Origin of the sequence: Pandoraea cepalis, from assembly GCF_902459665.1 — a bacterium.
GTDB lineage: Bacteria > Pseudomonadota > Gammaproteobacteria > Burkholderiales > Burkholderiaceae > Pandoraea > Pandoraea cepalis.
In genome coordinates, this window is record NZ_CABPSL010000002.1 from 110,663 (window position 1) to 223,928 (window position 113,266).

General features: G+C 64.9%; 103 protein-coding genes and 1 pseudogene (2 of these 104 cut by a window edge). 39 read left to right on the forward strand and 65 right to left on the reverse strand.

Going from position 1 to position 113,266, the window contains the following annotated elements; genetic code table 11:
- Window positions 1–770, reverse strand: partial view of a pyrroline-5-carboxylate reductase gene (gene proC / locus PCE31106_RS04955; RefSeq protein ID WP_017235831.1) — the 5' portion only. Its footprint begins 43 nt before the window's first position; only the first 770 of its 813 coding nucleotides appear in the window; its start codon is at window positions 768–770; its stop codon lies beyond the left edge, outside the window.
- Window positions 771–861: 91 nt separating this feature from the next.
- Window positions 862–1,575, reverse strand: coding sequence for a YggS family pyridoxal phosphate-dependent enzyme (locus PCE31106_RS04960; RefSeq protein ID WP_150562584.1), 714 nt, complete (start codon window positions 1,573–1,575; stop codon window positions 862–864).
- Between the two features lie 227 nt (window positions 1,576–1,802).
- Between PCE31106_RS04960 and PCE31106_RS04965 the strand changes: the two genes are divergently transcribed.
- Window positions 1,803–2,300 carry a glutathione peroxidase gene (locus PCE31106_RS04965; protein ID WP_150562585.1) on the forward strand — a complete coding sequence of 166 codons (498 nt, stop codon included), beginning with the start codon at window positions 1,803–1,805 and terminating at the stop codon, window positions 2,298–2,300.
- 53 nt (window positions 2,301–2,353) lie between these two features.
- Here the strand turns inward: PCE31106_RS04965 and PCE31106_RS04970 are convergent, their stop codons facing one another.
- Window positions 2,354–2,845, reverse strand: coding sequence for a hypothetical protein (locus PCE31106_RS04970; RefSeq protein ID WP_150562586.1), 492 nt, complete (start codon window positions 2,843–2,845; stop codon window positions 2,354–2,356).
- Window positions 2,846–3,021: 176 nt separating this feature from the next.
- On the opposite strand from PCE31106_RS04970, the gene PCE31106_RS04975 reads away from it, so the two are divergent.
- Window positions 3,022–4,560, forward strand: coding sequence for an aminotransferase-like domain-containing protein (locus PCE31106_RS04975; RefSeq protein ID WP_437343790.1), 1,539 nt, complete (start codon window positions 3,022–3,024; stop codon window positions 4,558–4,560).
- 50 nt (window positions 4,561–4,610) lie between these two features.
- Here PCE31106_RS04975 and glcE read toward each other — a convergent pair whose 3' ends face one another.
- From glcE to PCE31106_RS04995, 4 genes are read right to left on the reverse strand one after another with little or no spacing between them, the layout of a single operon-like run.
- The gene (gene glcE, locus PCE31106_RS04980; protein WP_150550739.1) at window positions 4,611–5,693 is read right to left on the reverse strand and encodes a glycolate oxidase subunit GlcE; all 1,083 of its coding nucleotides are present in this window, start codon (window positions 5,691–5,693) and stop codon (window positions 4,611–4,613) included.
- A complete protein-coding gene (locus tag PCE31106_RS04985) occupies window positions 5,693–6,562 on the reverse strand; it encodes an ion transporter (RefSeq protein ID WP_150562588.1) in 870 nt (289 codons plus the stop codon). The genes glcE and PCE31106_RS04985 overlap by 1 nt, the downstream gene beginning before the upstream one ends.
- A gap of 1 nt (window position 6,563) precedes the next feature.
- Window positions 6,564–8,099 (reverse strand): FAD-linked oxidase C-terminal domain-containing protein, encoded by a 1,536-nt coding sequence (locus PCE31106_RS04990; protein WP_017235823.1) that lies wholly within the window; start codon window positions 8,097–8,099, stop codon window positions 6,564–6,566.
- Window positions 8,100–8,106: 7 nt separating this feature from the next.
- Entirely contained in the window at window positions 8,107–9,528 is a 1,422-nt protein-coding gene (locus tag PCE31106_RS04995; protein WP_017235822.1) for an FAD-binding oxidoreductase, read from the reverse strand.
- 333 nt (window positions 9,529–9,861) lie between these two features.
- Here PCE31106_RS04995 and PCE31106_RS05000 point away from each other — a divergent pair, with 333 nt between their 5' ends.
- On the forward strand, window positions 9,862–10,422 hold the full coding sequence (locus PCE31106_RS05000; RefSeq protein ID WP_150562589.1) for a cob(I)yrinic acid a,c-diamide adenosyltransferase: 561 nt from the start codon (window positions 9,862–9,864) through the stop codon (window positions 10,420–10,422).
- 85 nt (window positions 10,423–10,507) lie between these two features.
- On the opposite strand, the gene aroG is transcribed toward PCE31106_RS05000, so the two are convergent.
- The gene (gene aroG, locus PCE31106_RS05005) at window positions 10,508–11,581 is read right to left on the reverse strand and encodes a 3-deoxy-7-phosphoheptulonate synthase AroG (RefSeq protein WP_017235820.1); all 1,074 of its coding nucleotides are present in this window, start codon (window positions 11,579–11,581) and stop codon (window positions 10,508–10,510) included.
- Between aroG and PCE31106_RS05010 the strand changes: the two genes are divergently transcribed.
- On the forward strand, window positions 11,580–11,981 hold the full coding sequence (locus PCE31106_RS05010; RefSeq protein ID WP_150562590.1) for a hypothetical protein: 402 nt from the start codon (window positions 11,580–11,582) through the stop codon (window positions 11,979–11,981). The genes aroG and PCE31106_RS05010 overlap by 2 nt on opposite strands.
- A gap of 53 nt (window positions 11,982–12,034) precedes the next feature.
- Here the strand turns inward: PCE31106_RS05010 and tldD are convergent, their stop codons facing one another.
- Window positions 12,035–13,495 carry a metalloprotease TldD gene (tldD, locus tag PCE31106_RS05015; RefSeq protein WP_017235819.1) on the reverse strand — a complete coding sequence of 487 codons (1,461 nt, stop codon included), beginning with the start codon at window positions 13,493–13,495 and terminating at the stop codon, window positions 12,035–12,037.
- A gap of 120 nt (window positions 13,496–13,615) precedes the next feature.
- Between tldD and PCE31106_RS05020 the strand changes: the two genes are divergently transcribed.
- Window positions 13,616–13,867 carry a hypothetical protein gene (locus PCE31106_RS05020; RefSeq protein WP_150562591.1) on the forward strand — a complete coding sequence of 84 codons (252 nt, stop codon included), beginning with the start codon at window positions 13,616–13,618 and terminating at the stop codon, window positions 13,865–13,867.
- Window positions 13,868–13,915: 48 nt separating this feature from the next.
- On the opposite strand, the gene PCE31106_RS05025 is transcribed toward PCE31106_RS05020, so the two are convergent.
- Complete coding sequence (locus PCE31106_RS05025; RefSeq protein ID WP_150562592.1) at window positions 13,916–18,280, reverse strand: YhdP family phospholipid transporter; 4,365 nt, start codon at window positions 18,278–18,280, stop codon at window positions 13,916–13,918.
- 155 nt (window positions 18,281–18,435) lie between these two features.
- Here PCE31106_RS05025 and glnE point away from each other — a divergent pair, with 155 nt between their 5' ends.
- Window positions 18,436–21,318 (forward strand): bifunctional [glutamate--ammonia ligase]-adenylyl-L-tyrosine phosphorylase/[glutamate--ammonia-ligase] adenylyltransferase, encoded by a 2,883-nt coding sequence (glnE, locus tag PCE31106_RS05030; RefSeq protein WP_150562593.1) that lies wholly within the window; start codon window positions 18,436–18,438, stop codon window positions 21,316–21,318.
- Window positions 21,319–21,399: 81 nt separating this feature from the next.
- Here glnE and recN read toward each other — a convergent pair whose 3' ends face one another.
- Complete coding sequence (gene recN, locus PCE31106_RS05035; protein ID WP_150562594.1) at window positions 21,400–23,064, reverse strand: DNA repair protein RecN; 1,665 nt, start codon at window positions 23,062–23,064, stop codon at window positions 21,400–21,402.
- Between the two features lie 23 nt (window positions 23,065–23,087).
- The gene (locus PCE31106_RS05040) at window positions 23,088–23,996 is read right to left on the reverse strand and encodes an NAD kinase (protein WP_150562595.1); all 909 of its coding nucleotides are present in this window, start codon (window positions 23,994–23,996) and stop codon (window positions 23,088–23,090) included.
- A 112-nt stretch (window positions 23,997–24,108) separates the two neighbouring features.
- Between PCE31106_RS05040 and hrcA the strand changes: the two genes are divergently transcribed.
- The 4 genes and pseudogenes from hrcA to PCE31106_RS05060 all read left to right on the forward strand — a co-directional run bounded on the left by hrcA (window position 24,109) and on the right by PCE31106_RS05060 (window position 29,493).
- Window positions 24,109–25,137: a heat-inducible transcriptional repressor HrcA gene (gene hrcA, locus PCE31106_RS05045; RefSeq protein WP_017233374.1), complete on the forward strand. Its 1,029-nt coding sequence runs from the start codon at window positions 24,109–24,111 to the stop codon at window positions 25,135–25,137.
- Window positions 25,138–25,396: 259 nt separating this feature from the next.
- Window positions 25,397–27,805 carry a DUF6600 domain-containing protein gene (locus tag PCE31106_RS23940; protein WP_174974964.1) on the forward strand — a complete coding sequence of 803 codons (2,409 nt, stop codon included), beginning with the start codon at window positions 25,397–25,399 and terminating at the stop codon, window positions 27,803–27,805.
- Window positions 27,806–27,910: 105 nt separating this feature from the next.
- Window positions 27,911–28,942, forward strand: a pseudogene (hemH, locus tag PCE31106_RS05055) (ferrochelatase); the annotation flags it as partial.
- A gap of 149 nt (window positions 28,943–29,091) precedes the next feature.
- The gene (locus PCE31106_RS05060; protein WP_150562597.1) at window positions 29,092–29,493 is read left to right on the forward strand and encodes an RNA-binding S4 domain-containing protein; all 402 of its coding nucleotides are present in this window, start codon (window positions 29,092–29,094) and stop codon (window positions 29,491–29,493) included.
- Between the two features lie 54 nt (window positions 29,494–29,547).
- Here the strand turns inward: PCE31106_RS05060 and PCE31106_RS05065 are convergent, their stop codons facing one another.
- Window positions 29,548–29,736 (reverse strand): hypothetical protein, encoded by a 189-nt coding sequence (locus PCE31106_RS05065; RefSeq protein WP_017232021.1) that lies wholly within the window; start codon window positions 29,734–29,736, stop codon window positions 29,548–29,550.
- 298 nt (window positions 29,737–30,034) lie between these two features.
- On the opposite strand from PCE31106_RS05065, the gene grpE reads away from it, so the two are divergent.
- From grpE to PCE31106_RS05085, 4 genes are all read left to right on the forward strand, one after another.
- On the forward strand, window positions 30,035–30,580 hold the full coding sequence (gene grpE / locus PCE31106_RS05070; RefSeq protein WP_017232022.1) for a nucleotide exchange factor GrpE: 546 nt from the start codon (window positions 30,035–30,037) through the stop codon (window positions 30,578–30,580).
- Window positions 30,581–30,831: 251 nt separating this feature from the next.
- A complete protein-coding gene (gene dnaK / locus PCE31106_RS05075) occupies window positions 30,832–32,757 on the forward strand; it encodes a molecular chaperone DnaK (RefSeq protein WP_017232023.1) in 1,926 nt (641 codons plus the stop codon).
- A gap of 127 nt (window positions 32,758–32,884) precedes the next feature.
- A complete protein-coding gene (gene dnaJ, locus PCE31106_RS05080) occupies window positions 32,885–34,036 on the forward strand; it encodes a molecular chaperone DnaJ (RefSeq protein WP_017232024.1) in 1,152 nt (383 codons plus the stop codon).
- Window positions 34,037–34,040: 4 nt separating this feature from the next.
- Entirely contained in the window at window positions 34,041–36,062 is a 2,022-nt protein-coding gene (locus PCE31106_RS05085; protein ID WP_174974966.1) for a chorismate-binding protein, read from the forward strand.
- 40 nt (window positions 36,063–36,102) lie between these two features.
- Here the strand turns inward: PCE31106_RS05085 and PCE31106_RS05090 are convergent, their stop codons facing one another.
- The 3 genes from PCE31106_RS05090 to PCE31106_RS05100 form a co-directional block, all read right to left on the reverse strand.
- Window positions 36,103–37,131, reverse strand: coding sequence for an ABC transporter substrate-binding protein (locus tag PCE31106_RS05090; RefSeq protein ID WP_150562598.1), 1,029 nt, complete (start codon window positions 37,129–37,131; stop codon window positions 36,103–36,105).
- A gap of 90 nt (window positions 37,132–37,221) precedes the next feature.
- Window positions 37,222–38,142 carry an ABC transporter permease gene (locus PCE31106_RS05095; protein WP_437343791.1) on the reverse strand — a complete coding sequence of 307 codons (921 nt, stop codon included), beginning with the start codon at window positions 38,140–38,142 and terminating at the stop codon, window positions 37,222–37,224.
- A gap of 10 nt (window positions 38,143–38,152) precedes the next feature.
- Window positions 38,153–38,953, reverse strand: coding sequence for an ABC transporter ATP-binding protein (locus tag PCE31106_RS05100; protein WP_150562599.1), 801 nt, complete (start codon window positions 38,951–38,953; stop codon window positions 38,153–38,155).
- A 214-nt stretch (window positions 38,954–39,167) separates the two neighbouring features.
- Here PCE31106_RS05100 and PCE31106_RS05105 point away from each other — a divergent pair, with 214 nt between their 5' ends.
- Both PCE31106_RS05105 and PCE31106_RS05110 read left to right on the forward strand, forming a co-directional pair.
- Entirely contained in the window at window positions 39,168–39,830 is a 663-nt protein-coding gene (locus PCE31106_RS05105; protein WP_017232029.1) for a response regulator transcription factor, read from the forward strand.
- On the forward strand, window positions 39,827–41,194 hold the full coding sequence (locus PCE31106_RS05110; protein WP_017232030.1) for a sensor histidine kinase: 1,368 nt from the start codon (window positions 39,827–39,829) through the stop codon (window positions 41,192–41,194). Before PCE31106_RS05105 ends, PCE31106_RS05110 begins: the two co-directional genes overlap by 4 nt.
- Before the next feature lie 143 nt (window positions 41,195–41,337).
- Here the strand turns inward: PCE31106_RS05110 and panB are convergent, their stop codons facing one another.
- From panB to hda, 6 genes are read right to left on the reverse strand one after another with little or no spacing between them, the layout of a single operon-like run.
- Entirely contained in the window at window positions 41,338–42,156 is an 819-nt protein-coding gene (panB, locus tag PCE31106_RS05115; RefSeq protein WP_150562600.1) for a 3-methyl-2-oxobutanoate hydroxymethyltransferase, read from the reverse strand.
- 54 nt (window positions 42,157–42,210) lie between these two features.
- Complete coding sequence (locus PCE31106_RS05120; protein WP_026131614.1) at window positions 42,211–42,867, reverse strand: deoxynucleoside kinase; 657 nt, start codon at window positions 42,865–42,867, stop codon at window positions 42,211–42,213.
- Complete coding sequence (gene folK / locus PCE31106_RS05125; protein WP_150562601.1) at window positions 42,864–43,376, reverse strand: 2-amino-4-hydroxy-6-hydroxymethyldihydropteridine diphosphokinase; 513 nt, start codon at window positions 43,374–43,376, stop codon at window positions 42,864–42,866. Before folK ends, PCE31106_RS05120 begins: the two co-directional genes overlap by 4 nt.
- Complete coding sequence (pcnB, locus tag PCE31106_RS05130) at window positions 43,373–44,887, reverse strand: polynucleotide adenylyltransferase PcnB (RefSeq protein ID WP_150562602.1); 1,515 nt, start codon at window positions 44,885–44,887, stop codon at window positions 43,373–43,375. Before pcnB ends, folK begins: the two co-directional genes overlap by 4 nt.
- A complete protein-coding gene (locus tag PCE31106_RS05135) occupies window positions 44,884–45,573 on the reverse strand; it encodes a histidinol-phosphatase (RefSeq protein ID WP_150562603.1) in 690 nt (229 codons plus the stop codon). The genes pcnB and PCE31106_RS05135 overlap by 4 nt, the downstream gene beginning before the upstream one ends.
- Before the next feature lie 55 nt (window positions 45,574–45,628).
- Window positions 45,629–46,339: a DnaA regulatory inactivator Hda gene (hda, locus tag PCE31106_RS05140; RefSeq protein ID WP_017232036.1), complete on the reverse strand. Its 711-nt coding sequence runs from the start codon at window positions 46,337–46,339 to the stop codon at window positions 45,629–45,631.
- Window positions 46,340–46,485: 146 nt separating this feature from the next.
- Here hda and purM point away from each other — a divergent pair, with 146 nt between their 5' ends.
- Window positions 46,486–47,532: a phosphoribosylformylglycinamidine cyclo-ligase gene (gene purM, locus PCE31106_RS05145; protein ID WP_017232037.1), complete on the forward strand. Its 1,047-nt coding sequence runs from the start codon at window positions 46,486–46,488 to the stop codon at window positions 47,530–47,532.
- Between the two features lie 161 nt (window positions 47,533–47,693).
- Here the strand turns inward: purM and PCE31106_RS05150 are convergent, their stop codons facing one another.
- The 4 genes from PCE31106_RS05150 to PCE31106_RS05165 all read right to left on the reverse strand — a co-directional run bounded on the left by PCE31106_RS05150 (window position 47,694) and on the right by PCE31106_RS05165 (window position 52,170).
- Entirely contained in the window at window positions 47,694–48,746 is a 1,053-nt protein-coding gene (locus PCE31106_RS05150; protein WP_150562604.1) for a nucleotidyl transferase AbiEii/AbiGii toxin family protein, read from the reverse strand.
- Complete coding sequence (locus PCE31106_RS05155; protein WP_150562605.1) at window positions 48,743–49,462, reverse strand: AbiEi antitoxin N-terminal domain-containing protein; 720 nt, start codon at window positions 49,460–49,462, stop codon at window positions 48,743–48,745. The genes PCE31106_RS05150 and PCE31106_RS05155 overlap by 4 nt, the downstream gene beginning before the upstream one ends.
- A gap of 205 nt (window positions 49,463–49,667) precedes the next feature.
- The gene (locus PCE31106_RS05160; RefSeq protein ID WP_150562606.1) at window positions 49,668–50,477 is read right to left on the reverse strand and encodes a hypothetical protein; all 810 of its coding nucleotides are present in this window, start codon (window positions 50,475–50,477) and stop codon (window positions 49,668–49,670) included.
- A gap of 112 nt (window positions 50,478–50,589) precedes the next feature.
- Entirely contained in the window at window positions 50,590–52,170 is a 1,581-nt protein-coding gene (locus PCE31106_RS05165) for an MFS transporter (protein ID WP_437343792.1), read from the reverse strand.
- A 182-nt stretch (window positions 52,171–52,352) separates the two neighbouring features.
- Here PCE31106_RS05165 and PCE31106_RS05170 point away from each other — a divergent pair, with 182 nt between their 5' ends.
- Window positions 52,353–53,234, forward strand: a complete 882-nt coding sequence (locus PCE31106_RS05170) for a LysR family transcriptional regulator (RefSeq protein WP_150562733.1) — start codon at window positions 52,353–52,355, stop codon at window positions 53,232–53,234.
- Between the two features lie 21 nt (window positions 53,235–53,255).
- On the opposite strand, the gene PCE31106_RS05175 is transcribed toward PCE31106_RS05170, so the two are convergent.
- From PCE31106_RS05175 to mutL, 9 genes are all read right to left on the reverse strand, one after another.
- Window positions 53,256–54,170, reverse strand: coding sequence for a LysR substrate-binding domain-containing protein (locus PCE31106_RS05175; protein ID WP_150562607.1), 915 nt, complete (start codon window positions 54,168–54,170; stop codon window positions 53,256–53,258).
- A gap of 47 nt (window positions 54,171–54,217) precedes the next feature.
- On the reverse strand, window positions 54,218–55,459 hold the full coding sequence (locus PCE31106_RS05180) for a metal-dependent hydrolase family protein (RefSeq protein WP_017232720.1): 1,242 nt from the start codon (window positions 55,457–55,459) through the stop codon (window positions 54,218–54,220).
- A gap of 74 nt (window positions 55,460–55,533) precedes the next feature.
- Complete coding sequence (locus PCE31106_RS05185; protein ID WP_150562608.1) at window positions 55,534–56,730, reverse strand: M24 family metallopeptidase; 1,197 nt, start codon at window positions 56,728–56,730, stop codon at window positions 55,534–55,536.
- A gap of 116 nt (window positions 56,731–56,846) precedes the next feature.
- Window positions 56,847–57,767 (reverse strand): ABC transporter permease, encoded by a 921-nt coding sequence (locus PCE31106_RS05190; protein WP_254440918.1) that lies wholly within the window; start codon window positions 57,765–57,767, stop codon window positions 56,847–56,849.
- A gap of 26 nt (window positions 57,768–57,793) precedes the next feature.
- Entirely contained in the window at window positions 57,794–58,858 is a 1,065-nt protein-coding gene (locus tag PCE31106_RS05195) for an extracellular solute-binding protein (protein WP_026131728.1), read from the reverse strand.
- A gap of 76 nt (window positions 58,859–58,934) precedes the next feature.
- Complete coding sequence (locus PCE31106_RS05200) at window positions 58,935–59,987, reverse strand: ABC transporter ATP-binding protein (protein WP_150562609.1); 1,053 nt, start codon at window positions 59,985–59,987, stop codon at window positions 58,935–58,937.
- A gap of 1 nt (window position 59,988) precedes the next feature.
- The gene (locus PCE31106_RS05205; RefSeq protein WP_026131729.1) at window positions 59,989–60,864 is read right to left on the reverse strand and encodes an ABC transporter permease; all 876 of its coding nucleotides are present in this window, start codon (window positions 60,862–60,864) and stop codon (window positions 59,989–59,991) included.
- Between the two features lie 175 nt (window positions 60,865–61,039).
- Window positions 61,040–61,987, reverse strand: coding sequence for a tRNA (adenosine(37)-N6)-dimethylallyltransferase MiaA (miaA, locus tag PCE31106_RS05210; protein ID WP_150562610.1), 948 nt, complete (start codon window positions 61,985–61,987; stop codon window positions 61,040–61,042).
- Window positions 61,988–61,994: 7 nt separating this feature from the next.
- The gene (mutL, locus tag PCE31106_RS05215; protein WP_254440919.1) at window positions 61,995–64,049 is read right to left on the reverse strand and encodes a DNA mismatch repair endonuclease MutL; all 2,055 of its coding nucleotides are present in this window, start codon (window positions 64,047–64,049) and stop codon (window positions 61,995–61,997) included.
- Between the two features lie 258 nt (window positions 64,050–64,307).
- Between mutL and PCE31106_RS05220 the strand changes: the two genes are divergently transcribed.
- The gene (locus PCE31106_RS05220) at window positions 64,308–64,976 is read left to right on the forward strand and encodes a VTT domain-containing protein (RefSeq protein WP_150562611.1); all 669 of its coding nucleotides are present in this window, start codon (window positions 64,308–64,310) and stop codon (window positions 64,974–64,976) included.
- Between the two features lie 115 nt (window positions 64,977–65,091).
- Here PCE31106_RS05220 and PCE31106_RS05225 read toward each other — a convergent pair whose 3' ends face one another.
- Both PCE31106_RS05225 and tsaE read right to left on the reverse strand, forming a co-directional pair.
- Window positions 65,092–66,546: an N-acetylmuramoyl-L-alanine amidase gene (locus tag PCE31106_RS05225; protein ID WP_254440920.1), complete on the reverse strand. Its 1,455-nt coding sequence runs from the start codon at window positions 66,544–66,546 to the stop codon at window positions 65,092–65,094.
- Window positions 66,540–67,064 (reverse strand): tRNA (adenosine(37)-N6)-threonylcarbamoyltransferase complex ATPase subunit type 1 TsaE, encoded by a 525-nt coding sequence (gene tsaE, locus PCE31106_RS05230; protein ID WP_150562613.1) that lies wholly within the window; start codon window positions 67,062–67,064, stop codon window positions 66,540–66,542. The genes PCE31106_RS05225 and tsaE overlap by 7 nt, the downstream gene beginning before the upstream one ends.
- A 17-nt stretch (window positions 67,065–67,081) precedes the next feature.
- Between tsaE and queG the strand changes: the two genes are divergently transcribed.
- Both queG and xerD read left to right on the forward strand, forming a co-directional pair.
- Entirely contained in the window at window positions 67,082–68,344 is a 1,263-nt protein-coding gene (gene queG, locus PCE31106_RS05235) for a tRNA epoxyqueuosine(34) reductase QueG (protein WP_254440921.1), read from the forward strand.
- Entirely contained in the window at window positions 68,311–69,330 is a 1,020-nt protein-coding gene (gene xerD, locus PCE31106_RS05240) for a site-specific tyrosine recombinase XerD (protein ID WP_437343793.1), read from the forward strand. The genes queG and xerD overlap by 34 nt, the downstream gene beginning before the upstream one ends.
- Window positions 69,331–69,421: 91 nt before the next feature.
- Here xerD and PCE31106_RS05245 read toward each other — a convergent pair whose 3' ends face one another.
- Window positions 69,422–70,987: a class I adenylate-forming enzyme family protein gene (locus tag PCE31106_RS05245; protein ID WP_150562615.1), complete on the reverse strand. Its 1,566-nt coding sequence runs from the start codon at window positions 70,985–70,987 to the stop codon at window positions 69,422–69,424.
- Window positions 70,988–71,101: 114 nt separating this feature from the next.
- Between PCE31106_RS05245 and ybaK the strand changes: the two genes are divergently transcribed.
- Together ybaK and plsY are read left to right on the forward strand one after the other, a co-directional pair.
- Window positions 71,102–71,596 carry a Cys-tRNA(Pro) deacylase gene (gene ybaK / locus PCE31106_RS05250; RefSeq protein ID WP_017232734.1) on the forward strand — a complete coding sequence of 165 codons (495 nt, stop codon included), beginning with the start codon at window positions 71,102–71,104 and terminating at the stop codon, window positions 71,594–71,596.
- Window positions 71,597–71,729: 133 nt separating this feature from the next.
- Window positions 71,730–72,338 carry a glycerol-3-phosphate 1-O-acyltransferase PlsY gene (plsY, locus tag PCE31106_RS05255; protein ID WP_150562616.1) on the forward strand — a complete coding sequence of 203 codons (609 nt, stop codon included), beginning with the start codon at window positions 71,730–71,732 and terminating at the stop codon, window positions 72,336–72,338.
- A gap of 99 nt (window positions 72,339–72,437) precedes the next feature.
- Here the strand turns inward: plsY and PCE31106_RS05260 are convergent, their stop codons facing one another.
- Complete coding sequence (locus PCE31106_RS05260) at window positions 72,438–72,923, reverse strand: YajQ family cyclic di-GMP-binding protein (RefSeq protein WP_017232736.1); 486 nt, start codon at window positions 72,921–72,923, stop codon at window positions 72,438–72,440.
- Window positions 72,924–73,175: 252 nt separating this feature from the next.
- Here PCE31106_RS05260 and murB point away from each other — a divergent pair, with 252 nt between their 5' ends.
- Window positions 73,176–74,192, forward strand: coding sequence for a UDP-N-acetylmuramate dehydrogenase (murB, locus tag PCE31106_RS05265; RefSeq protein ID WP_150562617.1), 1,017 nt, complete (start codon window positions 73,176–73,178; stop codon window positions 74,190–74,192).
- Here murB and PCE31106_RS05270 read toward each other — a convergent pair.
- The 3 genes from PCE31106_RS05270 to argF all read right to left on the reverse strand — a co-directional run bounded on the left by PCE31106_RS05270 (window position 74,182) and on the right by argF (window position 77,384).
- Window positions 74,182–75,630: a patatin-like phospholipase family protein gene (locus tag PCE31106_RS05270; RefSeq protein WP_150562618.1), complete on the reverse strand. Its 1,449-nt coding sequence runs from the start codon at window positions 75,628–75,630 to the stop codon at window positions 74,182–74,184. The two genes, murB and PCE31106_RS05270, sit on opposite strands and share 11 nt — an antisense overlap.
- 90 nt (window positions 75,631–75,720) lie before the next feature.
- Window positions 75,721–76,044 carry a pyrimidine/purine nucleoside phosphorylase gene (ppnP, locus tag PCE31106_RS05275; RefSeq protein ID WP_017232739.1) on the reverse strand — a complete coding sequence of 108 codons (324 nt, stop codon included), beginning with the start codon at window positions 76,042–76,044 and terminating at the stop codon, window positions 75,721–75,723.
- A gap of 413 nt (window positions 76,045–76,457) precedes the next feature.
- A complete protein-coding gene (gene argF / locus PCE31106_RS05280; RefSeq protein WP_150562619.1) occupies window positions 76,458–77,384 on the reverse strand; it encodes an ornithine carbamoyltransferase in 927 nt (308 codons plus the stop codon).
- Between the two features lie 351 nt (window positions 77,385–77,735).
- Between argF and PCE31106_RS05285 the strand changes: the two genes are divergently transcribed.
- Window positions 77,736–78,050: a DUF3579 domain-containing protein gene (locus PCE31106_RS05285; protein ID WP_017232741.1), complete on the forward strand. Its 315-nt coding sequence runs from the start codon at window positions 77,736–77,738 to the stop codon at window positions 78,048–78,050.
- A gap of 296 nt (window positions 78,051–78,346) precedes the next feature.
- Here the strand turns inward: PCE31106_RS05285 and rpsT are convergent, their stop codons facing one another.
- Entirely contained in the window at window positions 78,347–78,619 is a 273-nt protein-coding gene (gene rpsT, locus PCE31106_RS05290; protein WP_017232742.1) for a 30S ribosomal protein S20, read from the reverse strand.
- Window positions 78,620–78,798: 179 nt separating this feature from the next.
- Here rpsT and murJ point away from each other — a divergent pair, with 179 nt between their 5' ends.
- Window positions 78,799–80,349 carry a murein biosynthesis integral membrane protein MurJ gene (gene murJ, locus PCE31106_RS05295; RefSeq protein WP_026131734.1) on the forward strand — a complete coding sequence of 517 codons (1,551 nt, stop codon included), beginning with the start codon at window positions 78,799–78,801 and terminating at the stop codon, window positions 80,347–80,349.
- Between the two features lie 46 nt (window positions 80,350–80,395).
- The gene (locus PCE31106_RS05300) at window positions 80,396–81,262 is read left to right on the forward strand and encodes a SirB1 family protein (RefSeq protein ID WP_017232744.1); all 867 of its coding nucleotides are present in this window, start codon (window positions 80,396–80,398) and stop codon (window positions 81,260–81,262) included.
- 69 nt (window positions 81,263–81,331) lie between these two features.
- On the opposite strand, the gene PCE31106_RS05305 is transcribed toward PCE31106_RS05300, so the two are convergent.
- From PCE31106_RS05305 to PCE31106_RS05335, 7 genes are all read right to left on the reverse strand, one after another.
- Window positions 81,332–81,826 (reverse strand): Mpo1 family 2-hydroxy fatty acid dioxygenase, encoded by a 495-nt coding sequence (locus tag PCE31106_RS05305; RefSeq protein WP_150562620.1) that lies wholly within the window; start codon window positions 81,824–81,826, stop codon window positions 81,332–81,334.
- 296 nt (window positions 81,827–82,122) lie between these two features.
- Window positions 82,123–82,788 (reverse strand): adenylate kinase, encoded by a 666-nt coding sequence (gene adk, locus PCE31106_RS05310; RefSeq protein WP_150562621.1) that lies wholly within the window; start codon window positions 82,786–82,788, stop codon window positions 82,123–82,125.
- A gap of 305 nt (window positions 82,789–83,093) precedes the next feature.
- Window positions 83,094–83,873, reverse strand: coding sequence for a 3-deoxy-manno-octulosonate cytidylyltransferase (kdsB, locus tag PCE31106_RS05315; RefSeq protein ID WP_130027944.1), 780 nt, complete (start codon window positions 83,871–83,873; stop codon window positions 83,094–83,096).
- Between the two features lie 8 nt (window positions 83,874–83,881).
- Window positions 83,882–84,088: a Trm112 family protein gene (locus tag PCE31106_RS05320; protein ID WP_017232748.1), complete on the reverse strand. Its 207-nt coding sequence runs from the start codon at window positions 84,086–84,088 to the stop codon at window positions 83,882–83,884.
- A complete protein-coding gene (gene lpxK, locus PCE31106_RS05325) occupies window positions 84,069–85,085 on the reverse strand; it encodes a tetraacyldisaccharide 4'-kinase (RefSeq protein ID WP_150562736.1) in 1,017 nt (338 codons plus the stop codon). The genes PCE31106_RS05320 and lpxK overlap by 20 nt, the downstream gene beginning before the upstream one ends.
- Before the next feature lie 53 nt (window positions 85,086–85,138).
- Window positions 85,139–85,600, reverse strand: coding sequence for an ExbD/TolR family protein (locus PCE31106_RS05330; protein WP_017232750.1), 462 nt, complete (start codon window positions 85,598–85,600; stop codon window positions 85,139–85,141).
- A gap of 15 nt (window positions 85,601–85,615) precedes the next feature.
- Window positions 85,616–86,230 carry a MotA/TolQ/ExbB proton channel family protein gene (locus PCE31106_RS05335; RefSeq protein WP_017232751.1) on the reverse strand — a complete coding sequence of 205 codons (615 nt, stop codon included), beginning with the start codon at window positions 86,228–86,230 and terminating at the stop codon, window positions 85,616–85,618.
- Between the two features lie 449 nt (window positions 86,231–86,679).
- Between PCE31106_RS05335 and xseA the strand changes: the two genes are divergently transcribed.
- From xseA to PCE31106_RS05350, 3 genes are all read left to right on the forward strand, one after another.
- Complete coding sequence (gene xseA / locus PCE31106_RS05340; RefSeq protein WP_150562622.1) at window positions 86,680–88,053, forward strand: exodeoxyribonuclease VII large subunit; 1,374 nt, start codon at window positions 86,680–86,682, stop codon at window positions 88,051–88,053.
- A 203-nt stretch (window positions 88,054–88,256) separates the two neighbouring features.
- On the forward strand, window positions 88,257–88,835 hold the full coding sequence (gene sodB / locus PCE31106_RS05345) for a superoxide dismutase [Fe] (protein ID WP_017232754.1): 579 nt from the start codon (window positions 88,257–88,259) through the stop codon (window positions 88,833–88,835).
- 231 nt (window positions 88,836–89,066) lie between these two features.
- The gene (locus PCE31106_RS05350; protein ID WP_150562623.1) at window positions 89,067–89,780 is read left to right on the forward strand and encodes an HD-GYP domain-containing protein; all 714 of its coding nucleotides are present in this window, start codon (window positions 89,067–89,069) and stop codon (window positions 89,778–89,780) included.
- 15 nt (window positions 89,781–89,795) lie between these two features.
- On the opposite strand, the gene PCE31106_RS05355 is transcribed toward PCE31106_RS05350, so the two are convergent.
- From PCE31106_RS05355 to PCE31106_RS05370, 4 genes are all read right to left on the reverse strand, one after another.
- Window positions 89,796–90,275 carry a DUF192 domain-containing protein gene (locus PCE31106_RS05355; RefSeq protein ID WP_150562624.1) on the reverse strand — a complete coding sequence of 160 codons (480 nt, stop codon included), beginning with the start codon at window positions 90,273–90,275 and terminating at the stop codon, window positions 89,796–89,798.
- A gap of 136 nt (window positions 90,276–90,411) precedes the next feature.
- Entirely contained in the window at window positions 90,412–90,621 is a 210-nt protein-coding gene (locus PCE31106_RS05360; protein WP_130026851.1) for a hypothetical protein, read from the reverse strand.
- A gap of 127 nt (window positions 90,622–90,748) precedes the next feature.
- On the reverse strand, window positions 90,749–91,000 hold the full coding sequence (locus PCE31106_RS05365; RefSeq protein ID WP_150562625.1) for a hypothetical protein: 252 nt from the start codon (window positions 90,998–91,000) through the stop codon (window positions 90,749–90,751).
- Window positions 91,001–91,050: 50 nt separating this feature from the next.
- Window positions 91,051–91,641, reverse strand: a complete 591-nt coding sequence (locus PCE31106_RS05370) for a pseudouridine synthase (protein WP_150562626.1) — start codon at window positions 91,639–91,641, stop codon at window positions 91,051–91,053.
- A gap of 283 nt (window positions 91,642–91,924) precedes the next feature.
- Here PCE31106_RS05370 and icd point away from each other — a divergent pair, with 283 nt between their 5' ends.
- Window positions 91,925–93,178 (forward strand): NADP-dependent isocitrate dehydrogenase, encoded by a 1,254-nt coding sequence (gene icd / locus PCE31106_RS05375; protein WP_017232760.1) that lies wholly within the window; start codon window positions 91,925–91,927, stop codon window positions 93,176–93,178.
- A gap of 74 nt (window positions 93,179–93,252) precedes the next feature.
- On the opposite strand, the gene PCE31106_RS05380 is transcribed toward icd, so the two are convergent.
- Both PCE31106_RS05380 and PCE31106_RS05385 read right to left on the reverse strand, forming a co-directional pair.
- Window positions 93,253–93,681, reverse strand: coding sequence for a hypothetical protein (locus PCE31106_RS05380; protein ID WP_150562627.1), 429 nt, complete (start codon window positions 93,679–93,681; stop codon window positions 93,253–93,255).
- A 220-nt stretch (window positions 93,682–93,901) separates the two neighbouring features.
- Window positions 93,902–94,825 (reverse strand): LysR family transcriptional regulator, encoded by a 924-nt coding sequence (locus PCE31106_RS05385; protein ID WP_150562628.1) that lies wholly within the window; start codon window positions 94,823–94,825, stop codon window positions 93,902–93,904.
- Window positions 94,826–94,933: 108 nt separating this feature from the next.
- On the opposite strand from PCE31106_RS05385, the gene PCE31106_RS05390 reads away from it, so the two are divergent.
- Complete coding sequence (locus PCE31106_RS05390; RefSeq protein WP_150562629.1) at window positions 94,934–95,677, forward strand: SDR family oxidoreductase; 744 nt, start codon at window positions 94,934–94,936, stop codon at window positions 95,675–95,677.
- 27 nt (window positions 95,678–95,704) lie between these two features.
- Here PCE31106_RS05390 and PCE31106_RS05395 read toward each other — a convergent pair whose 3' ends face one another.
- Window positions 95,705–96,616 carry a LysR family transcriptional regulator gene (locus PCE31106_RS05395; RefSeq protein ID WP_017232764.1) on the reverse strand — a complete coding sequence of 304 codons (912 nt, stop codon included), beginning with the start codon at window positions 96,614–96,616 and terminating at the stop codon, window positions 95,705–95,707.
- A 166-nt stretch (window positions 96,617–96,782) separates the two neighbouring features.
- Here PCE31106_RS05395 and PCE31106_RS05400 point away from each other — a divergent pair, with 166 nt between their 5' ends.
- The 4 genes from PCE31106_RS05400 (at window position 96,783) to PCE31106_RS05415 (ending at window position 100,031) form a co-directional block, all read left to right on the forward strand.
- A complete protein-coding gene (locus PCE31106_RS05400; protein ID WP_150562630.1) occupies window positions 96,783–97,853 on the forward strand; it encodes a 2Fe-2S iron-sulfur cluster-binding protein in 1,071 nt (356 codons plus the stop codon).
- Between the two features lie 74 nt (window positions 97,854–97,927).
- On the forward strand, window positions 97,928–99,217 hold the full coding sequence (locus tag PCE31106_RS05405; protein ID WP_017232766.1) for an aromatic ring-hydroxylating dioxygenase subunit alpha: 1,290 nt from the start codon (window positions 97,928–97,930) through the stop codon (window positions 99,215–99,217).
- A 12-nt stretch (window positions 99,218–99,229) separates the two neighbouring features.
- Complete coding sequence (locus tag PCE31106_RS05410; RefSeq protein ID WP_150562631.1) at window positions 99,230–99,703, forward strand: aromatic-ring-hydroxylating dioxygenase subunit beta; 474 nt, start codon at window positions 99,230–99,232, stop codon at window positions 99,701–99,703.
- Window positions 99,704–99,716: 13 nt separating this feature from the next.
- A complete protein-coding gene (locus PCE31106_RS05415; RefSeq protein ID WP_017232768.1) occupies window positions 99,717–100,031 on the forward strand; it encodes a non-heme iron oxygenase ferredoxin subunit in 315 nt (104 codons plus the stop codon).
- Window positions 100,032–100,624: 593 nt separating this feature from the next.
- Here the strand turns inward: PCE31106_RS05415 and cspD are convergent.
- The gene (cspD, locus tag PCE31106_RS05420) at window positions 100,625–100,831 is read right to left on the reverse strand and encodes a cold shock domain-containing protein CspD (RefSeq protein WP_017232769.1); all 207 of its coding nucleotides are present in this window, start codon (window positions 100,829–100,831) and stop codon (window positions 100,625–100,627) included.
- A 438-nt stretch (window positions 100,832–101,269) separates the two neighbouring features.
- Between cspD and clpS the strand changes: the two genes are divergently transcribed.
- Together clpS and clpA are read left to right on the forward strand one after the other, a co-directional pair.
- Complete coding sequence (gene clpS, locus PCE31106_RS05425; protein ID WP_010807118.1) at window positions 101,270–101,584, forward strand: ATP-dependent Clp protease adapter ClpS; 315 nt, start codon at window positions 101,270–101,272, stop codon at window positions 101,582–101,584.
- The gene (gene clpA / locus PCE31106_RS05430) at window positions 101,581–103,878 is read left to right on the forward strand and encodes an ATP-dependent Clp protease ATP-binding subunit ClpA (RefSeq protein ID WP_150562632.1); all 2,298 of its coding nucleotides are present in this window, start codon (window positions 101,581–101,583) and stop codon (window positions 103,876–103,878) included. The genes clpS and clpA overlap by 4 nt, the downstream gene beginning before the upstream one ends.
- A gap of 91 nt (window positions 103,879–103,969) precedes the next feature.
- On the opposite strand, the gene dut is transcribed toward clpA, so the two are convergent.
- The 7 genes from dut to PCE31106_RS05465 form a co-directional block, all read right to left on the reverse strand.
- Entirely contained in the window at window positions 103,970–104,416 is a 447-nt protein-coding gene (gene dut / locus PCE31106_RS05435; RefSeq protein WP_017232771.1) for a dUTP diphosphatase, read from the reverse strand.
- Window positions 104,417–104,502: 86 nt separating this feature from the next.
- The gene (locus PCE31106_RS05440; RefSeq protein ID WP_150562633.1) at window positions 104,503–105,537 is read right to left on the reverse strand and encodes an LLM class flavin-dependent oxidoreductase; all 1,035 of its coding nucleotides are present in this window, start codon (window positions 105,535–105,537) and stop codon (window positions 104,503–104,505) included.
- Window positions 105,538–105,593: 56 nt separating this feature from the next.
- The gene (locus PCE31106_RS05445; RefSeq protein ID WP_150562634.1) at window positions 105,594–106,814 is read right to left on the reverse strand and encodes an MFS transporter; all 1,221 of its coding nucleotides are present in this window, start codon (window positions 106,812–106,814) and stop codon (window positions 105,594–105,596) included.
- Between the two features lie 172 nt (window positions 106,815–106,986).
- Window positions 106,987–108,198 (reverse strand): bifunctional phosphopantothenoylcysteine decarboxylase/phosphopantothenate--cysteine ligase CoaBC, encoded by a 1,212-nt coding sequence (gene coaBC / locus PCE31106_RS05450; RefSeq protein ID WP_150562635.1) that lies wholly within the window; start codon window positions 108,196–108,198, stop codon window positions 106,987–106,989.
- A gap of 76 nt (window positions 108,199–108,274) precedes the next feature.
- Window positions 108,275–108,820 (reverse strand): signal peptidase II, encoded by a 546-nt coding sequence (gene lspA, locus PCE31106_RS05455; RefSeq protein WP_017232775.1) that lies wholly within the window; start codon window positions 108,818–108,820, stop codon window positions 108,275–108,277.
- On the reverse strand, window positions 108,820–111,657 hold the full coding sequence (gene ileS / locus PCE31106_RS05460; RefSeq protein ID WP_150562636.1) for an isoleucine--tRNA ligase: 2,838 nt from the start codon (window positions 111,655–111,657) through the stop codon (window positions 108,820–108,822). Before ileS ends, lspA begins: the two co-directional genes overlap by 1 nt.
- Before the next feature lie 159 nt (window positions 111,658–111,816).
- Complete coding sequence (locus PCE31106_RS05465) at window positions 111,817–112,809, reverse strand: bifunctional riboflavin kinase/FAD synthetase (RefSeq protein WP_026131737.1); 993 nt, start codon at window positions 112,807–112,809, stop codon at window positions 111,817–111,819.
- Window positions 112,810–113,047: 238 nt separating this feature from the next.
- Between PCE31106_RS05465 and purN the strand changes: the two genes are divergently transcribed.
- Window positions 113,048–113,266 carry the 5' portion of a phosphoribosylglycinamide formyltransferase gene (gene purN / locus PCE31106_RS05470; protein ID WP_150562637.1) on the forward strand. The gene runs 432 nt beyond the window's last position, so only the first 219 of its 651 coding nucleotides appear in the window; the start codon lies at window positions 113,048–113,050; its stop codon lies beyond the right edge, outside the window.

A 113,266-nucleotide genomic window follows, 5' to 3' on the forward strand; every position in this document is an offset into this window, starting at 1 on the left:
TTGGCCGCATGCACGCCGCGCACGATTGCCGCCTTGATGGCGTCGCGCTCGAACGAGCTGAGGGCAGCAAACGTCGTGCCGCCCTTGGACGTCACACGCTCGCGCAGCACGCTCGCGGGTTCGCTCGACTGCGCCGCCAGTTGCGACGCGCCGGTAAACGTGGCGATGGCCAACTGACGTGCCTGCTCGGGCGAAAAGCCCAGCTCGTTCGCGGCTTGCTCCAGCGCTTCGATGAAATAGAACACGTATGCCGGACCGCTGCCCGAGATGGCCGTCACGGCGTCGAGCTGGCTTTCCTTCTCCACCCAGACGATCTGGCCGGCCGCACCGAGCACGGTCTCGGCGCGCTTGCGCTGGTCCGAATCCACCCCCGACAAGGCTGCCAGACCCGTGATGCCCATGCCGATCAAGGCGGGGGTGTTCGGCATGCAACGCACGATCTGATTGTGGCCGCCGAGCCAACGCGCGAGATCTGACGCCCGAATGCCCGCCGCGATGCTGATCACCAATTGACCGATCAGGTGCGGCTGGAGCGCTTGTGCGACGTCCTTGAGCACTTGCGGTTTGACGGCCAGCACGATCGTGTCGTAATCGCGCAGGCGATCGTTGGGCGCGCTGGCCGTGTCGACACCGTACTGCTTGACGAGGCCGTCGCGCGTCGATTCGTTGACGTCGATCGCGAGAATGTCGCGCGGGGCCGTGCCGCGCTTGACGAGTCCGCCGATCAGGGCATTGGCCATGTTGCCGCCGCCGATGAATGCAATTCTCATAACCATCCTTTGCGTTGCGTGAGTCGTTACCGTCGTTACCTTTTGCCACGGCGAGTCGTCAAAGCGCGCTCACCGCCAGGGCGCGCCGCGATCAGGCGCGTGAGCCATAATCGCGTGCGCCGAAAATCGCGGTGCCGATACGCACCATTGTCGCACCCTCGGCAATCGCCGCCTCGAGATCGCCCGACATGCCCATCGACAGCGTGTCGAGCGGCAGACCGTCGGCGCGCAAGGCGTCGAACACATCGCGCACGGCCTTGAACGGCGCGCGTTGGCGGGCCGGATCGGCTTCGGGCTCGGGAATCGCCATCAGGCCGCGCAATCGCAAATTCGGCAGCGCCGCGATGGCGCGTGCCACGGCGGGCACGTCGGCAGGCGCTACGCCGCTCTTGCTCGCTTCGCCGCTGATGTTGACCTGCAGGCACACCTGCAAGGGCGGGAGGTCTGCCGGTCGCTGCGCACTCAGGCGCTCGGCGATCTTCAGGCGGTCGACCGAATGCACCCAGTCGAAGTGTTCGGCCACCGGCCGCGTCTTGTTGCTTTGCAGTGGGCCGATGAAATGCCATTCGAGCGGTTCGCCATTGACCGTCTCGCCGGACAACGCGGCGATCTTGTCGAGCGCCTCCTGCACATAGTTCTCGCCGAATGCCCGCTGGCCAGCCGCGAGCGCGTCGCGCACGGCATCGGCGCCAAAGGTCTTCGAGACGGCGAGCAAGCGCACGCTGTCCGCTGGCCGGCCGGCGGCGGTGGTGGCGCGGGCAATGCGGGAGAGCACGTCGTCGAGATTCGCGGCGATGGTCGACATGAGGCAGGGCGGAGCGTCAGTGAGGGGGTGTCTGTGGCGCGGGGGCGCGTTGCAACGGCGTTGCGGATCAACGATTATAGCCGTGCCCGCACGCGAGGTGCTACCCGGGAAAAACGAGGTGCTACCCGCGCCGGGGTTCCGGACGGGAAGGCACAACGCACGCGGCACGGCGCCGGCGCGCGGCTTGTGGCAGACTGCGCGGTGCCAACCTTCACTCGGAGCCAGAGATGAGCGCGAATTCGCAGACAGTTTACGATTTTTCCGTCCAGACGCTCGCGGGCGAGACCGTCAGTCTGTCGCAGTATCGCGGCAAGGTGCTGCTCATCGTCAACACGGCGAGCGAGTGCGGGTTCACGCCGCAGTACGCCGGCCTGCAAGCGCTATACGAACAGCTTGGCCCGCGCGGGTTCGAAGTCCTCGCGTTCCCGTGCAATCAGTTCGGCAAGCAGGAGCCGGGCGACGCGCAAGCCATTCGCAGCTTCTGCGATCTGCGTTTTCACGTCACCTTCCCGATGTTCGCCAAGGTCGACGTCAAAGGGCCCGACGCCGCGCCGCTCTACGCCTACCTCACGCGGGAGAAGCCCGGCGTGCTGGGCACGAAGGCAATCAAATGGAATTTCACGAAGTTCCTCGTGGATGCGACGGGGCAGGTCGTGGCGCGCTATGCTCCGACGGCGAAGCCCGAGGACATTCGCGCCGATATCGAGAAACGGCTCCCCGCTTGAGCGGCGCCGTGGCCTGACCGGGTCGCCCCGGACAGGCCATCGCGCGGATCGGTTCAGCGCCCGAAGCGCTCGAGAATCCGCTGCCATTGACGCACGATGGCCCCCCGCGACTCGGCAAGTCGACGTGTCGGGTTCGCTTCCTCGCGCAGTGCCAGCTGCGCGCCGACGTCGCTGCTCAGCGCCAGCCAGCCGGACGTCTCGACCACGTACACCTGCCCGGCACTCAGCGCGATGGCCTCCCGCCAGACACCCCCCGACAGCCAGCGCGGCGCGAGGCTGACCGCCACCTGACCTAGCTGGACATGGAATACCGTGCCACGGCTTGCATACGCATGAAACGCTTGCCCACGCGCCAGCGCGAGAGGGAACGCTCGTGTGCCGGACGTGGCGCCGTCCATGCCGGCCGGATGGGAGGGCGCACGAGAAAGGGCAACGCGTTCTCCTGGTGAGGTGGCATCGCCGTGACTTCGCGCAAGACGGGCGTCAGGGCGCAGGGGAGACAGCGAAGGCAGTGCAGACGGCGGGGGGAAGGGGGGCTTGGCCATGTGGGACTCCGGGGCGTTGAACGGGTAAGGACAGCCTATCGACCGCCGCGCCGCCCCGGTAGGCACACAGTTACCCGGTTTCGCCCGCAACAGAAGGGCCCCCGGCAATCTGTTACGATCCAGAATCGCTGAATCTGTATCTGTTATGGTCACGTGCGATGCACGATCATCTGCGCATGGATGCCGCCACTCTCCCTCCCCCTCTCGCTGCCGCGGACGACACATCGCTGACCTCGGACGTTCCGAGGCCCCCACCCGTGGCCGTCCCGCGGGAGCGCGTGTCCCTCTACCGCCGACTCGCGGGTCACTATCGACATGCCATCGACGCGGGTACGCTCGCGCCGGGCGACCGCATGCCGAGTGTTCGCACGTTGATGGAGCGGCATCAGGTCAGCTTGTCGACGGCGCTGCAGATGTGCCGTCATCTGGAGGCGCAGGGCCTGCTCGAGGCGCGTCCCCGCTCGGGCTACTTCGTGCGCGCACGTGCGCGGGCGAGTCTCGTACCCGTGGCCGAGCCGCGGCCGTGGATGCCCGATCTGCTGCAATATGTGGGCATCAACCAGCGTGTGTCGTCGATCCTCGCGCGAGGGCTTCAGGCGGACGTCAAAATCAATCTCGCCGTGGCCCACGGTTCGCCGTCGCTCTATCCGGTCAACGCGTTGCGCCAGGCCACGATTCGGGCGTTGCGCGATCACCCGATGCTCTATGGCACACCGCCGCCCGGCGGTGGCGAAGCCCGTTTTCGCGCGGCGATTGCGCGGCGAGCCCTGGAAGCGCGCATGCACGTCAATCCCGAGGAGATCGTCGTCACGCATGGCTGTATCGAAGCGATCAATCTCGCGCTGCGTGCGGTGGCTGGCGCGGGCGACGTGGTTGCCGTCGAGTCGCCCACGTATTACGCGCTGTTGCAGACACTGGAGAGTATGGGCATGCGCGCACTCGAAATTCCCACGAGTCCGCAGACCGGCATCTCACTCGAAGCGCTCGAACTGGCAAGCGAGACCTACGACAACATCAAGGCGATCATCGTCGTGCCGCATTTCCAGAATCCGCTCGGGTCGGTGATGCCCGATTCGCACAAGGCACGGCTTGTGAAGTGGGCGGCGTCGCGCGGGATTGCGATCATCGAAGACGACACCTATTCGGCGCTGGGCGACGACGGTAACGTGCCGGCCGCCGTTCGTTCCTGGGATACGACCGGCAATGTGATTCATTGCGCATCGCTGCACAAGACGCTGGCGCCGGGCATGCGGTTGGGCTGGATCGCGGGCGGCAAGTGGCAGGGGCGCGTGGAGATGTTGAAGTACGCGCAGACGCGTCCCAACGAAGCGCTCGCCCAGATCGCGATGGGCGAGTTTATCGACTCGCCGCGCTATGACCGCCATCTGCGGCATTTGCGCGCCCAGTTGCGCGAGCATCGTGCGGCGATGGCCGAAGCGATCGCGACCTACTTCCCTGCGGGCACGCGACTGACGTTGCCCGCGGGCGGATTGAGTCTGTGGGTCGAGATGCCGGGCGGTGTCAGCTCGGAGTTACTGTTCGACGCTGCACTCGCCAAGGGGATTCGCGTAGCGCCGGGTAGCCTGTTTTCCAACTCGGCACGCTACGACCACTTTCTGCGCATCAACGGCGGGCAGCCGTTCACGCGTGAGGTCGACGCGGCGGTGCGCACGCTCGCGTCCGAGATCGCGCGATTGCTCGACACGAAGCGTTGAGCGCACCGAGCGAGATTGCCGGACCTGGCGCCCCCGCGGGGGCATCCCGCTCAGAACTCCGGATACATCCGTCCCGGATTGAAGATACCGGCGGGGTCGAACACCGACTTCAGATTGCGGTGAATGCGCATGACCGGTGCGGGCAGCGGCGTGAAGACGCTCACGCCAGGTTCGCCGTAGCGGAAGAGCGTGGCGTGCCCGCCGTCCTGCCGTGCCGCCGAGCGCACGATTTGCGCGTCGGCGTCGGTGATCCACCAGCGCTGTGCGCCGCCCCACTCGATGAGTTGCTTGCCCGGCAGCCGGTGCGGCTCGGCCGTCGAAGGCACCGCCAGGCGCCACAGCGCCTGCCCGGGTCCCGCGTCGGCGAAGAAGTTGTCGGTCTGCTCGCGGATGGCGTGCCAGAACTTGGCCGCATGAATGGCGTCGACCAGCTCCCCGCCCATCTTTACACGCGCGGCCTTGATCCCCGCCGACGCGCCCGCCAGACGAATCACCAGCAAGTCGTTGCGCCACGCACTGCCGGTGATCGGCAGCGGTTGCCCGCCCCATTCGTTGAGCTTGCGCACGGCGTCGATGGCGTTCATTTCGAATTGCAGCGTCAGCTCGGCGAACGGTTGCGGCAGCACCTTGAGCGACACCTCGAGAATGAGCCCCAGCGTGCCGAGCGAACCGGCGAGCATGCGCGAGACGTCGTAACCGGCGACGTTTTTCATGACCTGCCCGCCGAAGTTCAGCACATGACCCCGTCCGTCCATCAATTTGGCCCCGAGCACGAAGTCGCGCACGGCCCCCACGGCACTGCGGCGCGGCCCGGCAAGCCCGGCGGCCACCGCACCGCCGAGGGTCGCGCCGTGGCCGAAATAGGGCGGCTCGAACGGCAGCAACTGATTGCGTTCTGCGAGCGCTGCTTCAATGTCGGCCAGTGGCGTGCCGCAGCGGGCGGTGATGACCAGTTCCGCCGGGTCATAGGCGACGATGCCACTGTAGTCGCGCGTGTCCAGCACGTCGCCCACGCGTTGCTGGCCGTACCACGCCTTGGTGCCGCCCCCCCGCAATTGGAGGGGAGCGCGGTGCGCCGTGGCGTGCTCGATGACGGCGCGGAAGTGCTCGAGAGTGTCGTTCGTATCGGTCATCAGCTGGGTTCTGGCGGCGGTGGCAGGTCGGATTGATAAGGCCCCAGCTCGCTGCCGCAATCCTTGCAGTAGCGGGCGTCGGGGTCGTGCCCTTCGGTGTGGCACTGATGGCAGGTGCGCGTGGTGATCGCCTTCTTGCGCATGGCCGAATGAATTTCGGCACCCATGATGCCGGTGGGAATCGCAATCACGCTGTAGCCCAGCAACATGACGAAGCCGGTGATCGCCTTGCCCAGTCCGGTGACGGGCACCACGTCGCCATAGCCGGTGGTCGTGAGCGTGACGATGGCCCAATAGATGCCGACGGGAATGCTCGTGAAGCCATGTTCCGGCCCCTCGATGATATGCATGAGCGTGCCGAAGATCACCACGATGATCGAGATGAACCCGAGAAACACGAGGATCTTGCGGCGCGCGTTATAGAGCGCAATGCTGAGCACGCCGGCTTCGTTCACATACGCCGTGAGCTTGAGAATCCGGAACGCGCGCATCAGGCGCAGCAGGCGCACGTCGATCAGGCCGTGCAGCTCGGGCACGAGAATCGCCAGGTAGGTCGGCAGGATCGCGAGCAGGTCGATGACGCCGTAAAAGGACAGCGCGTAACGTAGCGGCCGGTGCGCACTGAGCAGCCGCGCGAGGTACTCGGCCGTGAAGAGCAGCGTGAAGAACCACTCGAGGATCGCCATCGGCAGCGAGGCCGTGGCTTGAACGGCCGGCACGCTCGACACGATGACCGTGAGTACCGACAGCACGATGGCGATGAGCAGCGCAATGTCGAAGAGCCGCCCTTCGCGCGTGTCGGCCTCGAAGATGATGATGTAGAGCCGCTGCCGCCAATCGTGTGGCAGCCATTCCGACAGCGCTCGCATGTCAGAACCTCGGCAGGTCGGGATGCGGTAACAGACCGCCACGCACATGCAGCTTGCCGTATTCGGCGCAACGCGCGCGCGTGGGTATCCCCTTGTCGGGATTGAGCAGCCCGACCGGATCGAAGGCGCGCTTCACCCCGAAGAACGCGTCGCGCTCGTCGGGCGAGAACTGCACGCACATCGAGTTGATCTTCTCGATGCCCACGCCGTGCTCGCCTGTGATCGTGCCGCCGAGTTCGACACAGGCTTCGAGAATGTCGCTGCCGAACGCCTCGGCACGGTGCCACTCGTCGAGGTCGTTGCCGTTGAAAAGAATGAGCGGATGCATATTGCCGTCTCCCGCGTGAAAGACGTTAATACAGCGCAATCCGTACTGTTGTTCCAGACCTTCGATGCGTTTGAGCAAGGTCCCAATCGCACGGCGCGGAATCGTGCCGTCCATGCAGTAATAGTCCGGCGATATGCGCCCGGCCGCGGGGAATGCGTTCTTGCGTCCCGACCAGAAGCGCAGACGCTCCTCTTCGCTGCGGGAAATCTGCAGCCGTGTCGCGCCCGAGGTGCGCAGCACGTGGGAGATGCGCATGATTTCCTCGGCGACTTCTTCCGGTGTGCCATCCGATTCGCACAACAGGATGGCAGCCGCTTCGAGGTCGTAACCGGCGTGCACAAACGACTCGACGGCCTGGGTGGCCGGCTTGTCCATCATTTCCAGGCCCGCCGGGATGATGCCCGCCGCGATGATCGCGGCCACGGCGTTGCCGCCGGTCTCCACGTCGTCGAAGCTCGCCATGATGATCTGTGCCGTCTGCGCCTTGGGCACCAGCTTGACGGTGATTTCGGTGACCACGCCGAACATGCCTTCGCTCCCGATGAAGACCGACAGCAGATCGAGTCCCGGCGCATCGGGGCCGAGCGAGCCGAATTCGATGGCCTCGCCGGACATCGTGATGGCACGCACGCGCAGCACGTTGTGCACGGTCAATCCGTACTTCAGGCAGTGCACGCCGCCGGAATTCTCCGCGATGTTGCCACCGATGGTGCAGGCGATCTGCGACGACGGATCCGGCGCGTAATACAGGCCGTAAGGGGCAGCGGCTTCCGAGATCGCCAGATTGCGAACGCCGGGTTGCACCGTGGCAGTGCGCGCGTAGGGATCGACTTCGACGATCTTCTTGAACTTGGCAAGCGAGAGCACCAGGCCGTCGGAGATGGGCATCGCCCCGCCGGACAGGCTGGTGCCCGCGCCGCGCGGCACGACCGGGATGCCGAGCTGATGACACGCCTGCAGAATACGCTGCACCTGCGATTCCGACTCGGGCAGCACAACGGCGAGCGGCACACGACGATACGCGGCGAGACCGTCGCACTCGTACGGTGTGGTGTCTTCGCGTCGATGCAGAATGCAATGCGGCGGCAGGATCTGCGCGAGCGCATCGAGCAAGTGACGCTGGCGCGTGGTCAGGGCGTCGGCATTCTCGGTCGCGGCACCCGCCGGAAGCGGGCCGGATTGACCTTGCGGGGTGGCGGGGGCGTTCATGCGACGTTCAGATCGCCGGGTGCAGCTGGAAAATCTTGCCCGGATTGAGCAGATTGTGCGGATCGAGCGAAGTCTTGATCGCCCGCATGACGTCGATCGCGCCTTCGCCATGCTCGGTCACGAGGAAGCCCATCTTGTGCAGGCCCACGCCATGTTCGCCAGTGCATGTGCCGCCCATGCGAATTGCTCGCTCGACGATGCGCTGGTTGAGTTGTTCGGCCTCCTCGATCTCTTCAGGCTTGGCCGGGTCGATGAGGATGGCGACGTGGAAATTGCCATCGCCCACGTGTCCCACGATCGGGCAGGGCAAACTCGACGCCCGCAGGTCTTGCTCGGTTTCGCCCACACACTCGGCCAGACGCGAGATCGGCACACAAACGTCCGTGGTCACCGCGCGGCAACCTGGCCGGAGTTGCAGCATTGCAAAGTACGCGCTATGCCGCGCGCTCCACAGACGGTTGCGGTCTTCCGTGCGGGTGGCCCATTCGAAACCGGTACCGCCGTTGTCCTTGGCCAGTTCCTCGACGGTTTGCGCTTGCTCCTTCACGCCCGCATCGCTGCCGTGAAATTCGAAGAACAGCGTTTGCGTCTCGGGCAGCGTCAGCTTGGAATGCTTGTTGATCGCGCGCACGGCCAGCGCATCGACGAACTCGACGCGAGCGACCGGCACACCCAACTGAATCGTCTGAATGACGCAGTTCACGGCGTCCGTCATGGTGGGGAACGCACAGATCGCGGCGGACACAGCCTCGGGCTGCGGATACAGACGCACCGTCGCCTCGGTAATGATGCCCAGCGTGCCTTCGCTGCCGACGAACAGGCGCGTCAGGTCGTAGCCGGCCGAGGACTTGCGGGCGCGCGTACCGGTGTGGATCACGCGGCCGTCTGCGAGCACGACGGTCAATGCCAGCACGTTCTCGCGCATCGTGCCGTAGCGCACGGCGTTGGTGCCCGACGCGCGCGTGGCGCACATGCCGCCAATGCTGGCGTCGGCGCCCGGGTCGATCGGGAAGAACAGGCCGGTGTCGCGCAGTGCTTCATTGAGCGCCTTGCGCGAAATGCCCGGTTGCGTGGTGACGGTCAGGTCTTCGGCGTTGATCGAGACGACCTGATTCATTTCCGAGAGGTCGAGCGACAGGCCGCCCTCGACGGCGAGCAGGTGACCTTCCAGCGACGAGCCCGCGCCGTACGGAATGATGGGGACGTTGTATTTGGCGCACAGCTTGACGATCTGCGACACCTCGTCGGTGCTGTGCGCGAAGGCGACGGCATCGGGCAGCATGGGATCGAACGGAGACTCGTCCCGGCCGTGATGTTCGCGCAGCGCCGCTTGCGTGCTCACGCGCTCGCCCAGCAGCGCTTGGAGCTCGGTGAGCAGCACGTCGGGGAACGCCCGCTTGGCGGCGAACGGCAGGTGGGGATGATTCACGGCTTTCTCCTTCGGGTCTCCGGGCGGCCAGCGCCGGTCGGCGGTGGCAGGCTCCAAATCGGTGGCGGGGTCTCGGGCATGGGGTGCAACGACAATACTTCGGTGCGCACGCCCTGACGCCTTATGAGCGGGGATTTTACGCTGTGGCGGCGTTTTTCCCCACCCTTTGCGTCATATCATACGGACTTGCCGCCAATGCGCGCCATCGGAATCGCCCGAAAAGTGGCCATCCGGGGCCTGCGCGGCGCATTTCAATCGATGAAGGCAAGTGGCCCCCGCAGCCGGATTGCGTGCTGGCGGGCAAGCGATGCCGCAAGGGGTAGAGAGCAGAAGATGGGGAATCGTTTGAGCAAGATCGTCACGCGCACGGGCGACGGCGGCAAGACCGGCCTCGGGGACGGCGCGCGCGTGGACAAGTTCAGCCCGCGTATCGTCGCCATCGGCGAGATCGACGAGACCAATTCGCACCTCGGGGTGCTGCTGTGTGAAGACTTGCCGCCGGACGTGCGCGCCGTGCTTCTCGACGTTCAGCACGATCTGTTCGATCTCGGCGGAGAACTGAGCATGCCGCGTCACACGCTGATCGGCGATGCCCAGGTGGCCAGGCTCGACGGCTGGCTGGCGCATTACAACGCCGATCTGCCGCCGCTCAAGGAGTTCATCCTGCCGGGCGGCACGCGCGCGGCAGCGCTGGCGCACGTGGTCCGGACCGTTGCCCGAAGGGCGGAGCGCGCCATGGTGGCGCTGGGCGTCGAGGAGACGGTGGCCCCCGCGCCGCGTCAGTACGTCAATCGCCTGTCCGACCTGATGTTCGTGCTCGCTCGGGTGCTCAATCGGGCCGGTGGCGGCACTGACGTGCTGTGGCGGCGCGATCGGTCCGAAGGCAACTCATAACCACGACGCGACCGGCTGACCGCGCCCCAGGCCCGCGGGAATTCGCGGGGCGGGCAGAGCGGGCGGCCACCGGCCGCCCGCCACATCAATTGCCTGCGCCGCGTGCCAGACGACGCGCACGCACGGCATCGGCCAGCGTATCGAGCACCTTCAGACTGTCTTCCCAGTCGATGCAGGCGTCGGTGATGCTCTGGCCGTAGGTCAGGGGCTTGCCGGGCACATGGTCCTGACGCCCGGCCACGAGGTTCGACTCGACCATCACACCGATGATCCGGTCGTCGCCGCCGGCGATCTGGCGGGCGATGTCCTCGCAGACCGGGATCTGGTTTTCATGCTTCTTCTGGCTGTTGGCGTGCGATGCGTCGATCATTACGCGCGCGGCCAGGCCCGACTTGGCGATGTCGTCGCAGGCGGTCTGCACGCTGGCGGCGTCGTAGTTCGGCGTCTTGCCGCCCCGCAGGATCAGATGACAGTCTTCGTTACCCGCGGTCGACACGATGGCCGAATGGCCGCCCTTCGTCACCGACAGGAAATGGTGCGGCTGCGACGCGGCCTTGATGGCGTCGACGGCGATCTTCACGTTGCCGTCGGTGCCGTTCTTGAATCCGACCGGGCACGACAGGCCCGATGCCAGTTCGCGGTGCACCTGCGATTCGGTGGTGCGCGCGCCAATGGCGCCCCATGACACGAGATCGGCGATGTACTGCGGGCTGATCATGTCGAGGTACTCGGTGCCGGCGGGCAGCCCCAGTTCGTTGATCTGGGCAAGCAGGTCGCGCGCGAGGCGCAGGCCGTCGTTGATCTTGAAACTGTTGTCCATGTGCGGGTCATTGATCAGACCCTTCCAGCCCACCGTCGTGCGCGGCTTTTCGAAGTACACGCGCATCACGATTTCGAGTTCGCCCTTCAGGCGTTCGCGCTGTTCGACCAGGCGCGCGGCGTATTCCATCGCGGCTTTCGGATCGTGGATCGAGCAGGGGCCGATGATGACGACGAGACGGTCTTCCATGCCGTGCAGCACGCGGTGGATGGCGCCGCGCGAGCGATGGATGAGGTCCGCGCTCTTGTCCGAGCATGGGTATTCGCGAATCAGATGCGCCGGCGGCGTCAGTTCCTTGAGTTCGCGAATACGGACATCATCGGTGTTGTGGGGAGGCATGGCATTTCTCCTGCGCAGTTCGAACTGCGGTTCGTTTCTCGGGATTCGGGTCAAAAAAAAACCGCCAGGCTGTCTGGCGGTTTTTCAGGATTCGTTTCGGTGCTTACTGCTGCAACTGCCCCTCTCCTTCCGCCAGCGGTGTGAGAATCGCAAAAAAATAAAAGTAAGACGGATGGGCGGTCATGAGAGATGTGTTCAACATTGCATTGCACGCATTTGCCGTGCACTGGAATCACTTTATACGCCTAATCGAATGACGCCGCAACCGCAGGGGCCGCTAATCGGCTGGAAAACACGCGGATTTTACGTATTTCAAGGCGTCAAATTGCATCAAATAATCGTGTTTATCGAAAAACACGCGAAAACGCCCGGTTTGAGCCGGGCGCTTTGCTATGCTTGACGCATTTTTTGCGGTGCGCCATCCGACGCGTAACATGGCACGCGCCGCCAGCCTTACGCCGTGCCGCCGACCGTCATGTTCTCCATGCGCAGCGTCGGTTGACCGACGCCCACCGGCACGCTCTGGCCTTCCTTGCCGCACACGCCCACGCCCGAGTCGAGCGACATATCGTTGCCGATCATCGTGACGTCCTTGAGCGATTCGGGCCCGTTGCCGATGAGCGTGGCGCCCTTGACCGGGTACGTGATCTTGCCGTCCTCGATCATGTAGGCCTCGGACATCGAGAACACGAACTTGCCATTGGTAATATCCACCTGGCCACCGCCGAAGTTCACGGCGTACAACCCGCGCTTGACCGACGCGATGATTTCCTCGGGATCCTTGTCGCCGCCGAGCATGTACGTGTTGGTCATGCGCGGCATCGGCAGTGCGGCATACGACTCGCGCCGGCCGTTACCCGTCACCGGCATCTTCATCAGACGCGCGTTCAGGCTGTCCTGCATATAGCCGCGCAGAATCCCGTCTTCGATGAGTGTGGTGCACTGCGTCGGATTGCCTTCGTCGTCGATGTTCAGCGAGCCGCGGCGGTTGGACAGTGTGCCGTCGTCGACCACCGTGACGCCCTTGGCGGCGACACGCTCGCCGAGGCGTCCGGAGAAGGCCGACGAGCCCTTGCGGTTGAAGTCGCCTTCCAGACCGTGGCCGATGGCTTCGTGCAGCAGCACGCCGGGCCAGCCCGGCCCGAGCACGACTGTCATCGCGCCGGCCGGTGCCGGGCGGGCGTCGAGCTTGACGATCGCGCCGTCGACCGCTTCCTTGACGTATTTTTCGAGCAGATCGTCGGTGAAGAACGCGTAGTCAAGACGCGCCCCGCCGCCACTGTTGCCCATTTCACGGCGGCCGTTGGATTCGACGATGACCGTGACCGACACGCGCACCAGGGGACGCACGTCGGCGGCGATCACGCCATCGCTGCGCGCGACCAGCACGACGTCGTACTCGCCGGCCAGCCCCGCCATCACTTGCGACACGCGTGGATCGCGTGCGCGCGCGAGCTTTTCGATACGTTCGAGCAACGCCACCTTGCCGTTTGCGTCGAGCGAGGCGAGCGGATCGGACGGCAGGTACAGCCCGTGCCCGCTGGTATTCGAGAGCTTGCTACCGACCTTCACACGCCCGCGTCCGGCCGTGGCGATGCTGCGCGTGGCCGCGGCGGCGTCCTTGAGCGCGATGTCGGAGATGTCGTCGGAGTAGGCGAACGCCGTCCGGTCGCCCACGATGGCACGCACGCCCACGCCTTGATCGATCGAGAACGAACCCGATTTGACGATGCCTTCCTCGAGGCTCCAGGCTTCGCTGCGTGTGTATTGGAAATACAGGTCGGCATAGTCCACGCGGTGCGTGAAGATGTCGCCCAGTGCGCGTTGCAGGTGGCTTTCGTCAAGGCCGTACGGCGTGAGCAGCAGCTCGCGGGCCGTGGCCAGGTTCTGGATGCCGGTGTCGATGATTTTCATGCGGTGTCAGGCCAAGGAAATATGTTCGATAGATGAGGGCGGAGATAGCGAAATCAACCCTGCAGCACGCCAGGCCGCCCTGCGCGCACGCCAGCACGCGGCACGGATGCGCGGCGGCCCGTGCTCGACAGGGGCCGCGGGTACGACGCCGAGCGTACCGTCGCCCATGGCACGGGGCAACTCGGGAAAACGCAGGGCGTCGCCACCCGACCGGCCCATGCGGCCATCGAAGACCCCGGCAAGGCGTGCTTCCAATGTCCGTATGGCAACGCCGGCGCGGCGGTGGACTGTGCGGTAGACGGTGTGTCGGGACTCGTCATGTCATCGGTGGATGTGGCGCGGAACCGTGTCTCCGGCATTTTCGGCGAATAAAGCGGCATATGGCGCATATCGAACGTCTCAGGCATCTCGGAAATGCCCTCAGTTGCCGCGCATGCCGGACGCTTGCGCGCTGTTTTGCGCGCCGGGCAGCGCTTCCGGGGATGGCACGATCTTACTCTTATTGCCGTCGGCTTGTTCGATGACGGGATTGTCCCAGGATCCGCTCACATGGTAGGTCGTCGAGAGCGTGCGCGAGAGCTGCTCGCCCAGCGCCAGTTGCGCGAAAAACGAACCGATGCCCAGTGCCGGGTTGACAATCGCCCACGCGAGCGACGCCGACGCCGCATTGATCTTCGGCAGCACCAGCACGGTCAGGTCCTGCGTCTCGCGCGCGAGGTCGGTATGACCCTCGATCCTGATGGTCGCGGCATTGGCATTGATCGTCAGATCGGTGGTGTTGGCCACGCCACCCTGCATCGTGGCGTTCCCGTCGATGCTGTCGAATGGCAGGCCGCTGCCGATCACGCTGCTGAAATTGAACGTCAGGAACTTGGCGAGTGTCTGCACGGAAAAAATGCCCAGCAGCTTGGCCAGTCCGGGGTCGGCCTTCAGGATCTGCCCGCGCTTGAGATCGATCGTGACACGGCCGCCGAGCGTCGGGTAGTCGATCGCGTCGGGACCGCCTCGCCAACCGAAACGGCCCGAGACCGTCCCGGAGCCGTCCTTGACGGTCTTGGGCATCCCCAGGCGGTCGAGCAGGCCACCCGCGTCCTTCACGTCGAGATTGAAGTCGAGCACGGTGCGGCGCGGCACGTCGTCGCTCGCCGCGGGGGCTGCGCGGCGACGCGAGGTGCGCCAGTTGCCCTTGACGTTGAGCGTGGCGGCGCTGTTGCTGAGCGAGAGTTGGGTGAGTTGCCACACGGGCACGCCGTCCTCGATATCGTTGTGCGCGTTCAATTGCAGCCGGCCCAGCGGCTTGTCGCGCAGCACGAACTCATTGGCCACGACGTCGATGGCCGGGAACTCGTCGCTCGGCTCATCGAGCACTTGGGTGAGAACATCGTTGCCGTGGTCCTCGCGCGGAATCACCAGTTTCGCGAGCCGCGCGCGCAACGTGCCCGACGGGTTCTTCGCATCGGGCGCATGCCATTCGGCAAAGCCGGAAACGAGGTCGGAGGCCAGACTGACCTGCCAGTCGCGATCGCTGCGCTGGGCGCCCACCACCAGTTCCGGCCATTGGCGCGACATCAGGCGCACCTGCTTGGCATGCAGGGCGAGACGCGTCGGCAGGTAGGGCGTGAGCGCGCCGAACTCGTCGCGCGCCGTCGTGGCCGTGGCCGGCGCCCCCGCCGGGGCGGGGGGCGTGCCCGGGGCGCTTTGGGGGGCTGGCGCGTTGGCGGTCCCGGCGTCGCTGGTGAGCGACGCGATCACGCTTCGCCAGGCGTCCACGTCGAGCGTATCGAACTGGGCGGCCGCCTGAACCCCCTCGCGCGGGGCGGGCACGGGCTGGTTGATGCCGATGCCGCCACGCAGCACCTCGACGCGCGCGGGGTTTCCGGCACTCCCGCCGCTACGCTCTTGCACGTAATTGCCTTGAACGCTGCCGACGGCGAAGTCGAGTGTATCGATGCGACGGCCGCCCGGACTCGGCTGGGGACGCAGCGTGAAGCGTGCGGGCAACGAGGTCTCCGCACGCTTGCCGAGCGGGGCGGGCAGGTTGACGGCCAGGCCGACGAGTGTGGATTGGACCGCCACTTCGGTCATGCCTTGGCGCACCGTGACCGTTGCCGAATAGGGCGTGCCGCCCGTCATGCGCTTGGCCAGTTGCGCCAGCGAGGCGCTTTCCTGGTTGTCGCGCAGGCCTTGCGCGCTCAACGTGCCGCCAATGTTCAGCGCGATGGTGCCGTCGCTGCGACTGCCGCCGGACGCGCGCACGTCGCCGCCGAGGAACGTGCCGCGCAGATTGTCGAGCGAAATGCCGCGCTCGGTGAACGCGAGTTCCCCGTCCACGGCGCCGAAGGTCGGCAGGCCGTTCAGCAGTGTGATGTCGTTGCGCAGGAAGCGCGCGCGGCCCGTGACCTTGGACCGATCGGTGTGATCGAGCGGCATCGACAACTGCATCGCGAGCTGTGTGGTGCCGCTCGCGCGTGTTTCGTCGGTAAAGTCGCCGATCCAGTGCCCCACCGGGCTGCCGTTCAGGTATTTCACGAAGTCGGCCGCCGGGCCGCGCGCGTCGCCCTTGAGGGTGAGCACGGAATCGTCCTGTCCGATGTCGTTGATGTCGCCCACCACCTGGGTGAGCGTGACGCCGAAGACTGTGCCGCTGTCGATGGCGATATGCAACTTGTCGGCGTCGAAGCGCAGATTGCCGCGCACCTTGTCAAAGGCCGGCCAGACTTCCGTGTGGCCGGGGCGCACCGGCGACGGGTTGAAGGTGACGTCGACCAGCGGAATGTCGATGCGGAACTTGCCGCCGCCCTTGCCGTACGGGAAGTCGTCGAGATCGCCCTGTACCGCGAAGGGTGCGTTCTGCACCGTGCCCGCGAGCAGCGCGCGTTGCAGATAATCGCGCACACTCGCGCCGATGTCGGTCGGCAGATAGCGCGGCACCGCGCTGGCGCTCGCGCGCACAATGTTGCCCTTCAGGTCGACGATGCCATTGCCCTTGCCGCCATTGCGCCACGTGCCGGTCACATCGCCCGCCAATTCGGCGTTCTGCAGGTGCAGGGCATCCACGCGCACCGCTACGTCCGCCGGGGCGTCGCGTTGCGTCGCCGAGTGCGAGACGCGCCACGACGTGCGCGCGGTGAGCGTATCGAGATCGATGCGCGGCTGGTCGAAGCGGCCGGGAAAGTCGAGCGTGGCGTGCTTCGCGTTGAGGGTCAGGCTGCCGCGCGACTGGTCGGCGTCGATGTGCCCGCTCAGATTGGCGAAGCCCGGGCGTCCCGCATTGGGCGACCCCGGATTCGCCGGCGGATGCTCGCTCGGTGCGCTGTCGACACCGAGATCTTCAAAGTCGGCGACTACCCGATAGCGTTCGCGCTCGGGCGGCAGTTGCCGGATCCCCGGCAGGTCGCGCCAGTTGCCCGGGCCGTGCGGCTTGGGGGCCTGGTAGCTGATGTCGAAATTGGCCAGTCTGCCGCGCGGCCGAAAACTCGCGAGCGCGTCGCGTGTTTGCGGGGCGAGCGGCAGCGACGGCACGAGCGCCATCGCGGCGCCGATGTCGAAGCGCCGGCCCGCAAAGGTGGCGTGCAGTCCGTGCTCGTTCGTGCCCGGCGCGTAGGTGCCGCGCAGATCAGGCGCGTCGAGCGTCGGCCGGCCTGCGGCTTGCAATGTCAGATCGCGGGCGCGCAATTGCCAGCCGGCGTCGGCGTGGGGCGTTACGCGGGTCACGTCGATCCGGCCCTGCGTGGCGTCGAAGGTGAGCGGCGGCAAATCGTCGGCCAATTGCACCGACGTATTCGCTCCCGCGGCGCGCAGCGTCGCCCCCGTGATCGCCCCATCGTCGAAGTCGACCCACGCCCGCGCGGCAACGCGACCGCGCGTGTCCTTGCCCGGCAAGTCGACGTAGCGGGCCAGTTCGGTCAGGTCGAGCGTGCCGACTTCGCCGTAGAGCTGACCGCGCCACCGTTTGACTTCGCCGGGGCGAGCAAACAGCGGATTCGTGAATCGCGCCCGGATGTCGAGCGGTGCCACGATGCCCGTCGGCGGCGTCGCCTGCATGCCGAAGCGATGGTCGAAGCCGCGATTGCGCAGCATGGCGTTGACCTGGGTGACGACGACGTCGGGCGCGTTGCGCGTGGCATCGCGCCAGCGCAAGGTGCCGTTGCGGATCACGACGCGCGACTGACGCATGAGCCAGTCGGCGGCGGTCGAGTCGGTCGCGGCGCCGCCGCCGGTCACCGGCATGCCCGCGACGAGTATCGAGCCGTCGGTGAGGCGTTCGATGGTGAGATCGGGTTCGGACAACGTGAGGTTCGACAGGCGCACGTCGAGGTGGATCAGGCTGGTCCACGAGAGCACCGCATCGAGGCGGTGGAGCGTCAGGCTGGGCTCGGCGGGCGGTGGCGCCCCGGGCGGCGTGTCCGGCGAGGGGCGTGCCGCGCGCGTCGCGGGTGTCGTTCGAGCGCTGAGCGAGGGTGCGCGCGCGGCGGGGGGGCGGCGCGTGATGCGAACGTCTTCGAGCGTCAGGTAAGGGTGCCAGCCGTGCCAGACGGCGTCGATGCGGCCGATGGTGACGGGCAGGCCGATGGCACGCGAGGCAGCCGCTTCGATCTGCGCTCGGTAGTCCGACACGCGCGGCAGGATGACGTACCGGGTTGTGAGGACGACGGCGCCAAGTCCGAAATAGGCGATGACGACGAGCGCCAGCAGCCATTCCAGGCCCAGTCGCAAGCCACGCGGCAGTGACGAGAACCAGGACCGGTTGCCGGTGGACGAGGCGGGCGGCTTACGGTCGGTCATGCTGCGCGTCTACGAGGGAATGTGGTAGTTTCTGTGGCAAAGACTGTAACACAAGCCCAAGGCCGCCCGACGGCCCGGCCGTAGGAGAAACAGACGTGTGATCCGGCGTTTCATCGCGCACGGGTAAGCCTTCGAAAGTCTCTTCAATCTCATTGATGACCGGAACCCCGCCAGTGAGTTCACCCGAAAACCCCATCGATATCCCGTCCTACTCGCGCTACGCGGCGCGCATGCTGGCGAGCCGTCCCGCGCTTGTCGAGGCATTGCCCGCCTTGGCCGAGCACCCTGTGGACGCGCGTTGGCTCGCCCGTCGCTTCGAAGCCATCACCGGCACGCAGCTATCGCCGCCCGAGCAGCCCACGGGGGTCGCGGGCGTCGACGAGGCGGGCCTCGCCCGCGCGCTGCGCGTGCTGCGCGTGGAAGCCTTGTGCGCCGTCATGCAGCGCGACCTGGACGGTCGCGCCGAGTTGGCCGAGGTCACCGAAGCCATGACAGCCCTCGCCGAGTTCGCCATCCAGGCGGGCATCACGGTCCTCTCGCGCGAGCTCGAAGCCATCCACGGCGTGCCGCGCAATGCGGAAGGGCAGCGACAGACGCTCGCCGTGGTCGGCATGGGCAAGCTTGGCGGACGCGAATTGAACGTCTCGTCGGACATCGACCTGATCTTCGTCTATGAAGACGACGGCGATACGTCGGCGCCCGACGACGCCGACCCGGCGGCGGCGAGCCGCTTGCGCTCGCTCTCGAACCACGAATTCTTCACCAAGCTCGGTCGCAAGCTGATCGGCATGATTTCCGAACTCACGCCGGACGGCTATGTGTTCCGCGTGGACATGCGCCTGCGTCCCAATGGCGATTCCGGGCCGCTGGTGTGCAGCCTGCCGATGCTCGAAGAGTATTTCTACGTGCAGGGGCGCGAGTGGGAGCGCTACGCATGGATCAAGGGGCGGCTGGTGTCTGAGGTGGCGAGCGAACCCGGCAAGCGCACCGAGCGGCTGCTCGCGGCGCTGGTCCAGCCGTTCGTGTTCCGCCGTTACCTGGATTACGGGGTGATCGGCGCGATTCGCGCGCTGCACGAGCAGATTCGTCACGAGGCGGAGCGCCGCGCGCGCGCCAAGCCGGCACGCATCAACGACATCAAGCTCGGGCGCGGCGGCATTCGCGAAGTGGAGTTCTCCGCACAAGTGTTCCAACTGATTCGGGGCGGGCAAGAGCCGGAACTGCGCGTGCGGCCGACGCTCGCCGTGCTGGGCGTGGCGGCGCGACGCGGCTGGCTCGCCCAGAATGTGGCTGACGAACTCGCGAACGCCTACGTCTTCCTGCGTAAGCTCGAACACCGTATTCAGTATCTGGACGATGCGCAGACGCACATCCTCCCGGCCTCCGGCGACGATCGTCTCGCGGTGGCGCGCGCCATGGGCTTCCCCGACGAGGCGAGCTTCATGACGGTGCTCGACGAGCATCGCGAGTTCGTCGCCGCGCAGTTCGACGAGATCTTCGCGGACAAGGCCGGCGGCAGCGGGCGCAAGGCGGCGGCGTCGGGGGCGGGCGAATGCGAATGCCCGCCGGAATTGTGGAGCGAATGTCTGGCCGACGAGACACAGACGGGCGATCTCGGCCATCAGCTCTCGCGCCTGGGCTTTACCGACGCCGACGGTGCCCTCGACCGGCTACGCGCCGTCTGGACGTCGTCGCGCTACAAGGCGCTGGGCGAAACCAGCCGGCGCCGCTTCGATCAACTGGTGCAGCGCGCCGTGCAAGGCGCGGCGGGCACGGGCGAGGCCGACGCCGTGCTCGCGCGCATGCTCGACCTGCTTTCGGCCATCAGCCGTCGCAGTTCGTATCTGGCGCTGCTCACCGAGTATCCGCGCGCGCTGGAGCGCGTCGTCAAGGTGCTGGCCGGCTCGCGTTGGGCGGCAGGCTACCTGATCCGTCACCCGCAATTGCTCGACGAGCTGCTCGACGACGAAGCGCTCGCCGCGCCGTTCGACTGGGCGTCTTTCAAAACACAGTTGCTGTTGAGCCTGAATGCGTCGGGCGCGGCCGGCAACGTCGAAGTGCAGATGGACATTCTGCGGCGCGCGCATCACGCCGAGGTGTTCCGCATCCTGCTGCTCGATTTGCAGGGCGCGTTGTCGGTCGAGGCGATCGGCGACCGGCTCTCGGAACTGGCGGACATCATTGTCGACGTGACGATCTCGACCGTTTGGCCGCACGTGGCCACGCGCCACCGCGAGGTGCCGCGTTTCTCGGTCATCGCGTATGGCAAGCTCGGCGGCAAGGAACTGGGCTATGTGTCCGACCTCGACCTGATCTTCCTTTACGACGACGATGACGACCGCGCGCCGGACGCGTATGCCGCACTCGCTCGCCGCTTCGTGACCTGGCTCACCACGCACACCGGCGCGGGCACGCTCTTCGACGTCGATCTGCGGCTGCGGCCGAACGGCTTGTCGGGCTTGTTGGTGACGAGCGTCGAGAGCTTCCGCCAGTACCAGTTCCGCGAGGGCAATGCGAACACCGCGTGGGTCTGGGAGCATCAGGCGCTCACGCGGGCTCGCTTCTGTGCCGGGGACGAGACGATTGGCGCGACGTTCGAAAAGATCCGCGCGCAGGTGCTCGCGACGCCCCGCGAGGCGCTACCGCTTGCCCAGGAAATTGTGTCGATGCGGCGCAAGGTGTTGGAGGGGCATCCGAACCCGACCTCGCTGTTCGATCTGAAGCACGATCGCGGGGGCATGGTGGATATCGAGTTCACCGTGCAGTACCTGGTGCTGCTGCATTCGGGGGCACATCCGTCGCTGCTCCGCAATGCCGGCAACATCGCGCTGTTGCGCGAAGCGGCGCAACTCGGGCTGATCGACGCGACGCTTGCGGACGGTGCAGCCGCTGCTTATCGGATCTATCGCAAACGCCAGCACAAGTTGCGGCTCGATGGCGTGGAAGCGGCCCGCGTGCCGGCCAGTGATGTGGCAGCCGAACGCGACGCGGTCATGGCGCTGTGGGATTCGGTGTTCGCGAGCGCCGGGCCGGTTTGACGACGCTCACGGGCGGACGATGCATCGCCGCCCGTGATTGCCCTGCGAGCGATCGGCGCGCGGTGGGGGCAACGTGCGCGCTCAGAGCGCGAGCATCTCCCGCGCGTGTTTGCGCGTGGTGGCGGTGATCTCGACGCCGCCGAGCATTCGCGCGATCTCCTCGACGCGCTCCGTGCGACCGAGCGGCTCGATTTCACTCATCGTCGAATCGCCGTCGCTGCGTTTTTTCACGCGCAGATGCTGGTGGCCGAGCGCGGCGACCTGAGGCAGGTGGGTGACGCACAACACTTGCCGCCCCTGACCCAGTTCCCGCAGCAAACGGCCGACCACTTCGGCCACGGCGCCGCCGATGCCCGAATCGACTTCGTCGAAAATCAGGGTCGGCGTGAGGCTCACGCTGCTGGCGATCACCTGCAACGCCAGGCTGATGCGCGCCAACTCACCGCCCGACGCCACCTTGGCCAGCGGCCGCGTGGGCACGCCGGGGTGACCGGCGACAAGAAACTCGACCGTCTCCAGACCGAACGACTGCGGCTCCGGCGTGGGACTCAGGGCGACCTCGAAGCGTCCGCCCGGCATCGAGAGGTCCTGCATGGCGCGCGTGACTTCCCGCGAGAGCGACGCCGCGGCCGACGCGCGTGCCTTCGACAAGGTGGCCGCCAGCGTCAGATAGTTTGCGTGCGCGGCGTCGGCGGCCGCCTGCATGGCGGCCGTGTCCTGCGACGCGGTCAGTTCTTCCAACTGGGCACGGCGTTCGGCTTGCTCGGCGGGCAGTTGCTCGGGCGTGACCCGGAACTTGCGGGCCGCCGAGTGCAGCGCCTCGAGCCGCTGCTCGACCACGGCCAGACGTTCCGGATCGAGATCGATGCGTTGTGCATAATGCGTGAGCGAGTGCACGGCTTCGCGAAGTTGGATCTCGGCCGGCTCCAGCGCGGCCAGTGCGTCGGCCAGCCCGGCATCGATCCCGGCCAGTTCGCGGATCTGGTGCACTACGTGACCGAGCGACGGGACGAGCGCACCATCCGCTTCCGCGAGCACGTCAAGCGCGCCTTGCACGCCGTTGATGAGGCTGGCGGCGTGCGACAGGCGGCGATGCTCGGCGCTCACGTCGTCCCATTCCCCTTCCTGCGGATTCAGCTTGTCGAGTTCGGATGTCTGCCATTCGAGACGCTCGCGCTCGAGCTGTAGCTCGCGGTCGCGCCCGTGCGCTTCCTCGCAACGTTTGACGAGACGCCGCCATTCCTTGTGCGCCGCCGCCGTGTCCGCCGCGAGCGCGGTGGCGCCGGCATGGGCGTCGAGCAGGCGGCGCTGTGCGTCGGGGCGCAGCAACTGCTGATGGGCGTGCTGCCCGTGAATGTCGACGAGCATCTCGCCGAGTTCGCGCAGTTGGGCGAGGGTGGCGGGCGTGCCGTTGACGAAGGCGCGCGAGCGTCCGCCCGAGTCGAGCACGCGGCGCAGCAGCACGCCGCCGTGTTCTTCGAGCGTGAGCGCCTGCGCCTGCAGCCAGGCTTCGAGATCGGGGCGGGCCTCGGCGTCGGCGGCGAACTCAGCGGTAATGTCGGCGCGCGTTTGTCCGGCGCGCACCATACTGGTGTCGCCGCGCTCGCCCATGGCCAGCGCCAGCGCGTCGATCAGAATCGATTTACCCGCGCCGGTCTCCCCCGAGAACACGGTGAAGCCGGCGGAGAATTCCAGGTCGAGACGATCGACGATCACGAAATCGCGAATCGAGAGACTGCGTAGCATGGGCGGTCGGGGAGGGCGTGAAGTCAGGTCTGCGACGGATCTTCGTCGGAGATATGCTCGTTCCAGTGCAGCTTGCGGCGCAGCGTCGCGTAATAGTTGTAGCCGACCGGGTGCAGGAACGTCACCTGATGTTCGGAGCGGCCCAGCAGAATCCGGTCGCCCTGACGCAGCTCGGCAAACGACTGCATGTCGAAGTTGGCGCCGACCTCGCGCCCGCCGGTGATCGTGATGACGATATCGCTCGAATCCGGCAGCACGATCGGGCGGTTCGACAGCGCGTGCGGGGCGATCGGCACGAGCACCACACCGCCAAGTCGCGGATGCAGGATCGGGCCGGTGGCCGAGAGCGCATAGGCGGTCGAGCCCGTGGGCGTGGCGACGATCAGGCCGTCCGAGCGCTGCTTGTACATGAAGCGGCCGTCGACGTCGACACGCAGCTCGACCATGCCCGAGATGCCCGAGCGGTTCACCACCACGTCGTTGAACGCGAGCGTCTCGAACAGCGTCTGGCCGTCGCGCTCGATACGCGCGGCCAACAGCGTGCGCTGCTCGGCTTCGAAATGCCCTTCGAGCATGGCCGGCACGACCTGCCGCATCTCGTCGAGCGGAATGTCGGTGATGAAACCGACGCGTCCGTGGTTCACGCCGATGAGCGGCACCTTCGAGGCGGCCAGCTGACGGCCCACGCCGAGCATCGTTCCGTCACCGCCGATGACCACCGCCACATCGGCCTGCGTACCGATTTCCTGAATATCGAGGGGGCGGTAGGGGGCGGCGGCCGCGCCGATGTTGTGCGCCGTATCACGCTCGAAGATGACGTGATGTCCTCGCTGGGCGATGCATGCCGCCAGCGTGAGCAACGGTTCGGCAACGCCGTCGGCATGGTATTTCCCGACGAGCGCCACGGTCTTGAAAGGGCTCCCTGTTTTCATGCCGCCATTACACCATAAGTCGATGACAGCAACCATCGGCACGCGCGGCCTTGCCGGCCCCTCGGGGTTTGCCGCACGCCGTGCTTGTACATTTCGCGTTACAATTTTCGCCATGCTAGATCAACGTGCGCAAACGCTACTCAAAACCCTGATCGAACGGTACATCGCCGATGGCCAGCCGGTGGGGTCGCGCACGCTATCGCGATACTCCGGGCTCGATCTGTCGCCGGCGACCATCCGCAATGCGATGGCCGACCTCGAGGCGCTCGGCTTCGTGGCCAGCCCGCATACGTCGGCCGGTCGTGTTCCGACGCCGCGCGCCTACCGGCTGTTCGTCGACACCATGCTGACGGTAAGCCCGCTCGGCGATGCCGTGCATCAGCTGGCGTCGCAGGTGCAGACCCGGTTGCAGCCGGCCGGGCCGCAGCAACTGGTCGCGTCGGCGGCGGAAGTGCTTTCGAATCTCTCGCAGTTCGCGGGTGTGGTGCTGACACCGCGCCGCAGCCAGATCTTTCGGCAGATCGAATTCCTGCGACTGTCCGAAAAGCGCGTGTTGCTTATCATCGTCACCCCCGACGGCGACGTGCAGAACCGCATCATCCTGACGGAAAAGGATCATTCCCCAGCGCAACTGGTCGAGGCGGCAAACTACCTGAACGCCCATTTCGGCGGCCAAAGTTTCGATGAGGTGCGCGCCAGCTTGCGCGGCGAACTCGACGCCCTGCGCTCCGACATGAGTGCCTTGATGCAGGCGGCCGTTCAGGCGGGCAGCGACGCCATGGCCGATACCTCGCGCGAGAGCTTGCTGATCTCGGGCGAGCGCAATCTGCTGGGCGTGGAGGATCTGTCGTCGAACATGGCGCGACTGCGCAAGCTGTTCGACGTGTTCGAGTCCAAGACCGGCCTGCTGCAGCTGCTCGACGTGTCGAGCCGGGCGCAGGGTGTTCAGATTTTCATCGGCGGCGAGTCGAGCCTCGTCCCGATCGAAGAAATGACGGTCATCACGGCACCGTACGAAGTCGATGGGGAAGTGGTCGGCACGTTGGGCGTGATCGGCCCGACGCGCATGGCCTACGAGCGCGTGATTCCCATCGTCGACATCACGGCCAAGCTGCTTTCCAGCGCGCTCAGCCAGCATTAGGCGGCGGGGGCAGCGTGACGCCCCAGCCTGCGCGTCGTCAGGCGTAACGTCGCGCGTATTGCCCCGGGGCCCCGCGCCCCATCTCGTTACACCCCCGTAGCATTCCTTTACACGCTGTCACACACGGCCGTCTTACGCTTGAAGCGTCACTTGTGGCGAAGCCGTCGTCACGGCGTTCGCCGAAGGATTCGGACAGAGCAACAAGGTGCGCGGCCGAGACAACGCTTGGCGCGTGCACTGGACAGTGCACGGAGTGTCTATGAAATCCCTGATTTCCTGGCGGACAGTGGTTCGCTGTCTTGGCGTCGGGCTCGCGCTCGGCGCCCTTGGCGCGGCGGGACTTCCCGCGCTGGCGCAGGCACAGAGCGCCGATCCCCCGGGGCGCGTGGCGCGTCTGAATGCATTCGACGGCACCGTCACGTACGCTCCCGCCGGTACCAGCGACTGGCGCTATGCCGACCGCAACCGGCCACTCACCACGGGCGATGCCGTCTGGGTCGAGCGCAACAGCCGCGCCGAGATGCATGTGGGCGGCACGGCGGTTCGCATGGGGGCGTCCACGAGCGTCGTTCTCTCGGCCGTGACCGACCAGAATGTGCAACTGAACGTAACGCAGGGCACGGTCGGCCTGCATTTGAGGGCTTTCGATCCGAACCAGCCTTACGAGATCGACACGCCCAACCTGGCGTTCGTCCCGCAACAGGCCGGGGAGTATCGTCTGGATGTCGATCCGGGCGGGGTGACGACCGTGAGCGTCTGGCGCGGGGCGGCGACCGTCTACGGTCAAGGCGCGTCGGTACCGTTGCAATCGGGCCAACGGGTGGCCTTCGTGGGTCAGAATCTCACGCAGCAGTCGACCGGGCCACTCGTGGCCGATGGGTTCGACCAATGGGTGCGCCAGCGCGACGCGCGCGAGGAGGGCTCGATCTCCGCGCGCTATGTGTCGCGCGACATGACCGGCTTCGAAAGCCTGGACGACTACGGCGCTTGGCAAGAGACCCCGGGCTACGGTGCCGTTTGGGTGCCGTCGGACGTGCCGACGGGCTGGGCGCCGTATCGCACGGGCCATTGGGCCTGGGTCGACCCGTGGGGATGGACCTGGGTCGACGATGCGCCGTGGGGCTTCGCGCCCTATCACTACGGACGGTGGGCCTATGTCGACGCCCGCTGGTGCTGGGTGCCGGGGCCGGTCGCGGTGCGGCCGGTGTATGCCCCGGCGCTGGTCGGCTGGGTGAGCGGCAACAGCGGCGGGAACGCATGGGGGATTACGTTTGCGGCAGGGGGCGCGGGACTGGCGTGGTTTGCGTTGGGTCCGCACGACGCTTACCGTCCGGCGTATCGCGCCAGCCCGTCGTATGTCACCAATATCAATCGATCGACGGTGATCCAGACGACCAACGTCACGAATATCAACGTCAACAATGTGTATGTGAACCGTAATGTGCGCGGCGCCGTCTCGACGATGCCGGCACAGGCTTTCGTGCAGGGCCGGCGGGTCGGCGCGCCGGTGGCATTGGCCGCCCCGCGCGCCGGACAGACTTGGCGCGTTGGGAATACACCAGGCGTCGCACCGGTGCAGCAGAGCGTGTTCGGCAATAGTCGCCCGGCGCCGGTCACGCCGCCGGCCGGCGCGTTCAACCGGCAGGTGCTGGCCACGCGTGCGCCGGTCGGTCGCGCGATGCCGTCGCGTGAACTCACGAGCACGCTGCACGCGGTGCCGAATGCCGGTGGCGCGCCGCTGACGTTCGGCCAGAACGCACAACCACGCCAGAGCGGCAGGCCGGTGGGGCCGAACCCGCAGGGGCGTGTGCAGCCGCGTGTGACGGTGGTCGACACGCACGGGCCGGTCGGTGCGGCGAACACGGCGGCGGGTGCAACGCGCGCACAACCGCCCCTCAAGGCCATGGGCGCGGAAGCGGCGCATGGGGGGCTACCGCCCACCCACGCCGTACCGCCGATGCAGGGTGAGCCGGGAACGCCGGGCATGCCAGGCGTGCCGGGGCGCTCGGGGGTACCTGGCGTGCCGGGGGTCCCGGGAGAACCCGGGGTGCCAGGGCGGGGCGTTTATCAGAGTCGTCCGGGGCAGCTCGCGCCGCAGTCCCAACCGCCAGTCCGGGGTGGACAGGCCGTGCCGTCCGGCGTGCCGCACCCGCCGGGCGTGATGGTGCCGGGGCAACCTGCCGTGCGAGGCGAAGTCCCGCAGGCGGTGCCTCAGCCTGGGCACGACGCGGCGCAACGGGACATGCAGCGGAATCGCCCATTCCCGCAGACGCCCGCGGCGTCGCCCGAGCCGCAGCGCGTTCAACCGGATGCGGCCGGAGCGTCGCGTCGACCGCAGCAGTGGCAGTCGCACTCACAGCCGCAAGCGCCGCAGCAACCCGTCCAGCCGCCACCGCAGATGGCGCATCCTCAGCCGCAGCCTCGTCCTCAACCGCAGATCGAGCGTCAGCAAGCCGCGCCGAGACCGCAGCCTCAACCGGAGCGTCCGCAGGCACCCGTTCGGCCGCAGCAGCCACCGCAGGTGGTGCCGCACCCGCAACCGCAGGAACATCCGCAGCCTGCGCCGCGTGAACGCAAGCCAGAGGGCGCGCAGGTCCCCGCGCATGGCGTCGAGCGTCCCACCGCATCGCATCGTCCGTCACGCGAAGGCGAGCCCTCGCGCGGCTAATTGACGCACCGAACGCCGCGACCCGCCGTCATCCCTTGACGGACCGCGGGTGCGCGGCGGCCGGGGCCCGGCACGCGGTGGCCGCCTTGCGGTAAAGTACGCTCCATGCGCTTCGATCCCGAACCCATTTCGCATGGCCAGACCGGCAAGACGGCCGTTCTGCTGATTAACCTAGGCACGCCCGACGAGCCGCGTCCCGCGGCCGTGCGCCGCTATTTGCGCGAGTTTCTGTCGGATCCTCGCGTCGTGGAAATTCCCTCGTTGATATGGCAGCCGTTGCTGCGGCTGGTAATCCTGCCGTTCCGCTCGCGCCAGTCGGCGCAGAAATACGCGACGATCTGGACGCGCGACGGCTCTCCGCTCAAGGTGAACACCGAATACCAGACGAACGCGTTGCGGGCCTTGCTGCACGCGAACGACTACGACGTGGTCGTCGACTACGCCATGCGCTACGGCAACCCGTCGATTCCGGAGCGCATTCGTGCGCTGCGGCAAACCGGCGTCGAGCGCATTCTGGTTCTGCCGCTCTATCCCCAGTATTCGAGCAGTACGACCGCCACCGCGACCGATGCCGTATTCCGCGTGCTCGGCCGGCTGCGCAATCAGCCCGATGTGCGCACGGTGCGCGACTATCACGATCATCCGGCGTACATCGAGGCATTGCGTCAGCAGGTCGAAGGCTACTGGCAGCAGCATGGCCGGCCCGATTTCTCGGCAGGCGAGCGACTGTTGCTGAGCTTTCACGGCGTGCCGCGCCGCACGCTCGACCTGGGTGATCCATACCACGATCAGTGCGTAAAGACCGCGCGTGCGCTGGGCGCCGCGCTGGGCCTCGATGAGACGACCTGTCGTCTCACGTTTCAATCGCGTTTTGGCAAGGCCGAATGGCTCCAGCCTTACACGGCACCCACGCTCGAAGAGCTGGGCCGTGGCGGCACACCCCGTGTCGATGTGTTCTGCCCCGGCTTCACGTCGGACTGTCTCGAGACGCTTGAAGAAATCAATATGGAAGGGCGCCACGCGTACCTGTCCACCGGCGGCAAGGCATTCCATTTCATCCCATGTCTGAACGGTGCGAGCGCCTGGATCACGGCGCTTGGCGAAATTGCGGCGCGTCACCTGCAAGGGTGGCCGGTGCTCACGCCCGAGGGCGCCGCTCAGGCGTCGGCGGCGGCGGTGGCCTCGACCCGGCAACGGCAAGTCGCGGCCGTGGCGGCGTTCGACGAAGCCAATGCGGCGGCGGCAGCGTCGGCCTTATCGGCGCAGGGCCAACCCGGAGCGGACACGTGAGCGTCAAGGTGGACGATTCGCCGCAGGCCGCCACCCGCATTGACAAATGGTTATGGGCGGCGCGCTTCTTCAAGACGCGTTCCCTCGCCACGCAAGCCGTCGACCGTGGGCGGGTGCTGTGCAACGACGCCCGGGTCAAACCGGCGCGCGACGTGCGCCCGGGGGACCTTGTCACGGTGGATAACGGCAGCACGCGCTGGGAAGTGCGTGTGAAGGCCATCGCGGAAGTCCGGGGCTCGGCCCCGGTGGCACAGTCGCTGTATGAAGAGACCGACGCCAGTCGGCGTATGCGTGCGGATGAGAGTGAACGCCGACGTCTGTTTCAGGAGCCCGCGGCGCAAATGCATGGGCGGCCGACGAAACGGGATCGACGGCGTCTCGGTGGCGTTGGCGAATAGGGGTGACGTGCGAGAGCGCTGACCCGTCGATGAGACGGCCGCGCCCTCGGGTGACTAGCGCGAAGGAATTCCGGTATTGGACGAATGCACCGGAACGCCCGGCATTTCAAAGTCGTGATACAGCACCGCCCGCACGCCACCGTATTCGGTATCGCGGGGGGTGACTGCGCCGGACAAGCAGATCGTAATCGTTACCGTCGTCACCAACGCAAGGATGAAGACAACAGCCAGTGGCAGCTTCATGATGCGCTCCTGAGAGAACGCTCGACGGGACGGGGGATGTCCGGCGAGCGGCCGGGTTCAGCGCGGCACATGCATCCGCTGAACCGTATTTCATGTTAGGTCGCAGCAACGGCCGATACAATAGCGGACTCGTAACGCGTGTAACCGGATATTTATCGGCACGCGGCGCGCACCGGCATGGCGCACAGCGCGCCGCCAGCCCTTGAAATCGGTGTGAACGCCCCTACTATCCAAAGGGATTTGAACCGGTGGCGCATCGTCGTGGTGCGCCGCAAGAACCTTTTGACGACTCAAGCTCATGACTGAACCGCAAAACACCCCCGATCAGCCGATTCCGTCCCAGGCCGAAGCGGCCCCGACCGACGCGGCGGGCGCGAACGACGCGCTGCCCTCGGTCGAGGCGCAACTGCTGGCGGCCCAGGCCGAAGCGGCAGCCCTGCGCGACGACGCCTTGCGCGCGCGCGCCGAGATGGAGAACGTTCGCCGCCGTGCGGAAGAGGACGTGGCAAAGGCGCGCAAATTCGCCGTCGAGAGCTTCGCGGAGAACCTGCTGCCGGTGATCGACAGCCTGGAAGCGGCCGCGGCCGACAAGAGCGGCGATGTGGCCAAGCTCCAGGAAGGCGTGGCCCTGACGTTGCGCCAGCTTGTCTCGGCGCTCGAACGCAGCCGGGTGACGGTCATCGACCCGGCCGGTGCGAAGTTTGATCCGCATCAACATCAGGCCATTTCGATGGTGCCCGCCGAGCAGGAACCGAACACAGTGGTCGCGGTACTGCAAAAGGGCTACCTGATCGCCGATCGCGTGCTGCGCCCGGCGCTCGTGACCGTCGCGGCGGCCAAGTAATCGGGCCGCGCCGGCGTCGAACGTCATGACATCATGGCAAGTTTCGGCGTTCCGGCAACCGTCACGGCATTCCCGGCCGTGGACTGCACGGGCGTCATGCCGATGGATACGCTGGCATGACGCGGGGTAAAACCGGACGACAAGCAGGGTCTTGAAATGGACCGGGCTGCACCCATATGACGTGCAGATCAACGATTTGAGCGGGCCACAGGCCCCACGGAACGACGCAAAGGACGCTAGGAGAAATAAACATGGGCAAAATCATTGGTATCGACTTGGGCACCACGAACTCGTGCGTGGCCGTCATGGAAGGCAATCAGGTCAAGATCATCGAGAACGCGGAAGGTGCCCGCACCACGCCGTCGATCATCGCCTATATGGAAGATGGCGAGATTCTGGTCGGCGCACCGGCCAAGCGCCAGGCGGTGACCAATCCGACGAACACGCTGTACGCTGTCAAGCGCCTGATCGGCCGTCGCTTCGAAGAAAAGGAAGTGCAAAAGGACATCGGCCTGATGCCTTACAAGATTGTCAAGGCTGACAACGGCGATGCCTGGGTGGAAGTGCGCGACCAGAAGCTGGCCCCGCCGCAGATTTCCGCCGAAGTGCTGCGCAAGATGAAGAAGACCGCCGAGGACTACCTGGGCGAGCCGGTCACGGAAGCCGTGATCACGGTGCCGGCCTACTTCAACGACAGCCAGCGTCAGGCCACGAAGGACGCCGGCCGTATCGCCGGTCTGGAAGTCAAGCGCATCATCAACGAGCCGACCGCTGCCGCACTGGCATTCGGTCTGGACAAGAAGGAAGGCGGCGACCGCAAGATCGCGGTGTATGACCTGGGTGGCGGCACGTTCGACATCTCGATCATCGAAATCGCGGACGTGGACGGCGAACACCAGTTCGAAGTGCTGTCGACCAACGGCGACACGTTCCTCGGTGGCGAAGACTTCGACCAGCGCATCATCGACTACATCATCGGCGAGTTCAAGAAAGAACAAGGCGTCGATCTGTCGAAAGACGTGCTCGCGCTGCAACGCCTGAAGGAAGCGGCGGAAAAGGCCAAGATCGAACTGTCGTCGAGCCAGCAGACTGAAATCAACCTGCCGTACATCACGGCCGATGCCTCGGGTCCGAAGCACTTGAACCTGAAGATCACGCGCGCCAAGCTCGAAGCGCTGGTCGAAGAGCTGATCGCCCGTACGATCGATCCCTGCCGTCTGGCCATCAAGGATGCCGGCGTGAAGGTGAGCGACATCGACGACGTGATTCTGGTCGGCGGTATGACCCGCATGCCGAAGGTGCAGGAGAAGGTCAAGGAGTTCTTCGGCAAGGAACCGCGCAAGGACGTGAACCCGGACGAAGCCGTGGCCGCAGGGGCCTCGATTCAGGGCTCGGTCCTCTCGGGCGATCGCAAGGACGTGCTGCTGCTCGACGTGACCCCGCTCTCGCTCGGTATCGAAACGCTGGGCGGCGTGATGACGAAGATGATCACGAAGAACACCACGATCCCGACGAAGCACTCGCAAGTGTTCTCGACGGCCGACGACAATCAGCCGGCCGTGACGATCAAGGTGTACCAGGGTGAGCGCGAGATGGCCGCCGGCAACAAGTCTCTGGGCGAGTTCAATCTCGAAGGCATTCCGCCCGCCGCACGGGGTACGCCGCAGATCGAAGTGACCTTCGACATCGACGCCAACGGCATTTTGCACGTCGGCGCGAAGGACAAGGCTACAGGCAAGGAAAACAAGATCGTCATCAAGGCGAACTCGGGTCTGTCGGACGCCGAGATCGAGCAGATGGTCAAGGATGCCGAGCTGAACGCCGAGGAAGACAAGAAGGCGCGCGAACTGGCCGACTCCCGCAATCAGGGCGACGCCCTCGTGCACAGCACCCGCAAGGCGCTGACGGAGTACGGCGACAAGATCGAAGCCTCGGAAAAGGAAGCGATCGAGTCGGCCATCACGGCGCTGGAAGGCGCGCTGCGCGGTTCGGACAAGGCGGACATCGATGCCAAGGTCGAGGCGCTCGGCACTGCCAGCCAGAAGCTCGGCGAGAAGATGTATGCCGACATGCAGGCGCAAGCCGGTGCTGCGGGTGCCGCGGGCGCCGAGCCGGGCAAGCCGCATGACGATAACGTCGTCGACGCCGAAGTGAAGGACGTCACCGACAAGAAGTAAGGCGTGCATGGCGCGCGACGCTCGTGAATGTGCGTCGCGTGTAGGCCGGGTATCGAAGTTCTCTGCCAAGGGAATCTCGACCCGGCTTTTTGCCTGATGGCGACATGCGCCAACATTGGAAAGACTTATGGCCAAACGTGATTACTACGAAGTGCTTGGCGTTGCCAAGAACGCCGCCGACGACGAAATCAAGAAGGCGTATCGCAAGCTGGCGATGAAGTACCATCCGGACCGCAATCCGGACAGCAAGGACGCCGAAGAGAAGTTCAAGGAAGTCAAAGAGGCTTACGAGATGCTCTCCGAGCCGGAGAAGCGTGCCGCGTACGACCAGTATGGTCATGCGGGCGTCGACCCGAACATGGGCGGCTTCGGCGGGGCGGGCGGTCAGGGCTTCGGCGGCTTCGCGGACGCGTTCGGCGATATCTTCGGCGACATCTTCGGTCAGGGCGGCCCTGGCGGTGCGGGTGCCCGTGGCGGCCGGGGCGGTCCGCAGGTGTACCGCGGCGCAGATCTGCGCTACAACATGGAAATCACGCTCGAGCAGGCCGCGAACGGTTTCGACACGCAGATTCGCGTGCCGAGCTGGGACGAATGCGAGATTTGCCACGGCAACGGCGCGAAGCCGGGCACGAAGCCCGAGACCTGCCCGACCTGTAATGGATCGGGCGCGGTGCGCATGTCGCAGGGCTTCTTCAGCATTCAGCAGACCTGCCCGAAGTGCCACGGTACGGGCTCGTACCTGCCCGACCCCTGCACGAACTGCCACGGCTCGGGCAAGATCAAGAAGACCAAGACGCTGGAGATCAAGATCCCGGCGGGTATCGAAGACGGCATGCGCATCCGTTCGGGCGGCAACGGCGAACCGGGTGTGAATGGCGGTCCTGCGGGCGACCTGTATGTGGAAATCCACATCAAGGCGCACAACGTGTTCGAGCGCGACGGCGACGATCTGCATTGCCAGATGCCGATTTCGTTTGCGACGGCGGCCCTCGGCGGCGACATCGACGCCCCGACGCTGCACGGCAAGGCGACGTTCGAAGTGCCGGAAGGCACGCAGACGGGCAAGACGTTCCGCCTGCGCGGCAAGGGCATCAAGGGCCTGCGCGCGAGCTATCCGGGCGATCTGTACGTGCATGTGCAGGTGGAAACGCCGGTCAAGCTCGACGACAAGCAGAAGCAAATGCTGCGTGACTTCGATACCGCACTCAAGGCCGGCGGCGCCCGTCACAGCCCACAGACGAAGGGTTGGTTCGACCGTGTGAAGCAGTTCTTCGAGTAATTCCATGTCATGTGAAGCCCCCTTGGCCGCGTTCGCGCTGTTGGACGACAGCGCGGATCCGGCCGGCGGGGCGCGTCTGTATACCGGGCTCGTGCGCGAGGTGACTTGCGACGAGCCCGATGTGCTTTCGGACGCGCTTCGCGAAGTGGAAGACGCCACGCGTCACGGCCTGCATGCCGTGTTGCTGGCCGACTACGAATTCGGTGTGCGTCTCGCGGGCGTACAGACGGTGGCGGCGCGGCGAGCACGGGGACGATTGCGCGCCCTGCTGTTTCGCGAGTTGCAGCGGCTCGACGCGACGCAAACGCAGGCGTGGCTGTCGCAACGCGAAGCGGCCGATGCCTGTGACGGCAGCTTGGCCCCCGTCATTTCCGGTAACGGCGACGGCGTTACGCCGCCCGGCGTGGCCGGGGTCGCGGCGCTGCAAAGCGACGTGAGCGATGCAGCCTTCGACGACGCCATCGCCCGCATCCACGACTGGCTCTCGCAAGGCGAGTGCTATCAGATCAACTACACGTACCGTTTGAATTTCGACGCGTTCGGCTCGCCCGTCGCGCTGTATCGCCGGCTGCGTGCGCGTCAGCCGGTACCGTACGGTGCGCTCGTCATGTTGCCGGGCGCGTCGGGCGTGGCCGGCCGGGCGATTCTTTCGCTCTCGCCTGAACTGTTCCTGCGTCATTCGCGCGGCCAGATCGAGGCGCGTCCGATGAAAGGCACGGCGCCGGCCAGCGGCGACGCATCGGAGGACGCCGAGCGCAGCGCCGCGCTCGCGGCCGACGAGAAGAACCGCGCCGAGAACGTGATGATCGTCGATCTGTTGCGCAACGACCTCGGACGGCTCGCGATACCCGGCTCAGTCGCGGTGCCGAGGCGCTTCGAGGTGACGCGATTCGCGAGTGTCCTGCAGATGACCTCGACCGTCACGGCGACGCTGCCGCAAGCGACGACGTTTGCCGACGTGTTGCGCGCGCTGTATCCCTGTGGTTCGATCACGGGTGCGCCGAAATATCGCGCGATGCAACTGATCGGTGAACTCGAGGCGTCGCCGCGCGGGCTCTACACCGGCGCGATCGGCTGGCTGGATGCACGCGAAGACGACCCGCACGCGCTCGGCGACTTCTGCCTGTCCGTCGCGATTCGCACGCTGGAACTCGATGCGCCGGACGCCAGCGGGTTGCGGCGCGGACGATTGGGGGTCGGGGCGGGCATCGTGCTCGACAGCCGGGCGCACGAGGAGCGCGCAGAGTGCAAGCTCAAGGCGCGTTTCCTGAGTGCGCTCGATCCGGGCTTCGAACTCTTCGAGACGATGCAGGCGACGCAGGCGTCGGGCGTGGCCCATCTCGCGCGGCACGTGGCGCGCCTGGCGGCGTCCGCGAAGTGGTTCGGCTTCCGGTTCGATGAGGCGGCCTTGCGTGCACAGATCGATGCGGTTGTCGCCACGCTGGGCGAACACGACGTTCACCGCGTGCGTCTGGCGCTCTCGCATGACGGCACGGTCGCGATAACGCACGCCGTGCTGGCACCGCTACCGGGCAAGTCGGTCAAGGTGCTGCTGGCGGCGGCCAACGATCCCGCGAGCACGACGCGCGCGAACGACCTGTTCCTGCGCCACAAGACCACGGTGCGTGCGCGTTACGATGTGGCGTGGAAGGAGGCGGAAGCGAATGGGGCGTTCGACATGCTGTGCTTCAATGAGCGCGGCGAGCTGACCGAGGGTGGGCGCAGCAATGTGTTCGTCAAGCGCGACGGTATCTGGATGACGCCGCGGCTGTCATGCGGTGTGTTGCCGGGCGTGATGCGCGGGGTGATGCTCGACGACGCGAAATGGTCGCCGGTGGAGGCCGTGCTCACGCGAGACGACGTGCTGAGCGCACAGGCAATTGTCGTGTGCAATGCGCTACGCGGTGCGCTGCCTGCGACGTTGCTGGAGGCTTCACTGACGACGCTATCGACGTCACCGGCGTCGCCACCGTCGATGGCATCAACAGCGCAATCAACAGCGCCATCGACGACGGCAAGCGACTGAGGCACAGCGGCGCCAACACGCGCCGCCGTGCGTCATGCCATTAACTGCCCTGACGCGCTGCCATCTGCGGCACGAACAGTTCGCTCCACTTCGCGGGACGCGTCTTGATCGTGCCCGCGCGGCTCATGAACTCGACATACTGCATCAGACCATTGGGCGTGGTGGTGAATTTCATGCCCGGATCGGCCAGAATCTGCTCGATGTCGGCTTGCGGCACGTTCATCTTCGACACGCGCAGGTAAGTTTGCGCTGCGCCGACGTGATCCTTGGCGATGTACGCGGCCGCTTCGTCCTGGGCGTCCAGGATCGCCTGCACCAGCTTGGGATTCTGCACGGTGAACTGCTTCGGCGCGAAGACCACGTCGATGGTGATGTTGCCGAGCACGTCGGTGGAATTCAGGACGCGCTTGATGCGCGGATCCTTCAGTTCCTGGTACGAGAACGGCGGCGAGGTGAAGTGCGCCGTGATTTCCGTCTTGCCGGAGAGCAGGGCACTGACGGCTTCCGGATGGCTCAGGCTGACCGTCAGCGGATCGAGCTTCGCGTAGTTCTCGATACCGAAGGCCTTGGCCGCCGCCATTTGCAGCAGCACGGCGGACAGCGACGTCTTGATGCCCGGAATCGCAATCTTGTCCTTCGAGGTGAAGTCCTTGAGCGACTTGACGTTCGGATTGTTCGTGTTGAGCCAGAGCGGGCCGCTCGAGAGGGCCGACAGGCCGATCACTTCCGAGCGCGGAATGCCGTGCGCCTTCGACCACAGCGTGACGAAGCCCGGCGCGCCCGTGCCCGCGACGTCGAGATTGCCGGCGAGCATGGCGTCGTTGATGACGTTGCCGCCGTCGAGCACGGTCCACGTCGTCTTCACGTCGCCCAGGCCCAATGCCTTCGCGTGCTTCTCGACGAGATGCTGGTCGCGCATGACCATCAGCGGCAGATAGAGAATGCCGTAGCCGTGCGACAAACGCACAGTGCTCGCTTCGGCGTGCGCGACGTTGCCGAGCGTGGACAGGGCGGTCGTGGCAGCGAGCGTCAGCACGCTTGCCCAGCGGGTGAAATGGCGTCGGTTCATGGTGTTGTTGTCTCCGGATAGTTGGAATTATTCATACCCCCGAAGGGGCGTCAATCAGACACTGCCGCAAAAAATCGTGCGAATCGTGAGTCAGTGCTGCATGCCCCAGCGGTGCAGCGTGCGCTTTTCGATGCGGGCGAACAGCAGGTTCTCGACCGCGAGACCGATCAGGATCACGAAGAACAGGCCGGCGAACACATTGGCCGTCTCCAGCGAATTGCGGTTCTCGAAGATGTACCAGCCCAGACCGCCCGAGCCGGACGACACGCCGAACACCAATTCCGCCGCGATCAGGGTGCGCCACGCAAACGCCCAGCCCACTTTCAGCCCGGTGAGAATGCTCGGGAACGCGGCCGGGATGAGCACATGCCGAACCAGCGCGAAACGCTTGAGCCCGTAGTTCTGCCCGACCATACGCAGCGTTTTCGATACACCGCGAAAGCCGCTGTGCGTGTTGAGCGCCACGGCCCACAGCACCGAGTGCACGAGCACGAAGATCACGCTGCCGTTGCCCAGGCCGAACCAGATCAGCGCGAGCGGCAGCAGTGCGATGGCCGGTAACGGGTTGAACATGGCCGTGAGCGTTTCGAGCAGGTCGTTGCCGATCTTCGAGCTGATGGCGACGGTGGTCAGCACGCCCGCGAGCCCGATGCCGATGCTGTAGCCGATGAGCAGCGTCTTGAGCGAGACGGCGGCGCGCAGCAGCAGCACGCCGCTCGTCAATCCGCCGGCGAAGGCGCTGACCGTGTCGGTGAAACTCGGGAAGAGCAGCGCGTTGTCGAGCCAGCGGCCGTAGATTTCCCAGATCACGGCGAGCACGCACAGGATGAGCGTCTTGCGCAGCCAGCTCAGCCGATACAGCGTTTCGAAGGTCGACAGCGGACGCTGAATCGACGACAGCTCGGCGGGCGTCGGTTCCAGCACGAATTCCGGCCGGTAGACGGCTTCGAGGGGCGCTTCAGCGCTCGCTTGGGCGGACGACGGGGTGTGTTGCGAGGTCATGGCGTTCATGGCCGTCTCCTCAGTGGGCTGCGAACAGCAGTTGATCGATGCGCGTCTCGAGCGCGCTCTGGTGCGCCGTACCGAGTTGCTCCGGGGCGATGCTATTGAGTTCGGCCTTGACCTGGCCGGGGTGCGGCGAGAGCAGCAAAATGCGCGTGCCGATGCGAATCGCTTCGTCGATGCCGTGCGTGACGAACAGCACCGTGAAACGCGTGTCGTCCCACAGGCGCAGCAGTTCGTCCTGCATCTTGCGGCGGGTGAGGGCGTCCAGCGCGGCGAACGGCTCGTCCATGAGCAGGACGTCGGGCTCCATCGCCATGCCGCGCGCGATGGACACGCGCTGTTTCATGCCGCCCGAGAGCGTGTGCGGATAACTGTCGATGAACTTCGCGAGGCCAACCTTTTCGATGTAGTGGGCGGCACGCTCGGCGGCGTCGCGTCGCTTGAGGCGACCGCTGGCGATCAGCGCGAACTCCACGTTCTGACGCACGGTTTTCCACGGCAGCAGTTGATCGAATTCCTGGAACACCATCATGCGATCGGGACCCGGTTCGGTGATCGTGCGGCCCTTGAGGCGAATCTCGCCGTGGACCGGCGGCAAATAGCCGCCAATGGCCTTGAGCAACGTCGATTTGCCGCAGCCCGACGGGCCGAGCAGCACGAACCGGTCGCCCGGATAGACGTTGAAGCTCACTTGCTGCGCGGCGGTCACCAGGTAATCGTCGGTCTTGTATTGCAGCGTGACGCCATCGATTTCGAGCAATGGCGGCACCGCGGGCGCAGGGGTCCCGGCGGCGCCCGCATGGGGGGCGTTGTGCATTGCGTGTCTCCTGAGGGATGCTTTTATAATCGGTTCCCATGCTAAGCAGCGAAGCTGTAGCGAAGCTGACACGTCGGGCGCACGGCGCCCGAATTCAGGGGAAACCCCGAGGAAGTCGCCGGCGATTTCCGAGAGAATCCCGAGACCATCACGGACATTCGCCGGGAAGAATACCGGGCGCCCCGTGATCACCATCGAAGGAGACTCAGGAACCATGCGCATCATGCTGGTGGAAGACACCGCCGATGTCGCCGAAGCGATTGCCACCCAGTTGCGCAGGCTCGGCCACGCGCTCGATTGCGAGACCGACGGCGCGGCCGCCGCGGCACGCATCGGCGACGATTACGACCTGTTGATCCTCGACGTCATGCTGCCGCACATCGATGGCTTCGAGTTGCTGCGACGCGTGCGCGAGCGTGGCCTGTCCACACGCGTGCTCATGCTCACCGCGTGCGCGGAGATCGAGGAACGGGTGCGTGCGCTCGATCTCGGGGCCGACGACTACCTCACCAAGCCGTTCGATTTTCGCGAGCTGGAAGCGCGCGTGCGAGCGCTCATGCGGCGCACCGGGCAGGACGCCACGAATCGGCTGACATGCGCCAACCTCACGTTGGACCGCAAGAGTCGCGGCGTCGAGGTCGATGGCCTGCCGATCGAACTGACGCGTCGCGAAGTGACACTGCTCGAAATTCTCGCGGCGCGCCCGGGACGCATCTTCGGCAAAGACGAACTCATGGATCGCCTGTATGGCGACGAGCCGGCGCCGAATGCGAACGCCATCGAGCAATATGTGGCGCGTCTGCGCAAGAAGCTGGCCGCCGCGCAATTCCAGATTCGCACGTTGCGCGGACTGGGTTATCAACTCGTGCTGTCATGATCGTTCCCGGCCGTTCCCTGTATCTGCGGCTGGTCGTTCGCATGGGCGCCGTGCTGGCGTTCGCCGTGGCGGCGGTGCTGCTCGGCATCTGGTTCTCGACGCGCGCGGCCGTCGACCGCGCGTACGACCGCTGGCTGCTCGGCAGCGCGCTGCAGGTCGCGGAAAACACGTGGTATCAGAATGGCGAGGTCAACGTCGACGTACCGCTCGCCGCCTTTTCCGCCCTCGCGCCGGGCGATCAGATCTTCTACAACGTACTCGATCCGAACGGCCGCTCGGTCGCGGGCGATTCGGAGTTCCGTCCCGATATTCCGTGGGACAAGCTGGCCGGCGGGCCGGTCGTGGTCGACGGCACGTACCAGGAGATGCCCATCCGCATCGCCATCGTCGGTCGCCGCATGCCGGTGAGCGCGCCGCATCCGTGGGCCGTGGTGGCACTGGCCCACACGCAGAACGCACGCGTGCGGTTCACGCGTGGATTGGCGGACAACACTTTGCTCATCACCATCGCCACCGGCGTGCTGACAATGCTCGCGGCGTTGTGGACGCTGCGTCAGGCGCTCGCGCCGCTCAAGCAGATCGAAGCGGCGATCCGGGCGCGCGATTCGAACGACCTCGTGCCGTTGGCGGTGACGGCGCCGGCCGAGACGCTGGCGCTCGTCGGTGCAATCAATGACTTCATGCAGCGGCTGGCCACCTCGCGCGCGCTGATGCGTCGTGTCATCGGCGACGCCGCGCATCAATTGCGCACGCCGGTGACGGCGCTCACCGCGCAGGCGGAAATGCTCACGCAGACGCAGGACGAGGCGGCGCGTCAGGCACATATCGCGCGCATCCAGAAGCAGGCGCGTGGGCTGGGCGGACTCATTCACCAGTTGATCAATCACGCGATGGTGCAGCATCGCGCCGACAGCGTGGCGCCCACGCCGGTCGATCTGAAGGCGTTGTTGCCGGTGGCGATGCGCGAGACGCTGTCGTATGCAACACGCGATATCGATGTGGCCTTTCACGCACCGCCGACGCCCTGCATGATCGTCGGCGATGCCCTGAGCCTGCGCGAAGCGATCAAGAACGTGCTGGTCAACGCGCTGGCATATGGCGCACCGCATCGGCTTCACGTCGATGTGACGCGTGTCGACGATCAATGGCGCGTGCGGTTCTTCGACGATGGGCCGGGCATCCCCGAGTCGGAGTGGCAGCGGGTGCGCACGCCGTTCTCATCGCGTGCCGACGGACGCGAAGGGGCGAGCCTGGGGTTGGCGATGGTGGCCGAGGTGATGCTTGCACACGGCGGGACGATGACGTTCGAGGGGGGCCGCGACGCGGGGTTCGCCGTCGTGTTGACGCTGCCGATGGCCGGATGAGCGCGGAACGAATGCGCAAGGGGGCGCAAGGGGTGCGGCAGGATCGCGGGAGGTTCGAGCTCGCGTGGCGCATCAGCGTGGACCGAGGCAGCGGCGCGTTCGCGAACCGCTGTCTCGTCAGCGCGTGGGCGGCGTCCGCTCGCTCAGAAGCAATGCGCTTGCGCAGGGAACGTGCCGTGCTTGACCGCTTGCACGTACGCTTCGATGGCGGCGGCAATGCTCGGCTGGCCTTCCATGAAGTTCATCGAGAACTTCGGTGACTTGCCGGGGAACACGCCGAGCATATCCTGCAACACCAGCACTTGTCCGTCGCATTCGGGACCGGCCCCGATGCCGATGGTCGGCATCGTCGGCACTTCCGGTGTGACGCGCGCCGCGACGGCGGCCGGAATGGCTTCGAGTACGACCAACTGCGCGCCTGCCGCTTGCAGCGTACGCGCATCGTCGATCAACTGCGTTTGCGCAGCCTCTTCGCGCGCCTGAACCTTGAAACCGCCGAACGCGTGCACCGACTGCGGCGTGAGTCCCAGATGCGCACACACGGGAATGCTGCGCTCCACCAGAAAGCGCACCGTCTCGGCGAGCCACGCGCCGCCTTCGATCTTCACCATTTGCGCGCCGGCCTGCATGACGGCCACGGCGCTCTGATAAGCCTGCTCCTTCGTGCCATAGGTGCCGAACGGCAGGTCGGCCAGTATGAGTGCCTTGTCGACACTGCGCGCGACGCATTCGGTGTGATAACAGATGTCGCGCAACGTGACGGGCAACGTCGTGCGCTGGCCCTGGATCACGTTGCCGAGCGAGTCGCCAATCAGAATGGCGTCGACCCCCACGCGGTCGAGCAGCGCGGCGAAACTCGCGTCATACGCGGTGAGCATGGCGATCTTCTCGCCTCGCTCGCGCATCTGGGCAAGCCCGGGAACGGTCACGGCCTTGCGGTTGGATTCTTGCAGATAACTCATGTCAGCCTCGGTTCATGAGGTGTCGCCCGTTCGCCTGCGCGGCGCGGGCGACGATCAGGGGCGAGCGCCCTTGACGAAGACTTCCTTGCGTCCGCGCATCTGATCGATGCGTTCGACCAGCAGGGCGAAGTCATTGTCGTTATGCGCCGGGTCGAATTGTTCCGTGTCGACCGTCAATACCGGCGCAGCGGCGTAATGATAGAAGAATTCGCCGTAGATGTCGCACAGCGCGCGCAGATACGTATCGGGAATTTGCTGTTCCATCGGAATGGCGCGCTTCTGAATGCGCGCGAACAGCGTCTCGGGGCTCGCCTGCAGATGAATCACGAGGTCCGGCGCCCGGTGCGGCCGCTCGATGTGCGCCACGAGCCTGCGATACAGATCGAGTTCGTCGGCCGAGAGCGTCAGGCGTGCGAACAGGCCATCTTTTTCGGGAAGAAAGTCGGTGAAGATCGGTTTGCCGTCGATCTCGCGCCGGGCAATTTCCGTCGCCTCGTCGACCCGTTGCAGACAGAACGACAACTGCGCGGGCATCGCGTAGCGTGCGCTGTCGCGATAGAAACGTTCGAGAAAAGGATTGAGCGTGGGCTGCTCGAGCAACACTGTGGCGCCGGCGGCATCGGCCAGGCGCTGCGCCAGCGACGTCTTGCCGACCCCGATGGGGCCCTCGACGGCCAGGTAGCGAAAACGCCCGAGGACGGGCGATCTCATGACACGTAGGCGCGCTTCGTCGGGCAGCAGCACTGCGCGACGCGCTCGATGCGCTGGTCGGCGACGCCCAGCAGCAAGGCGCTGACGCGGCCCAGGCCAGGGATGTCGAGTTCAGGAGCGAGATCCGCGAGCGGGCGCAGCACGAAGGCGCGCGCGGCCATGCGCGGATGCGGGACGATCAGGTCGGGTTCGGCGATGCACTCGTTGCCGTACAGCAGCAGGTCGAGATCGAGCGTGCGCGGCGCATTCTTGTACGGTCGCTCGCGTCCGAAATGCAACTCGATCTTCAGGCACAGCGTGAGCAACTGATGAGCGCTCAGGCTCGTCTCAACGGCGACGGCGCAGTTGAGATAGTCGTCGCCGCTCGATTCGATGGGAGCCGTGCGATACAGGTCAGACTTGCCAATGATCGTGACGCCGATCTGCTGCGCCAGGCAGACGATGGCGTCCTTGATCGATTGGCGGGCGTCACCGAGATTCGCGCCGAGCCCGATATAGGCAACAGTCATGAAGCACCTTCGGAACCATGCTGTCGCGATGATACCCGCTTGCCCTGATTCTCGCTGGTCGCGCTCTCGTTGCCGCCGCCCCCGTCGCCACGTTCGCCGCCCGAGCTTTCGCCACTGCTTCCGCCCGTCGGTTTGCGACGTCGGCGGCGACGCTTGGCGGCCGGCGTGGAGCCCGGTCCGCTGCCTTGGGAAAGCAGGGTGTCGCGTGTCGCGGCGTCGCCTTCGAGGAAGTCGGTCCACCACTGGCCGGCTTCGGCCGGGACTTCACCGGATTCGCAACGCAGCAGCAGGAAATCGTAACCCGCGCGCAGGCGCGGATGCTCGAGCATGCGCAGCGGCGTGCGGCCAACGCGTTTGTCCAGGCGCACCTGCAAGCCCCAGATATCCTTCATGTCGGCGACGAAACGGCGTTGGATCGCCAGCTTGCCGGTTTGCGCGTCGAGCACGTCGTCCATCGCGAGATGCAGCGCCGGAATCGGATATTCGCCCGCACTTTGATAGGCCTGCCACTTTTCGAGCACGAGATGCCAGAGCAGCGCGGCGAACAGGAAGCCCGGCGAGACCGGCTTGCCTGCGCGGATGCGTGCATCGGTGTTGGCGAGCGCCAGCATGACGAATTTCTCGCCCAACGGCTGCTCCAGTACCACGTCGAGCAACGGCAGCAGGCCGTGATGCAGCCCCTGCTCACGCAGTTGCTGCACACACGCCCACGCGTGACCCGAGAGCAGCAGCTTGAGCATCTCGTCGAACAGACGCGCCGCTGGCACGTTGTCGATGAGTGGCGCGAGCTGTGTAATCGGCTCGGCCGTCGCGTCGTCGATCTTGAAGCCGAGCTTGGCCGCGAAACGCACCACGCGCAGCATGCGCACGGGGTCTTCGCGGTAGCGCGTGGCCGGGTCGCCGATCATGCGCAGCACGCGCTTCTGAATGTCTTCCCAGCCGTGGTGATAGTCGTGCACCGTCTGGGCCGCCGGATCGTAATACATGGCGTTGACGGTGAAGTCGCGCCGGGCGGCGTCTTCCTCCTGCTCGCCCCAGACGTTGTCGCGCAGCACGCGGCCCGATTCGTCGGTGACGTGCGTCTTGCGGTCGAGTTCGCCTTTTTTCGGACGACGTGCGCCGATCTGCTCGCTGTCGACGGCATCGACCAGCGCCCGGAACGTGGAGGTCTCGATGATCTCCTGGCCGAACTGCACATGCACGATCTGGAAGCGGCGACCGATGATGCGCGCGCGGCGAAACAGGCGCTGGACCTGCTCGGGCGTGGCGCTGGTGGCGACGTCGAAGTCTTTCGGGGCAATGCCCAGCAGCAGATCGCGCACGGCGCCGCCGACGATGAAGGCCTTGAACCCGGCTTGCTGCAGGGTGTCGGTCACGCGCACGGCGTTCTTCGAGAGCAGGCTCGGATCGATGCCGTGGACCGAGGCGGGGATGACGACCGGCTTGCCGGTCGGGGGCAGGTTGGCCTGGCTGTCTTTGCCAAGCAGTTTCTTGATGAGTTTGCGGATCACTGGAACAACTCGAGAATGGGCCAGCGACGCGCCAGCGCGATGTCGCGCAGCGCCTCATCGGGGTTCGTTGCCACCGGATGGTTCACCTTCTCCATCAGGGGGACGTCGTTGGCGGAATCGCTATAGAAAAAGACGTGGTCGAAATCGTGCCACGACTTGCCAAGGCTGGCGAGCCAGGCTTCGGTGCGCGTGATCTTGCCCTCGCGGAAGCTCGGTGTACCGACATAGTCGCCGGTATAGCGTGCGTCCGGCGCGTTCGGATCGTCGCCGGCCACGGCCGGTTCGGTGCCGATCAGGTGATCGATGCCGAACGCCCGGGCGATCGGCCGCGTGACGAACGTGTTGGTGGCCGTCACGATCGCGCACAGGTCGCCGGCCCGGCGGTGCGTGTCGAGCAGTTCGAGCGCTTCGGGACGAATGTGCGGCAGGATCGCTTCTTCCATGTACTGCGTATGCCACGCGTCGAGCTGGTCGCGCGGATAGCGCGCGAGCGGCGCGAGGCAGAAACGCAGATAAGCCGGCATATCGAGCCGGCCTTCGCAGTAATCCTGATAGAACGCCTCGTTGGCCTGTGCGTACGAATCACGCTCGACAGCACCCTGGCGCACGAGGAAACGACCCCACTCCTTGTCGCTGTCCGTGGGCAGCAGAGTGTGGTCGAGATCGAAGAGGGCTAAATTGGTCATTGCGCGAATTTTACCTGAAGCTAGGGGCGGCTTACCTGAACCGGCGCGATACCGGTCAGTTTTTCCCTTCGGGGACGGCCGGATCGGTGTGGGTCAGCATCTGGCGCAGCAACGGCAGGGTCACCGCGCGCTTTTGTTCCATCGAAAATCGGTCGAGACGATCGAGCAACGCCATCAGGCTCGACATATCGCGCTCGAAGTGCGTGAGCAGATAGGCGGGCACATCGGTCGCCAACTGCAACCCGCGCTCGCGGGCGGCATTCTGCAGCGCCTGCTTCTTGCCGTCGTCATCGAGCCCCACAATGTGAAATACGAGGCCCCAGCCGAGGCGGGTGCGCAGGTCTTCGCGCAGCGGCATGTCGACAGGGGGCTGGGCGCCTGCGGCCACGAAGGCACAGTGCGGGCGGGCGCGTGTCTCGTTGAACAGGTTGAAGGCGGCGATCTGCTGGGTGGGGGAGAGATGGTCGCAATCGTCGACGCAGTAGACCGTGCTCGCGTCGTCGAACGTGAAGGCGGCCAGGGGGCTGTTCGGGCGCAGATAGCGCGCGCTTGGGCCCACGGCATGGCACAGGGCCTCCATCAGGTGGGTGCGGCCGGACCCGGCCGTCCCCCAGAGGTAGATGCCGCGATCGCGCGCCGTGCCGGCCGAGAGTTCGGCGGGCAGGCCGGCGAGCGTTTGCGCCGCCTCGCGATTGGGCCCGACAATGAAATTGTCGAACGTGGCGGGCGGCGGTGTGCCGAGGTCGAGAAACAGTTGCTGGATCACGAACGAGGAAAGCCGGCAAAAGGCTGGCGGAGTGCGGTTTACAGGGCAAGCCGACGTCGGCTTGCGTCCGATATCCGGTTTGCATGCCGAAAGGGCACGCGCATCGGGTAAAATCGCATTTTACCGAACCTTGATGCATTCCCGTCATGTCACACCCTAACGAAACATCCGGCCTTTCCTATCGCGACGCTGGCGTCGACATCGAAGCGGGCGACGCATTGGTCGAAGCGATCAAGCCGTTTGCCAAAAAAACCCTGCGCGACGGCGTGCTGGGCGGCATTGGCGGCTTCGGCGCGCTGTTCGAAGTACCCAAGCGCTACAAGGAGCCGGTGCTTGTTTCGGGGACCGACGGCGTGGGCACCAAGCTCAAGCTGGCCTTCACGCTGAACAAGCACGACACGGTCGGCCAGGATCTGGTCGCCATGAGCGTGAACGACATCCTGGTGCAGGGTGCCGAGCCGCTGTTCTTCCTTGACTACTTTGCCTGCGGCAAGCTCGACGTGGCCACCGCGGCCACCGTCGTCAAGGGCATCGCCCAGGGGTGTGAGCTGGCGGGCTGTGCCCTGATCGGTGGCGAGACGGCCGAAATGCCGAGCATGTACCCGGACGGCGAGTACGATCTGGCGGGTTTTGCGGTCGGTGCGGTCGAGAAGAGCAAGATCATCGACGGCACGACCATCGTGCCGGGCGACGTGGTGCTGGGTCTGGCCTCGTCGGGTGCGCATTCGAACGGTTATTCGCTCGTTCGCAAGATCATCGACGTCGCCAAGCCGGATCTGGACGCCGATTTCCACGGCCAACCGCTGCGCGACGTGCTGATGGCGCCGACGCGCATCTACGTCAAGTCGCTGCTGGCGCTGATGCAGTCGCTGCCGGTCAAGGGCATGGCCCACATCACGGGGGGCGGCATCGTGGAGAACATTCCGCGTGTGCTGCAAGACCACTTGACGGCCGACATCAAGCAAGACGCCTGGACGCTGCCGCCGTTGTTCCAGTGGCTGCAGGCGCACGGCAAGGTGGCCGACGCCGAAATGCACCGCGTGTTCAACTGCGGTATCGGCATGGCGGTGATCGTCGCGGCGGCTGACGCCGACGCGGCCGTCAAGCACCTGGAAGCGTCGGGCGAGACGGTCTACCGTCTGGGCACGATCCGCGAGCGCAAGGAAGGTGAAGCGCAGACGATCGTGTCGTAAGGCCCGGGAGGGCGATGCCCTCCGGATATGCGCAATGCACTGAGAGCCCGCCGGCGATCGCGGCATAACCCCAGGCACAGGCCATAGAGCCGCGCGGTACGCTGGTGCCCGGCATTACTGGGGGCAATGCTCTCGGTTTCCACGGTCGCGAGAACTAGAATCTAAGTGGCCATTGCTGCGCCATTGACGATCTGCTCGAAGTGTTCTGCGCTGCGCAGCACCGCGTCGAGTGGGGGGACGTCGTCGAAGACCATGCCAGCCATTGCGTCATAGTCTTTTTCCAGTGCCTCTCGCATCGCCGGACTTGGCGCCAGCGTAAACGTACCGGGCGCTGCAATATCAAGCCCCAGATCGGCGCTACCGAAGAACAACCTCGCATGGTGAGCACAGTCGATCGCCAACGCGTGATCGACTTGCCACGCGGCTGCACACGGCGCCTGCATCAGTTGATGCACGTCATAGTAGTGGCGCGAGACACGTTGTCCGCCGTGTCGCAGTTCACCGCGTCGATCATGCCATTGACGTAGTCCATGCAAGATCATGACCTTGTCCCAGAAGGTGCGCTCGGGCCTCACAGTGGTCACATTCGTCACGGTCAAATCCAAGTCTGGCAGGTCCTGTGTGACGTAGGGCGTGACGGAGGCCGCGACATGCGGATCGAGTGCAGACTTGGCGCCGGCCTCTATCTTGACGGCTGAGCGGATGTAGTCGCCAGCCGTGGCCGTGACTGAGGGATACCAGAACAGCAAGCTCTGACCATCCTTGTCGTCGGGATCGGGCGCCAGCCGAAAACGCTCCTCGGGAATGACAGATGCTGCGAGATGAGTGAACTGTGCGGTTAATGGCCCTGCAATGTAAGCCTGGCATGCATCGCGGATGGCATCGAGACGTGCACGGCGCTTCTTGCCGCTCAACGCATCCAGATCGGCAATCTCGGCACTCTGCCCCAAGTCGTCACGAAACACTGTGATGTCAATGTCTTCGGAAAAGCGGGCAATGAGACCGAAGGCTTTTGAGAGCGAAGTGCCGCCCTTGAACAGTAGGCGGGGGCCACCCGCTTCGAGACCGTTAAACAGCGCATCCAGTGTCCAGCAGACCCAGAAATCCTTCTCGATGTTTTGAACCGCTGTACCCAGGCGAGCTGAGGCGCCAAGAAACAAGTCTCGCCGCTCGGCATCGCTGGCGGTGATGACGGAATGGAATGATGGATTCAACGGACCTCCACGTGTTTGGCCGAGCGGCGTCGCGCAGACGGTGGCTTTTCATCACTGGGTGATTGAGGTGTTGCAGTCGACGCGGTCCGCGGGTCACATCCGGGAAGTTCACGGACCAGACTTTGCATCCACGCTGGCAACACGTTGAAACCTTCAAGCAGATCCTGGCGGAGCGCATCGCCGTGAATAGGGTCGGCCAGCACATTGGTCAGCTTGTTCAGAATAAGAGAACGTTCTGAAGTCAACGTGTCTTTCAACCAGTGCAGCGCCTGTACGATTCGCATGGCCGGACGCCCCGCCCAGTAAAGTCGGCTGGGTGCTGTTTGCTTGAATTCAATGGTGAGTTTGTCCAGCTGAATTGCGCGGCGACGGGTGTCGGTATGGATGATGACACGTGCTGGTACCGCATGGGTCAGGCCGAGGTCATTGGCGGCGGTCATGCCGTCGACCAACAGGCGGAGGTGATCGCGGCGGGCAATGGCTTCAGCCACGGCACGGTAATCCGGCGTTGTTGGACGTTGGGTCAGGCTATTGACCTTGGGCCTGTCATATAGGCCCCTGTCGATGCGACGCAACTCTCCCGCCTGCACCATGCGCTGCAGGGCTTTGTCGATGGCCTCACGACTGCCCAACTGCGCAAAGTCGGTCGGTACCCAAACTTGTCCGGGTTCGGCCGCTTCGATCAGGGCTGAAATGTGGGATTTGAGTGCGGACATTATCCCTCCTGTCCGATATTTGTATACTTTTTTCGGACGAATGACAAGGGGATGTCCGAAATTTGTGGATTTATTTCGGACGAAACGAGCCGATATTCCGCCTCGGTACTGGTCCACCTCTAGGGGTTAGCCGTCTGCTTAGCAAGACCCATGAGTGGGCATCCCGGCGTTTCGCTGTCGGGCTCGCGGGCTGCGCCCGGCGCTGTTAGTTGTTCCCGTTGCGTTCGCGCTGGCGGAGTCGCTTCATGTATGCATCGTCGACCAGATCGTCCGGCCCCAAGTCCAAGGCGCAGTTCGCCAACGAGGCCAGCGTCCGGTCGGTGAGCTTGAACCCGCTTGGCAGTTGGCCGTAGCTCTTCGCGCTGTTTTCCTCGATGGCGGCGAACAGCGCCTTGAAGAAGTCAGCACGTGACGGACGCGTCGCCGCCGTGGCGGCGGCCGTCAACGGGTTCGTGGCCGCCCCGACAGCCTTATCAGCATCGGCGGCGAGTTCCTGCAAGAGCTCGCCCAGGGAGGGCCAGTATTTCAGGTCGAACCGAGTACGAAGGGCGTCCAGCTTTTCTTGGACGTAGGACTGGAACAGATAGTTGTGCTGCGACGCCGCTTCGATGACGTTGCAAACGTGGTAATGGGTGTCGCTGGTGAAGCCGGATGTGTCGTGGAGATCGGAGCGCTGCTCCAGCAGCATCGCCAGTTCGGCCGCCTTCCTTGCAATCTGCTGGTTGACGTTGGCGAGATCGCTGCGCGCGGCGCGCGCTTCCTGCATCTTCTCCGGATTCCAGAACGCAGCAGTACTCAAAACCAAGCCGAGAAAGACCCGGAGCGCCGGCGAACGCGCGTGGAGTTTGTCGTGCAATTCTTCGTAGGCATCGCGCAGCTCGATTCCACGCCTTAACAGCCGATCCGCAACGGCGTTTTCGCTGGGCAGGATGTGGTGCTCGATGTTGTAGCGCTTCCCCTCCAGAAGAAGGTTTTCGCAGGTTTGCTGCGCGTTTGTTGGTTGCAATGAACTCATGCTCGGTCCTTGATTTATCTAACACTTCACAACGTACAGAACCAAGGCGAGCTTGTCGGTACCCCAGCAATTAGCGCCTAACAGTCTCTGAGGTACCCGCGATATTCAATGGTCAGTGTGCGGCGGTGTCGGTCGAGGGCTCACCCAGCTCCGCCACGGCGGTGCGCGGTTTGCCGCTCAGGCAGGCCAACACGATGATGGCGCACAGCAAGGTGACAATCGCAAGTCGGTCGAGCAAGGTCGCGAAGGCGCGTTCGTAAGCGTCACGCAACGTGGCTTCGTTCCATGCCGGAACATCTGCCATTGCCCCGCGCATATCCCCCGCAACGAGCCGATTGATGGCCTCACGTGCCACGTCCGGTGTCACGGCCCCGTGCGGGGCGGGCAGTTGCGCACCGGTCATCGCGATCAATACGGCCCCTACGATGGCGAGCGCCACGCCTTCGCTGGCCACGCGCGTCGTATTGAAAATGCCCATGGCCATGCCCGCGCGGTCGGTCGGCACCACGCTTACCGAAAGCCCATCCATCAGACCCCACGGAATCGCGCTACCCGTGCCGATCAGCAGCATCGGCCACAGCGAAGGAGTCAACGCGCCGCCGTTAGGCGAGCCGGCCACGCGTGCCAGCCATTCCAGCCCTGCCGCCGCCACCACCAACCCCGTGCTGCACAGTACGCCGGCAGGAATGCGCCGCGCCAACTGCGTGGCGATGAACGGCACCACGAGCATCGGCAGCGACAAGGCCATCATGCGCAAGCCGGCCACGACCTCGCTGTCACCATGCACGCCGATAAAGCGCAGAGGTAGCAACACAAGCAGCACAATGTAGCAACAGCACGTGGCGATGGGCAACATCTGCACGCCGAGGAAACGCACGTAGCGAAAGAGCGACAGGTCGAGCATCGGGTGCGCTACGCGCCGTTCGATGGCAACGAACGCGACGGCCAGCATCGCCGCGAGCGCGAGCGCGACGATGACCGCCGGCGCCGTTATTCCCCGCGCAGAGGCTTGAATTACGCCATACGTCAAGCACGAGAGCGCGCTGGTGAAGGACAGCGTGCCGGGCCAGTCGAGGCCCGTCGCTGTCGCATCGCGCGATTCGCGCACGCTGCGTGCGCCGAGGCCCAGCGCGAGCGCTGCGAGAACCGCAGTGGCAACAAATACGCCTTGCCAGCCGAAGCGCGCGATGAGCGCCCCGGCGAGCAATGGCCCGAATGCCAGACCCGCGCCAAAGGTCGTACCCAGCAAACCATAGGCACGCGCTCGGGCGTGGTCGTCGAAATCCTGCGCGAGCGAAGCGCCACCGCCTGCGAGCGTTGCAGCGGCCGCCACGCCTTGCAACGCGCGAAGCCAGTCGACAACGAGCGCCGTCCTGGACATGGCGAGCGCCAGTGACGTGAGCAGCAAACATCCCACACCCAACAGGAATGTGCGTTTGCGTCCGAAGGCGTCGGCGCACGCGCCGGCCGCCATCAGGCAACTGCCGAACGCCAGCATGAAGGCGCTGGTGATCCAACGCATCTCGAGTGCGCTCCCATGCAATGCCGCTCCGATCGCTGGTGTGGCGACAGCGCCGCCGGAGAAACTCATGGGCAGGAGTAACGCGGCGAGGCAAACGGAAAAGAGGCCCATTAGTCGGCGGCGCAGCGAGGTATCGGCGCGCGCCAAGGGCCGGGAAGCCATGATCGACATGAAGAAAGTCCTGATTAAGACACGCTGACGCGCACCTGAAGCGGAAAGGGAACGTTGGCCGACGTCACGTCACACATGTTAAAAAATCGTCAATGTGGGATAAACAGGCCAGGAGTTCGTGGATTAAGGAATAGAATTCCGCAATGCGGGGCGCACAACCAACCGCGCGGGAGCGGCCGATGATGGACAATCTTGCGGAAATAGCCGCATTTGTAAGAGCGGCCGAGACCTTGAGCTTTGTGGCGGCTGGGCGGGCGACGGGCGTGTCGGCGTCGGCGATTGGCAAGCAGATTGCGCGGCTCGAAGCGACACTCGGCGTGCGGCTTTTCCAGCGCAGCACGCGTCGCGTGAATCTCACGGAGGCGGGGCAGATCTACTACGAGCGTTGCCGGCGAGTGCTTGACGAACTGGCCGACGCCCGCGCCATGCTCTCCCAGGTGTCGCAGACACCGCGCGGCATATTGCGCGTCGGGCTGCCCGTCACGGCTTACCGGTTCCTGATGCCGCGGCTGCCAGCATTTGCCGAAAAGTATCCCGATATCGAACTCGATCTGGATTTCGACGACCGCATCGCGGATCTGATCAAGGGCGGGTTGGACCTGGTGATTCGTAGTGGCGTTCTGCCGGATTCCACGCTGATGTCGCGACGCGCGGGTGAATTTCGCTTCGTGCTATGCGCGTCTTCCGGCTATCTCGCCCAGAGAGGCACACCGCAAACCCCGAACGATCTCGAGACACACGCATGCATTCGCTTTCGTTTTCCGACTTCGGGAAAATTGCAGTCGTGGGCGTTCGTGTCGGCGTTGGCGGACGAACCGAAGCTGCGCACAAGCCTGACATGCAACAACATGGAGGCACTGCTGAGTGCGGCTACCCACGGACTGGGCATTGCGTATATGCCTGACTTTTTGGCCCGCGATGCGCTGGCCGCGGGCAAACTTCAGGTCGTCCTCGACGCCTATCTGGAAAATCCCGGTCAGTTCTGGATGTTGTGGCCGTCCAGCCGTCACCTCTCGCCGAAGCTGCGCGTGTTCGTCGACGCTATGTGCGACCGGATGCTGTAGACGCCGGCGATGGTTGCCGCGTCAGCGCTTCATCCGCGCCTCCACGGCTCGCATGACATCCTCCAGCGTGGTCTCCATCACGCGCACGAGATCGTCGAGTTGCGCGCTGGGGGCCGCGGCGCGAGGCGTGATGCGCAGCGTATGAAATGGCATCGACGGCTCGAAACGTCGCAGCACGAGATCGGAGTCGAGGAAGTCGTACGCCGACACCGGGTGCAGCAACCCGATGCCGACGTTCTCTTTCACCATCGTGCCGATGTTGACCGAGTAGCGAGCCGTGGCAACAACCTGCTGATGCAGATTGCCCTCGGCAAAGAGTTGATCCATGCCCCAGCGCACCATGTCGGTCGGCTCGTAAGACAGGATCGGCTGCCCCTTCAGATCGGCCAGACGGATCACCTTCTTGCGCGCGAGGACGTGCCCCGCGGGTAGGGCGCAGATCGCGTCGAGGTTGGCGAACGAGACGGCATCGGTCGCGGCCACGTCGATCGTATTGGTCACGAGGCCGAGCGCGAGCTGATGCGTGACGACCTGGTCGCGAATCAGATCGGAGGCCCCCGTGGTCAGCGCGAGCTGCACGCTCGGATGCAACGCCCGGTAGCCGGCCATCACGCGTGCAAAGAAGCCCAGACCGAACGACACGACCGACCCCACGCGAATGACGGCCGTGTCGGGGTTACGCAGATTCAGCGCGAATTCGCGGATGTTGTCGAGGCCGGCATAGCGGCGCTCGACTTCCTCGAAGAGCGCGAACGCCTCGGCCGTCGGTTCGAGCCGTCCGCGCGCGCGATCGAACAGCGTGAGACGCGTCGAGCGTTCGAGATCGGCCACGAGACGGCTGACCGCGGACTGCGACGTGCCGAGCACCTGGGCCGCTTTGGTAGTCGTGCGCGTGAGCATCAGCGCCCGAAAGGCGTCGATGTGCCGGAAATCCATCGATTCTCCACGGAAGGGTTAGCTGTCGGGGCCCTTGCGCATGGGGCCTACAGCGCGAAAGCGTGGATTCTACCGCCCTTCATCACCATCGGAATCCGCTCCCCCTGGCCGAGTAGACAATCGATCGACGCCAGCGGATTGCCGTCGACGATCAGCACGTCGGCATGCGCGCCGGGCACGATCTCGCCCAACTGGCCCGACTGGCCGAGCACCTCGGCGCCGATGACCGTCGCGCTGCGCAGAATCTCCGCCGGCGAGAGCACTTCGGCGCGTAGACGGAATTCGTCGCTTTGCAGGCGCTGCGACTCACCCAATAAATCCGAGCCGTACCCCATCTTTACACCGGCCTCGCGGAAGATCTCCAGCGAACGCAGGCCCGCCGCATGAACATTGGCGATCTTCGCGACGCTATCGTCGGGCAGCCCGAGCGACTTGCCTTCGTTCGCGAGGGCGTCGTACGTCACCAAGGTGGGTACGACGTAAGCGCCTTGCTCGGCCATGTAGCGGGCCGTGGGGGCGTCGACGAGGTTGCCGTGTTCGATGGTGCGCACGCCGCAGCGCACGGCGCGTTCGATGGCCGATGCCGTGTAGGCGTGGGCGAGCACATAGGTGCCGCGCCCGCGGGCCTCCGCGACGATGGCGCGGATTTCGTCTTCGGCATAACCCCAGGCCCCAACGGGATCGGTGGGCGAGGCCACGCCGCCCGAGGCCATGATCTTGATTTGGTCGGCGCCCATTTGCAGCTCTTCGCGCACCGCGCGTCGAACCTCGTCGACGCCATCGGCCACGCGCGACAGCGCGCCGACGCGCACGCAGCACGGGCAGGGCCCGTCGGTGCCGAGGTAGTCGGTGCGCGCGCGACCGTCGCCGTGTCCGCCGGTCTGGCTGATCGCGCGGCCCGACACGAACAGGCGCGGCCCTTCGGCCAGTCCGCTTTCGACCGCTTGCTTGATGGCGTGTCCCGCACCGCCCGCGTCCCGCACGGTGGTGAAGCCGCGCCGCAGCATGCCCTGCAGAATCGGCACCGACCGGAGCGTGACGAGCACGTTCGGCAGATGGGCTTGCGAGGCCAGGTTGAGCTGCGTGGCATGCACGTGCACATGCAGATCGATCAGTCCCGGCATCACGGTGCGCCCGTGTGCATCGATCTCGCGCGCCGACGCCGCCCGAATCGGCTTGTCCGACACTTCCTTGATGCGTCCGCCTTCGATCAGTACGGCGTGGTCTTCGCGCAGCTCGCCCTTGACCGGGTCGAGCAGCGCACAATTCGACAACAGAATCGACTCCATGACCTCTCCTCCAGGATGGTGTGTCTGGGGTTGCCCGGGTCAGCGGGCAACCGTGACTCGCGGGCCTGCAATCGTCAATCGATCGTGGCGTGGGCGAGCGTGCGGGGCGTGCGCGTGAGCATCACGGGGGTGTCGCCGGTGACGACCGAGTCGTCCAGACGGAAGCCCCCCAGGCCGTAGACATAGATGCCGGGCTCGGCCGAATACACCTCGTTCGCGAGCAGCGGACGATGGTTGAACGCCATGTCGTCCGGGTACTCGTGGCCGATGATGCCCATGCCGTGGCCCGTGCGATGTCGGATGAACTCACCGCACCCCGCTTTCTCGATGACGGCCTGCGCCGCGGCGTCGATCCCCGAGACGGGCTTGCCGGTGACGGCCGCGTTCACTGCGGCTTCATTGGCGGCGCGCGCGACCTCGTAGTAGCGCGCCTGCTCGCTCGACGGCTTGCCGCAGAACCACGTGCGTTCGTTTTCGATCACGAGACCGTTCAGGCGCGGGATCACGATGTTGACCATGCCGTCGCCCGCATTGATGCGCGCTCCGCACGATGCCCCATCGCCATGCGGCGAGGCCGAGGCGGGGCCGGAGAGCGTCCAGCAGCGCATCACTTCGAGGTTTTCGCCGGGGAAGCGCTTGGCCCCTTCCGTGACCATCAGCGCGGCCATCGCGTAGTCGAGTTCCTGCACCAGACGGCCGGGACGAATGTTCTCGCGATACCGGTCCTGCACCCAGTCGGCCAACTCGGCGGCGGCCCGCATGATGGCGATTTCCTCGTCGTGCTTGACCCAGCGCAGGGCGCGCATCTCGGCAAGCATGGGCACGAGCTTCGCATCGGGCAGCAGGCCACCGGCGCGCGCGAGCGGGCCACCGGCCGCATCGACGCCAATGCGCGAGCCTGCCAGACCGGCCGCGCGCAGCGTGTCGGCGATCAGTGTGGGCACATCGGCGAGCAGCGGCTGGCGCTGGGTCACGCGCGGATGCTCGGCGTAAAGCGTGACGCGATCGAGATCGAGCCACAGATGGCCCCGCTCGCGCGCCATCATCAGGTGATGCGTCGACAGCTCGTTCATCACCGCGAACGGCTCGCCGTTGCGCGGCACGCACACGGCGATGGGGCGCTCCCACGTCTGCACATCGACGTGGAAGTTCGTGGCCCACTGAAAGAAATCGGCGGCGGTGAACACGAGCGCGTCGACGCGCGCGCGGTCCATCAGGTCTTGCATCAGACGATGGCGGTACTGACGTGTCGCATCGGAGAGAGTCGGCATCACGAAGTCCTTATCGGCAAATTGGGGCAAATGTCAGGGGCAGACGGCGTTGGGCACGACCGACGGATGGGGCCGGTCGGCACGCAAGGTCGCGCGGATCAGGGCGGGCAGATCGGTCAGGTCATCATCGTCTTCGCATAGCGCCGATGGATGATCCAGTGCGACGCAATGGCGAGCACGAACGTCACCACCATCGAGACGATGGACAGCACCGCGCCGAACGGCCAGTTGTTCGCTTTCGCGATCTGGTCGTAGATCGTGGGCGTCATCATGGTGATGCCGGTGCCGCCGAGCAGTACGGGGGTGGCATAGGCGTTCATGCAGAGAATGAACACGAGCATGGTGCCGGCGGCGATGCCCGGTGCGGCCATCGGCAGGATCACGCGCGTGAGTGTTTGCCAGAAGGTGGCGCCCAGATTGCGCGCGGCTTCCTCGACGGAGAAGTCCATGCCTTCGAGCACGCTTTGCAAGGTGAGGATCATGTAAGGCAGCACCACGGCGGTGGTGCCCACCACGACCGCGAACGGCGTGTACAGCAAGCGAATCGGCTGCGGCACGATGCCCAGTGACACGAGCATGGCGTTGACGAAGCCGGCCGTGCCGAGCATGACCATCCAGCCGGCCGCGCGCACGACGTTGCCCACCAGCAGCGGGAAGACCAGCAGCATCACCAGCAGGCTCTTGAAGCGGGTTTGTGTGCGCGCGAGCACGTAGGCGACCGGGAAGCCAAACACGAGCGCGAGCGCCGTGCACAGCGAGGCAACCTTGATCGTCGTCCAGAGCACCGAGAGGTAGTACGGATCGGTGAAGAACTTGACGTAGTTCGTGCCGGTCAGTGCCGCCTGCATCATGTCGACCGGATCGAACCGGTTGAAGCTGTAGCGCACCAGTTGCAACCCGGGCAGCACGATGACGAGCAACACGACCAGGGTGGCGGGCGTGGCGAGCGAGCCGCCAGTGAGCGCGCCGCGCACCGCGCGCGCGGTGGCGGCCCGGGAGGCTCGGGCGTCGTCGGCAGCCGGTGGGGATGGCGTCATCGCAGGCTCCGGGGTGTCGGCGACGCTCACAGACCCACCTTGAATTCCTTGTTCCAGAAGTCGAGCAGCGCGGGCTTGTCGGCGGTGAAGCGGGCGTAATCGAGCTTGACCATGCGATCGAGTTCGGCGCGGGTGAAGCCCACGCTTTCCTGCAGCGACGGCGGCAGATTCGCGTTCGTCACGGTCGGCGCATAGCCCATCGTCTCCGCAAAGCCGATCTGGGCGCGCGGATCGAGCATCGCGTTCAGGTAGTTGAAGCCGCACAGCTTGGACTGCGAATTCTTCGGCACGGCGGCTTCGAACGTTACCGGCACGGCGCCTTCCTTGGGCACCACGTAATCGATCGGCACGCCCGCCTTCTTCCATTGCAGCGCGCGCGCTTTCCACATACAGGTGAACCAGATGTCGCCGCTCTTGAGGGCCGACGCCACGGCTTCGTTCGACGGATAGACCTTGGGCTGCTGCGACTTGCGCAATTCGCGCAGGAATTGCACACCACCGGCCATATCGCCGTCTTTATGGCCGGCCGCGAGCGAGCTGCTCACCACGTTGAAGTTGTAGAGGATGTCCGAGAAACCCACACGGCCCTTGAGCTTGGGATCGAGTGCGGCGGTGAATGAGTCGGGCTTCGTGCCGAGCTTCTCCGGGTTGTAGACGATCACCATCGCGCTGAAGATGTGCGGGATCGAGTACGGACGGCGCAGCGCCTCCAGCGCATTCGCCAGATTCGGGACGAGCTTGGCGTCGACCGCTTCGAGAATGCCCGAGCGGTTGATGTCGTACATATCGAGATCGGCCAGGCATGCAACGTCGAGCGAGCCGCGTCGCGACGCCTTCTCGGCGCGCAGCTTCGTCATGCGCTCGACCTGACCGGCCGAGTCGTACGTGACCTTGCCGCCGGCGGCTTCGATGATCGGCTTGCCGATGTTCTGTTCGAGAAGATTCAGATAGTCGCCGCCCCAGGTGCCGACGACCACGTTCGGGCAGGCGGCGGCAGCGTGTGCCGAGAGGGCATCGAGGCCGAGCGCGGGGGCGATCACCAGACCGGAGGCGGTCTTCAGAAACGAGCGGCGGTTCAGGGCGTGCGTCATGTCGTCATCCTTCAAAACGTTGGCCACGAGGTTGGCCAATACATGGGCCGAAGCGGGTGGAAGTGAGGCAGTGTCGTCAGGCGTTGAAAAACAGGCAATCGGTGCTGGCAAAGCACGCGTTGAGGGCGCGGCCCGGGGCATAGCGGCCGACGTCGTCGCGTGCGGTGTTCTGCACGTGCGCGACGAGCATCTCGCCCTGCGCACTCTTCAGACGGAGTTCGAGCGTGGAACCGAGATAGATCGTCTGGTCGACCGTGACCGGCATGGCCGTTTCGTTGTGCACAGGCGTGTCGCTCAGGCGCAGGCGCTCGGGGCGAATGCCGAGCGTCGTGGCGTCGGGGGCGGCGCTCGGCAACGCCAGGCGCTCGCCTTTGGCCGTCACGAACTGGCCGTCGGTCATCCGCCCGGCGAGGAAATTCATCTTGCCGAGGAAGTTCGCGACAAATGGATTGGCCGGGCGTTCGTAAAGCGCATCGGCGGTGCCGATCTGCTGCACGCAGCCGTCGTGCATCACGGCCAGGCGGTCGGCAATCGCCAGCGCTTCTTCCTGATCGTGGGTGACGAAGATCGTCGTCAGGCCGAGCCGTCGCTGCAAGGCGCGGATCTCTTCGCGCACTTCGGTGCGCAGCTTGGCGTCGAGGTTGGACAGCGGCTCGTCGAGCAGAAACACGTCAGGACGAATCGCCAGTGCGCGGGCAATCGCCACACGCTGCTGCTGACCGCCGGAGAGCTGGCGCGGATAGCGATCCGCCAGCGACGTGAGACGCACCATATCGAGCGCTTCGCGAATCCGCGTAACGCGCTCGGCACTCGACACGTGCCGCATCTCGAGGCCGAACGCCACGTTCTCTGCCACGGTCATGTGCGGAAAGAGCGCGTAACGCTGGAACACCATGCCGGTGTTGCGGCGATGCGCGGGCAGGCGCGAGACCTCCTTGCCGCCGATCCAGATTTCGCCGGCCGTCGGCTCGACGAAGCCCGCGACCATGCGCAGCGTCGTGGTCTTGCCGCAGCCGCTCGGGCCAAGGAAGGCGACGAGTTCGCCGTCGGCAATCTCCAGCGAGAAGTCCGCCACGGCGGCGGCGTTGCCGTATTGCTTGCGCAGACCGCGCAACGAAACGTTGGCCATGTCAGATCACCTGGCTGAGTTTGACGAAGCGATCGGTGATCAGCATGACGATGCCGAGCAGGACGATCTGCGCCGCGGAGACGGCGGCAATCGTCGGATCGAGATTGAATTCGAGGTACTGCATGATCGCGATGGGCAGGGTGGTTTTGCCCGGTCCGACCAGCGGCAACGTGAGTTCGAGGTTCTCGAACGACACGATGAAGCTGAACAGTCCGGCCGCGACGACCGCAGGCCGCAGCATCGGCAGCGTGACGCGCCACAGCGTGCGCCACGGGCCCGCGCCGAGATTGCGAGCGGCTTCCTCGATGGTGCCGTCGATCTGTGCAAGGCTCGCGCCCACGAGACGCATCGTCCACGGAATGGTCAGGCAGACGTGCGCGATCACGAGACCGCCGAAGGTGCCGACGATGTCCATGTCGAGCGCGTTTTCGGCGCGCAGATAGAAAAGGTAAGTCGCGATGCCCGCGACGATGCCCGGGACCACGAGCGGCAACAGCAACACATTGCCGAGCGTGCGGCGGCCGGGAAAGCGATAACGCGCGAGGGCGAGAGAGGCGGCGACACCGAGGATTACGCCGCCGATGGCCGCGCAGGCGGCGAGCTGGAGCGAGAGCAGGAAGCCGTCGGCGAACGCGGCGTTGCGCCAGGCATTCAAATACCATGAGAGCGTGTAGCCGCTCGGCGGGAACGTGATGATCGCGTCTTTGAAGAAGCTCAGCCAGACGACGAAGATCAGCGGGCTGAGCATGAACAGATAGATCAGCGTGACCCCGGCGCGCACCGCCCATTTAGCGACGGGCACGCGTCGCGCGCCGCCGGTCGGCCGCCGCAGCCCGTCACCCGCCACCCCACTTGGCTCCATCGAAGTCTGCGTCATTGGCGTCCTTCCCGGTATCGTGGATTCGATGCAAATTTGCATTGAACGAAACGTTGATATGCAAATTAGCATATCAAAATCGTCGTGCAAACCGGAAAGCTGTCAGGGTTTCAACGGAGGCTGGAGACGACTGGGGCGATAAGGCGATGCGGGTTCCGCAGGGATGGCGATGCGCTCAGACCTGCCAGAGCGCGCGTACGGCGTCGATGGCGTGTTGCAGGGCGTGGGCGGCCGTGCAGTCGACGATGTGGCGCTCGGGCATCGAGCGCAGCCAGGTGAGCTGACGCTTGCACAACTGGCGCGTCGCGAAGATGCCCTTGTCTCGCATCGTGTCGTAATCGATCTCGCCGTCGAGGTATTCCCATACCTGCCGGTAGCCGACACAGCGCATGGACGGCAGGCTCGGGTCGAGATCGCCGCGTGCGCGCAGGTGTTCGACTTCTTCGATGAAGCCGGCTGCGAGCATCAGACGAAACCGTTCGGCAATGCGTGCGTGCAGTACCGCGCGGTCGCTCGGCTCCAGCGCCACCGGCACGAACGTATGGGGCGTTGGCGCGGCAGGTGCCCGGGCTTCTTCGGCAAGCCATTGCGACATCGGTTTGCCCGACAGCACGAAGATTTCCAGCGCGCGTTGAATGCGCTGTGCGTCATTCGGCGCGAGGCGGGCGGCCGTCGACGGATCGACGCTCGCCAGCCGTGCATGCATGGCGGGCCAGCCCTCGCGCGCGGCATCATCGTCGAGTTGGGCGCGTACGTCGGCGTTGGCCGACGGCAGCGGCGAGAGGCCTTGCGTGAGCGCCTTGTAGTACAGCATCGTGCCGCCGACGAGCAGCGGGCGGCGTCCGCGCGCTGCAATCTCATCGACAAGACGCAGCGTGTCTTCCCGGAATTGCGCGGCGGAATAGGCGTCGCGCGGATCGATGATGTCGATCAGGTGATGGGGAACGGCGGCCAGCTCGGCCGCGCTCGGCTTGGCCGTGCCGATGTCCATCTCACGATAGACGAGGGCGGAGTCGACGCTGATGATCTCGAGCGGAGTGTCCTGCGCCAGCGCAAGGGCGGCGGCGGTCTTGCCGGATGCCGTCGGGCCCAGCAGGCAGACGATCGGGGAAGATGACGTCATGAGCGGCTCAACGTCCCCGCATGAACAACTTGTCGAGATCGCCGAGCGTGAGCTGGTACCAGGTGGGACGCCCGTGATTGCACTGATCGGCGCGCTCGGTCGCTTCCATCTGGCGCAGCAGCGCGTTCATCTCTTCATGCGTGAGCCGTCGATTTGCACGTACCGCCGTGTGGCAGGCGAGCGTGCCGAGCAGTTCATGCTGACGTTCCGTGAGCACGCGCGAACCGCCGTACTGACGTAGGTCCGCGAGCACAGCGCGCGCCAGGGCTTGCGCGTCGGCGCCGTCGAGCAAGGCGGGAATGGCGCGCACGGCGAGCGTGGTCGGCGACATCGCCGCGAGGTCGAAGCCCAGCGCGGTGAGCGTTTCCTGATGCTCTTCCGTCGTACCGATTTCCACCGGGTCGGCGAAGAACGTCACGGGAATCAGCAGCGGCTGCACCGGCACGCTGCGTTCCACGAGCGCCTGCTTGAAGCGTTCGTAGAGAATGCGCTCGTGGGCCGCGTGCATGTCGACCAGCACGAGGCCATAGGCGTTCTGCGCGAGGATGTAGATGCCGTGCAATTGGCCGAGGGCGAAGCCGAGCGGTTGTTCCAGCGTCATGGCGTCGGCGTTGCCGCCGGCGCCTGCCGGCAGGGTGCCGCTGCCGGTGAGTGTCGTGTCGCCTTGCGTTGTCCCGGCATGGCCATACGGCGGCGGGGGCGCATCCGTGACGCCTGGCTGGCCATACGGGCGCGGGGCGGGGGGCGCGGCGCGTCCGAACAAGTTGTCATAGACGGACAGCGGTTGCGCCATCGGCAGCGTGCCTTGCTGCATGCGGGGATTCCAACTGCTGCCGACGCCACCGATCCCTCCGGCCGGGCGCGCAGCCACCATGCCGCTGCCGCCTCCGCCCAAGGCGGCACCCGGCCCGGCGGCAAGTCCACCGCCGTCGGTCAGGTGGGCGGCGTGCGTCGCGCCGCCGCTGCCCGCCGCTCGGGCCAGCGCGCGTTGCACGACGTGGAATACGAACTGGTGGACGCTGCGGGCATCGCGAAACCGCACTTCGATCTTCGAGGGGTGGACATTGACGTCGACCCATTGCGGTGGCAGTTCGAAATACAGCACGTAGGCCGGATAGCGGTCGCCGTGGAGCACGTCTTCATAGGCCGCGCGTACCGCGTGGGTGAGCAGCTTGTCGCGCACGAAACGGCCGTTCACGAAGAAATACTGCTGGTCGGCGCGCCCGCGACTGGCGGTCGGCAACCCGACGAAGCCCGACAGGCGCAACTCGGCGGCCCCCTCGTCCAGCGCCAGATGCGCGCCGGCAAAGTCGTTGCCGAGCACGCGCGTGACGCGCGTCGCGGCGTCAGTCGCGTTCCAGTGCTCCACCGCCCGGTTGTTGTGCAGGATCGAGAAGCCGACGTCGGGACGCGCGAGCGCGCTGCGGCGAATAACGTCCATGCAATGACCGAACTCGGTCTGCTCGGTCTTCAGAAATTTGCGCCGCGCGGGGGTGTTGAAGTACAGGTCGCGAACGTCGACCGTCGTGCCCACCGGGCCTGCGGCGGGGGTCAGCGCACCGGTGTTGCCGTCGATGGCGCTCGCGTGCGGCGCATCGGCCTGGCGGCTCGACAGCGTGAGTTGGGCCACCGACGCGATGGAAGCGAGCGCTTCCCCACGGAACCCCAACGTAAGCACCGATTCGAGTTCGTCGAGCGAGCGAATCTTGCTCGTCGCGTGGCGCGTGAGCGCCAGCGGCAATTGTTCGGCGGACATGCCGCCGCCGTCGTCGGTGATGGCGATGCGGCGCACGCCGCCTTCTTCGAGCTTGATCTGGAGTGCGCGGGCCCCGGCATCCAGGGCGTTCTCGAGCAATTCCTTGACGACGGACGCGGGGCGTTCCACCACCTCGCCCGCGGCGATCTGGCTGATCAGCTGGTCGGGAAGGACCTGGATGGCGCGCAACGGCGCGAGGCCCGTCGGCAGGGGGCCGGGGCGGCGCTCTGGGGCCTGGGTGCCGGTCGGGTCGGGCACGCCGGCCGGGTCGTGTGCAGGGGGGGAGGAGGTCGGGGTCGCAGACATGGGAACCATTATAAAGGTTGCCCTCAAAGACATAGGTCGAGCCAGGTTTCAGCGGGCAATACCCGCAACGGCGCCCGTAGCAGCGCAACTCATTCCTGTCATGGGAGGGTTGTAGGCTGGACCATGGATTCGACATACCCGTGACGGTCGGCGCCGACCGTCACGGGCACGACACGACGCCCGACGTTTGCGCTGGTATCATGCGTTCGTCGCGTGCCCGCAGGGACGGGCCGGCGTCCTTTATCTTGAGGAATCGACTTGGATACTTTGGTGCAATTGGTGGAGATGGTGCTCCACATCGATAAACATCTGGGGGTGTTTATCGATCAATACGGAAACTGGGTGTATCTGTTCCTGTTCATGATCGTGTTCGTGGAAACGGGGCTGGTGCTCTTTCCGTTCCTTCCGGGTGATTCCCTGCTGTTCATTGGCGGTGCATTTGCGGCGACCGGTGCGATGGATCCGTGGTTGCTCGGCGTACTGCTCTTCATTGCGGCAGTGACCGGCAACACGCTCAACTTCTGGATCGGATCGAAGATCGGGCCGCGCGTGTACGAGAAGAACTGGCGTTTTCTCGATCGCGACGCCTTGCGCAAGACCCACGACTTCTACGAGCATCACGGCGGCAAGACCATTGTGATTGCGCGTTTCGTACCGATCGTGCGGACGTTCGCGCCGTTCGTGGCGGGGGTGTCGGCCATGTCGTGGGTGCGCTTCCAGCTCTACAACTTGCTCGGCGCCCTGATCTGGGTGTCGCTGCTCGTGGGCGGCGGTTACCTGTTCGGCAACCTGCCGATCGTCAAGCAATACCTGAACGTCATCGTGCTGGTGGGCATTTCGGCAGCGGTGGTGCCGATCGCGCTCGGCGCGCTCTGGAAACTGGTCACGCGCGGTCGTCGCCGTGTGGCGCAGGGCCAGGGCGAGTAAGGTCGACCGTCGGGCAGACAGTGACCTCGCAGGTCCAATAAAAAATGGCGCGTCCGGTTGATGACCGGGCGCGCCATTTTTGTCTTGGCGTTGCGCGAACGTCCGCGGCCGGCCGTCAGGCCGTCCGATTCTTCGCAAGGGGCGGATTCTTGGCGAAGTAGGCCTTGATGCCCTTGAGCAGTGCATCGGCGAGCCGCTCCTGGTAGGCCGGATCGTTCAGCGCCTGCTCTTCCTTGGGGTTGCTGATGAAGGCCGTCTCGACGAGCACCGACGGAATGTCGGGGGCCTTGAGCACCGCGAAGGCCGCCTGTTCGACGTGCTTGCTGTGCAGCCGGTCCGCGACGGTGCCGATCTCGGCGAGCAGCGCCGTGCCGAATACCTTGCTGTCACGGATCTGCGCCGTTGTCGACATATCGAGCAACGCATGCGCTACGGCGCGGTCGTTGGTCTTGATGTTGACGCCGCCGATCAGATCGGACGCGTTTTGCGTCTTTTCCAGCAGACGTGCCGTCGCACTCGTGGCGCCACGCTCGGACAGGGCGAATACCGACGCCCCGTTCGCCGACGGCGAGGTGAACGCATCGGCGTGAATCGACATGAACAGGTCGGCGTCCACGCGGCGGGCCTTCTGCACCCGCACGCCGAGCGGTACGAAGAAGTCGGCGTCTCGCGTCATCATCACCCGCATATTGGGTTGCGCATCGATCTTCTCGCGCAGCCGCTTGGCGATCTGCAGCACCACCACTTTCTCGTAGGTGCCGCTGCTGCCGATCGCGCCCGGGTCTTCTCCGCCATGGCCGGGGTCGAGGGCGATGGTGAGCAGGCGGGCGGTCTTCGGTCCGCGTGACGGTGGCGTGAGCAGCCCGTCGTCGTTGCGCTGGGCGAGCGACGGCATTCTGTCCGTGGTCGAGGGTGCCGGGGGGCGCGAGACGCGCGGGCCCGGCTCACGTTGCGCGTAACGCTGAAAGAACGCTTCGCTCTCCTCCGTGCTCGGCGTGCCCGTGCCCGACGACGGGTTCGAGGGCTGAGCGGGCGGTGTGTTCTGCGCCAATGCCTCGGCCTTGTGGCTGGACTTGGCGAGCAGTTCCATGAGCGGATCGGGCTCGACCGCCGGATACAGGTCGAACACGGTGCGGTACTTGTAGCCCGCGACCGGCGGCAACGTGAAGGATTGTGGCTTCACGCCGGCCTTCAGATCGAACACCATGCGCACGACGCCGGGTTTGAACTGCCCCACGCGCACCTGCATGATCTGCGGGTCGTTCGGCTGGATCTTTGACACGAGATCGCGCAGCGCCGGGCTCAGATCCACTTCGTCGAGATCGATGACAAAGCGGTTCGGACTGGCCATAAGTTGCTGCTGGAACTTGACCGGGTTGTCGGTCTCCAGCGTGACGCGTGTGTAGTCCTTGGCCGGCCAGACGCGCACCGCCACGATGGCATTGGCGAAGGCGAGACGCGGGCCGGTGAGGGCGAGGATGAGTGTCGAGGCGCCGGCGCGCAATGCACGGCGGCGGCCGGCATTGGGCGATGAGGCGTCGTCGGTACGAATAAAGCGTTTGATCAGCATGAGTTCAGGCAAGCAAGACCGGCCGGCGTGTAGGCGCTCGTCGTCAGACGGCGGCTGTGGCCGACAGGTTCCAGCCAAAGGCCCAAATCGGGGGTGCCCAGGAGACCTTCGGCTTTCTCCGGCCACTCGACGAGGCACAGGGCGTCGCCTGCAAAGTGCTCCCGAAAGCCCGTGTCGTGCCATTCGGCCGGATCGGCGAAGCGATACAGGTCGAAATGATAGACCGGCAACACGCCTTGTGGTGTGTCGATGTTGTAAGGTTCACACAATGCATACGTGGGACTTTTGACGCGTCCGGTATGGCCCAGCGCGCGCAGCAGGGCACGCACGAGCGTGGTTTTCCCTGCACCGAGGTCGCCCGAGAGCTGCACGTGCAGTCCCGCATGCGCCGGGTCGGTGTGCGCCGCGCGTGCCACGATGGCGCGCGCGAGCGCTGCGGCGAAGGCCTCGGTGGCGGCTTCGTCCGGCAGCGCGAAGATGCGCTCGCCCAGGGGCGTCGGCGTCGATGAATCGGGCATTGCGTAAAATGGAGTCGATGAAAGCTTCCGTGATTTTCCCCGCTACCGCCGCACAAGTCGAGTCGGCGGCACCTCCGAATGCTTCGGAAGTGTCGTCCTCGCGCGACAATGCGACGTCTCCCGCCCTCGATGCCGAGGACTTGGCCGCGCTTGCCGGTCAGATTCGCGCATGGGCGAGCGAACTCGGTTTCGGCCGGGTCGGCATCACGGACATCGATCTCTCGCACGCCGAAGCGGGGCTGCAACAATGGCTCGACGACGGCTGTCATGGCGATATGGACTATATGGCGGCGCACGGCATGAAGCGCGCGCGGCCCGCGGAGCTGGTTCCCGGCACGGTGCGCGTGATCAGCGCACGCATGAACTATCTTCCGAACGACACCGACATGGCGAGATGGCGCGAGCGTGAAGCCGCGCGCGCGGCGATGCCTGCCGAGGCCGTCGTGTCGATCTATGCGCGCGGACGCGACTATCACAAGGTCATGCGCCATCGGCTGCAACAACTGGCCGATCGCATTACCCAGGCCATCGGGCCGTTCGGCTACCGTGCATTCACCGATTCGGCCCCCGTGCTCGAAGTCGAACTCGCGCAGAAGGCCGGGCTGGGCTGGCGCGGCAAGCACACCCTGCTGCTCTCGCGCGACGCGGGTTCGCTCTTCTTTCTCGGCGAGATCTTTGTCGACGTGCCGCTGCCGGTGGATGCCGATGCGCCAAGCACGCCGAGCGAGGTGCAAGGCAGGGCGACGGGGCAGCGCCTGCAACCGGGTGAGCACTGCGGGCAATGTCAGCGATGCCGCGACGTTTGTCCGACCGGCGCCATCACCGAAGCGTTTCGCGTCGATGCGCGCTTGTGCGTGTCGTATCTGACGATCGAGCACAAAGGGGCGATTCCCGAGAATTTGCGCGCGAAGATGGGCAATCGCATCTATGGCTGCGACGATTGCCAGCTCTACTGCCCGTGGAACAAGTTTGCGCAGCCGTCGCCGCTCGCCGATTTCGCTCCGCGCAACCGGCTCGATAGCGCCTCGCTCGTCGAACTGTTCGCCTGGAGCGAAACGGAATTCATGGATAAGCTGGCCGGCAGCCCCATTCGTCGTATTGGCCATGAGCGATGGCTGCGCAATCTGGCCGTGGGGCTCGGCAATGCGCTGCGCGACTCGGCAGATGCCGCCGCCCGCGCGCCGCTGCGCGATGCCTTGCTCGCGCGACGCGATCACCCATCGGCGTTGGTGCGCGAGCATGTCGAATGGGCGCTGGCCCAGGAAGGAGCCACCGTTTGACCCCAGGCACCCACCCCGCGAGCGAGAACCTCACCGACGTCGACAATCTCGATGATCCGTCGTCTCCGCTGGCCTTCGACCCCGACGGCGCGACCTATGTGCGCAGTGTCACGCTCATCGACCAGTTCTGCGACACGATCTGGCTCGAAGACGGCCTCTCTCGCAATACGCTCGACGCTTACCGACGGGATTTGCGCCTCTTCGCGCAATGGCTCGCCGCCAAGCGCGAGACTTCGCTCGATGACGTGGACGAGGCGGCGCTCGCCGCCTATCTGGCGTGGCGTCGCGAGAGTCTGGCGAGCAGCGTCAATCGTCGTCTGTCGGTCTTCAAACGGTTCTATCAATGGGCGCTGCGCGACCATGTCGTGCACCAGGACCCGTGTTTGCGCATTGCATCGGCCAAGCGTGCCCAGCGGTTGCCCTCGACATTGTCGGAGGCGCAGGTCGAAGCATTGCTGGCCGCCCCCGATCTGGCCCAGCCGCTCGGGTTGCGCGATCGCGCGATGCTCGAACTGATGTATGCGAGCGGTCTGCGCGTTTCGGAACTGGTCGCGCTCAAGACGATTGAAGTGGGATTGAACGAGGGTGTGCTGCGCATCTTCGGCAAGGGCGCGAAGGAGCGGCTGGTGCCGTTCGGCGAAGAGGCCAACGCGTGGCTCACGCGATATCTGGCGCAGAGTCGAGGGGTGCTGCTGGCCGGTCGCGCCTGCGACACGCTGTTCGTCACGCAACGCGGCCAGGGGATGACGCGGCAGGCGTTCTGGTATCTGATCAAGCGCTATGCGTTGCAGGCGGACATTCGTGCGCCGCTCTCACCGCATACGCTGCGTCATGCCTTCGCGACGCATCTGATCAATCACGGCGCGGATCTGCGTGTGGTGCAGCTGTTGCTCGGCCACGCCGACATCTCCACCACACAGATCTACACGCACGTCGCGCGCGAACGCCTCAAGTCGCTGCACGCACAGCATCATCCGCGCGGGTGAGCGCCGTGTGTGAGGCGCGTGCTGCGTGGGCCGCGTGTACGGCAAGCAAGGCCGGCGCGGTAGGCGAGCGACGCCGCCGCGCCATCAAACTTCAAAGCAACGCCTTGAGCTTGTGCTTGAGCACCTTGCCCGTCGATGCGGCGGGCAGGGCATCGAGCACCCGAATCTGCGCCGGACGCTTGTACGGTGCGAGCCGCGTCGCCGCCCACGCGGCCAGCGCTGCGACGTCGATGGCATGGCCCGGGCGCGCCTCCACGAACGCGATGACCTGCTCGTTCTCCTCGTCGGGACGTCCGAGGACGGCCGCTTGCAGCACGTCCGGATGGCTCGCCAGCGCCTGCTCTACTTCGAGCGGATAAACGTTGAAGCCGGAGTGGATGATGAGTTCCTTGGCGCGTCCCGCGAGGAAGAGCGCGCCGTCGGCGGTGCGCCGCGCAAGATCGCCGGTGCGCAGCCAGCCGTCGTCGGTCACGGCTGCGGCCGTCAGCGCCGGGGCACGATAGTACCCGAGCATCACGTTAGGACCACGCACCCAGAGTTCACCAACGTCGCCATCGGGCAGGTCATGCCCGTCGCGATCGACGATACGTACCGTCACGCCGGGGATCGCCGGCCCCACGGCGCAGTCGTCGCGCGGGGCGTCGAGCAGCGTTTGCGAGACGGTTGGGCTACTCTCCGTCAATCCATACCCGTTGTGAATCGGCAGGCCATAGAACGCTTCGACACGCGCCTTGAGCGCGGCATCGAGGGGCGAGCCGCCCGAGTAGACGAAGCGCAGCCGCGGTGCGATGAGTGTCCGGTTCTGCGCCGTCACATAGGCCATCAGGCGGGCGTGCATCGCGGGCACCCCTTGCAGGATCGTCAGCCCGTCGTGGGCGAGCGAATCGAGCACGGCTTCGGGAGTAAAGCGCGCGGCCAGCCGTAGCGTGCCGCCAGCGTACAGCGTGCCCAGACACACCGACGTCAGGCCATAGACATGCGAGATCGGCAGCACGCCGTAGGCAATATCGTCGGCACCGACGCGTCGCAGCGCGCTCGACACCGCAGCGATGAACATCAGGTTGCGATGCGAGAGACGAACGCCCTTGGGCGTGCCGGTCGTACCGGTTGTGTAGATAAGCGCCGCGCATTGCAGCGCCGGATCAGTCTGCACCGGCTCGGCGGCGCTGTCGGGATCGATGTCGGACACCGCGATGGCGCCGAGCGCAAGGTCGGTCCAGGCGACCTTGGCGGCGTCTCCCCGGGCGTGCGCGGCGGCATCGGGCGAGGCATCGACCGTGTAGATCGCGCAGCGCGGTTGCGCATGATCGCGAATGGCGTTCAATTCCGCGGCGCTGACCCGCGCGTTGCACAGCAGCGGCCAAGCGTCGAGGGCTGCCACGGCGAGCAGCAGCACCACATACGCGATGCCGTTCTCACCGACGAGCATCACGCGATCGCCGCCCCGCACGCCGTGCGCGCGCAGGCGCTCGGTGCAGGCGCTGACGGTGTTCGCCAGTGCCCCGTAGGTGAGACGGCTGAAGTCGTCGATCAGGGCGATGCGCGTGGGCGCTTGCGCGGCGATCCGCGCGGGCAGCGTGTCGATGCGTGCGGGCAGATTCGCGAGCAAGCTGGCGGCGAAGGTGTCCGGATGAGAGGGGGCGGGAGAGGCTGACATGCCGGCATTGTAATGCGCTCGCCGTCATCGAGCATCGCACACGCCGTCGAGGATGACGGCGGTGCGCGCATTCCGGGACCGCAGTCCTTGGCCGTTTCATTACAATAGGCGCCCATGAGCAAGACCAAACACGTCTCGGAAACGCCGGCCACGCAGTTTCTGAAGCAAAAGAAAGTGGCCTTCACCGAACACGTCTACGAGTACGTCGAACATGGCGGGACCGGCGAGTCGGCACGCCAGTTGGGCGTGCACGAGCATGCGGTCGTCAAGACGCTCGTCATGGAAGACGAGAAGGCCCGGCCGCTGATCGTCCTCATGCACGGCGACCGGACCGTCTCGACCAAGAACCTCGCGCGCCAGATCGGCGCCAAGCGCGTGGAGCCCTGCAAGCCGGAGGTCGCCCAGCGTCATTCGGGTTATCTGGTGGGCGGCACGTCGCCGTTCGGTACGAAGCGCGCGATGACCGTGTATGTGGAGGCGTCGATCCTCGATCTGCCGCGCATATTCATCAACGGCGGGCGACGCGGGTACCTCATCGGCATCGCCCCGCAGGTGCTGCTCAATACGTTGGCGGCCAAGCCGGTGTCGTGTGCGCTGAGCGACGAATAGACACCACGGCACGGCGGCCTGCGTCTGTCCGATCGATCCGGTCGCGGCGCAACCCCGTGGTTGCCAGAATGGAGGGACGGAGCGCGTCAAGTAGAATGGCGGCCATTACACATTCTGCTCACGCTCGAAGTTCATGGCCACACTGGTTTTTATCGTTCTCGCGTACCTGATCGGCTCGTTGCCGTTTGCGGTGATCGTCAGCCGCACGATGGGTCTCGCCGACCCGCGCAGTTATGGCTCGGGCAACCCGGGCGCCACGAACGTGCTGCGCTCCGGCAACAAGAAGGCCGCCGTGCTCACGCTGATCGGCGACGCCCTCAAGGGCTGGCTTGCCGTCTATCTTGCGCAACGCTTCGCCGATACGTGGGGTGTAGGTGACTTCGGTCTGGCGGCCGTGGCCCTTGCGGTCTTCATGGGCCATCTGTACCCGGTGTTTCTGCGCTTTGCCGGCGGCAAGGGCGTAGCGACGGCGGCCGGCGTCCTGTTCGCCATCCATCCGGTGCTGGGGCTCGCCGTGATCGCAACGTGGCTCATCATCGCGATCTTCTTTCGCTATTCGTCGCTCGCGGCACTGGTGGCGGCGGTGTTCGCGCCGCTTTACTACGTGTTCATGTCTGGCTTCGGACCGTACGCCCCCGCGGTGATCGTCATGGCGATCTTGCTGGTTTACCGGCACCGCGCCAACATCGGCAAGCTGATGGCGGGCAAGGAAAGCCGCATCGGGCAGAAGAAGGCGAAGTAAGGCCGGCGTTACGTCGGCTCGGCCGAACCCGGCACGGCCTCGACCCATACAAAACCCGCAGCGAGTCTGCGGGTTTTGCTTGTCTGCGGCGCGCCTCTGTCAGTCGCGGAAGTTGTTGAAGTCGAGCGGAGTGTCGGTCACGTCCTTGCGCAGCAGGGCCATGGCACTTTGCAGGTCGTCGCGCTTGGCGCCCGCAATGCGCACGCTGTCGCCCTGGATGCTCGCCTGCACTTTCATCTTGCTGTCCTTGATCACGCGCACGATCTTCTTGGCCAGATCGCCTTCGACGCCTTTCTTCACCTTGACGACCTGCTTGACCTTGTCGCCGCTGATCTTCTCGACCTTGCCGTAGTCGAGGAAGCGCACGTCCACGTTGCGCTTGGCCATCTTGCTGATGAGCACCTGCGTGACTTGCTCGAGCTTGAAGTTGTCGTCGGCGAACAGCGTGAGTTCCTGCTCCTTGTGCTCGATTCGCGAGTCCGATCCCTTGAAATCGAATCGCGTCGAGATTTCCTTGTTGGCCTGCTCGATGGCGTTCTTGACTTCAATCATGTTGGCTTCGCTAACCACGTCGAACGATGGCATCTGGCTCTCCTGAAAGGTAAAGGGTTCGTGAAATGGCACGCCGGGCATGCCGCACGGGGGACGGTGGCGCCGGCGCACCCGTCCGGGACGACCGGGCCATGCGGGCAGCGCGAACCTCGGCCGCGTGGCCGCTATAATGGTGCGCAAAATTCTTTCGCCCGACATTGTAATTCAGCCGTCGCTCCGGTGTCCCTTCTGGGCGCTGTCCGGGACGGCGGCCCCACGGATCACCCACGGATTTCTCCCGACTTCATGCCTCAGTTGCAACGCGACGTCAGCCTGCGCGACTTCAATACCTTCGGCCTGCCCGCCTCCGCCCGCTTTGTCGTGACGATCGACAGCGAAGCGGCGCTTCTCGATGCGCTCGCCATGCCCGAAATCGCAGGCTTGCCGCGTCTCGTGCTCGGCGGTGGCAGCAATGTGGTGCTCACGCGCGACTTCGACGGCGTGGTGTTCCGGATGGCGATTCGCGGCCGTGAGCGGCTCGCCGACGACGCGCACGCGCGCTATGTGCGCGGCGGCGCCGGCGAGGTCTGGCACGACTTCGTCGACTGGACGCTTTCGCAGGATTGTCCTGGCCTGGAAAATCTCGCCCTGATCCCGGGCACCCTCGGGGCTGCCCCGATTCAGAACATCGGCGCCTACGGGCTGGAACTGGCCGAGCGCTTCGCCGAGGTGCGCGCGCTCGATACGGCCACGGGCGCATTCGTCACCCTCAGCCGCGAGGCGTGCGCGTTCGGCTATCGCGATTCGCTGTTCAAGCGCGAACCCGGGCGTTACCTCATCGTCTCGGTCACATTGCGGCTGCCACAGCCGTGGCAGCCCGTGACGGGCTACGCGGACGTGTCGCACACGCTCGCCCAGGCGGGCATCGCGCAGCCGAATGCGCGGCAGATCTTCGAGGCCGTGGCGGACATTCGCCGCCGCAAACTGCCCGATCCGGCCGAACTCGGCAACGCCGGGAGCTTCTTCAAGAACCCCGTGGTCGACGCCGCAACGTTTGCCGCACTGCGCGAGCAGTTTCCGGAAGCGGTCGGCTATGCTCAGCCGGACGGCGCCTGGAAAGTCGCCGCGGGCTGGCTGATCGACCAATGCGGCTGGCGCGGCAAGTCGCTCGGCCACGCGGGCGTGCATGAGCGTCAAGCGCTCGTGCTCGTCAATCGAGGCGGCGCCAGCGGCGCGGAGATCGTGGCGCTCGCGCGCGCCATACAGGCCAGCGTGCAGGAGCGCTTCGGTATCGCGCTCGAGCCCGAACCGCTCATGCTTTGATCGACGTGGCGTCGGGCAGGCGCTGCAGGTAATCGCGCCGCAGGTCGACGGTGGAGCGCACGCCGACGTCGTCGAAGTGCGCATCGAGCCAACGGCTCGCCGCCTCGCGGCCACGGTCGCGCAGCGTGGTGAGGAAGTGCCAGTCGGTCACGAATTTCGTCGATGACGACAAGTCGTACAGCGCCTTGTCCGCGCGAATCGAGTGAATCAGCGGGTACTTCAGACGCTTGCGAAACTCGGGCTTGAGCCATCCCTCGTCAAGCAGTTTGTGCACGAAGGAAATGGCACGGAATTCGCGCTGCAGCGACGCATTGAACGTGATCTCATTCACGCGATTCATGATCTGCCCCGGCAGCACGGGTTTCTCTTTGCGCTCGATCGGGTTGATGTGCACGATCAGGATGTCGCTCGTGAGCGTCTCGTAATAAAACGGATAGAGCGGCGGGTTGCCGAGATAGCCGCCATCCCAGTAAAAATCCTCGTCGATTTTCACCGGCTTGAAGAGCCACGGCAGACACGCCGACGCCATCGCGACGTCGAGCGTGATTTCGTGTGTGCGAAAGATGTGGATGTTGCCGGTGCGGACGTTGGTCGCGGACACGAACAGGCGCGTCGCGGTGCTTTCGCGCAACCGTTCGAAATCGACCTGCGCTTCGAGCACGGTGCGCAGCGGGTTGATTTCGGCCGGGGGCTGCGCGAACGGTGTCATCCATTGCTGCATGCTCTGCATCCAGTCGTGCCAGACCGGGTATTCGGTCGGACGGCCGTTGAGCCAACTGAAGACGGTCTGCGCCCAGGCGGTTGCCGAGGAGCCTGCCTGCGACACGCCGAGCCAGAAGCTGTGCAGCGCCTCACGCGCCTTCTCTCGCGGGTCGACACCCGGACGATCGAGCAGGCCGTGCGCCAGTACGACGGCGTTCATCGTGCCTGCGGACGCGCCGCTGATGCCTTCGAACTCGAGGCGTCCGTCTTCCAGCAATTTGTCGAGCACGCCCCAGGTGTAGGCCCCATGCGCACCGCCCCCTTGCAGCCCCAGGTCGATGCCTTTTCGCTTCGCGGAGCGGCTGCGTGAGGGTTTCGTGGATTTGGCGGGGGCGCGCGTACGGGGAGCCTCAGGTGCCTCGGTAGCGCCCTTGGCCGAGAGGGTGTCGCTCGGCGCATCCGTGGCGGAGGTGCGCTTGCGAGCGCGAGGCGCGGCGGATTTCTGAGGCGCGTTGCCGGTACGTGCCGGCCGGGTGAGGCCATCGGGCGGGAGCAACGGTACGTCGGTCGGCTCGAGATCGGTGCTCGTGCCGTTCACTGATTCGGCAGCGGATTCGGCCGGCACCGAGTGAGAGGACAGCGAGGCGGTCGAAGCCGCGGCCTGCGCATCGGCAGGGGGGGCATCAGCTCGGTCGCCGGTAGCATCGTCGGCGGATTCGGGGGGCAGACGCGACATAGTGAGTAGCGGCGCCGGGCCGCGCTGAACCGGCCGAGAGGGCGACGCCGGGGGAGACCCCCCCGCGCAGTCGCGATGCTGGCCGGTCGGTTAGCCGTAATGGCAGACGTAATCGAGCGTCTCCAAGACCTCGATATCGAACTTGCTGTTGCCCGGCACGGAGAACTGCTGACCGGCGGCGTATTCCTGCCACTCGGCCTGACCGGCCAGACGGATGCGGCAGCGGCCGCTCGTGACTTCCATGATTTCGGGCGCATCGGTGCCGAACTGGAGCATAGCCGGGAAAATCACGCCCAGCGTCTTGCGCGTGCCGTCCGGGAACAGCACGGTGTGCGACACGCACTTGCCGTCGAAATAGGTGTTGGCGCGCTTGATTACGGAAACGTTGTCGAACTGCGTTGCGTTTTGCGTCATGACCGAATGCGGAGTCGAATGCGATGGAAAGTCGCGATGATGAGTCGATAAGCCTGCCCCAACGGGGCAAACGTGAATTCATGCTAGCACGTTTCGAACGTCCACCCGTCTGCATTTTGTGCGATGCACAACGAATTTGCCCCGTTGCGGTGCAAATTACGGAATGTTCTGACGGACGGTAACGACTACAACGTGCGGTGATGAAGCGCGCGTCAAGAGGGACGCCTGCGCGTGAGCGATGATAGCGGAACGTTGGTCGCGGTGGGGATGCCGGATGTTGGAGCGGGCGGCGAGCGTGACGCGAAGGTGACGCGAGGGAGGTGCGGAGGACGTACGGGGGAGGCGCTGGCGCGGTGGCCAAAGATAACGCCCGGACGGCGTTGCGCTGGTCCGGGCGTGGTCTGATCGACGCGTTAGACGCGACCGAGCATCAGGTATTCCATGAGCGCCTTCTGCACGTGCAGACGGTTCTCGGCTTCGTCCCAGACGACGCTTTGGGCGCCGTCGATCACGTCGGCCGACACTTCCTCGCCACGGTGCGCGGGCAGGCAGTGCATGAACAGTGCGTCCGGTTTGGCGCGCTGCATGAGGTCGGCGTTCACGCACCACTGAGCGAAGGCCGCTTTTCGCGCCTCGTTCTCCGCTTCATAGCCCATGCTCGTCCAGACGTCGGTCGACACGAGGTCCGCGCCTTCGCAGGCCTCGCGCGGGTTGTCGAACTCGCGCACGAACGGGCGGCTCGACTCGGCCACCATCGCCTGATCGAGGCGGTAGCCGGGCGGCGTCGAGATGTTGAACTGGAAGCCGAAGATCTCGGCGGCCTGTATCCACGTGTAGGACATGTTGTTCGCGTCACCGATCCAAGTCACGGTCTTGCCCTTGATCGGGCCGCGATGCTCGTAGAACGTAAAGATGTCCGCCATCACCTGACACGGGTGATATTCGTTGGTCAGGCCGTTGATCACCGGTACTCGCGAGTGCTGCGCGAAGCGCTCGATGATCTCCTGACCGAACGTGCGAATCATGATGATGTCGGTCATTCGCGAGATCACCTGGGCCGCGTCTTCGATAGGCTCGCCACGGCCAAGCTGCGTGTCGCGCGTGTTCAGAAACACGGCGTGGCCACCCAACTGGTGAATCCCGGCTTCGAACGAGAGTCGCGTGCGTGTCGAGCTTTTCTCGAAAATCATCGCCAGCGTGCGGTCGTGCAGCGGGTGGTAGGTCTCGTAGTTCTTGAATTTCTTCTTGAGAATGCGGGTGCGCTCAAGCACGTAGTCGTACTCGTCGAGCGTCAAATCCGAAAACTGAAGGTAATGCTTGATGGGTTTGGCGGTGGTCATTTGGATGTTCTGCTGGAGGCCGATAGCGCGGGAATTCAAAGGGAACTCTCTCGCTGGCGGCACGACGAACAAGCCTTGAGGCCTGTCCCCCGGTCAGGCGCGTGAAGGTGTTCTACCGGTTGCTGGCATCAGGGGAACAGCCGCTAGTCTACCAAATCGTTTTGCCGTCACACGAAAAGCGTATGATCGAGCGCGATGCTGCACGGCCAAAAACGGCTGGCAAGACCGAAAAAAACATCGGCAGCGAGGGTGGGGGACAGGTTTGAGTCTTATATAAGATATAATACTGTCTCTGTCAGCGACGCTACCCGCGTATGGCTGGCCAGGTGCTTTTTGAGGTGATTGAGCGATATGACCGACCAGGTTTCCGCGCGCGAGTATTTCATCCAGGGGCTCACCCGGGGTGGCAAGAAGTTCCGTCCGAGTGACTGGGCGGAACGTCTGTGCGGCGCCGTGTCGTTTTGTGGCCGGCGCGATACTGGCCCGAACGCATACATGCAGTACTCCCCCTATGTGCGTCCGATCATGGTGGGCGACGTCAAATGCGTCGTTGTTGACGAGCGGTTGCGCGACATCGAGCCGATGGCTTTCGATTTCGTGATGAATTTTGCGCGTGACAACGACCTGCAACTGACCGAAGCCTGCTTCGTTCCCGACGTCAAGTAATCCCCCGTGGCCGTTTTGCGGCCAGACGTGAGTGTCGGGCCTTTGGCCCCGACTCACCGTCGTTCTACCCCGTCGTCGCCCGTCGCGCGGTGACCGCCCTTGTGGTTCACGCCATTCACGCATTCGTCCCGGATTCTCTCGCAGCCGTACAGTGGCTTGCGCGCGCGTCGCGTGAGTGTGGTCGGCGTTCTTTGGCTTCAGCGAAAAGAAAAAGCCCGCACGAAGCGGGCTTTTTTTGTGTTCCGACCGGAGTCGGAACCGGCAAGCAACTTGAGTCTGCTTGACCGCTTGCGCGGTTAGGCAGCAGCCGACATCGCCTTGATGGCGGCCGACAGGCGGCTCTTTTGACGAGCGGCGGTGTTCTTGTGAACGATCTTCTTGTCAGCGATGATGTCGATCGTCTTGGCCGACTTGCGCAGCACTTCCTTGGCAGCGGTGGGGTCGCCAGCGGCGATGGCCTTGCGGACCGCCTTGACTGCCGTGCGCAGACGCGAGCGCAGTGCCGAGTTGTGGGCGTTGATCTTAACGGTTTGACGCGCGCGCTTGCGTGCTTGTGCGGTATTTGCCATGTTCGGTGAATTCCTTGAATTGCTCCGCCTGATGCGGCTTCTATGCAGTTTGGCTCGGCTCCCTGGGAGACACGGTGGCCAGGAAGCAATCCATTGACTTCGAAACCGTCGATTATAGCCGAACGCCAATGGAAATTGCAACTTCTTTGCTGCAATGCTGTGCGTATAATACGCGCAACATGAATTTGCTCAAAGCTCTCGCTACGGTCAGCGGTTTCACGATGCTCTCGCGCATCACCGGTCTGGTCCGTGAAATCCTTATTGCACGCATGTTTGGCGCCGGTCCCATGACCGACGCCTACAACGTCGCATTCCGCATCCCCAATCTGCTGCGCCGCCTGTCCGCCGAAGGTGCGTTTTCGCAGGCCTTCGTGCCGATTCTGGCCGAATTCAAGTCGCAGCGCAGTCATGAGGAGACGAGAACCCTCGTCGATTCCGTGACCACCGTGCTGTTCTGGGGGTTGCTGGCGATCACGATTGCCGGGGTGCTCGGCGCGACCGGGGTCGTCTATGCCGTCGCGACCGGGCTCTCGCGTGAGAACGGCACGTTCGACTCGGCCGTGTTCATGACGCGCGTGATGTTCCCATACATCACGCTCATCTCGATCACGACCCTTGCCGCCGGCGTGCTCAATACGTGGCGGCGATTCTCGATGCCCGCGTTCGCGCCCGTGCTGCTCAATCTCTGTTCGATCATCGCCTCGCTGTGGGTCGCGCCGCATCTGGCGAAGCCGGTCTACGCGCTGGCCTTCGCGGTGATCGTTGGCGGCGTGCTGCAATTGGTCATCCAGCTCCCGGCGCTCGCGCGCATCGACATGTTGCCGCGCATCACGATCAATATCGCGGCGGCGTTGCGTAACACCGGCGTGAAGCGGGTATTGGCGAAGATGGTGCCGGCCACGCTGGCCGTGTCTGTGGCGCAGGTGAGCCTCATCATCAACACGAACATCGCGTCGCGCCTCGCGCAGGGCAGCGTGTCGTGGCTGGCGTATGCCGACCGCCTGATGGAGTTTCCAACGGCATTGCTCGGCGTGGCGCTGGGCACGATCCTGCTGCCGAGCCTCTCGCGCGCCCATGCCGATGGCGATGGTGCCGAGTATTCCGCCTTGCTGGACTGGGGGCTGCGCCTGACCTTCCTGCTGGCGATGCCGAGTGCCGTCGCGCTGTTCGTCTACGCCGAGCCGCTGACCGCAACGCTCTATCAATATGGCCGTTTCGACGCGACCGACGTCGCGATGACGGCACACGCGCTGACCGCCTACGGCGTCGGGCTGGTCGGCCTGATTCTCATCAAGATTCTGGCGCCGGGCTTCTATGCCAAGCAAGACATCAAGACGCCGGTGAAGATCGCCGTCGTGGTGCTCGTTGCCACGCAGCTCTCCAATCTGCTCTTCGTTCGGTGGTTCGCCCATGCGGGGCTTTCACTGTCGATCGGCGTGGGCGCGTGCATGAATGCGGTGTTGCTGTTCGCGGGGCTTTACAAGCGGGGTATCTACCGGCCGGCGCCCGGATGGCGTCTGTTCTTCGTGCAATTGCTGGCCGCCTGCCTGATTCTGGCGGGCTTGCTGCTGTGGTTCACCCAAAGCTTCGACTGGGTGGCGATGGGCGCGCGCCCGCTCTCGCGCATTGCGCTGCTTGGCGCCAGTCTGGTGCTATGCGCGGTGGTGTATTTCGGGGCATTATTCCTCATGGGTTTCAACTTCTCGTTCTTCCGCCGACGCACTCGCTAGCGATTCGCTCGCGCGCCACTGGCACGGTGGACTTCACGGATACCGCATGGCGAATCGATTTCTCGAGTATTTTGCTGCGCTGGTCGCGTCCGACGACGGTCTGCCGCTGACCGAAGCGGCCATCGCCATCGCGCAAGACGTCTATCCCGATCTCGACGTTCAGGACACGCTGACGCGGATCGACGCGCTCGCCGCGCGTCTGGCCAAGCGTTTGCCGCCTGACGCCGGGCCCCTGCAGAAACTCCAGTTGCTCGATCATTTCTTCTTCCGCGAACTCGGGTTCTCCGTCAACCAGAACGATTACTACGATCCGGACAACAGTCATCTGCATGTGGTGCTGGACCGGCGTCGCGGCATTCCGATTTCGTTGGCCGTGCTTTGCATGGAGATTGGGCACCAGATCGGCCTGCCGCTGCGGGGCTTGTCGTTCCCGGGGCATTTCCTGCTACGGCTTGCGGTACCGGCCGGCGACGTGGTCATCGATCCGATTTCGGGCAACTCGCTTTCGCCGCAGCGACTGCTCGAAATGGTCGAGCCCTATCTGAAGCACTATCGCGACGAGAGCGCCGAGCCGATTCAGGAGTTGGCGCTTTGGGCGTTGCTGCACCCCTTCCTGGAGCCCGCCACGCCGCGCGAAATTCTGGCGCGGATGTTGCGCAATCTGCGAGCGATCTACACGCAGAACGAGCGATGGGAACGCGTGCTTGCGGTGCAGGAACGCATGGTGCTCGTCTTGCCCGATCAGCCGGTCGAGCAGCGCGATCGCGGGCTGGCCTATGCTCGCCTTGGGCTGGTACGTCCGGCGCAGGACGATCTCGAACACTATCTGGGCACGCGCCCCGATGCCGAAGACGCCAATGCGATTCGGCAGATTCTCGACGACCTGAGCCGTCGTCCGGGCAGCCACGGATAACGGCCAGCACCGCCTGTTTTCGTTTGTCGCTTGCGCCGTCGCGCGTCGTTCATCGGGGCTCGCGGCCCATCACGCCGACTGTGCCGCCAATTCCTGGACGCGTCGTTGCAGACCGGGTTTGTAGCCGAAGTGAAAGAACACCTCGGCCATCAGGAACATCGGTGCGATAAAGATCTGGAAGACGTTATCGAGCAGCGCGGGCTTGCGGCCCTCGAAATGATGGCCGATCAACTGAACGATCCAGCCGCCGACGAACAGAACCCCAAAGACGGTCAGCGCCCACGGCCACGACAAGGTGGCCAGGTGCTGTGTGATGGCCAGCAGCGCGGCGAAGACGGCCGTCATGGCGAGTGCCAGCGGGACATCGAGCAGGAAGTAATACATCAGCAGCACCAGCACGATCACATGCGCGACATTCAAGCCGCTCGGGCCGAGCGGCAGCGTTGAGAACGCCTGCATCACGGCCAGTATGATCATGGGAACGCCGAAGAAATGGGTCAGACGATTCTTGGGACTGCGGTGATAGCGCTGGTAGAACGACATCTGTTGCGCCAGTGATTTCATGCCAACCTCCTGCCATGGGGACGGGAAGAACGCGGGATCGCCACCGACAGTCTCGGCGATTGAACCGACCGCAAGTGCGTTCGGATTTCCATTGTAGTCATCGCCGTGACGACAATTTGCTGCATTGCGGCAATTTGACTCGCCCCGTTGATGCGTCGGGAGCGACACTACCTGACACTGGCAAAAAAGGCGGCCCAGTGTGACCTGGCCGCCTTTCTCTACGTCGCCGTTCGCGCCGACCCGACCCCGGAGCGCAGCGAATGCTGCACGGGGTCAAGGGGGCGACGCTCGTGTGCTTACTTCAGTGCGTCGAACACGCGCGCACGAATTTCGTCCACGCTGCCTTGCCCCGAGATCTTGCGATACTGCGGTGCCTCGACGGTCGCGCCCGGGCTGCCATGCTTCGCCCAATCCGAGTAGTACGCCACGAGCGGCTTGGTTTGCGATTCGTACACGCTCAGGCGCTTCTTGACGGTGTCTTCCTTGTCGTCGTCGCGCTGCACGAGCGGCTCGCCGGTCACGTCGTCCTTGCCTTCGACCTTGGGCGGGTTGAACGTGACGTGATATGTACGACCCGATGCCGGATGCGTGCGACGACCGCTCATGCGCGTGATGATTTCGTCGAACGGCACGTCGATCTCGAGCACGAAGTCGATGGCGACACCGGCGTCCTTCATGGCTTCCGCCTGCGCAATCGTGCGCGGGAAGCCGTCGAACAGGTAGCCGCTTTTGCAGTCGTCGGCGCGCAGGCGCTCACGCACCATGCCAATGATGACGGCGTCCGGCACGAGGTCGCCCGCGTCCATGTAACGCTTGGCTTCGAGGCCAAGCTGAGTGCCTTCCTTGATCGCGGCGCGCAGCATGTCGCCGGTCGAGATTTGCGGGATGCCGAATTTCTCTTTGATGAAAGTGGCTTGGGTGCCCTTGCCGGCCCCGGGTGCCCCCAACAAAATCAGACGCATCAATGACTCCTGAAAGTTTGTGATTTGTGAATGCTGTGCGTGCGGCAGGCAGGCGCGTCCCCGGGATTCGGCGGCGGTTGCGGGTCGTGTGACCGGCCAACCGCGCTGCGCGCAGGCGACGCGTCGGCAGGGCGCGTCGCGCGCGGCCGGGGAGGCTGCTCGCGAGAATCAGAGCGATTATGCCACGATGAGCCCGTCTGGCGGCGTTTTGCCGACCGATGGGCGTCGTACCGGTGCGATTTCCGGGACAAGCGCGCGAGCGATTGGCCGGCGTGCCAACGCCGGCATTCGTGCTGGATCGGGCGTTAGTTCCGCAGCAGCGCGCGAACGCGTTCGAGATCATCCGCTGTGTCCACGCCCGGCAGCGGGGCGTCGGCAGTCACGAGCACGGCAATGCGCTCGCCATGCCAGAGGGCGCGGAGTTGTTCGAGCGATTCGGCGGTTTCGATCGGGGCCTGCGGCAGGCTCGGATAAGTGCGCAGGAATTTGGCGCGATAGGCGTAAAGCCCGATGTGACGAAAGACGGGTGTGGTCGCCGCGGGTAACGTTGCGGTGTGGGCAAGCCCGGCGGACCATGCATCGCGCGACCACGGAATCGGCGCGCGCGAGAAGTAGAGGGCGCGGCTATGGGCGTCGAGCACGACCTTGACCACATTCGGCGAGAAGATCTCCGCGTTGTCAGTGATCGGATGCGCCGCCGTCGACAGGGCACATTCCGGGTGCTCGGCCAGATGCGCCGCTACCGCGTGCACCAGACGCGGATCGATGAGTGGCTCGTCGCCCTGCACATTGACGACGATCGTGTCGTCGGGCCAACCCTGCTGGACGGCCACCTCGGCGAGACGATCGGTGCCCGTCGGGTGATCCGCACGCGTCAGGGCGACATCGAAGCCGTGCGCGGCGACGGCATCGGCCACACGCTGTGAGTCGGTCGCGACGACCACCTGACACGCCCCCGATTCGCGCGCCCGCTCGGCCACGCGCACGACCATCGGCTTGCCGCCGATATCGGCGAGCGGCTTGTTCGGTAGACGCGTCGACGCGAGACGCGCCGGCACGACGGCGACAAAGTCGACGGTGTTCATCGAATCGCTCACGATGCCGGCTTGTCGCCGCTCAGCGGCACGGGCGTACCTTCGACGGACTGGCGCGCTTCATCGGCCAGCATGACGGGAATGCCGTCCCGAATCGGGTAAGCGAGCTTGTCGGCGTGGCAAATCAGCTCCTGGGCTTTCTTGTCGTACTCCAGGGGGCCCTTGCACAACGGGCAGACGAGAATCTCAAACAGTCGGTTGTCCACGCAATTTCTCCACTACCAGGGATACGAGGCGCGCGTCGAGCGCTGCCTCCGCAGGCACGGCCCACACGCGTGGGTCGGACCAGGTGACGCATTTTACTGCATCCTTTTCGGTGATCAGGATGGCATCTGCCGCGGCGCCGTCGAACGGATTCGTCGCAAAGTCGTAATGATCGGGCAACGCCAGCGTCTCGATCTGCAGACCTGCGCCACGCAGCGCCGCGAAGAAGCGCTCGGGCGCGCCGATACCGGCCGCCGCCAACACGCGTTTGCCCGAGAAGTGCGCCAGCGCCCGGGTCAGGCTCGGCTGGCTCACGCACCAGGCATCGCCCAGCGTAAGTGTCAGCCGCCAGGTGTCGGGCCACTCGGGGAGCGTTTTGCCGTAAGGGTCGTTGATCAGATTGGCGTCGCGTCGGCGCGAGAGCGGTTCGCGCAACGGTCCGGCGGGCAGCAGGAAGCCGTTGCCGCCCAGCCGGTGGTCGAAGACGGCGATCTCGACGTCACGCGCGAGCGCGTAATGTTGCAGGCCGTCGTCGCAAACGATGACGTCGCATGCCGGATGCGCGGCCAGCAGCGCGCGGCCACCTTCGACACGCGACGGCCACACCCACACCGGCGCCCCCGTGCGCTTGGCGATCAGCAGCGGCTCGTCGCCGACCGCGTCGGGGCGTGCCGTTGGACTGACTTCGGTCGGACCTGGCAGCGTTGCCCCGTATCCGCGCGACAGAACGCCGGGCGTAAAGCCGAGCGCGCGCAATGCGCCGACCAGCGCGATGACGGTCGGCGTTTTACCGGTGCCCCCCACGGTGAGATTGCCGACGACGACGACCGGAACCGGCAGCCGCGTCGACGTTCTCCATCCCCGGCGAAAGCTCAGTCGCCGCCAGGCCGCCATGGCGGCAAAAACCCACGATATCGGCCAGAGCAGCCAGGCGAGGAGTCCTCGTCGCTGCCACTGGGCGCTGACCCAATGCACCAACGAGCCCGACAGACGCGGCACCAGTGCGCGCGAGCGCCCGCCCGCGGCAGGGCTGGGGTGTGATGAAGGTGTCGTCATCGGGACGGTTGACCCGCCGCGCCGTGGGCCGTCGTCGAGCGTGCGGCGAACGTCAGGCGAGACAGACCGGCCTCGCGGGCGGCTTCCATGACGTTGATGACCGACTGATGCGCGCTTTTGGCGTCGGCATTGATCACGACGACCGGCGACTCGGCGTCGGTGTTCGCGGGACCGGCCGCTTGACGCAGCGCTGCCGTAAGGCTCGCGACATCGCGCTGCGCGAGCGCGTGCCGGTCAATGGCGTAACTGCCGTCGGCGCCGACCGAGACCACGATTTGACGCGGCGGCACGACGGCCTTCTGTGCATCGGCCGTCGGGAGGTTGACCTTCAGCGCCGTGTAGCGCGTGTAGGTCGTGGTGACCATCAGGAAGATCAGAATGACCAGCAGCACGTCGATGAGCGGGATCAGGTTGATCTCCGGTTCGTCGCGTGTGGAGAGACCTCGACGGAAATTCATCGTGCGCCCCTCGGATCAATGCCGCGGCAGCGTGGCATCGAGGAAATGGACCGCCTGCGTCTCGAGTTCGACCAGGAACGCGTCGACACGGGTGCGGTAGTAACGATAGAAGATCATCGCGGGAATCGCGATCATCAGACCGAAGCCGGTGTTATAGAGCGCAACCGAAATGCCGTGCGCCAATTGCGCGGGATCCGTGCCCGAGGCGTCTTGCGCACCAAAGATTTCGATCATGCCGACGACGGTGCCGAACAGGCCCATCAGCGGTGCGACGGACGCGATGGTGCCCAGCGCGGGCAGAAAACGCTCCAGTTCGTGCGCGACAGCACGTCCGGTCTCTTCCAATGCTTCTTTCGCGCCTTCACGCGGACCCTGCGGGTTGTGGGCGACGTAGCGAACGCCGGTGGCGAGCACGCGCCCGAGCATCGAGCCGCGCGCCAACGCGTCGGTCGCGTCTTGCTTGCCCGAACCACGCCTGGCGAGCGTGATGGCATTTTCGAGCACGCCGCTCGGCAGCACGCGGGTGCGGCGCAGCGACAGGGCGCGCTCGACGATCAGGGCGAGCGCGAAAACGGAGGCGATGAGAAGCGGCCAGATGGGCCAGCCGGCGGCCTGGATAACGGCAAACAAGGACGACCTCTTACTTATTGCGGGGGATCGGGCAAACGAGTCCGAACTGTAGCTTGCAGGGGGGGGATGGGCAAGCACCGTTTTCCACACCACAGGCGCACAAGGATGTGGAAAAGCTTGGGATACATTCAGCAACTGATTGATACGACGTGATTTTTTTCTCCGTGATGAAAAAATGGGCAGGAAAACGTTTCAGAAATGAACATATCCGCAAGCTCACGATTCCCAGTCAATTGCCGCGCGCCTGTGGATAACTATGTGAACATGTCGGCGAATCAAGAGATCGCGTCACGATCGCGTTGATATCGCTTCGCCGCATCGCCGCGAAGCGCTCCGCAAGGGCCGATAAATCAAGGGTTTGGCATCGGGGCGAAGGAAAAATGCGGCGACCGGGCGAGAAAACCCTTAAATTAGCGGGCCTGTGGACAGTTTTTTGCCGGCAAACACGCATGAACTTATCTTTCGACGACGCCCGGCCCGCTGGTGGCGCGGATCGCGTGCTAAGTGTTTCGGATTTGAACAAAGCCGTGGCCGGCGTGCTGGAGCGGAGCTTCCCCCTGGCATGGGTCAGCGGTGAAATTTCGAACTTCACGCGCGCGGCGAGCGGCCATTGGTATTTCTCGATCAAGGATGCGCAAGCGCAAATGCGCTGCGTGATGTTTCGCGGCCGCGCCCAGCACGCCGATTTCTCGCCGAAGGAGGGCGATCGGGTCGAAGTCCGCGCGCTGCTCTCCATGTATGTACCGCGCGGGGAGGTGCAGCTCAATGTCGAAGCGATCCGCCGCGCGGGGCAAGGCAATCTGTATGAGGCGTTTCTGCGACTCAAGGAAAAGCTGGCGGCGGCCGGGCTGTTCGACGCGGCGCGCAAGCGTGAGTTGCCGCGCTATGCCCGTCGCATCGGCGTCGTAACGTCGCTGCAGGCGGCAGCCCTGCGCGACGTGCTGACGACGCTCGCTCGGCGCGCACCGCACGTCTCGGTCGTGGTGTATCCCGCCCCGGTGCAGGGCGCCGATGCCGCCATGCGGCTCGCGGCGGCACTCGACACGGCCAACGCCCGCCGCGAGGTCGATACCCTGCTGCTTTGCCGGGGCGGCGGTGCGATCGAAGACCTGTGGGCATTCAACGAGGAAGTGCTGGCCCATGCCATTGCGCGCAGCGAGTTGCCCGTGGTGTCCGGTGTGGGGCATGAAACCGATTTCACCATTGCCGACTTTGTGGCAGACGTTCGGGCGCCCACGCCGACGGCGGCGGCGGAGCTGATCAGTGCGTCGCGCGACGAATGTTTGCGCGAGCTCGACCGTGAGCGCCAACGTCTGACGCGGGCCATGTGGCGCATGCTCGAGCAACGCGCCCAGCAGCTCGACAGTGTGTCGCGCGCGCTGGTGTCGCCGCGCGAGCGTCTGGCGCGCCAGCGGGGCGAACTGGCGCACTTGGCCGATCGGTTGCGTCACGCGCTTGAGCGCCCGTTGGCCCAGCGCCGCGGCCGCTTCGAAATGCTGCGCCTGCGTCTGACGCGCGCCGTGCCCGGCATCGCCTCGCAACACGAGCGCGTTGCGCTGCTCTCGCAGCGCCTGCATAGCGCAATGTCACGTCGTACAGAGCGCTCGGCACAACGGCTGGCCGATGCCACGGCGCAACTCGAGCTGCTCAACCCGCGCCGCACGCTGCAGCGCGGTTATGCCGCCGTGCTCGACGCCAAGGGACAGCCGTTGCGCGACCCCCGCAAACTCCAGCGCGGCCAGCACGTGACGATGCATCTGGCCGACGGCGCGGCCGATGTGGGTATTGGTGATGTTCAGGTCAGGCTAGACGATACTTTTTAGCGGGGCTTGGTACGGCAATCCGGGGCAATCGCGGGCATCATGCGTCGATCAGGCGGTATTGACCAGCAATCGTCGCGTTGCAGCCACCCGGTGCGGCCCGGCGAGTAACCGTGCGGTTTGCGGGGTTATCGCATCTGCCCTAGAATCGATGGCTCCGGATAACGCAAAATCGGGTTCCCCTCAGAGCACAAAGGACAATCGCCATGGAACACAAGCTCCCTGAACTGCCGTACGCCATCGACGCACTCGCGCCGACCATCTCCAAGGAAACGATGGAGTATCACTACGGCAAGCATCACCAAGCCTATGTGACCAACTTGAACAACCTGATCAAGGGCACCGAATTCGAAAGCGCCAGCCTCGAAGACATCATCAAGAAGTCGTCGGGCGGCGTGTTCAACAACGCGGCGCAGGTGTGGAACCACACCTTCTTCTGGAACACGCTGTCGCCGAAGGGCGGCGGTGCGCCGTCGGGCGATCTGGCCAAGGCCATCGACGCCAAGTTCGGCTCGTTCGACGCGTTCAAGGAAACCTTCTCGAAGTCGGCCGTCGGCAACTTCGGTTCGGGCTGGACGTGGCTTGTGAAGAAGGCCGACGGGTCGGTCGACATTGTCAACACCAGCAACGCCGCCACGCCGCTGACCGGCGCGGACAAGCCGCTGATCACGATCGACGTGTGGGAACACGCGTACTACATCGACTACCGCAATGCCCGTCCGAAGTTCGTCGAGGCATTCTGGAACCTGGTCAACTGGGACTTCGCCGCAAAGAACTTCGCGTAATCGAGGCCCCGGACGTTGCCGGTCGACGTCGGCAACGTGCCAACAAGGTGACGTCAGGCGCCCGACCCGTGCGTCCGGCGTCACCGGCAAAAAGAAAGCCCACCGCTCGCGGTGGGCTTTCTTTTTACTGCGGTTGCCAGACTGTAGGCATCTGCCCTGGGCTTGATGGCAATCAATATTTGCGGATCTGCGCGTCATTAGAGTGTGCGTTTCAAACTCACCGAACAATGTATGCTCGACCCTGCGCCAACGCACGCCATCCCCGTGGCGAGCGCCTCTTGCACCCGCGATGCCTCGCACGACCGCACACAACCCCACTCGCACCGCCACTGGCTCGCAGACGCCCGTCTCATGCGCAGCCTGCCGCCCGCAGCGTGGGCACTCTTCCGGTTGGCCGAACATAAGCGCGGCGGCACCGCGACCCACATGTGGCGTGTCGGCGCGCTCACCTGGCGTTTCGCCCAAGCGTTGGGGATCCCAGCGGTCGAGGCGCAGGCCCTCGGGCTCGCCGCCGCGCTGCACGACACCGGCAAGCTGTGTGTTCCGAACGCGATATTGGAAAAGCCGGGCAAGCTGACGCCCGATGAGATTCGCGTGATGCGCATGCATCCGCAATCAGGAGCCGACATACTGAGCACGCTCGGCGGCGCAGCCTGCGCGTTGGCCGCGACGGTCGCCCGCACGCATCACGAGCGTTACGACGGCGGTGGCTATCCGGGTGCGCTGTCGGGAAATCGTATTCCCCTGGCGGGACGGATCGTAGCGCTGGTCGATGTGTTCGACGCGCTCGCGAGTCACCGTCCGTATCGCGCGGCACTCAGTCCCGCGCAGATCGTCGAGGCGATGCTCGCGGAGCGCGGGCGTCACTTCGATCCATGGCTGCTGGATCGTTTTCTCGAGCGCTCGCTCGGACCGGCGTTGCGGCTATCGAGCGGCGCGTACTGAGCGCAACGCCATCATTCAGCGCGGCAGGCCGGAGATCTTTGCGCCGGGGCCGATGTGTTTGCTTTTGAACCAGCCTTGATTCATTTCCAGTGCGTAACGCACGGCGGCGCGCGGGCAATGATTGTCCTCGGTCTGCGGCGCCATGTCTTCGATGTTGACGATCGTGCCGTCGTCGGCCAGGAACGCGATCGACAGTGGCAGATCGGTGTTCTTCATCCAGAAGCAGTGACCGGCGCGTTGTTCGAACACGAAGAGCATGCCGGCGTTGGCGGGCATCGTCGTGCGATACATCAGGCCCTGTTCGCGGTCGGCCTCATTCGCGGCGACCTCGGCCTTGATGAGATACATGCCGGCGGAGAGCTGAACGGTCGGGAACTGCCCGGCCTGCTTGATTTGTGCCGAGGCGCTGGCCGGCGCGATTGCCAGGAAGGCGGCGGTAGCGACAAACGTGGCGCTGGCGGCGAGCGCGGCCAGTTGACGTGGAATCCGGATCACAAACGGCTCCTGGAAAGATCGGGGGAACGTCAGGTACGTGGCGAGCCATTGTAGCCGCCGGGCGAAAAAAAAGCAGGCTGCGTGAGCAACCTGCTTATTACCATGCGTTGCGCAGCGAGGCTGCGCGACGTGGTACTTACTTGCTGGCAGCAGCCGGAGCTTCAGCAGCAGCAGCCTTCTTGGCCGACTTCTTGTGCGACTTCTTGTGGGCCTTCTTGTGGGTCGACTTGGCAGCCGGCTTCGTAGCGGCAGCCGGAGCAGCAGCGTCAGCGGCCGGAGCCGAAGCTTGGGCGAACACGCCCGTTGCGAACAGGCCAGCGACCAGGGCAGCGATCAGTTTTTTCATGAGATTCCTCGTTGGAGCTCGATGTTGGGGTGATGTACTCGTTGACCCGCGAAGTGAGTCACTTCCTATAACGTCCGTTCAGGACATCGGTTGACAACCCGCTCGCGGATTTTTTCGGTGAAACGTATTACGGCTTGTTACCTACGGCCGGTTGCTTGGTGGCCGGCTTCTTGTGGTGATACTTCTTGTAGTGATGCTTCTTGTGTTTGGGGGCCTTTTTCGCGGGGGTTGCGCGATCCGCCGCCGGTGCCGACATCGCGGGCGCCGCTGCTGCGGGTGCCGCCGGTGCGACGGGCGCCGTGGCCGGCGCCGATTGTTGGGCCATCGCGGCGCCGGACACGATCAGCCCGGCGGTCAGTGCAAGCAGCAGTTTGTTCATGACTTGGTTTCCTCGTTTCGGATGGGCGCGTATGTTGCGCACCTGTTCCCTCAACGAGGTGAACGACGGCTTCGTTGACCGGGAAGTGTAAGTATTTGTTGCGGCAACTCGCACCATTGTCCCGGGACAAGCTTCAACGAAAAGACGTCAACCGGGCCGATCGCAATGCGAACCAGTCGCAGCGTCGGTTTGCCGACGGCGGCGGTCATGCGTCTGACCTGGCGGTTCTTGCCTTCGACGAGCGTGATTTCGAGCCAGTGGGTCGGGATGCTGGCGCGATAGCGGATCGGCGGGTGACGTGGCCAGAGCTGGGCGGGCTCGGCGATCTCGCGTGCTTCGCACGGCAGCGTGACGAAGTCGCCCAGATCGAGGCCGGCGCGCAGACGTGCGACGGCCGCCTCGCCGTACTCGCCCTCGACCTGCGCCCAATACGTCTTCGGCAATTTGCGTTCCGGCTCCGCGATGCGGGCCTGCAGACGACCGTCGTCGGTGAGCAGCAGGAGTCCCTCGCTGTCGGCGTCGAGCCGTCCGGCCGGATAGACGCCCGGGCGCGTCACGCACTCGGCGAGCGTGGGACGTGTCGGATGCGGCGAAAACTGGCAGATCGTGCCGAAGGGCTTGTTGAGTGCGAGAAGTGTCATACCAAGGGAAGAAAATCGGAAGTTGCTGATGCCGTCGGGCGCGATCGGCGCTCGACCCGGGCTCGACCCCATGGTGCTACGCCCGCCGAGCGCGTACGGCGCTGGTCAGCCCCGTCATGTTAATGCATAATCGAGATCGTCAGTCTTATGTCTTATATAAGACTTGATTTGCGTCAACGCGCCCTACAACGCTGTGACTACAATAAAGCCGTAATGCGGCGAGCGGTGGCATCCTTCGTCCCGTTTGACGCGCACAGTCCGATTCATCCCATTGGAGCCCACCATGTCGTATCAGCACATCAAGGTCCCGGCAGGCGAGAAGATCACGGTCAACCAGGATTTCTCCCTGAACGTGCCCGACAATCCGATCATCCCGTACATCGAGGGCGACGGCACCGGCGTGGATATTACGCCGGTGATGCTCAAGGTCGTCGACGCGGCAGTGGCCAAAGCGTACGGCGAGAAGCGCAAGATCCATTGGATGGAAGTCTATGCCGGCGAGAAATCGACGCGCGTCTACGGACCGGATGTATGGCTGCCCGATGAAACGCTCCAGGTTGTCAAGGACTACGTAGTATCGATCAAGGGGCCGCTGACCACCCCCGTGGGCGGTGGCATTCGATCGCTCAACGTCGCGTTGCGCCAGCAGCTCGACCTTTATGTGTGTCTGCGTCCGGTGCAGTACTTCAAGGGCGTACCGTCGCCGGTGCGCCATCCCGAGAAGATCGACATGGTGATCTTCCGTGAGAACTCCGAGGACATCTACGCGGGCATCGAGTGGGAGGCGGAATCGGCCGGCGCGAAAAAACTGATCGCCTTCCTGCAGGACGAGATGGGCGTGACCAAGATTCGCTTTCCGCAGACGTCGGGCATCGGCATCAAGCCGGTGTCGCGCGAGGGTACCGAGCGACTGGTGCGCAAGGCGATTCAGTACGCGATCGACAACAATCGCGACTCGGTGACGATCGTTCACAAAGGCAACATCATGAAGTTCACCGAGGGCGGATTCCGCGATTGGGGATACGCGCTCGCCAAGAACGAATTCGGCGCGATGGAGATCGACGGCGGTCCGTGGTGCAAACTGAAGAACCCCAAGACGGGCAAGGAGATCACGATCAAGGACTCGATCGCGGATGCTTTCCTGCAACAGATTCTGTTGCGCCCCGCAGAGTACGACGTGATCGCCACGCTCAACCTGAACGGCGACTACATCTCCGATGCGCTCGCCGCGCAGGTGGGGGGCATCGGAATCGCCCCAGGGGCGAACCTGTCCGACTCGGTTGCGATGTTCGAAGCGACGCACGGCACGGCGCCGAAGTACGCGGGCAAGGACTACGTGAATCCTGGGTCAGAGATTCTCTCGGCCGAGATGATGCTGCGGCACATGGGCTGGACGGAAGCGGCGGATCTGATCATCGCGTCGATGGAAAAGTCGATCCTGTCGAAGCAGGTGACCTATGACTTTGCCCGCCTGATGGAAGGGGCGACGCAGGTGTCGTGCTCGGGCTTCGGCAACGTGATGATCGCCAACATGTAACGCGCCACGAGGTTGCCGCTGATTTGCCGCCGCTCGCCTGGCAACGCCGACGCTTCCGTCCGGGAGCGCTCGGCCTAGTGCACGACGATGGTGGTGCTCACGCGGTGGTCACCGGTGCTTGGCACACGGCTCGTCAGTTCGCGCGGAAAACCGACGGTCCAGACGACGGTGTCCGTGCCCGGCGACGATCCCGCCTGATACCAGACGACCATGCCGGGAAAATGCATCGTCTCGCAGCGTTGTCCGTCCGGAACCACATAGTCGATCCATTCCGGCGTGACTTTACCGAGTGCGGGCGTCGAGTCGAGTTCGAACGTCGGCTGGCCCAACGAGCGGCACAGCACGCTGAAGTTGGGTTGCACCCAGATCGCCACCTTCTCGCCGACGCCCACGCTTACCGCGAGGGTCGGCGGAGGATACGCTGACTGTGCATGCGCCGCGCCCGCCGTCAGCAGGCACGCGACGAGTACCAAGACTCGCCATGCGGTCGTCGTGGTGTCCATGCCGGACCTCCCAACCCCCCCTTTTGCGGCCGACACGTGGGCGTTCTCCTTGCCCGCACAAGTCGTCGGCACAACGCTTTCATTACAGTGCATGCGTACGCGTAACGCAAGGGACGGGCGCGCAGCGCGCCGATCTGCGCGACCCGCTGGGTCTTCGACTCGGTAGCCTCACGCACGGTTGGTCGCAATGCGCACGGGGGAGCGATGCTGTCGAGGCCACTCACCGCCCGTCGAAATACGCGGCGAGGCGTTGGGCTTCGAACGCGTGGACAACGTGATCCACGAACACGCGTGTCCGCAGCGGTAGCTGTTTCTTGTTCGAATAGTAGATGGACACCCCGCCGTATTCCTCGAACCAGCCCGGCAACAGCCGTTGAATGCGACCGGACGCGAGCAGGGGCGCGGCATGCGGCATCGGTAGCAACGCCACGCCATAGCCCAGCGCGACGGCGTGCGCCATCGCCTCCGGGTCGTCGAAAATCATGCGGGTTCGCGCCTCGACGTTGACCCGCTCACCGATGGCGTTTCGCAAATCCCATGCGCGCAGCCGGCCCGACGTGCCGGAGCGCCGGACGATCGCGTCGAACGTCGCGAGTTCGGCGGGATGCCCCGGTACCTGACGCGCGCGCATATAGTCGGCCGACGCGCAAATCACGGCGTACGTCGGTGCCAGGCGCCGGGCGATGACGCCGGGGGTGAGTTCGATGCCGCCGCCTATCGCGGCGTCGAAGCCCTCGCTCACCACGTCCACGCCCCGGTTGTCGAATCGCCAATCCGGCACGACATCCGGATAGCGGGCAAGAAAGTCGCCCAGCAGCGGCACGAGATACTGGCGGCCGAAGGCGTGGGCCACGCTCACCTTGAGGATCCCGGACGGGGTGCCTTCGCGCTCGGCGGCGCGTGAAAAGGCGTCGTTCAGGGCCGCGAACGGGCCATCGACGTCCAGCAGGAATCGCTCGCCGCCCGCCGTCAATGTCAGGCTGCGAGTACTGCGGTGAAACAGCCGCAAGCCGAGCTGCCCCTCCAGCCGCGCCACATTCTTGCTCACCGCTGCAGGGGTCATCCCCAGTCGTCGCGCGGCCGCCGAGAAACTGCCCGCACGCGCACTCAGGACGAATGATTCGATCAGATGCAAGGCGTCCATCGTTCATCTATTCCGTGGGGTTGAAAGTGATGATAGGGATTATGGTCTAGTTGAGGCGTAATTTGCCCGCGATACTGGCTTCACCTCTTAACCGAATGGAGCAATGAGATGGCAACGAACTTTCAAGGCAAGGTGGCTTTCGTGACGGGCGGCTCGCGCGGTATCGGCGCGGCGATCGTGCAGCGGCTCGCGCACGGCGGTGCCACGGTTGCGTTCACGTACAAGGGATCGAAGGCCGCGGCGCAGGATCTGGTCGAGCGCATTGAGGCGTCCGGCGGGCGTGCCATGGCCTTGCATGTGGATGCCGCAGACGCCACCGCCCTGACCCAGGCAATCAACGACGCCGCCCAAGCGCTCGGCAAGATCGACATTCTGGTGAACAATGCCGGTGTGTTTTCGATGGCATCGGTGGCCGACCTTGCGCTGGAAGAATTCGACCGGATGCTCGATGTGAACGTGCGCGCTGTGTTCGTGGCCTCGAAGGCGGTACTCGCGCACATGGGCGAGGGCGGTCGCATCATCAATATCGGCTCGTGCAACGCGGAGCGCATGCCGTTTGCGGGCGCCGCGACGTATGCGATGAGCAAGGCGGCACTGGTCGGCCTGGTCAAGGGCATGGCGCGTGACCTTGGACCGCGCGGCATTACGGTCAACAACGTGCAGCCGGGCCCGACGAATACCGACATGAATCCCGCCACCGGGGATTTCGCGGCGACTATGCACGACCTGATGGCGCTCAAGCGTCATGCGCATCCCGAGGAAATCGCAGCGATGGTGGCTTATGTCGCCAGCGACGAGGCGGGTTTCGTGACGGGTGCCAGCCTGACCATCGATGGCGGTTTCAACGCGTGATTCGGAACGGGGCGGCAGCTCGCCGCCTCACTCCGAGAACAGCTCGAACAGGAGCGCGCGCATCCACTGGCTTGCCGGTTCGCGGTGATAGCGCGCGTGCCAGAACAGGTTGATCTGCACGTCCGGTAGGTCCAGCGGATGGTCGACGTAACGCAAGCCGAAGTGCTGCGCGCTGCGCTGGGCAAACTTCTCCGTCACCGTGGCGATGAGATCCGTGGCGTGCAGAATGTCGGCGAGCGCGACGAAGTGCGGCACGCGCAGCCGGATGTTGCGCTGTACGTGAGCGCGCGCCATGAAATCGTCGACCCGGCCGTGCCCGGTGCCGGCGGCGACCACCATTACCTGCTCGGCGTGCTCGAAATCCTCGCGCGCCATCCTCGCCGTCGCCGGTCGGTCGAGCGGATGCCCGGGGCGAAACATGCACACATACTTCTGCCGAAACAGACGCCGCTGGAAAAACTCCGTCGTCAGATCCGGCAGATGCCCCACGGCGAGATCCACCTGACCCGCCGCCATCTCCTCCTGCAAGTTGACCGCCGTATTGCGCACCGTGCTGATCGTAATGCCCGGTGCCCGCTCGCCAAGCGCGTGCATGAGCCTAGGCAGGAAGTGCACTTCACCGATGTCCGTCATGGCGATTTGAAACGCGCGCTGGCTCGTTGCCGGATCGAAGGCGAGCTGACGATTGAAGACCCCGTGTAGCGCATCCAGCGCCGCGGCGACCGGTTCGGCCAGTTCGATGGCCATCGGGGTCGGCAGCATGCCGCGCGATGTGCGGATGAACAACTCGTCGTTGAACAACTTGCGCAGGCGCGCGAGCGAATTGCTGATCGCGGGTTGCGTCACGCCAAGCGTCTCTGCCACGCGAGACACGCGTCGCGCGTTGTACAGATGCTGGAAGACTACCAGCAGGTTCAGGTCGACGGAATGCAGGTCCATGGGGAGGAACGCGTCTCGATGCTCAGTTAAATCACTGAAATTTATAGGGCATATAACATGAATTCTATTGGTTTATAACGCGGCTTGCGAGATGCTTCTTGCAAACGGCGTCCAAACGCCACGCGCGGTGCCCGAGGCGGGTGCCGTCAGAACGGAGACCCTCCCCATGCAAGTTCACGTGCAGCCACTCGGCGAACGCTTCGAGGTCGCGCCCGGCGACAATTTGCTCAAAGCCCTCACCGATCGTCAGATCCCGGTGTCGTACAGTTGCCTGTCCGGACGCTGCGGCACCTGCCGCTGTCGCGTCGTTTCGGGGGCCGTGCGCGAAGCCGAAGGCGTCGAATATCGTCATCACGATGGCAATGGCGATGGCGATGGCCTGGCGGGGCGCACGGCATCCCCTGCGCGTTACGTGCTCGCGTGCCAGTCGACCGTCCACGGCGACTGTGAGATCGCCTTGCCGGATGTCGATGAAGTCGTCGTGCATCCCGCGAAAATTCTCAAGGCGACGGTGCTCGCGATCGAACCACTGACCCACGACATCAAGCGCCTAGTGCTCACGACGGCGAAGCCGCTCAGCTTTTCGCCCGGTCAGTACGCCACGCTGCAATTCACCCCCGCGCATATCCGGCCATATTCCATGGCCGGACTCGATGCCGACGACACGCTCGAATTTCACATCCGCCGGGTGCCCGGTGGGGCCGTGACCGGCTATGTCGACGAACAGCTCAAGGTCGGCGATGCCGTGCGGGTATCGGGCCCGCTTGGCACGTCGTATCTGCGCACGCGGCACGACGGGCCGATGCTTTGCGTCGCCGGCGGCACCGGCCTGGCGCCGGTGCTGTCGATCGTGCGCGGGGCGCTCGCCCGTGGCATGACCAACCGCATCGACATTTATGTCGGCGCGCGCTCGCCGGCGGACGTGTATGGCCTTACGTGGCTGCGCGAACTCGCGTCGCGTCACGACGGCATTCGCCTGCATGTCGTGACGACGACCGACGCTCCGGGCGCACCCATCACACCCATCGCACCCGACGCACCGAATCCGGGATTCCGCCTGGGGCATGTCACGCACGCGCTCGCTGCCGATTACGTCGGCCCCGATGCGCTCTCGGGCTGGCGCGCCTATCTGTGCGGCGCGCCGCCGATGGTCGACGCCGCCACCCGGCTGCTGCGCGAGCGCGGTGTCGATGCCGCCCATATCTACGCCGACGCGTTTTACGCGAAGGTGGCATGACGGCCGGTGAAGTTCCCGCCAGCAGCGCACTGGCGCCTTCCCGGTCTTTCCCGCATCCCCCTCAGGAGACGATCATGAGTACCACACCGCAGACTGCCGAGTTCGACCCGGCGCCGTGCGCCGGCGCGCAGCCGTCGGATGTCTGGCCCGCCGAGGGCTCGAGCCGCATCCCCTTTCGCGTCTATACGGACGCAGAACTGTATCGGCGCGAGCTGGACGCCTGCTTCTACCGCAACCACTGGAACTACGTCGGGCTGGAAGCCGAAGTGCCGAATCCGGGCGATTTCAAGCGCACGGTGATCGGTGAGCGCTCCGTCATCGTGACGCGAGATGCCGCGGGGGACATCAACGTCGTCGAAAACGTCTGCGCGCATCGTGGCATGAAGTTCTGTCGCGAAAAGCGCGGCAACCGCACGGACTTCCACTGCCCATATCACCAGTGGAACTACGACCTGAAGGGCAATCTGCAGGGCGTGCCGTTCCGGCGCGGCGTGAAGCAGGACGGCAAGATCAACGGCGGCATGCCGAAGGATTTCAAGCCGGAAGATCACGGCCTCACCCGGCTCAAGGTCGCCACGCGCGGCGGCGTGATTTTCGCGTCATTCGATCACGACATCGAATCCCTCGAGAACTTTCTCGGGCCGGAGATCTGCGCCTACTTCGATCGACTGTTCAACGGGCGAAAGCTCAAACTGCTCGGCTACAACAAGCAGCGCATCCCGGGGAACTGGAAGCTGATGCAGGAGAACATCAAGGACCCCTACCACCCAGGTCTGTTGCACACGTGGTTCGTCACGTTCGGGTTGTGGCGCGCGGATAACAAATCGCGTCTGGTGATGGACGAGCACGGGCGTCATGCCGCGATGGTGTCCACGCGCGGGCAGGGCGGTGGCGGGGAAGTGACCTCGGGGGTGTCGAGTTTCAAGGCGTCGATGTCGCTCAACGACACGCGCTTTCTCGACATCGTGCAGGAAGACTGGTGGAAGGGGCCGACAGCCGTGCTCATGACGCTTTTCCCCAGCGTGATTCTGCAGCAACAAGTCAACTCGGTCTCGACGCGTCACATCCAGCCGCGCGGCCACGATGCGTTCGACTTCGTCTGGACGCATTTCGGTTTCGAAGACGACACCGAGGAAATGACGCAGCGCCGTTTGCGTCAGGCCAATCTGTTCGGCCCGGCCGGCTTTGTGTCGGCCGACGATGGCGAGGCCATCGAGTGCTCGCAGGAAGGTTTCGCGCAGAAGCCCTGGCACCGCGCCCTCGCCGAGTTGGGCGGCACAGGGGTGGAGAACACGGAACACATGGTGACGGAAACCCTGATTCGCGGCATGTACGCCTATTGGCGCCGCGTCATGGGCGTTTGAGGAGACGACGCGATGGTGGATTTTGCAACGTTTCAGGCCGTGATCGACCTCAATGCCGCCTATGCGGCGGCGCTCGACACGCAGCAGTGGGATGCCTGGCCCGACTTCTTCCTGGATGACTGCGTGTATCGCATTCAGCCGCGCGAGAATTTCGAGATGGGCCTGCCGCTGGCGACCCTGTCGTTCGAGAGCCGCGGCATGCTGCGCGATCGCATCTATGGCATTCGCGACACGCTGTTCCACGACCCTTACTACCAGCGCCACGTGATCGGACTGCCGGCCATTCGGCGACTCGACGACGACACACTCCAGGTCGAGGCCAACTACGCCGTATTTCGGACGAAGCCGGATCAGCTCACCGACATTCTGTCGGTCGGGCGCTATCTGGACGTCGTCAAACGAACGGGCGACGGATGGAAATTCGCGTCCCGCCAATGCATTTTCGACAGCGAGATGATTCCCAACTCGCTGATCTATCCGATCTGAAGCGAGGCACACGATGAGCGGCAACTGGATTGAGGCGGCGTCGCGCGACGCCATTCCCGAGGACGACGTGATCGGCGTGATCGTGGGCGGACGGGAGATTGCCCTGTACGGCGTGGACGGCGAGGTGTATGCCACGGACAACGCCTGCACACACGGAAACGCCCGCCTGTGCGACGGCTTTCTCGACGGGCACGAGATCGAGTGCCCTCTGCATCAGGGGAAATTCGACGTGCGAACCGGCGCAGCGATGTGCGCGCCGCTCACCGCAGCAGTGAGGCGCTATCCGATTCGCATCGAGGCCGATAAGGTCTACGTCGATCTGAGCTAACGCTTTTGCCGTGAGACCGGTGGGTTGCCCCGCCTAGGGGCAACACGACTGCACGGGCCGCCTATCGAACTTGAGAGGGTTCGGGGCGGCCCGTCGCATTTCCGCGGCGGGGCCGCCGGTCAACGCTACGGTGGGGAGCGATGTGCACATGGCGAAGTATCATTTGTTGCATTTTTATTTTGCATGAAACAAATAATATTCATGCGTGAATCGCATAGCTGTCACGGATTCGGTTTGCACAGTCCTTAAACAACCCGTTCATTCCGATACTTAACTCGCGACGATTGAGTCGTGGTTGACCGGCCGGCTGCATAGGAATGCCGAGTCAAATTGGTCGAATGCGTAATGGGTTTCCGCAGAGCGACAATGTCCGGTCCAATTTTAATGGTGGAGCGGAATATATCGATGAAGCCAGGTAGCAAATGGATTAAACGCCATCGCGTTTCAAAAAGCTGCCGGGCCGGAGTGGAATGCGGCGTCGGTTTTGATATTCGCAAAGCGAACTGCAAAATTCACCGTCGCGTGTTGCATTGTTGCGACGCAATAAAAAACCCGGCCGGAGCCGGGTCTTCAATACGACGAGCGGCGCTACCTCAGGCGGGCGCCTGAATGTTCGAAGCCTGCTTGCCCTTCGGGCCTTGAACGACCTCGAACTGCACCTTTTGACCTTCCTTGAGGGTCTTGAAGCCGTTCATCTGAATAGCCGAGAAGTGCGCGAACAGATCTTCGCCACCCTCATCCGGCGTGATGAATCCAAAACCCTTGGCGTCGTTAAACCATTTGACCGTACCGGTTGCCATACGAACTTCCCCTGAACAATTACGACTACTACATATCACCGCAACAACGAGCACATCTGAAAATCCCGCCGGCTGGCGGCGGCTTCTTAGGCTCACCCAGGCATCTTTTCTTTTAAAACCCTTATTGAGGAAAAGCGCCACGTTGATTGTTTTCGCTAACTACCAATAGTGTCAAGCCCTTTTTGAACGATAGAAGTTGTGCTCGATCAGGTTTTACCCTGATGCTTGTGCGTGCGCCGGGCCTGCGGAGACACGCCCTTGAAATTTGGGTTAAGCTGACTCATATGGGTGTGGCACGCCCCGGTGGTCGGGGCTGCGGCGCCTTGCTGGACAACGCGCGGAACGACGAGTGTTGGCATTCCGGTGGACGACCGGACGGCAGGCGGCAATCGGGACGCCGATGGCTTGCTGAACCCGGGAGTTGTTTAGAATCCACGTATGGCAACCTTACCGACAACGCATGACGACACCGTACAGGAGCGGCAGGAGCAACAGCTCAAGCCGCCATCGATGTACAAGGTGGTACTGTTGAACGACGATTTCACCCCGATGGAATTCGTGGTGATGGTCATTCAGGAATATTTCAATAAGGACCGGGAGTCTGCCACGCAGATCATGCTCAAGGTTCACCGAGAGGGCAGGGGAGTTTGTGGGGTCTTTACGCGCGACGTCGCGGCGACCAAAGTTGAGCAAGTTGTTAGCCATGCAAGGCAGTCCGGGCACCCGCTGCAGTGCGTGATGGAGGAAGCATGATTGCCCAGGAATTGGAAGTCAGCCTGCACATGGCGTTTATGGAAGCGCGCCAGGCACGACACGAATTCATCACGGTCGAGCACCTGTTGCTCGCCCTGTTGGATAACCCGACCGCTGCCGAAGTGTTGCGCGCCTGCGCCGCAAATCTTGAGGATTTACGGCAGAACCTGCGCAACTTCATCGCCGACAATACGCCGACGGTGCCGGGTAGCGACGAGGTCGACACACAGCCCACGCTCGGGTTCCAGCGCGTGATTCAACGCGCCATCATGCACGTGCAATCGACTTCCAACGGCAAGAAGGAAGTGACGGGTGCCAACGTGCTGGTCGCCATCTTCGGTGAAAAGGACTCCCACGCGGTCTACTACCTGCAGCAGCAGGGCGTGACGCGTCTGGATGTCGTCAATTTCATCTCTCACGGCATTACCAAGACGGGCGCGCCCGGCGAGTCGGCCAAGGCCAGCGAAGGCAGTGCCGAAGGGGAAGAGGGGGCGAACGCCAAGGAAAGCCCGCTCGCGCAGTACACCCAGAACCTCAACCAGCTGGCGCGCGACGGCAAGATCGATCCGCTCATCGGGCGCGAGGCGGAAGTCGAGCGCGTGGTGCAGGTGCTGTGCCGCCGCCGCAAGAACAACCCGCTGCTCGTCGGCGAAGCCGGCGTGGGCAAGACAGCCATCGCAGAAGGCCTCGCCTGGCGCGTGACGCGCGGCGAAGTGCCCGAGATCCTGCAGGACGCCACTGTCTACTCGCTCGACATGGGCGCATTGCTCGCCGGCACGAAGTATCGCGGTGACTTCGAGCAACGCCTGAAGGCGGTGCTCAAGGAACTCAAGGAGCGCAACAACGCGATCCTGTTCATCGACGAGATTCATACGCTGATCGGCGCGGGCGCCGCGTCGGGCGGCACGCTCGACGCCTCGAACCTGCTCAAGCCGGCGTTGTCGTCGGGGCAGCTCAAGTGCATCGGCGCCACGACCTTCACCGAGTATCGCGGCATTTTCGAAAAGGACGCCGCGTTGTCGCGTCGTTTCCAGAAGATCGATGTGAACGAGCCGACCGTCGAGCAGACCGTGCAGATTCTGCGCGGGCTGAAGTCGCGTTTCGAAGAGCACCACGGCGTGAAGTACTCGTCGAGTGCGCTGTCGGCCGCGGCCGAGCTGTCCGCCAAGTTCATCACCGACCGTCACCTGCCTGACAAGGCCATCGACGTGATCGACGAAGCCGGCGCCGCCCAGCGCATTCTGCCGAAGTCCAAGCAGAAGAAGACGATCGGCAAGGGCGAGATCGAGGACATCGTGTCGAAGATTGCGCGCATTCCGGCGCAGAGCGTGTCGGCCGATGACCGCGGCAAGCTCCAGACGCTCGACCGCGACCTCAAGAGCGTGGTGTTCGGGCAGGACCCGGCCATCGACGCCTTGTCGGCCGCGATCAAGATGTCGCGCGCCGGGCTGGGCAAGACGGACAAGCCGATCGGCGCGTTCCTGTTCTCGGGCCCGACCGGTGTCGGCAAGACCGAAGTCGCGAAGCAGCTCGCCTTCACGCTGGGCATCGAGCTGATCCGCTTCGATATGTCGGAGTACATGGAACGTCACGCGGTGAGTCGTCTGATTGGCGCACCCCCGGGATATGTGGGGTTCGATCAGGGCGGGCTGCTCACCGAAGCCGTCACGAAGAAGCCGCATTGCGTGCTGCTGCTCGACGAAATTGAGAAGGCGCACCCGGACATCTTCAACGTGCTGCTCCAGGTGATGGACCACGGCACGCTCACCGACAACAACGGTCGCAAGGCGGATTTCCGTAACGTCATCGTCATCATGACGACGAATGCGGGCGCGGAGACGATCAACCGCGCGAGCATCGGTTTCACGAACGAGCGTCAGGCCGGCGATGAAATGGCCGACATCAAGCGCATGTTCACGCCGGAGTTCCGCAACCGTCTGGACGCGATCATCAGCTTCAAGCCGCTCGACGAACAGATCATCCTGCGCGTGGTCGACAAGTTCCTCATCCAGCTCGAAGACCAGTTGCACGAGAAGAAGGTCGAAGTGGTCTTCACCGACAAGCTGCGCGCGTTCCTGGCGAAGAAGGGCTTCGATCCGCTGATGGGTGCGCGTCCGATGCAGCGTTTGATCCAGGACACGATCCGTCGTGCGCTGGCCGACGAATTGCTGTTCGGGCGTCTGACCAGCGGCGGGCGCGTCACCGTGAATCTGGACGAGCACGATCAGGTACAACTGTCGTTCCCGCAGGATGGCAACGCCCGTGCCGAACCGGAAGCGGCCGAAGTCGAGTAATCGTCACGGCATCGCCCAATGAAAAAGCGCCGCTTCATGCGGCGCTTTTTCGTGGTCCTCGTCGGCCGGGTCGTGTCGCCGCCGCGTGGCGTCAGTGCTTGCCGGTGCTGCCGAAACCGCCCGCGCCGCGATCGCTCTCGGGGAACGCGTCGACGAGGTTGAACGTGGCCTGCACGACCGGCACGATCACCAGTTGCGCCAGACGCTCGAACGGATTCAGCACGAACGGCACATGACCCCGGTTCCAGGTCGAGACCATCAATTGGCCCTGGTAATCCGAGTCGATCAGTCCCACCAGATTGCCAAGCACGATGCCGTGTTTGTGGCCGAGGCCCGAGCGCGGCAGGATCAACGCGGCGTAGCCGGGATCGGACAGATGAATTGCCAGCCCCGTCGGCACGAGCACCGTCTGTCCCGGTTCAATGGTCATCGGTGTGTCGAGGCACGCCCGGAGATCGAGCCCGGCACTGCCCGGCGTGGCATAGGCGGGCAACTGCGAGCGCAGGCGTTCGTCGAGAATCTTGACGTCGAGGTTCATGGTCGTATGGCGTTGGATGAGGGATGGCTGTCGAAAAATGCGGCCAGGGACGCTTCGCGCACAGGCGGGCGCGTCTCCGGTGCCCGTCAGTCGGCGCTGCGCAACGAAAACGCTTGCGCGAGCAGTTCATGTGAGCGCAGCCGGGCGCGATAACTGCCGGCCACGGTCAACACGACAATTTCGTCGGCCTCGAACTGTTCCTGCAACGCCAGCACGCGTTCAGTCACGCGCTCTGGGGTGCCGATGATACTACGCGGCTTCTCGCGCGCGATCACGGACAACTCCCGCTCACGATACTGTGCCATGGCCTGCGCGCCTTGCTCAAGGCTCGGAATCGGCTCGTTCATGCCGTAAGCCATCTGCACGCGCCGAAGGTCTACGCCGGCCTCCAGGGCTTCGGCCTCGGCGTCGGTATCGGCACAGATGACGAAGAGCGCCACGGCGCAATAGGGTTTGCGCGGCGCGCCCGGCGTGAAGCGCTCGCGGTACGCCTGCGTAACGCGATGGCCATCATGGGCATTGATGAAGTGGGCGAAGCAGTAGCGCAGACCGAGCTGCGCGGCAAGCAGGCCACCGAACTCGCTCGAGCCCAGTACCCACAGCTCGGGGCGTGTTGCCACCGCCGGCTGCAGCAGCACGTCGCGGTATGGGTGATCGTCGGCCAGCGTGTCGTTGAATAGGCCGGCCAGCTCTGCCACCTGTTGCGGGAAGTGCTCGCCGGCGTCGTACGGCCCTTTCGCAACGGCGCGCGCCGTGCGCATGTCGCCGCCGGGGGCACGTCCGACGCCAAGGTCGATGCGATTCGGAAACAACGCCTCGAGCATCAGAAATTGCTCGGCCAGTTTGAACGGGCTGTAGTACGGCAGCATGACGCCGCCCGAGCCGACCCGCAGGTGCTTCGTCACGCTGGCGAGCCGGGCGATCATGACCTCCGGTGCCGGATTGGCCACACCACGCAACCCGTGATGCTCCGCACACCAGTAGCGCGTGTAACCCAGGTCGTCGGCGGCCTGCGCCAGTTCCACGGTCGCTGCGATGGCGTCCGCCACACTGTGGCCGTGAATTACGGGGGTTTGATCGAGGATCGACAGCTTGATGCGTGCTGCGGCCGTAGTCGTCATGAGTTCGAGGCTCCAGGTCGATGGCGTCGGGCCATCGACATCGTAGTGATGCGAAATCAGTGGCCGCTGCCGGCGGACGAATCCGCGGGTGTCGCGACCGGGCCTGCGTGCGGCAGGCGCGCAATCATGAGAATCGCGACGATGCCGCCGAGGGCACCGCACAGGAAGATCGAGGCATAGCCGAAATAGTTGGCGACGAGTCCGGCCATCGGACCGATCAGCCCAAGCGCCAGATCGAAGAATGCCGAGTAGGCCGCCAGCGCCGCGCCGCGGTTCTGCGGCGGGACCTGACGCAGCGCCTCCACGCCGAGGGCCGGGAAGACCAGCGAGAAGCCCACACCGGTGAGTCCGGCGCCCACGAGGGCCATATCCGGGTTCACTGCGCCCCACAGCAGGAACTGGCCGATGGCGCTGAACACGAGCGAGGCCATGGCCACGCGGCGTCCGCCGAATCGATCGACGGCGTGCGCGAGCACGATCCGTATGCCGATAAAGCATGCGCTATAGAGCGTGAGCGCGAACGCGGCACCCGACCAGCCGTGGCTCGCATAGTACAGCGTGATGAACGCGGCAATGACGGCATAGCCGATGCTGCCCAGCGTCATGGCCAGTCCCGGGCGCCATACCAGTCCCACCACACGGAAGAACGGCAAGCGATTCCCGCCAATGGGCGCGGCTGCTGGCAGACGCAGCGCGATCGCGAACGCGATGGCGGGCAGCGCGATGTTCACCAGCGAGACCGCCGTAAAGCCGGCCGATTGCAGCAGGTAGGCCCCGAACGGGGCACCGATGGCGATCGCCGTGTACATGGACACGCCTTGCCACGAAATCGCCTTGCTGGCGTGGGCGGCGCCGAGCAGGCCGATGCCCCACGACATGCCGCCGGTCAGGATCAGGCTTTCGCCGAAGCCGAGCACAACGCGTCCCGCGATGAGAATGCCCAGCGCAAGTGCCGGGTGCGGCACCATCGACGCCGCCAGATAGAGCACGCCCGCCACGCCGCAGCCGCACAGGCCGGTCAGCACGGCGCGGCGCGGGCCGCGGGTGTCGACGGTGCGTCCGGCGTAGGAGCGCAGCAGCAATGTAACGACCGACTGGATGCCGATGGTCACGCCCACCACGAAGGCGCCGTAGCCGAGCGTTTCGTGCACGTAGACCGGCAGTACGGGCAGCGGCATGCCGATCGTCATGAAACCGAAGAACATGATTGCGGCGAGCATGCTCAGGGTCCCGTAGACGCTGACGGCGGGCCGCGCGGAGGTATGAGGTTGCGTCATTGGGCTTGTTATTGTTTGCGATGGCCTTCGAGGGCCGACGGCGGAAGGGCCGCGGTGCTGAGGCCGTGACGTCGAGCGTTGCCGCCAGTCTGTCAGCGTCGCCGGACAACGACGATGACAGACGAGACACCGATGAGACGGTGTGCGGCGCGTGGTTGGGCGCAGACGATCGTCAGCCCGGCGCGCGCGAGGGAAGCCGGGCGGCGATTTCGGCGATCAGGCGTTGGGCGAGCGATGCCTTGTCGGCACGCGGCAGGTGTTGCTGCCCGGCCTCGTCGAACAGGATGACCTCGTTGTCGTCCTGCCCGAACGTGGCCGGCCCGAGATTGCCGACGAGCAACGGCACCTGCTTGCGTTTGCGCTTCTGGGCGCCATGCGTCTCCAGATCGCCCGACTCGGCCGCGAACCCTACGCAGTAGGGCGGCGTCGGCAACTGCGCGACGGCCGCGAGGATGTCAGGGTTCTGCACGAATTCGAGCGTTGGCACGTCGGCGTCGCCCGCCTTCTTGATCTTGTCGCGGGCCACCTCGCGCACGCGCCAATCGGCCACGGCGGCCACCGCGATGAAGATGTCGTTGTGCGAGATGTCTGCCATCACGGCGTCGTACATTTGCTGCGCGGTCTGGACGTTGCGGCGCGTGACGCCGTAGGGTGTCGTCAGCGCGCACGGGCCCGCGATCAGATGCACCTCGGCACCGGCCTGCGCCGCGGCACGCGCGAGCGCGAAGCCCATCTTGCCGCTGGACAGATTGGTGAGGCCGCGGACCGGGTCGATGGGCTCGAACGTCGGGCCGGCGGTAATGAGCACGCGGCGCCCGGCGAGTCGCTTGGGCTGGAAGAAGCTGGCAAGCGCCTCGAACAGGTCCTCCGGTTCGAGCATCCGCCCGTCGCCGATTTCGCCGCAGGCCTGCTCGCCGCTGCCGGGGCCGAGGACCGCGACGCCATCGCCGCGCAGCGTCGCCGCATTGCGCTGAGTGGCCGGGTTGGCCCACATCTGACGGTTCATCGCGGGCGCCACCAGCAGCGGGCAATCGCGCGCCACGCACAGCGTGGACAGCAGATCGTCCGCCATGCCGTGCGCGAGCTTGGCGAGAAAGTCGGTGGAGGCCGGGGCGATGAGAATGGCGTCGGCCTCGCGCGAGAGGTCGATGTGCGCCATGTTGTTGTCGATGCGGCCATCCCACTGACTGGTGAAGACCGGGCGGCCCGAGAGCGCCTGCATCGTGAGTGGGGTGATGAATTGCGTGGCGGCCTCGGTCATCACGACCTGCACCGTCGCACCGGCCTTGATGAGCAACCGGGTGAGTTCGGCCGACTTGTAGCAGGCAATGCCGCCGGTCAGGCCGAGAACGATGGTCTTGCCCGCAAGTTCACCGCGATCCATAGGAAGTGCCTCCTCCAAAGTGCTGCGCGGCGCCTCCTGGGCGCCGCGACGGTGTTTTGCCTCGATCCGCGGTGCGCTATTTGCCGCGCCGCACGCGTCGCAGCTCGTCGATCACCAGCAGTACGGCGCCCACGCAAATGGCCGAGTCAGCCATGTTGAACGCCGGCCAATGCCAGCCGCCGACGTGAAAGTCCAGAAAGTCGATCACGTGGCCGTAGATCACCCGATCGATCACGTTGCCCAGCGCGCCGCCCAGAATCAGCGAGAGCGACAGGCAGAACATCTTCTGGCCGTGATGGCGCTTGAGCAGGAAGATGATCACGGTCGCCGCCACCAGACCGAGCAGCGTGAAGAACCAGCGCTGCCAACCGCCCGCGGCCGCCAGGAAGCTGAACGCCGCGCCCTTGTTGTACACCAGCACCAGATTGAAGAACGACGTCAACGGATGAAACTCGCCGTACTGGAACGTCTTCAGAATCGTCAGCTTGGTGACCTGATCGATCAGGATCGCGATGACCGCGACCCCAAGCCACGGGGCCAAGCCATAAGCGGCGCCACCCCGCGCGCCCCCATTGCCATTGCTGCGTCGTGCGCCCGTACGGGCGCCTGCCTTGCTTGCCATTATGCCGCGCTCCGGTGTTCGCCGCTGCCGAACAGATTCGACACGCAGCGGCCACAAAGGGTGGGATGGGCCGCGTCTGCGCCCACGTCTTCACGATAGTGCCAGCAACGCTCGCACTTCTGGTGCGAGGACGGCGTGACCATCACGCCTTCGTCGGCTTCGGTCGCCACCTGCGTGACGGCCGCCGCCGACGTGATCAACACGAAGCGCAGGTCGTCGCCGAGGCTCGCCAGCACCTCGTACTTGCGCCCCGAGACGCGCACGTCGACTTCGGCCTGCAGCGACGAACCGATCTGCTCCGCCGCGCGTGCCTCTTCGAGCGCCTTGGTGACGTCGCCGCGCACCGTGCGCAGGAGGTACCACTTCTCAAGCAGACGCGAGCCTTCCGCGACGTCCGGATAAGCGTAGTACGTCTCCGTGAAGATCGTGTCATTGCCCGGCTGGAACACCTGCCATGCTTCTTCGGCCGTGAACGACAGGAACGGGGCCATGAGCTTGAGCAGGCCATGCGTGATGTGGTACAGGGCGTTCTGGGCGGCGCGGCGGGCCGGCGAGTCCGGTGCGCTCGTGTACAGACGATCCTTCAGAATGTCGAGGTAGAAGCCGCCGAGGTCCTCGGAGCAGAACGTCTGGAGCTTGGCCACGACCGGATGGAACTCGTAGCGGTCGTAGTGGCCGAGCACTTCGGTTTGCAGCGACTGGGCCAATGCCACGGCGTAGCGGTCGATTTCCAGCCATTGGTCGGCCGGCAGCGCGTGCTTCGCGTGGTCGTAATCGGCCAGATTCGAGAGCAGGAAGCGCAGCGTGTTACGGATACGGCGATACCCTTCGGTGACGCGCTTGAGGATTTCGTCCGAGATCGACAGCTCGCCCGAGTAATCGGTCGACGCTACCCACAGGCGGATGATTTCGGCACCGAGCTTGTCTGCGACGTCTTGCGGCAGAATCGTGTTGCCGATCGATTTCGACATCTTGCGGCCCTGCCCGTCGACCGTGAAGCCATGCGTGAGCAGCGCCTTGTACGGCGGGCGGCCGTCGATCATCGAGGCCGTGAGCAGCGACGAATGGAACCAGCCGCGGTGCTGATCCGAGCCTTCCAGATACAGGTCGGCCGGGAAGCCCAGTTCATGCGCGTGCGAGCCGCGCAGCACATGCCAGTGCGTCGTGCCCGAGTCGAACCACACGTCGAGCGTGTCGCGGTTCTTCACGTAATCCTTGGCCTCGTCGCCGAGCAGCTCCACCGGGTCGAGCGTTTGCCACGCTTCGATGCCTTCGGTTTCCACGCGCTTGGCCACGGCTTCGAGCAGTTCCGGGGTGCGCGGATGCAGCGCGCCGGTTTCCCTGTGCACGAAGAAGGCCATCGGCACGCCCCATTGGCGCTGGCGCGAGAGCGTCCAGTCCGGGCGGTGCGCGATCATGTTGTGCAGACGCTGCTTGCCCCACGCCGGGAAGAACTCGGTGGCTTCGATGCCCGCGAGCGCGATCTCGCGCAGGGTGTTGCCGCCGCCCGGCGCGCCGTCGACCGGCTTCACGTCCATGCCCGCGAACCACTGGTTCGTCGCGCGATAGATGATCGGGGACTTGTGACGCCAGCAGTGCATGTAGCTGTGCGTGTACTTGAACGAGTGGAACAGTGTACCGGCTTCGCGCAGCGCTTCGACGATCTGCGGGTTGGCGTCCCAGATCGACTGGCCGCCGAACAGCGGCAGGCTGTCCTGATAGTGTCCGTCGCCCAGCACCGGCATGCGGATATCCGCGTCGGACATGCCGTGCGCCTTGCACGACACGAAGTCTTCCACGCCATAGGCGGGGGCCGAGTGGACGATGCCCGTCCCCGTTTCGGTCGTCACGTAGTCGCCGAGATAGACCGGCGAGGTGCGCGCGTAGCCGGCGTCGGCCGTCGACAAGGGGTGACGGAAGCGGATCAGCGAGAGCGCTTCGCCCTTCGTGCGCGCGACGATGTCGCCGTGCAGGCCGTAAGTCTTCAGGCAGTCTTCAACGCGTTCGCTTGCCAGAATCAGCAGACCGCGCTCGGTCGAGACCAGCGCGTATTCGACTTCCGGGTGAACATTGAGCGCCTGGTTCGACGGGATCGTCCACGGGGTGGTCGTCCAGATGACGATGTGGCCGTCTTCGTGCGGCAGCTTCGGCAGGCCGAAGGCCTTCGCGACTTTCTCCGGCTCGGCGAAGGCAAAGCCGACATCGATGGCCAGGTCGGTCTTGTCCTTGTACTCGACTTCCGCTTCGGCGAGTGCCGATCCGCAGTCGAAGCACCAGTTCACCGGCTTCAGGCCACGGTAGACGTAGCCGTTCTCCATGATCTTCGCGAGCGCACGAAGCTCGTTCGCTTCGTTCGAGAAGTTCATGGTCTTATACGGGTTGTCCCAGTCGCCGAGCACGCCCAGACGCTTGAAGTTGGGCTTCTGGCGTTCGATCTGTTCCGCCGCGTAGGCGCGCGCCTTTTCCTGCACTTCGCGCACCGGCAGGTGCTTGCCGAACTGCTTTTCGATCTGGATTTCGATCGGCATGCCGTGGCAATCCCAGCCCGGCACATAGGCGGCGTCGAAGCCCGCCAGGCTGCGTGCCTTGACGATCATGTCCTTAAGGATCTTGTTGACCGCGTGGCCGAGGTGGATGTCTCCGTTGGCATACGGCGGGCCGTCATGCAGGATGAACTTCGGACGGCCTTTGCTTGCGCGGCGGATCTTGTCGTAGATCTTCTTGTCCTGCCATTGCTTGACCCACTGAGGCTCGCGCTTGGGCAGATCGCCGCGCATCGGGAACGGCGTGTCCAGCAGGTTGACGGGATATTTGCTCGGGGCTTTCTTTTCGCTCATGGGGCTTCGCTACGAATTTGGAATGTCGGGTATGGGGCGCTCGCGCCGTTGGCGTTGCAGGCGGGCCTTGTGGGCCGGAAGCGGCAACGCCCGGGCAGGTGCCAGTGGCGGCGGCGGGCCGCGCGCGAGGCGCTGGGCGCCGGCGCACGCGGGCGAAGATCAACTAATTCGGTCGGTAGCCGAGGTGGCAAAGTCGCGTCGTGCGCTCGGGCTGTTGGCATCAAGCGCATGCGCGAAGTAGGCGCGCGCCTCGCGCGTGTCCTGCGCGATGGCGGCTTCCAGTTCGGCCAGCCCGTCGAATTTGGCTTCGTCACGCAACTTCTGCAAGAATTCCACACGCACCAGCTTGCCATAACAATCGCCGTCGAAATCGAGCAGGTGGACTTCGAGCAGCACGCGCCCGGAATCGTCCACCGTCGGGCGCCAACCCAGGCTGGCCACGGCGGGCAGCGGTCGGTCCGCCAGGCCATGCACCTGCACGACGAAAATTCCCGTCAACGCCGGATGCTTGTGGGCGATGCGCAGATTGAGCGTCGGGAAGCCCAGCTTGCGGCCGAGCTTCATGCCATGCACGACGTGGCCCGTGATCGCGTACGGACGGCCGAGCAGCGCATGGGCGCGCTCGAAATTGCCGTCGGCGAGCGCCGTGCGCACTTCGGAGCTGGAAATCCGCACGCCGTCGTGTGCGAAGGTCGGCATTTGTTCGACGACGAAATCGAAGCGACGGCCGGCATCGCGCAAATATTCGATGTCGCCCGCGCGTTTCGCGCCGAAGCGGAAGTCGTCGCCCACGAGCAGCCACCGGGTGTGCAACCCGTCGACGATGATGTTGCGCACGAAGTCTTCAGGCGACTGGCCGGCGAAATGGGCGTTGAAGTGTTCCACCACCAGTCGGTCGACCCCATGCGAGCGAAGCGCCTCGAACTTGTCGCGCAGGTTGGAAATGCGCGCGGGCGCCCGGTCGGGCATGAAATACTCACGGGGATGGGGCTCGAACGTCATCACGCACACCGGCAGGCCGCGTGCGGCCGCCGAGGCGCGGACGCGCGCGAGCAGCGCCTGGTGGCCCAGGTGCACGCCGTCGAAATTGCCGATCGTCAGCACGCAGGGCGCTTTGCTCTGCGCGTTGGGTAGACCCCGGAAGACTCGCACGATAATGGAAGCGTCAGGTCAGGACGTCGAATTGAGCGTTGGTGGATAATCCCGCGCGGCGCGGTTGCGAAGACCCACCGGCCTGCGGCGACGGGGCGAGCCCAGGGCGGCGCAGGACGGCCGATCCGACATTGCGGCGCCGCAGAACGTTGAATTATAAACGCTTCGGGGCCATCGCGGCGTACGACGCGGTCAATGCCACGTGTCTGGTGCGTCGCACCAATGATAAAATCCTGCGATGAAGAACATTGTCATCCTGATTTCCGGACGAGGCAGCAATATGGAGGCCATCGTCCGTGCCTGTACTGCAGAAGGCTGGCCGGCCCGCGTGGCGGCCATCATTACCAATCGCGCCGACGCCGAAGGCCTGGCATTCGCCCGGGAAAACGGCATCGCAACGGCCGTGGTGCCCAGCCAGGGCAAGACGCGTGAGGCGTTCGACGCCGAACTTGCCGCC

Excerpts from the sequence above, each read along its gene's own strand:
- PCE31106_RS05225 (WP_254440920.1), bottom strand. The coding sequence starts at position 66,546 with ATGCTGATCAAACGCTTTATTCGTACCGACGACGCCTCATCGCCCAAT.
- clpS (WP_010807118.1), top strand. The coding sequence starts at position 101,270 with ATGGCAACCTTACCGACAACGCATGACGACACCGTACAGGAGCGGCAG.
- PCE31106_RS05305 (WP_150562620.1), bottom strand. The coding sequence starts at position 81,826 with ATGAAATCACTGGCGCAACAGATGTCGTTCTACCAGCGCTATCACCGC.
- PCE31106_RS05195 (WP_026131728.1), bottom strand. The coding sequence starts at position 58,858 with ATGACGCACGCCCTGAACCGCCGCTCGTTTCTGAAGACCGCCTCCGGT.
- PCE31106_RS05025 (WP_150562592.1), bottom strand. The coding sequence starts at position 18,280 with ATGACCGACCGTAAGCCGCCCGCCTCGTCCACCGGCAACCGGTCCTGG.
- PCE31106_RS05380 (WP_150562627.1), bottom strand. The coding sequence starts at position 93,681 with ATGGACACCACGACGACCGCATGGCGAGTCTTGGTACTCGTCGCGTGC.
- PCE31106_RS05010 (WP_150562590.1), top strand. The coding sequence starts at position 11,580 with ATGGCATTTCTCCTGCGCAGTTCGAACTGCGGTTCGTTTCTCGGGATT.
- PCE31106_RS05085 (WP_174974966.1), top strand. The coding sequence starts at position 34,041 with ATGTCATGTGAAGCCCCCTTGGCCGCGTTCGCGCTGTTGGACGACAGC.
- adk (WP_150562621.1), bottom strand. The coding sequence starts at position 82,788 with ATGCGTCTGATTTTGTTGGGGGCACCCGGGGCCGGCAAGGGCACCCAA.
- plsY (WP_150562616.1), top strand. The coding sequence starts at position 71,730 with ATGGCCACACTGGTTTTTATCGTTCTCGCGTACCTGATCGGCTCGTTG.
- panB (WP_150562600.1), bottom strand. The coding sequence starts at position 42,156 with ATGAGTTATCTGCAAGAATCCAACCGCAAGGCCGTGACCGTTCCCGGG.
- PCE31106_RS05260 (WP_017232736.1), bottom strand. The coding sequence starts at position 72,923 with ATGCCATCGTTCGACGTGGTTAGCGAAGCCAACATGATTGAAGTCAAG.
- PCE31106_RS05360 (WP_130026851.1), bottom strand. The coding sequence starts at position 90,621 with ATGAAAAAACTGATCGCTGCCCTGGTCGCTGGCCTGTTCGCAACGGGC.
- ileS (WP_150562636.1), bottom strand. The coding sequence starts at position 111,657 with ATGAGCGAAAAGAAAGCCCCGAGCAAATATCCCGTCAACCTGCTGGAC.
- PCE31106_RS05040 (WP_150562595.1), bottom strand. The coding sequence starts at position 23,996 with ATGAAAACAGGGAGCCCTTTCAAGACCGTGGCGCTCGTCGGGAAATAC.
- lspA (WP_017232775.1), bottom strand. The coding sequence starts at position 108,820 with ATGGCAAGCAAGGCAGGCGCCCGTACGGGCGCACGACGCAGCAATGGC.
- hrcA (WP_017233374.1), top strand. The coding sequence starts at position 24,109 with ATGCTAGATCAACGTGCGCAAACGCTACTCAAAACCCTGATCGAACGG.
- PCE31106_RS05415 (WP_017232768.1), top strand. The coding sequence starts at position 99,717 with ATGAGCGGCAACTGGATTGAGGCGGCGTCGCGCGACGCCATTCCCGAG.
- clpA (WP_150562632.1), top strand. The coding sequence starts at position 101,581 with ATGATTGCCCAGGAATTGGAAGTCAGCCTGCACATGGCGTTTATGGAA.
- PCE31106_RS05185 (WP_150562608.1), bottom strand. The coding sequence starts at position 56,730 with ATGCCGACTCTCTCCGATGCGACACGTCAGTACCGCCATCGTCTGATG.
- murJ (WP_026131734.1), top strand. The coding sequence starts at position 78,799 with ATGAATTTGCTCAAAGCTCTCGCTACGGTCAGCGGTTTCACGATGCTC.
- PCE31106_RS04960 (WP_150562584.1), bottom strand. The coding sequence starts at position 1,575 with ATGTCGACCATCGCCGCGAATCTCGACGACGTGCTCTCCCGCATTGCC.
- cspD (WP_017232769.1), bottom strand. The coding sequence starts at position 100,831 with ATGGCAACCGGTACGGTCAAATGGTTTAACGACGCCAAGGGTTTTGGA.
- recN (WP_150562594.1), bottom strand. The coding sequence starts at position 23,064 with ATGCTACGCAGTCTCTCGATTCGCGATTTCGTGATCGTCGATCGTCTC.
- PCE31106_RS05245 (WP_150562615.1), bottom strand. The coding sequence starts at position 70,987 with ATGTCAGCCTCTCCCGCCCCCTCTCATCCGGACACCTTCGCCGCCAGC.
- ybaK (WP_017232734.1), top strand. The coding sequence starts at position 71,102 with ATGAGCAAGACCAAACACGTCTCGGAAACGCCGGCCACGCAGTTTCTG.
- PCE31106_RS04965 (WP_150562585.1), top strand. The coding sequence starts at position 1,803 with ATGAGCGCGAATTCGCAGACAGTTTACGATTTTTCCGTCCAGACGCTC.
- xseA (WP_150562622.1), top strand. The coding sequence starts at position 86,680 with ATGAACTTATCTTTCGACGACGCCCGGCCCGCTGGTGGCGCGGATCGC.
- PCE31106_RS05395 (WP_017232764.1), bottom strand. The coding sequence starts at position 96,616 with ATGGACCTGCATTCCGTCGACCTGAACCTGCTGGTAGTCTTCCAGCAT.
- PCE31106_RS05205 (WP_026131729.1), bottom strand. The coding sequence starts at position 60,864 with ATGACGCAGACTTCGATGGAGCCAAGTGGGGTGGCGGGTGACGGGCTG.
- grpE (WP_017232022.1), top strand. The coding sequence starts at position 30,035 with ATGACTGAACCGCAAAACACCCCCGATCAGCCGATTCCGTCCCAGGCC.
- icd (WP_017232760.1), top strand. The coding sequence starts at position 91,925 with ATGTCGTATCAGCACATCAAGGTCCCGGCAGGCGAGAAGATCACGGTC.
- glnE (WP_150562593.1), top strand. The coding sequence starts at position 18,436 with ATGACCGGAACCCCGCCAGTGAGTTCACCCGAAAACCCCATCGATATC.
- PCE31106_RS05385 (WP_150562628.1), bottom strand. The coding sequence starts at position 94,825 with ATGGACGCCTTGCATCTGATCGAATCATTCGTCCTGAGTGCGCGTGCG.
- PCE31106_RS05370 (WP_150562626.1), bottom strand. The coding sequence starts at position 91,641 with ATGACACTTCTCGCACTCAACAAGCCCTTCGGCACGATCTGCCAGTTT.
- PCE31106_RS05285 (WP_017232741.1), top strand. The coding sequence starts at position 77,736 with ATGACCGACCAGGTTTCCGCGCGCGAGTATTTCATCCAGGGGCTCACC.
- PCE31106_RS05180 (WP_017232720.1), bottom strand. The coding sequence starts at position 55,459 with ATGGAGTCGATTCTGTTGTCGAATTGTGCGCTGCTCGACCCGGTCAAG.
- PCE31106_RS04975 (WP_437343790.1), top strand. The coding sequence starts at position 3,022 with ATGGATGCCGCCACTCTCCCTCCCCCTCTCGCTGCCGCGGACGACACA.
- tsaE (WP_150562613.1), bottom strand. The coding sequence starts at position 67,064 with ATGCCCGATTCATCGACGCCGACGCCCCTGGGCGAGCGCATCTTCGCG.
- purM (WP_017232037.1), top strand. The coding sequence starts at position 46,486 with ATGTCACACCCTAACGAAACATCCGGCCTTTCCTATCGCGACGCTGGC.
- aroG (WP_017235820.1), bottom strand. The coding sequence starts at position 11,581 with ATGCCTCCCCACAACACCGATGATGTCCGTATTCGCGAACTCAAGGAA.
- dnaJ (WP_017232024.1), top strand. The coding sequence starts at position 32,885 with ATGGCCAAACGTGATTACTACGAAGTGCTTGGCGTTGCCAAGAACGCC.
- PCE31106_RS05200 (WP_150562609.1), bottom strand. The coding sequence starts at position 59,987 with ATGGCCAACGTTTCGTTGCGCGGTCTGCGCAAGCAATACGGCAACGCC.
- ppnP (WP_017232739.1), bottom strand. The coding sequence starts at position 76,044 with ATGACGCAAAACGCAACGCAGTTCGACAACGTTTCCGTAATCAAGCGC.
- PCE31106_RS05065 (WP_017232021.1), bottom strand. The coding sequence starts at position 29,736 with ATGAAGCTGCCACTGGCTGTTGTCTTCATCCTTGCGTTGGTGACGACG.
- dut (WP_017232771.1), bottom strand. The coding sequence starts at position 104,416 with ATGAACCTCGACGTCAAGATTCTCGACGAACGCCTGCGCTCGCAGTTG.
- PCE31106_RS05190 (WP_254440918.1), bottom strand. The coding sequence starts at position 57,767 with ATGACGCCATCCCCACCGGCTGCCGACGACGCCCGAGCCTCCCGGGCC.
- PCE31106_RS05445 (WP_150562634.1), bottom strand. The coding sequence starts at position 106,814 with ATGACGCAACCTCATACCTCCGCGCGGCCCGCCGTCAGCGTCTACGGG.
- PCE31106_RS23940 (WP_174974964.1), top strand. The coding sequence starts at position 25,397 with ATGAAATCCCTGATTTCCTGGCGGACAGTGGTTCGCTGTCTTGGCGTC.
- kdsB (WP_130027944.1), bottom strand. The coding sequence starts at position 83,873 with ATGAACACCGTCGACTTTGTCGCCGTCGTGCCGGCGCGTCTCGCGTCG.
- PCE31106_RS04985 (WP_150562588.1), bottom strand. The coding sequence starts at position 6,562 with ATGCGAGCGCTGTCGGAATGGCTGCCACACGATTGGCGGCAGCGGCTC.
- PCE31106_RS05120 (WP_026131614.1), bottom strand. The coding sequence starts at position 42,867 with ATGAGATCGCCCGTCCTCGGGCGTTTTCGCTACCTGGCCGTCGAGGGC.
- rpsT (WP_017232742.1), bottom strand. The coding sequence starts at position 78,619 with ATGGCAAATACCGCACAAGCACGCAAGCGCGCGCGTCAAACCGTTAAG.
- PCE31106_RS05440 (WP_150562633.1), bottom strand. The coding sequence starts at position 105,537 with ATGACGACTACGGCCGCAGCACGCATCAAGCTGTCGATCCTCGATCAA.
- PCE31106_RS05105 (WP_017232029.1), top strand. The coding sequence starts at position 39,168 with ATGCGCATCATGCTGGTGGAAGACACCGCCGATGTCGCCGAAGCGATT.
- xerD (WP_437343793.1), top strand. The coding sequence starts at position 68,311 with ATGGGCGCTGGCCCAGGAAGGAGCCACCGTTTGACCCCAGGCACCCAC.
- PCE31106_RS05095 (WP_437343791.1), bottom strand. The coding sequence starts at position 38,142 with ATGAACGCCATGACCTCGCAACACACCCCGTCGTCCGCCCAAGCGAGC.
- PCE31106_RS05400 (WP_150562630.1), top strand. The coding sequence starts at position 96,783 with ATGCAAGTTCACGTGCAGCCACTCGGCGAACGCTTCGAGGTCGCGCCC.
- folK (WP_150562601.1), bottom strand. The coding sequence starts at position 43,376 with ATGACTGTTGCCTATATCGGGCTCGGCGCGAATCTCGGTGACGCCCGC.
- PCE31106_RS05300 (WP_017232744.1), top strand. The coding sequence starts at position 80,396 with ATGGCGAATCGATTTCTCGAGTATTTTGCTGCGCTGGTCGCGTCCGAC.
- PCE31106_RS04970 (WP_150562586.1), bottom strand. The coding sequence starts at position 2,845 with ATGGCCAAGCCCCCCTTCCCCCCGCCGTCTGCACTGCCTTCGCTGTCT.
- PCE31106_RS05165 (WP_437343792.1), bottom strand. The coding sequence starts at position 52,170 with ATGTCGATCATGGCTTCCCGGCCCTTGGCGCGCGCCGATACCTCGCTG.
- dnaK (WP_017232023.1), top strand. The coding sequence starts at position 30,832 with ATGGGCAAAATCATTGGTATCGACTTGGGCACCACGAACTCGTGCGTG.
- PCE31106_RS04990 (WP_017235823.1), bottom strand. The coding sequence starts at position 8,099 with ATGAACGCCCCCGCCACCCCGCAAGGTCAATCCGGCCCGCTTCCGGCG.
- sodB (WP_017232754.1), top strand. The coding sequence starts at position 88,257 with ATGGAACACAAGCTCCCTGAACTGCCGTACGCCATCGACGCACTCGCG.
- coaBC (WP_150562635.1), bottom strand. The coding sequence starts at position 108,198 with ATGGATCGCGGTGAACTTGCGGGCAAGACCATCGTTCTCGGCCTGACC.
- argF (WP_150562619.1), bottom strand. The coding sequence starts at position 77,384 with ATGACCACCGCCAAACCCATCAAGCATTACCTTCAGTTTTCGGATTTG.
- PCE31106_RS05000 (WP_150562589.1), top strand. The coding sequence starts at position 9,862 with ATGGGGAATCGTTTGAGCAAGATCGTCACGCGCACGGGCGACGGCGGC.
- PCE31106_RS05110 (WP_017232030.1), top strand. The coding sequence starts at position 39,827 with ATGATCGTTCCCGGCCGTTCCCTGTATCTGCGGCTGGTCGTTCGCATG.
- murB (WP_150562617.1), top strand. The coding sequence starts at position 73,176 with ATGCCTCAGTTGCAACGCGACGTCAGCCTGCGCGACTTCAATACCTTC.
- PCE31106_RS05410 (WP_150562631.1), top strand. The coding sequence starts at position 99,230 with ATGGTGGATTTTGCAACGTTTCAGGCCGTGATCGACCTCAATGCCGCC.
- PCE31106_RS05405 (WP_017232766.1), top strand. The coding sequence starts at position 97,928 with ATGAGTACCACACCGCAGACTGCCGAGTTCGACCCGGCGCCGTGCGCC.
- PCE31106_RS05390 (WP_150562629.1), top strand. The coding sequence starts at position 94,934 with ATGGCAACGAACTTTCAAGGCAAGGTGGCTTTCGTGACGGGCGGCTCG.
- PCE31106_RS05100 (WP_150562599.1), bottom strand. The coding sequence starts at position 38,953 with ATGCACAACGCCCCCCATGCGGGCGCCGCCGGGACCCCTGCGCCCGCG.
- PCE31106_RS05135 (WP_150562603.1), bottom strand. The coding sequence starts at position 45,573 with ATGACCAATTTAGCCCTCTTCGATCTCGACCACACTCTGCTGCCCACG.
- tldD (WP_017235819.1), bottom strand. The coding sequence starts at position 13,495 with ATGAAAATCATCGACACCGGCATCCAGAACCTGGCCACGGCCCGCGAG.
- queG (WP_254440921.1), top strand. The coding sequence starts at position 67,082 with ATGAAAGCTTCCGTGATTTTCCCCGCTACCGCCGCACAAGTCGAGTCG.
- PCE31106_RS05270 (WP_150562618.1), bottom strand. The coding sequence starts at position 75,630 with ATGTCGCGTCTGCCCCCCGAATCCGCCGACGATGCTACCGGCGACCGA.
- PCE31106_RS05170 (WP_150562733.1), top strand. The coding sequence starts at position 52,353 with ATGGACAATCTTGCGGAAATAGCCGCATTTGTAAGAGCGGCCGAGACC.
- mutL (WP_254440919.1), bottom strand. The coding sequence starts at position 64,049 with ATGTCTGCGACCCCGACCTCCTCCCCCCCTGCACACGACCCGGCCGGC.
- PCE31106_RS05175 (WP_150562607.1), bottom strand. The coding sequence starts at position 54,170 with ATGGATTTCCGGCACATCGACGCCTTTCGGGCGCTGATGCTCACGCGC.
- PCE31106_RS05160 (WP_150562606.1), bottom strand. The coding sequence starts at position 50,477 with ATGAGTTCATTGCAACCAACAAACGCGCAGCAAACCTGCGAAAACCTT.
- PCE31106_RS05090 (WP_150562598.1), bottom strand. The coding sequence starts at position 37,131 with ATGAACCGACGCCATTTCACCCGCTGGGCAAGCGTGCTGACGCTCGCT.
- PCE31106_RS05330 (WP_017232750.1), bottom strand. The coding sequence starts at position 85,600 with ATGAATTTCCGTCGAGGTCTCTCCACACGCGACGAACCGGAGATCAAC.
- PCE31106_RS05155 (WP_150562605.1), bottom strand. The coding sequence starts at position 49,462 with ATGTCCGCACTCAAATCCCACATTTCAGCCCTGATCGAAGCGGCCGAA.
- PCE31106_RS05365 (WP_150562625.1), bottom strand. The coding sequence starts at position 91,000 with ATGAACAAACTGCTGCTTGCACTGACCGCCGGGCTGATCGTGTCCGGC.
- PCE31106_RS05350 (WP_150562623.1), top strand. The coding sequence starts at position 89,067 with ATGCTCGACCCTGCGCCAACGCACGCCATCCCCGTGGCGAGCGCCTCT.
- miaA (WP_150562610.1), bottom strand. The coding sequence starts at position 61,987 with ATGACGTCATCTTCCCCGATCGTCTGCCTGCTGGGCCCGACGGCATCC.
- glcE (WP_150550739.1), bottom strand. The coding sequence starts at position 5,693 with ATGACCGATACGAACGACACTCTCGAGCACTTCCGCGCCGTCATCGAG.